Origin of the sequence: Azospirillum fermentarium (assembly GCF_025961205.1) — a bacterium.
GTDB classification, from domain to species: domain Bacteria; phylum Pseudomonadota; class Alphaproteobacteria; order Azospirillales; family Azospirillaceae; genus Azospirillum; species Azospirillum fermentarium.
Window position 1 is genome coordinate 861,262 of the sequence record NZ_JAOQNH010000001.1, and the last position, 112,953, is coordinate 974,214.

General features: G+C 68.7%; 102 protein-coding genes, 1 tRNA gene and 2 pseudogenes (1 of these 105 only partly in view). 61 read left to right on the forward strand and 44 right to left on the reverse strand.

Annotated elements, in window-relative coordinates; genetic code table 11:
* Position 1: 1 nt before the first annotated feature.
* On the reverse strand, positions 2–1,714 hold the full coding sequence (locus M2352_RS04085) for a methyl-accepting chemotaxis protein (RefSeq protein ID WP_264663225.1): 1,713 nt from the start codon (positions 1,712–1,714) through the stop codon (positions 2–4).
* Between the two features lie 245 nt (positions 1,715–1,959).
* Between M2352_RS04085 and M2352_RS04090 the strand changes: the two genes are divergently transcribed.
* Together M2352_RS04090 and M2352_RS04095 are read left to right on the forward strand one after the other, a co-directional pair.
* Positions 1,960–2,244 (forward strand): YciI family protein, encoded by a 285-nt coding sequence (locus M2352_RS04090; protein WP_264663226.1) that lies wholly within the window; start codon positions 1,960–1,962, stop codon positions 2,242–2,244.
* Positions 2,245–2,267: 23 nt separating this feature from the next.
* Positions 2,268–2,687 carry an EVE domain-containing protein gene (locus M2352_RS04095; protein WP_264663227.1) on the forward strand — a complete coding sequence of 140 codons (420 nt, stop codon included), beginning with the start codon at positions 2,268–2,270 and terminating at the stop codon, positions 2,685–2,687.
* Between the two features lie 3 nt (positions 2,688–2,690).
* Here M2352_RS04095 and M2352_RS04100 read toward each other — a convergent pair whose 3' ends face one another.
* Entirely contained in the window at positions 2,691–2,969 is a 279-nt protein-coding gene (locus M2352_RS04100; protein ID WP_264663228.1) for a hypothetical protein, read from the reverse strand.
* Between the two features lie 334 nt (positions 2,970–3,303).
* Here M2352_RS04100 and acs point away from each other — a divergent pair, with 334 nt between their 5' ends.
* The 4 genes from acs to M2352_RS04120 all read left to right on the forward strand — a co-directional run bounded on the left by acs (position 3,304) and on the right by M2352_RS04120 (position 7,987).
* Positions 3,304–5,247 (forward strand): acetate--CoA ligase, encoded by a 1,944-nt coding sequence (acs, locus tag M2352_RS04105; RefSeq protein ID WP_264663229.1) that lies wholly within the window; start codon positions 3,304–3,306, stop codon positions 5,245–5,247.
* Between the two features lie 228 nt (positions 5,248–5,475).
* Entirely contained in the window at positions 5,476–6,642 is a 1,167-nt protein-coding gene (locus M2352_RS04110; protein WP_264663230.1) for a hypothetical protein, read from the forward strand.
* A 15-nt stretch (positions 6,643–6,657) separates the two neighbouring features.
* Positions 6,658–7,176: a L,D-transpeptidase family protein gene (locus tag M2352_RS04115; protein WP_264663231.1), complete on the forward strand. Its 519-nt coding sequence runs from the start codon at positions 6,658–6,660 to the stop codon at positions 7,174–7,176.
* A gap of 178 nt (positions 7,177–7,354) precedes the next feature.
* Complete coding sequence (locus M2352_RS04120; RefSeq protein ID WP_264663232.1) at positions 7,355–7,987, forward strand: PadR family transcriptional regulator; 633 nt, start codon at positions 7,355–7,357, stop codon at positions 7,985–7,987.
* A gap of 132 nt (positions 7,988–8,119) precedes the next feature.
* Here the strand turns inward: M2352_RS04120 and M2352_RS04125 are convergent, their stop codons facing one another.
* Positions 8,120–8,821: a YggS family pyridoxal phosphate-dependent enzyme gene (locus tag M2352_RS04125; protein ID WP_264663233.1), complete on the reverse strand. Its 702-nt coding sequence runs from the start codon at positions 8,819–8,821 to the stop codon at positions 8,120–8,122.
* 122 nt (positions 8,822–8,943) lie between these two features.
* Between M2352_RS04125 and M2352_RS04130 the strand changes: the two genes are divergently transcribed.
* Positions 8,944–9,426 (forward strand): hypothetical protein, encoded by a 483-nt coding sequence (locus M2352_RS04130; RefSeq protein WP_264663234.1) that lies wholly within the window; start codon positions 8,944–8,946, stop codon positions 9,424–9,426.
* Between the two features lie 89 nt (positions 9,427–9,515).
* On the opposite strand, the gene M2352_RS04135 is transcribed toward M2352_RS04130, so the two are convergent.
* Positions 9,516–10,685 carry a porin gene (locus M2352_RS04135; RefSeq protein WP_264663235.1) on the reverse strand — a complete coding sequence of 390 codons (1,170 nt, stop codon included), beginning with the start codon at positions 10,683–10,685 and terminating at the stop codon, positions 9,516–9,518.
* A gap of 277 nt (positions 10,686–10,962) precedes the next feature.
* Positions 10,963–12,186, reverse strand: coding sequence for a porin (locus M2352_RS04140; protein ID WP_264663236.1), 1,224 nt, complete (start codon positions 12,184–12,186; stop codon positions 10,963–10,965).
* 366 nt (positions 12,187–12,552) lie between these two features.
* Here M2352_RS04140 and M2352_RS04145 point away from each other — a divergent pair, with 366 nt between their 5' ends.
* From M2352_RS04145 to holA, 4 genes are read left to right on the forward strand one after another with little or no spacing between them, the layout of a single operon-like run.
* The gene (locus M2352_RS04145; protein ID WP_264663237.1) at positions 12,553–13,098 is read left to right on the forward strand and encodes a DUF3576 domain-containing protein; all 546 of its coding nucleotides are present in this window, start codon (positions 12,553–12,555) and stop codon (positions 13,096–13,098) included.
* A gap of 54 nt (positions 13,099–13,152) precedes the next feature.
* Positions 13,153–15,723: a leucine--tRNA ligase gene (gene leuS / locus M2352_RS04150; RefSeq protein WP_264663238.1), complete on the forward strand. Its 2,571-nt coding sequence runs from the start codon at positions 13,153–13,155 to the stop codon at positions 15,721–15,723.
* Positions 15,710–16,258 carry an LPS assembly lipoprotein LptE gene (gene lptE / locus M2352_RS04155; protein WP_264663239.1) on the forward strand — a complete coding sequence of 183 codons (549 nt, stop codon included), beginning with the start codon at positions 15,710–15,712 and terminating at the stop codon, positions 16,256–16,258. The genes leuS and lptE overlap by 14 nt, the downstream gene beginning before the upstream one ends.
* Positions 16,259–16,281: 23 nt before the next feature.
* On the forward strand, positions 16,282–17,310 hold the full coding sequence (gene holA, locus M2352_RS04160; protein ID WP_264663240.1) for a DNA polymerase III subunit delta: 1,029 nt from the start codon (positions 16,282–16,284) through the stop codon (positions 17,308–17,310).
* An 11-nt stretch (positions 17,311–17,321) separates the two neighbouring features.
* Here the strand turns inward: holA and M2352_RS04165 are convergent, their stop codons facing one another.
* Positions 17,322–18,374: an amino acid ABC transporter substrate-binding protein gene (locus tag M2352_RS04165; RefSeq protein WP_264663241.1), complete on the reverse strand. Its 1,053-nt coding sequence runs from the start codon at positions 18,372–18,374 to the stop codon at positions 17,322–17,324.
* Between the two features lie 260 nt (positions 18,375–18,634).
* On the opposite strand from M2352_RS04165, the gene M2352_RS04170 reads away from it, so the two are divergent.
* The 4 genes from M2352_RS04170 (at position 18,635) to M2352_RS04185 (ending at position 23,192) form a co-directional block, all read left to right on the forward strand.
* A complete protein-coding gene (locus tag M2352_RS04170; RefSeq protein WP_264663242.1) occupies positions 18,635–20,509 on the forward strand; it encodes a diguanylate cyclase in 1,875 nt (624 codons plus the stop codon).
* Between the two features lie 112 nt (positions 20,510–20,621).
* Complete coding sequence (locus M2352_RS04175; protein WP_264663243.1) at positions 20,622–21,608, forward strand: ABC transporter substrate-binding protein; 987 nt, start codon at positions 20,622–20,624, stop codon at positions 21,606–21,608.
* 10 nt (positions 21,609–21,618) lie between these two features.
* On the forward strand, positions 21,619–22,407 hold the full coding sequence (locus tag M2352_RS04180; protein ID WP_264663244.1) for an ABC transporter permease: 789 nt from the start codon (positions 21,619–21,621) through the stop codon (positions 22,405–22,407).
* Positions 22,404–23,192, forward strand: coding sequence for an ABC transporter ATP-binding protein (locus M2352_RS04185; RefSeq protein ID WP_264663245.1), 789 nt, complete (start codon positions 22,404–22,406; stop codon positions 23,190–23,192). Before M2352_RS04180 ends, M2352_RS04185 begins: the two co-directional genes overlap by 4 nt.
* A 66-nt stretch (positions 23,193–23,258) precedes the next feature.
* Here M2352_RS04185 and M2352_RS04190 read toward each other — a convergent pair whose 3' ends face one another.
* From M2352_RS04190 to M2352_RS04210, 5 genes are all read right to left on the reverse strand, one after another.
* Entirely contained in the window at positions 23,259–24,053 is a 795-nt protein-coding gene (locus M2352_RS04190; protein ID WP_264663246.1) for an ABC transporter permease, read from the reverse strand.
* Between the two features lie 10 nt (positions 24,054–24,063).
* Positions 24,064–24,948, reverse strand: a complete 885-nt coding sequence (locus M2352_RS04195; RefSeq protein ID WP_264663247.1) for an ABC transporter permease — start codon at positions 24,946–24,948, stop codon at positions 24,064–24,066.
* Entirely contained in the window at positions 24,945–25,670 is a 726-nt protein-coding gene (locus M2352_RS04200; RefSeq protein WP_264663248.1) for a hypothetical protein, read from the reverse strand. Before M2352_RS04200 ends, M2352_RS04195 begins: the two co-directional genes overlap by 4 nt.
* Positions 25,671–25,831: 161 nt before the next feature.
* A complete protein-coding gene (locus M2352_RS04205; protein ID WP_264663249.1) occupies positions 25,832–26,905 on the reverse strand; it encodes an ABC transporter ATP-binding protein in 1,074 nt (357 codons plus the stop codon).
* 27 nt (positions 26,906–26,932) lie between these two features.
* The gene (locus tag M2352_RS04210) at positions 26,933–28,096 is read right to left on the reverse strand and encodes an extracellular solute-binding protein (protein WP_264663250.1); all 1,164 of its coding nucleotides are present in this window, start codon (positions 28,094–28,096) and stop codon (positions 26,933–26,935) included.
* A gap of 172 nt (positions 28,097–28,268) precedes the next feature.
* Here M2352_RS04210 and M2352_RS04215 point away from each other — a divergent pair, with 172 nt between their 5' ends.
* Complete coding sequence (locus M2352_RS04215; RefSeq protein WP_264663251.1) at positions 28,269–29,789, forward strand: alkaline phosphatase family protein; 1,521 nt, start codon at positions 28,269–28,271, stop codon at positions 29,787–29,789.
* Between the two features lie 55 nt (positions 29,790–29,844).
* Here M2352_RS04215 and M2352_RS04220 read toward each other — a convergent pair whose 3' ends face one another.
* Complete coding sequence (locus M2352_RS04220) at positions 29,845–31,533, reverse strand: extracellular solute-binding protein (RefSeq protein WP_264663252.1); 1,689 nt, start codon at positions 31,531–31,533, stop codon at positions 29,845–29,847.
* Between the two features lie 253 nt (positions 31,534–31,786).
* Between M2352_RS04220 and ppa the strand changes: the two genes are divergently transcribed.
* The 5 genes from ppa to M2352_RS04245 all read left to right on the forward strand — a co-directional run bounded on the left by ppa (position 31,787) and on the right by M2352_RS04245 (position 37,641).
* Positions 31,787–32,344 (forward strand): inorganic diphosphatase, encoded by a 558-nt coding sequence (ppa, locus tag M2352_RS04225; protein ID WP_264663253.1) that lies wholly within the window; start codon positions 31,787–31,789, stop codon positions 32,342–32,344.
* Positions 32,331–32,879, forward strand: coding sequence for a macro domain-containing protein (locus M2352_RS04230; protein ID WP_264663254.1), 549 nt, complete (start codon positions 32,331–32,333; stop codon positions 32,877–32,879). The genes ppa and M2352_RS04230 overlap by 14 nt, the downstream gene beginning before the upstream one ends.
* Positions 32,880–33,084: 205 nt before the next feature.
* Positions 33,085–35,772 carry a bifunctional acetate--CoA ligase family protein/GNAT family N-acetyltransferase gene (locus M2352_RS04235; RefSeq protein ID WP_264663255.1) on the forward strand — a complete coding sequence of 896 codons (2,688 nt, stop codon included), beginning with the start codon at positions 33,085–33,087 and terminating at the stop codon, positions 35,770–35,772.
* 5 nt (positions 35,773–35,777) lie between these two features.
* Entirely contained in the window at positions 35,778–37,070 is a 1,293-nt protein-coding gene (locus tag M2352_RS04240; RefSeq protein ID WP_264663256.1) for an MFS transporter, read from the forward strand.
* A gap of 91 nt (positions 37,071–37,161) precedes the next feature.
* The gene (locus M2352_RS04245) at positions 37,162–37,641 is read left to right on the forward strand and encodes a hypothetical protein (protein WP_264663257.1); all 480 of its coding nucleotides are present in this window, start codon (positions 37,162–37,164) and stop codon (positions 37,639–37,641) included.
* Here the strand turns inward: M2352_RS04245 and M2352_RS04250 are convergent, their stop codons facing one another.
* Together M2352_RS04250 and M2352_RS04255 are read right to left on the reverse strand one after the other, a co-directional pair.
* Positions 37,642–38,193, reverse strand: a complete 552-nt coding sequence (locus tag M2352_RS04250) for a hypothetical protein (protein ID WP_264663258.1) — start codon at positions 38,191–38,193, stop codon at positions 37,642–37,644.
* The gene (locus tag M2352_RS04255) at positions 38,193–39,440 is read right to left on the reverse strand and encodes a pentapeptide repeat-containing protein (protein ID WP_264663259.1); all 1,248 of its coding nucleotides are present in this window, start codon (positions 39,438–39,440) and stop codon (positions 38,193–38,195) included. The genes M2352_RS04250 and M2352_RS04255 overlap by 1 nt, the downstream gene beginning before the upstream one ends.
* A gap of 169 nt (positions 39,441–39,609) precedes the next feature.
* Here M2352_RS04255 and M2352_RS04260 point away from each other — a divergent pair, with 169 nt between their 5' ends.
* Positions 39,610–39,972 (forward strand): hypothetical protein, encoded by a 363-nt coding sequence (locus M2352_RS04260; protein ID WP_264663260.1) that lies wholly within the window; start codon positions 39,610–39,612, stop codon positions 39,970–39,972.
* Between the two features lie 5 nt (positions 39,973–39,977).
* Here M2352_RS04260 and M2352_RS04265 read toward each other — a convergent pair whose 3' ends face one another.
* Positions 39,978–40,886: a solute carrier family 35 transporter gene (locus M2352_RS04265; RefSeq protein ID WP_264663261.1), complete on the reverse strand. Its 909-nt coding sequence runs from the start codon at positions 40,884–40,886 to the stop codon at positions 39,978–39,980.
* A gap of 202 nt (positions 40,887–41,088) precedes the next feature.
* On the opposite strand from M2352_RS04265, the gene M2352_RS04270 reads away from it, so the two are divergent.
* The 5 genes from M2352_RS04270 (at position 41,089) to M2352_RS04290 (ending at position 44,679) form a co-directional block, all read left to right on the forward strand.
* Entirely contained in the window at positions 41,089–41,589 is a 501-nt protein-coding gene (locus M2352_RS04270; protein ID WP_264663262.1) for a hypothetical protein, read from the forward strand.
* A 3-nt stretch (positions 41,590–41,592) separates the two neighbouring features.
* The gene (locus M2352_RS04275; protein ID WP_264663263.1) at positions 41,593–41,853 is read left to right on the forward strand and encodes a hypothetical protein; all 261 of its coding nucleotides are present in this window, start codon (positions 41,593–41,595) and stop codon (positions 41,851–41,853) included.
* Positions 41,854–41,882: 29 nt separating this feature from the next.
* Positions 41,883–42,425, forward strand: a complete 543-nt coding sequence (locus M2352_RS04280; RefSeq protein ID WP_264663264.1) for a DUF4398 domain-containing protein — start codon at positions 41,883–41,885, stop codon at positions 42,423–42,425.
* Entirely contained in the window at positions 42,422–43,237 is an 816-nt protein-coding gene (locus M2352_RS04285; RefSeq protein WP_264663265.1) for an OmpA family protein, read from the forward strand. Before M2352_RS04280 ends, M2352_RS04285 begins: the two co-directional genes overlap by 4 nt.
* Positions 43,238–43,407: 170 nt before the next feature.
* Entirely contained in the window at positions 43,408–44,679 is a 1,272-nt protein-coding gene (locus tag M2352_RS04290; RefSeq protein WP_264663266.1) for a methyl-accepting chemotaxis protein, read from the forward strand.
* A 55-nt stretch (positions 44,680–44,734) separates the two neighbouring features.
* Here the strand turns inward: M2352_RS04290 and M2352_RS04295 are convergent, their stop codons facing one another.
* Positions 44,735–45,427 (reverse strand): GntR family transcriptional regulator, encoded by a 693-nt coding sequence (locus tag M2352_RS04295; RefSeq protein ID WP_264663267.1) that lies wholly within the window; start codon positions 45,425–45,427, stop codon positions 44,735–44,737.
* A gap of 167 nt (positions 45,428–45,594) precedes the next feature.
* On the opposite strand from M2352_RS04295, the gene M2352_RS04300 reads away from it, so the two are divergent.
* Complete coding sequence (locus M2352_RS04300) at positions 45,595–46,776, forward strand: benzoate/H(+) symporter BenE family transporter (RefSeq protein WP_264663268.1); 1,182 nt, start codon at positions 45,595–45,597, stop codon at positions 46,774–46,776.
* A gap of 6 nt (positions 46,777–46,782) precedes the next feature.
* Here M2352_RS04300 and M2352_RS04305 read toward each other — a convergent pair whose 3' ends face one another.
* On the reverse strand, positions 46,783–47,397 hold the full coding sequence (locus M2352_RS04305; RefSeq protein ID WP_264663269.1) for an OmpA family protein: 615 nt from the start codon (positions 47,395–47,397) through the stop codon (positions 46,783–46,785).
* A gap of 194 nt (positions 47,398–47,591) precedes the next feature.
* On the opposite strand from M2352_RS04305, the gene M2352_RS04310 reads away from it, so the two are divergent.
* Entirely contained in the window at positions 47,592–48,197 is a 606-nt protein-coding gene (locus M2352_RS04310) for a CBS domain-containing protein (protein WP_264663270.1), read from the forward strand.
* 135 nt (positions 48,198–48,332) lie between these two features.
* Here the strand turns inward: M2352_RS04310 and M2352_RS04315 are convergent, their stop codons facing one another.
* The 4 genes from M2352_RS04315 to htpX form a co-directional block, all read right to left on the reverse strand.
* A complete protein-coding gene (locus M2352_RS04315; protein WP_264663271.1) occupies positions 48,333–48,539 on the reverse strand; it encodes a con-10 family general stress protein in 207 nt (68 codons plus the stop codon).
* 228 nt (positions 48,540–48,767) lie between these two features.
* Positions 48,768–49,811: an ACR3 family arsenite efflux transporter gene (arsB, locus tag M2352_RS04320; protein ID WP_264663272.1), complete on the reverse strand. Its 1,044-nt coding sequence runs from the start codon at positions 49,809–49,811 to the stop codon at positions 48,768–48,770.
* Positions 49,808–50,662, reverse strand: a complete 855-nt coding sequence (locus tag M2352_RS26665; RefSeq protein ID WP_264663273.1) for an arsenate reductase/protein-tyrosine-phosphatase family protein — start codon at positions 50,660–50,662, stop codon at positions 49,808–49,810. The genes arsB and M2352_RS26665 overlap by 4 nt, the downstream gene beginning before the upstream one ends.
* Before the next feature lie 151 nt (positions 50,663–50,813).
* Entirely contained in the window at positions 50,814–51,854 is a 1,041-nt protein-coding gene (gene htpX, locus M2352_RS04330) for a zinc metalloprotease HtpX (RefSeq protein ID WP_264663274.1), read from the reverse strand.
* A gap of 575 nt (positions 51,855–52,429) precedes the next feature.
* Between htpX and M2352_RS04335 the strand changes: the two genes are divergently transcribed.
* Both M2352_RS04335 and M2352_RS04340 read left to right on the forward strand, forming a co-directional pair.
* Positions 52,430–54,439 carry a protoglobin domain-containing protein gene (locus M2352_RS04335; protein ID WP_264663275.1) on the forward strand — a complete coding sequence of 670 codons (2,010 nt, stop codon included), beginning with the start codon at positions 52,430–52,432 and terminating at the stop codon, positions 54,437–54,439.
* 247 nt (positions 54,440–54,686) lie between these two features.
* Complete coding sequence (locus M2352_RS04340) at positions 54,687–54,953, forward strand: DUF2798 domain-containing protein (RefSeq protein ID WP_264663276.1); 267 nt, start codon at positions 54,687–54,689, stop codon at positions 54,951–54,953.
* Here M2352_RS04340 and M2352_RS04345 read toward each other — a convergent pair.
* Positions 54,950–55,420, reverse strand: a complete 471-nt coding sequence (locus tag M2352_RS04345) for a low molecular weight protein-tyrosine-phosphatase (protein ID WP_264663277.1) — start codon at positions 55,418–55,420, stop codon at positions 54,950–54,952. The two genes, M2352_RS04340 and M2352_RS04345, sit on opposite strands and share 4 nt — an antisense overlap.
* Before the next feature lie 66 nt (positions 55,421–55,486).
* Here M2352_RS04345 and cobB point away from each other — a divergent pair, with 66 nt between their 5' ends.
* Positions 55,487–56,206 carry a Sir2 family NAD+-dependent deacetylase gene (gene cobB / locus M2352_RS04350; protein ID WP_264663278.1) on the forward strand — a complete coding sequence of 240 codons (720 nt, stop codon included), beginning with the start codon at positions 55,487–55,489 and terminating at the stop codon, positions 56,204–56,206.
* 11 nt (positions 56,207–56,217) lie between these two features.
* Positions 56,218–56,853 carry an endonuclease III gene (gene nth, locus M2352_RS04355; RefSeq protein ID WP_264663279.1) on the forward strand — a complete coding sequence of 212 codons (636 nt, stop codon included), beginning with the start codon at positions 56,218–56,220 and terminating at the stop codon, positions 56,851–56,853.
* A 29-nt stretch (positions 56,854–56,882) separates the two neighbouring features.
* Here the strand turns inward: nth and M2352_RS04360 are convergent, their stop codons facing one another.
* From M2352_RS04360 to M2352_RS04370, 3 genes are all read right to left on the reverse strand, one after another.
* Positions 56,883–57,449, reverse strand: coding sequence for a hypothetical protein (locus M2352_RS04360; protein ID WP_264663280.1), 567 nt, complete (start codon positions 57,447–57,449; stop codon positions 56,883–56,885).
* Between the two features lie 110 nt (positions 57,450–57,559).
* Positions 57,560–59,140 (reverse strand): murein biosynthesis integral membrane protein MurJ, encoded by a 1,581-nt coding sequence (murJ, locus tag M2352_RS04365; protein WP_264663281.1) that lies wholly within the window; start codon positions 59,138–59,140, stop codon positions 57,560–57,562.
* Positions 59,141–59,254: 114 nt separating this feature from the next.
* The gene (locus M2352_RS04370; RefSeq protein WP_264663282.1) at positions 59,255–60,250 is read right to left on the reverse strand and encodes an adenosine kinase; all 996 of its coding nucleotides are present in this window, start codon (positions 60,248–60,250) and stop codon (positions 59,255–59,257) included.
* A 166-nt stretch (positions 60,251–60,416) separates the two neighbouring features.
* On the opposite strand from M2352_RS04370, the gene M2352_RS04375 reads away from it, so the two are divergent.
* Positions 60,417–62,168 (forward strand): sensor histidine kinase, encoded by a 1,752-nt coding sequence (locus M2352_RS04375; protein ID WP_264663283.1) that lies wholly within the window; start codon positions 60,417–60,419, stop codon positions 62,166–62,168.
* Positions 62,169–62,174: 6 nt separating this feature from the next.
* Here M2352_RS04375 and M2352_RS04380 read toward each other — a convergent pair whose 3' ends face one another.
* Both M2352_RS04380 and M2352_RS04385 read right to left on the reverse strand, forming a co-directional pair.
* Positions 62,175–62,930 (reverse strand): SAM-dependent methyltransferase, encoded by a 756-nt coding sequence (locus M2352_RS04380; protein ID WP_264663284.1) that lies wholly within the window; start codon positions 62,928–62,930, stop codon positions 62,175–62,177.
* 10 nt (positions 62,931–62,940) lie between these two features.
* Positions 62,941–63,303, reverse strand: coding sequence for a metallopeptidase family protein (locus M2352_RS04385; protein WP_264665302.1), 363 nt, complete (start codon positions 63,301–63,303; stop codon positions 62,941–62,943).
* 159 nt (positions 63,304–63,462) lie between these two features.
* Here M2352_RS04385 and M2352_RS04390 point away from each other — a divergent pair, with 159 nt between their 5' ends.
* Positions 63,463–63,765 (forward strand): 4a-hydroxytetrahydrobiopterin dehydratase, encoded by a 303-nt coding sequence (locus M2352_RS04390; protein WP_264663285.1) that lies wholly within the window; start codon positions 63,463–63,465, stop codon positions 63,763–63,765.
* A 32-nt stretch (positions 63,766–63,797) separates the two neighbouring features.
* Here M2352_RS04390 and M2352_RS04395 read toward each other — a convergent pair whose 3' ends face one another.
* Positions 63,798–64,043, reverse strand: a complete 246-nt coding sequence (locus M2352_RS04395) for a hypothetical protein (protein ID WP_264663286.1) — start codon at positions 64,041–64,043, stop codon at positions 63,798–63,800.
* Positions 64,044–64,193: 150 nt separating this feature from the next.
* Complete coding sequence (locus M2352_RS04400) at positions 64,194–64,988, reverse strand: S1 family peptidase (protein WP_264663287.1); 795 nt, start codon at positions 64,986–64,988, stop codon at positions 64,194–64,196.
* 481 nt (positions 64,989–65,469) lie between these two features.
* On the opposite strand from M2352_RS04400, the gene M2352_RS04405 reads away from it, so the two are divergent.
* Complete coding sequence (locus M2352_RS04405) at positions 65,470–65,880, forward strand: hypothetical protein (protein WP_264663288.1); 411 nt, start codon at positions 65,470–65,472, stop codon at positions 65,878–65,880.
* 82 nt (positions 65,881–65,962) lie between these two features.
* Here the strand turns inward: M2352_RS04405 and gyrB are convergent, their stop codons facing one another.
* The 5 genes from gyrB to M2352_RS04430 form a co-directional block, all read right to left on the reverse strand.
* On the reverse strand, positions 65,963–68,350 hold the full coding sequence (gene gyrB / locus M2352_RS04410) for a DNA topoisomerase (ATP-hydrolyzing) subunit B (RefSeq protein WP_264663289.1): 2,388 nt from the start codon (positions 68,348–68,350) through the stop codon (positions 65,963–65,965).
* A 179-nt stretch (positions 68,351–68,529) separates the two neighbouring features.
* Positions 68,530–69,663, reverse strand: a complete 1,134-nt coding sequence (recF, locus tag M2352_RS04415) for a DNA replication/repair protein RecF (protein WP_264663290.1) — start codon at positions 69,661–69,663, stop codon at positions 68,530–68,532.
* Positions 69,664–69,746: 83 nt separating this feature from the next.
* Entirely contained in the window at positions 69,747–70,871 is a 1,125-nt protein-coding gene (gene dnaN / locus M2352_RS04420) for a DNA polymerase III subunit beta (protein WP_264663291.1), read from the reverse strand.
* 136 nt (positions 70,872–71,007) lie between these two features.
* Complete coding sequence (locus M2352_RS04425; RefSeq protein ID WP_264663292.1) at positions 71,008–72,660, reverse strand: hypothetical protein; 1,653 nt, start codon at positions 72,658–72,660, stop codon at positions 71,008–71,010.
* Positions 72,661–72,895: 235 nt separating this feature from the next.
* Positions 72,896–73,777, reverse strand: coding sequence for an SDR family oxidoreductase (locus tag M2352_RS04430; RefSeq protein WP_264663293.1), 882 nt, complete (start codon positions 73,775–73,777; stop codon positions 72,896–72,898).
* A gap of 66 nt (positions 73,778–73,843) precedes the next feature.
* Here M2352_RS04430 and M2352_RS04435 point away from each other — a divergent pair, with 66 nt between their 5' ends.
* On the forward strand, positions 73,844–74,635 hold the full coding sequence (locus M2352_RS04435) for a tetratricopeptide repeat protein (protein ID WP_264663294.1): 792 nt from the start codon (positions 73,844–73,846) through the stop codon (positions 74,633–74,635).
* Positions 74,636–74,709: 74 nt separating this feature from the next.
* Here M2352_RS04435 and M2352_RS04440 read toward each other — a convergent pair whose 3' ends face one another.
* From M2352_RS04440 to M2352_RS04450, 3 genes are all read right to left on the reverse strand, one after another.
* Positions 74,710–75,378 (reverse strand): glutathione S-transferase family protein, encoded by a 669-nt coding sequence (locus M2352_RS04440; protein WP_264663295.1) that lies wholly within the window; start codon positions 75,376–75,378, stop codon positions 74,710–74,712.
* A 44-nt stretch (positions 75,379–75,422) separates the two neighbouring features.
* Positions 75,423–75,941, reverse strand: coding sequence for a GNAT family N-acetyltransferase (locus M2352_RS04445; RefSeq protein WP_264663296.1), 519 nt, complete (start codon positions 75,939–75,941; stop codon positions 75,423–75,425).
* A gap of 93 nt (positions 75,942–76,034) precedes the next feature.
* Complete coding sequence (locus M2352_RS04450) at positions 76,035–76,835, reverse strand: undecaprenyl-diphosphate phosphatase (protein ID WP_264663297.1); 801 nt, start codon at positions 76,833–76,835, stop codon at positions 76,035–76,037.
* 351 nt (positions 76,836–77,186) lie between these two features.
* Here M2352_RS04450 and M2352_RS04455 point away from each other — a divergent pair, with 351 nt between their 5' ends.
* From M2352_RS04455 to M2352_RS26560, 4 genes and pseudogenes are all read left to right on the forward strand, one after another.
* The gene (locus M2352_RS04455) at positions 77,187–78,635 is read left to right on the forward strand and encodes an NAD(P)-dependent oxidoreductase (protein ID WP_264663298.1); all 1,449 of its coding nucleotides are present in this window, start codon (positions 77,187–77,189) and stop codon (positions 78,633–78,635) included.
* Between the two features lie 113 nt (positions 78,636–78,748).
* Entirely contained in the window at positions 78,749–83,299 is a 4,551-nt protein-coding gene (gene gltB / locus M2352_RS04460; protein ID WP_264663299.1) for a glutamate synthase large subunit, read from the forward strand.
* 311 nt (positions 83,300–83,610) lie between these two features.
* The gene (locus tag M2352_RS04465) at positions 83,611–83,859 is read left to right on the forward strand and encodes a hypothetical protein (RefSeq protein WP_264663300.1); all 249 of its coding nucleotides are present in this window, start codon (positions 83,611–83,613) and stop codon (positions 83,857–83,859) included.
* A gap of 11 nt (positions 83,860–83,870) precedes the next feature.
* Positions 83,871–84,249: pseudogene (locus M2352_RS26560) on the forward strand (GltB/FmdC/FwdC-like GXGXG domain-containing protein); the annotation flags it as partial.
* 105 nt (positions 84,250–84,354) lie between these two features.
* Here the strand turns inward: M2352_RS26560 and M2352_RS04475 are convergent.
* Positions 84,355–86,076, reverse strand: a complete 1,722-nt coding sequence (locus M2352_RS04475; protein WP_264663302.1) for an ATP-binding protein — start codon at positions 86,074–86,076, stop codon at positions 84,355–84,357.
* A gap of 146 nt (positions 86,077–86,222) precedes the next feature.
* Complete coding sequence (locus M2352_RS04480) at positions 86,223–87,200, reverse strand: complex I NDUFA9 subunit family protein (protein ID WP_264663303.1); 978 nt, start codon at positions 87,198–87,200, stop codon at positions 86,223–86,225.
* A 269-nt stretch (positions 87,201–87,469) separates the two neighbouring features.
* On the opposite strand from M2352_RS04480, the gene M2352_RS04485 reads away from it, so the two are divergent.
* The 10 genes from M2352_RS04485 (at position 87,470) to M2352_RS04530 (ending at position 96,189) form a co-directional block, all read left to right on the forward strand.
* A tRNA-Leu gene (locus M2352_RS04485) sits at positions 87,470–87,556 on the forward strand.
* Between the two features lie 165 nt (positions 87,557–87,721).
* Positions 87,722–88,348 carry a ribonuclease D gene (locus tag M2352_RS04490; protein WP_264663304.1) on the forward strand — a complete coding sequence of 209 codons (627 nt, stop codon included), beginning with the start codon at positions 87,722–87,724 and terminating at the stop codon, positions 88,346–88,348.
* 277 nt (positions 88,349–88,625) lie between these two features.
* Complete coding sequence (locus M2352_RS04495; protein WP_264665303.1) at positions 88,626–89,552, forward strand: KpsF/GutQ family sugar-phosphate isomerase; 927 nt, start codon at positions 88,626–88,628, stop codon at positions 89,550–89,552.
* A 51-nt stretch (positions 89,553–89,603) separates the two neighbouring features.
* Positions 89,604–90,761 (forward strand): LPS export ABC transporter periplasmic protein LptC, encoded by a 1,158-nt coding sequence (gene lptC, locus M2352_RS04500; protein ID WP_264663305.1) that lies wholly within the window; start codon positions 89,604–89,606, stop codon positions 90,759–90,761.
* 3 nt (positions 90,762–90,764) lie between these two features.
* A complete protein-coding gene (locus M2352_RS04505; protein ID WP_264663306.1) occupies positions 90,765–91,721 on the forward strand; it encodes an LptA/OstA family protein in 957 nt (318 codons plus the stop codon).
* Positions 91,718–92,494 carry an LPS export ABC transporter ATP-binding protein gene (gene lptB / locus M2352_RS04510; protein WP_264663307.1) on the forward strand — a complete coding sequence of 259 codons (777 nt, stop codon included), beginning with the start codon at positions 91,718–91,720 and terminating at the stop codon, positions 92,492–92,494. Before M2352_RS04505 ends, lptB begins: the two co-directional genes overlap by 4 nt.
* Before the next feature lie 41 nt (positions 92,495–92,535).
* Positions 92,536–94,086 (forward strand): RNA polymerase factor sigma-54, encoded by a 1,551-nt coding sequence (gene rpoN / locus M2352_RS04515; RefSeq protein WP_264663308.1) that lies wholly within the window; start codon positions 92,536–92,538, stop codon positions 94,084–94,086.
* A 125-nt stretch (positions 94,087–94,211) separates the two neighbouring features.
* Positions 94,212–94,805 (forward strand): ribosome hibernation-promoting factor, HPF/YfiA family, encoded by a 594-nt coding sequence (gene hpf / locus M2352_RS04520; protein ID WP_264663309.1) that lies wholly within the window; start codon positions 94,212–94,214, stop codon positions 94,803–94,805.
* Between the two features lie 50 nt (positions 94,806–94,855).
* Entirely contained in the window at positions 94,856–95,314 is a 459-nt protein-coding gene (ptsN, locus tag M2352_RS04525; protein ID WP_264663310.1) for a PTS IIA-like nitrogen regulatory protein PtsN, read from the forward strand.
* Positions 95,315–95,619: 305 nt separating this feature from the next.
* Positions 95,620–96,189 (forward strand): Uma2 family endonuclease, encoded by a 570-nt coding sequence (locus M2352_RS04530; RefSeq protein ID WP_264663311.1) that lies wholly within the window; start codon positions 95,620–95,622, stop codon positions 96,187–96,189.
* On the opposite strand, the gene ubiG is transcribed toward M2352_RS04530, so the two are convergent.
* On the reverse strand, positions 96,156–96,905 hold the full coding sequence (gene ubiG, locus M2352_RS04535) for a bifunctional 2-polyprenyl-6-hydroxyphenol methylase/3-demethylubiquinol 3-O-methyltransferase UbiG (RefSeq protein WP_264663312.1): 750 nt from the start codon (positions 96,903–96,905) through the stop codon (positions 96,156–96,158). The two genes, M2352_RS04530 and ubiG, sit on opposite strands and share 34 nt — an antisense overlap.
* A 159-nt stretch (positions 96,906–97,064) precedes the next feature.
* Between ubiG and M2352_RS04540 the strand changes: the two genes are divergently transcribed.
* The 9 genes and pseudogenes from M2352_RS04540 (at position 97,065) to M2352_RS04575 (ending at position 107,190) form a co-directional block, all read left to right on the forward strand.
* Positions 97,065–98,300 (forward strand): aspartate kinase, encoded by a 1,236-nt coding sequence (locus tag M2352_RS04540; protein ID WP_264663313.1) that lies wholly within the window; start codon positions 97,065–97,067, stop codon positions 98,298–98,300.
* 16 nt (positions 98,301–98,316) lie between these two features.
* Positions 98,317–99,354 (forward strand): NAD(P)H-dependent flavin oxidoreductase, encoded by a 1,038-nt coding sequence (locus M2352_RS04545; protein WP_264663314.1) that lies wholly within the window; start codon positions 98,317–98,319, stop codon positions 99,352–99,354.
* 190 nt (positions 99,355–99,544) lie between these two features.
* On the forward strand, positions 99,545–101,827 hold the full coding sequence (ptsP, locus tag M2352_RS04550) for a phosphoenolpyruvate--protein phosphotransferase (protein ID WP_264663315.1): 2,283 nt from the start codon (positions 99,545–99,547) through the stop codon (positions 101,825–101,827).
* Positions 101,828–102,023: 196 nt separating this feature from the next.
* Positions 102,024–102,266 (forward strand): annotated as a pseudogene (locus tag M2352_RS26565) (helix-turn-helix domain-containing protein); the annotation flags it as partial.
* Positions 102,267–102,323: 57 nt separating this feature from the next.
* Positions 102,324–103,187: a DUF4115 domain-containing protein gene (locus M2352_RS04555; RefSeq protein WP_406567265.1), complete on the forward strand. Its 864-nt coding sequence runs from the start codon at positions 102,324–102,326 to the stop codon at positions 103,185–103,187.
* A 34-nt stretch (positions 103,188–103,221) separates the two neighbouring features.
* Entirely contained in the window at positions 103,222–104,346 is a 1,125-nt protein-coding gene (gene ispG, locus M2352_RS04560; RefSeq protein WP_264663317.1) for a flavodoxin-dependent (E)-4-hydroxy-3-methylbut-2-enyl-diphosphate synthase, read from the forward strand.
* Positions 104,343–105,644, forward strand: coding sequence for a glutamyl-tRNA reductase (gene hemA / locus M2352_RS04565; protein WP_264663318.1), 1,302 nt, complete (start codon positions 104,343–104,345; stop codon positions 105,642–105,644). The genes ispG and hemA overlap by 4 nt, the downstream gene beginning before the upstream one ends.
* Positions 105,641–106,714, forward strand: a complete 1,074-nt coding sequence (gene prfA, locus M2352_RS04570; protein WP_264663319.1) for a peptide chain release factor 1 — start codon at positions 105,641–105,643, stop codon at positions 106,712–106,714. Before hemA ends, prfA begins: the two co-directional genes overlap by 4 nt.
* 266 nt (positions 106,715–106,980) lie before the next feature.
* A complete protein-coding gene (locus M2352_RS04575) occupies positions 106,981–107,190 on the forward strand; it encodes a cold-shock protein (protein ID WP_264663320.1) in 210 nt (69 codons plus the stop codon).
* A gap of 51 nt (positions 107,191–107,241) precedes the next feature.
* Here the strand turns inward: M2352_RS04575 and M2352_RS04580 are convergent, their stop codons facing one another.
* On the reverse strand, positions 107,242–110,568 hold the full coding sequence (locus M2352_RS04580) for a PAS-domain containing protein (protein WP_264663321.1): 3,327 nt from the start codon (positions 110,566–110,568) through the stop codon (positions 107,242–107,244).
* Positions 110,569–110,788: 220 nt separating this feature from the next.
* Here M2352_RS04580 and M2352_RS04585 point away from each other — a divergent pair, with 220 nt between their 5' ends.
* Positions 110,789–111,526 carry an SAM hydrolase/SAM-dependent halogenase family protein gene (locus M2352_RS04585; RefSeq protein ID WP_264663322.1) on the forward strand — a complete coding sequence of 246 codons (738 nt, stop codon included), beginning with the start codon at positions 110,789–110,791 and terminating at the stop codon, positions 111,524–111,526.
* Here M2352_RS04585 and M2352_RS04590 read toward each other — a convergent pair whose 3' ends face one another.
* From M2352_RS04590 to M2352_RS04600, 3 genes are all read right to left on the reverse strand, one after another.
* Complete coding sequence (locus M2352_RS04590; RefSeq protein ID WP_264663323.1) at positions 111,527–111,931, reverse strand: response regulator; 405 nt, start codon at positions 111,929–111,931, stop codon at positions 111,527–111,529.
* A gap of 12 nt (positions 111,932–111,943) precedes the next feature.
* Complete coding sequence (locus M2352_RS04595; RefSeq protein WP_264663324.1) at positions 111,944–112,537, reverse strand: HAD family hydrolase; 594 nt, start codon at positions 112,535–112,537, stop codon at positions 111,944–111,946.
* 194 nt (positions 112,538–112,731) lie between these two features.
* Positions 112,732–112,953: the 3' portion of a hypothetical protein gene (locus M2352_RS04600; RefSeq protein ID WP_264663325.1), read on the reverse strand. It continues 30 nt past the right edge of the window; the window shows 222 of its 252 coding nt (coding positions 31–252); its start codon lies beyond the right edge, outside the window; the stop codon is at positions 112,732–112,734.

A 112,953-nucleotide genomic window follows, 5' to 3' on the forward strand; every position in this document is an offset into this window, starting at 1 on the left:
TTCATTCCACCATGTCCGACGACAGCCGTTCCAGCAGGGTCAGCACCTCGTGGGACGCGGCGTTGAGCTTCTGGAGTTCGGCCAGGGCGTCCGCGTCCCGCCCGTCGGCCTTCAGGCGCAGGGCGTTCTTGCCGTGGTCGTGCACGCGGGCGTGGGGTTCGGCAAGCTGGCGGTAGGCGGGGTGGGCGCGGATCCGCTCGTCGGTCAGATTGTCGTACCATTTGCCCAGGCGGCAGGTGTGCTGGTTCGCCACCTCGTCGGGGCCGAGCCGCACACGCTCCATCAGCGCGTCCACGATGCGCTTCTTGAACACCACGTGGTCCACCTTGGCGACCTCGCACAGGGCGCGGGGGGTCTTGAGGGCGGCGAACTGTTCCACCCGTTCGGCCAGCGCGGCGTTGGACCGGTCCACCGACTGGATGACGGTGCCGATGCGGGTGTCGTTGTGGGCGGCCTTGTCGGCGATGGTGTTGATGCCGTGGGAGATCTGGCCCGAGGCGCTGGACTGCTGGTTCAGGATCTCGGCGATTTCGTGCATGCGGTCGGTGACGCTGCCCACCTGGGCCGCCACCTGTTCCATCTCGTTGCCGGTGGCGGCGATCACGTCCTGGCCGTGGGCGACGGCCTGGCCGTTTTCGCGCATGGCGGTGACGATGGCGGCCATTTCGGCGCGCAGCGTGTCGATGCGCCCGCGGATGTCCTCGGTGGCCCGCGCGGTCTGGTTGGCCAGCGCCTTCACCTCGCCGGCCACCACGGCGAAGCCCTTGCCGGCCTCCCCGGCGCGGGCCGCCTCGATGGTGGCGTTGAGCGCCAGCAGGTTGGTCTGCTTGGAAATGGCGTCGATGGACACCAGGATCTCGCCGATGCGGTCGGAGGCGGCGGCCAGATTGTCGATCTTGTCCACCGTCGCCTCCACCGCCCCGGCGATGGTGCGCATGGTGCTGACGGCATCGGCGGCGGCGCGGCGCCCGCGCTCCACCGCCTCGCCCGCCGCGCGGGCGTCGTCGGACGCGCTCTGGCTGTTGCGGGCGATCACGTCCACCGAGGCCACCAGCTCCGACGCCGCGGCGGCCACCGCCTGCCCCTCGTCCTTGACGATGCGGGAATCGCGGCTGAGTTCGGCCAGCGTCACCATCGCCTCGTTGGAATGGACGGCGAACTGCACGAAGCTGTGCAGGTTCTCGTTCATGTCGCGGCTGAGCTGGCCCATGCGGTTGCTCTGGTCGTGGGCGGTCTCATAGGCCGAGAGGGTCAGCTCCATGTCCGCCATCACCAGCCGGGTCAGCGCCGCCGCCGCCCCGCCGCGCTTGCCCCCGAACAGCCCGCCGCCCGCGGCTTCGGCCGTTTCGATCAGCCGGGCCAGCATGAACATATAGGCCACGATGTAGGCGTGGGGCGGCAGCCCGATGCGGGCGTGGGTTTCCCCCACCCGGCGGGCGTGCCCCTCGTAATCGGCGGACACCTGCCCGTTCAGCAGGTTTTCCCAGTGGCGGCGCTGGCCCGCCTTGAGCTGCGGCAGCCGTGCTTCGTCGCCGATGTGGTTCCACAGGGCGGGCGTGCGGCGGATGAAGCCGTAGAAATCATCCACCAGCCGGTCCAGGCTGGCGGTCAGCAGCGGGGCCACGCGGGCCAGGGCCGCCCGGTCCGCATCCCCCATCAAGGCATGGCCGACGGTGGCCCGGCCCGCCGTGGCGTGTGTCGCCGCTCCTTGCATCCTCCACCCCCTCCGTGCGGTTTCAACCGCCTTTTGATGATATGCGAATCAATGCTTTGTTCCGGGACACGGCATGTTTATTGCCGTGTTCGCGCATGATGACTATTCATGTGTGTAATCTGTAAAAAACGTTAAACGTTCGAAGGGATCATCTGTGCTAAACCGTCGCACGGACGGGAAAGGGGTGCTTTATCCGCGGCACCGCTTGCGTTACCGTCCGGCCACCGCTGACGGAGGGTTCGACGATGCTGTACATGTTCTATTGCGTGGATAAGGACGGGGCCGCCGAGGTGCGCACCGGCAACCGGGCCGCCCATCTGGCCTATCTGGAATCCCTGGGCGACCGGCTGTTCCTGGCCGGGCCGCTGCTGTCGGACGACGGCGCCGCCATGGTCGGCAGCCTGCTGGTGGTCGATTGCGCCGACCGTGCCGCGGCGGACGATTTCGCCGCCAACGATCCCTATGCCAAGGCCGGGCTGTTCCAGTCGGTGACCATCCGTCCGTGGCGCCGGGTGTTCCCCAAGGGCTGAACCGAGAATAGGGGAATGGCGCCATGGCCCGCTGGCTGGTGAAATCGGAACCGTTCAAGTATTCCTGGGACCGGATGGTGGCCGATGGCGTCACCCATTGGGACGGGGTGCGCAACCATCAGGCATCCAACAACCTGAAAGCCATGCGCATCGGCGACCGGGCGTTCTTCTACCATTCCAACGAAGGTCTGGCGGTGGTGGGCGTTGTCGAGGTGGCGCGCGAATACTACCCCGACCCCAGCGACCCCGCCGGGCGCTTCGGCATAGTGGACGTGCGCGCCCTGGCCCCCGTGCCGGTGCCGGTCACGCTGAAGCAGATGAAGGCCGACCCGGCGCTGGAGGGCATGGCGCTGGTGCGCCAGTCCCGCCTGTCGGTCTGTCCGGTGACGGACGAGGAATGGGCGCTGGTCTGCCGGATGGGCGGAATCGACCCGGCGGTCTGACGCCTATTCCGGCCGCAGAGAGGGGCGGTCCGCCAGCATGGCGGCATGAAAGCCGTGGGCCGCCTCCCCCATGGTGCGGGCCAGCATCGTCATGTTCCGGGCCGCCGCGGCATAGCCGGAGGCCGGAGCCTCCCCCAGAGCCATCAGGGCCGCGTCCAGCAGGGCGGCGGTGTCCCGATCCGCCGCCCGCCCGATGCGGACGGCGGCGTGCGCGCACAGCCCGTCCGGTCCCGCGGCACCGCCATCGGAAGAGGGGGGACCGGGGGGAGGGGTGCCGGGCATGGGACCATTTCCATCAGAGTTTGCCAAATCAACCCCGAATGGTAATACCGCTTTTTTAAACTTCGGTTAAACCGATGCCCCTTTTGGCCGAGGCCGGTGGGGGTAAAAACTGCGTCATTATGACGCATGCGCGCGCCCCTTGTCTCTGTTGCACTGCGGCAATGCGCAAAAATCACTTGCTTACAAAGCGTTCCTTTGTCCGTACGGCACCGTCTGCTGCTTGTCACCCACCGGGCTTCTGTGGATAATGCCCGCCAAACGGGTCGGCACCATAACCGGTCCACAACGGCCCCACGGGGCAAGATCAGAACATAAGCGGGGGAATCGCAAACCAATGTCGGACAACACCTTTTTCCCGGTGAAACCTGAGGTTGCTGAAACGGCCCTGGTGAATGAGGCCGCCTACGCCCGCCTGTACGAACAGTCGGTGAAAGATCCCGACGCCTTCTGGGGCGAGCAGGGCAAGCGCATCGACTGGATCAAGCCCTACACCAAGGTCAAGGACGTCGATTACAACAACGACGTCCATATCCGCTGGTTCTACGACGGCACGCTGAACGTGTCGGCGAACTGCATCGACCGCCATCTGGAAAAGCGCGGCGACCAGACCGCCATCCTGTTCGAAGGCGACGATCCCGGCGTTTCCAAGGCGATCACCTACAAGGAACTGCACGAGAAGGTCTGCCGTCTGGCCAATGTTCTGAAGAAGAACGGCGTCAAGAAGGGCGATCGGGTCACCATCTACCTGCCGATGATCCCGGAAGCGGCCTATGCCATGCTGGCCTGCACCCGCATCGGCGCGATCCATTCGATCGTGTTCGGCGGCTTCTCGCCGGACAGCCTGAAGGACCGCATCGTCGATTGCGACAGCCACTTCGTCATCACCGCCGACGAAGGTCTGCGCGGCGGCCGCCGGGTGCCGCTGAAGGCCAACGCCGACAAGGCCGTGGACAATTCCGAGGGCATCGTCAAGCACGTGCTGGTGGTCAAGCACACCGGCGGCAACGTGGCGTGGACCGAGGGCCGTGACCTCTGGTACCACGAGGAAATCGAGTCGGTCTCCGCCGACTGCCCGCCGGAAGAGATGAGCGCGGAAGACCCGCTGTTCATCCTCTACACCTCCGGTTCGACCGGCAAGCCCAAGGGCGTGCTGCACACCACCGGCGGCTATCTGGTCTATGCCTCGATCACCCACCAGTACGTCTTCGACTACAAGGACGGCGACGTCTACTGGTGCACCGCCGACGTGGGCTGGGTCACCGGCCACAGCTACATCGTCTATGGCCCGCTGGCCAACGGCGCCACCACGCTGATGTTCGAAGGCGTGCCCACCTATCCGTCGGTGTCGCGTTTCTGGGACGTGATCGACAAGCACAAGGTCAACATCTTCTACACCGCCCCCACCGCCATCCGCTCGCTGATGCGCGAAGGCGAGGCGCCGGTGAAGAAGACCTCGCGCGCCAGCCTGCGCGTTCTGGGGTCGGTGGGCGAGCCGATCAACCCCGAAGCCTGGCTGTGGTACTACAACGTGGTCGGCGAAGGCCGTTGCCCGATCGTCGATACGTGGTGGCAGACGGAAACCGGCGGCATCCTGATCACCCCGCTGGTCGGCGCCATCGGCCTGAAGCCCGGTTCGGCCACCAAGCCGTTCTTCGGCGTGCAGCCGGTCGTGGTGGACAACGACGGCAACATCCTGGACGGCGAGACCGAGGGCAACCTGTGCATCGCCGACAGCTGGCCGGGCCAGATGCGCACCGTGTTCGGCGACCACGAGCGCTTCGTCCAGACCTACTTCTCCACCTTCCCCGGCAAGTACTTCACCGGTGACGGCTGCCGCCGCGACGCCGACGGGTACTACTGGATCACCGGCCGCGTGGACGACGTGATCAACGTGTCGGGCCACCGCATGGGCACGGCGGAAGTGGAAAGCGCGCTGGTGGCGCATCCCAAGGTCGCCGAAGCCGCGGTGGTGGGCTATCCGCACGACCTGAAGGGTCAGGGCATCTACGCCTACGTCACGCTCAACGCCGGCGAGGAGCCGACCGAGGAGCTGCGCAAGGAGCTGGTGGCCTGGGTCCGCAAGGAAATCGGCCCCATTGCCTCGCCCGACCTGATCCAGTGGGCGCCGGGCCTGCCCAAGACCCGTTCGGGCAAGATCATGCGCCGCATCCTGCGCAAGATCGCCGCCAACGAACACGACAGCCTGGGCGATACCTCGACGCTGGCCGATCCGACCGTGGTGAACGATCTGATCGACAACCGCATGAACCAGGCCTGATCCTGATCGGTCAGACCGTTTCGGGAAGGGGGGCCGTTCGGCCCCCCTTTTCCGTTTGGGCGCCGTTTCCGGTCCGGTCCCCATCCCGGCAGGAATCGCCACCCGGTAAAAGATTCCGGCGGAAAGCCGGTCCGGGGGCCGGAATCCCGGCAAAATAGCCCCTGAAAATTGGCACGCTGCTTGCTTCTTTCTGTGGCAGACCCTGGCCTGCCTGAAAGGACCGACGCCATGGCCATCGCCCCCGCCGCCACATCCTCGTTCGATGTCGCCCGTGCTTCGTCGGCTGCGGCGGCGCCGGTGTTCGGCATGTCCACGGAAGATCCGGGGGTTCTGCCCTATCACCAGGAAGGCCAGATGACGTTCGGGGATTTCCTCGACATCATCAACCCGCTCCAGCACATCCCCTTGGTCAGCACCCTGTACCGCGAGGTCACCGGCGACACCATCAGCCAGCAATCGCGGGTGATGGGCGGGTTTCTGTACGGCGGCCCGCTGGGCGGCATGGGGGCGGTGGTCAACGTGATGGTGGAGGACGCCACCGGCAAGGACATCGGCGACCAGCTCCTGTCGGCCATGTCGGGCGACTCCGGCGCGCCGGCGGCGCAGCGCCTGTCTTCCCAGCCCATTCCCCTGACCCCCCAGGGCGAGGCGGCCCAGAAGCTGGCGGCGCAGCAAGCGGCGCAACAGACCGCGGCGGTGCCCGTACAGGGGCAGGCCGCCGCCCCGCCGCCGGCCTCGGCCCCGGCAGCAGCCCCCGCCGCCGGCCCGGTGAGCGCCAGGACGGCCATCCCGGTGCAGGCGGCCCAGGCACCGCCCGCCCCCCATGGCGCCGGTCTGGCGACCTCGGCGCTGATGGCCCGCAACAACGCCGCCCCGCTCAGCGCGGAACGGAGTCAGGAGCTGCAGGAGCAGCTTTTGAACGGTCAATACCATCCCTCGCGCATGCCCACCCGTGACGCGGTTCCGGCCAGCACGGTTCAGGCCAAGCACGCGGCCTCCCTGGCGGCGCGGCAATGGGCGTCCCAGGGCGGATCGGTGCCCCCCTCCATCGCCGTGGCGGCGGCGGGCGGTGACAAGGGGACGGCGGCGGGCACGGCCAGGGCCGTGCCGCCCGCGCACAGGATCCCTTCCCCATCCGCCGCCGCCTCCGCCGCCACCGCGGCATCGGCCAACGCGGCTCTGGCCGCTGCCGCCGCCGCGGCCCAGCCGGCGGCGAGCACCGCCCCGGCCGGCGCGCCGCCGGCCCCGGCGGCCGGTGCGGCGCAGCAGCAGCCCGCCGCCCCGGCACCGGTCGCGCCGGAGATGCTGTCCGACGTGATGATGCGCAATCTGGCCAAGTACGAAGCCGCCAAGAAGGCGCTCAACCCCACGACTCCGGTCATCCGCACCAACTGATAGCGGGAACACCCCATGGACATCGCGGTACAGCCCGACGGCCCGTCGCAGGGGCGGGTGATCTGGCCCGGCGGCTCGGCCCGCTGCGCCCTGGGCCGTGGCGGCGTGCGCGTGGACAAGCGGGAAGGGGATGGGGCAACCCCGGTGGGGTGCTTTCCCCTGCGCCGCGTCCTGTGGCGCGCCGACCGGCTGCCGCCGCCGGTGAGCGGCCTGCCGGTGTCGCCCATCCGGCCCGATGACGGCTGGTGCGACGATCCCGCCGATCCCGCCTACAACACCCCGGTGACGCAGCCCTATGCCGCCAGCCACGAGTCGCTGTGGCGGGACGATGGGGTGTACGACGTGATTGTGGTGATGGGGCACAACGACGACCCGCCGGTTCCAGGGCTGGGCAGCGCCGTGTTCGTCCATCTGGCCCGCCCCGATTGGGAGCCGACCGCCGGGTGTGTCGCCCTGGCCCTGCCGGACCTGCTGGCGCTGCTGGCGGCCAGCGGACCCGGGAGCCGTCTGAGCGTTCTGGAACCGCAGGGCTGATCTCCCTCTCGTTTCCTCACCACCGGGTGCCAAGGGGCGGAGCCGCAGGGCTGCCGCCCTTTTTTCATGGCCGGTCTTGACGCCGATATAGTTTCGATATATCTAAGACTCGTTATATCGAAACAGTATCGAGTGTGTTTCGCCAAAAGGGCGGAGCCACCGGCAATGGAGAACGGGCATGAAGATGTTTTGGGGCCGCAAGGGGTTCGGATTCGGGCATGGCCATGATGGCGGGGACGAGGTGTGCGCCCATCATGGCCGCCGGTTCGCCCGCGGCGATTTCTGGGGCGGCGGGCGCGGGCATGGTGGCCCCGGTGGCGGCCATCATGGGGGCCGCGGCGGCGGTCTGGGGCGCCTGTTCGCCCATGGCGACCTGCATTTCGTGGTGCTGCACCTGATCGCGGAAAAGCCCCGCCACGGCTATGAACTCATCAAGGCGATTTCCGACATGGTGTCGGGGGCCTACACGCCCAGCCCCGGCGCGGTCTATCCCACCCTGACCATGCTGGAAGAGCAGGGGTATGTGACCGTCGATGCCTCGGCGGGCAACAAGAAGCTCTACACCATCACCGAGGACGGTACGGCCTATCTCGCCACCAACCGCGGGGCGGTGGATGCGCTGCTGCAGCGGATGCAGCAGGCCGGGGCCGAGCATGGCGGGCACCACGCCGCGCCACAGATCGTGCGGGCGGTGGAAAACCTGAAGATGGCGCTGCGGTTGAAGACGGGATCGGGCGCCCTGACCGACGAGCAGGCCCGCATCATCGCCGAGGCGCTGGACGATGCCGCCCGCACCATCGAGCGCTGCTGACGGGAGTGGGGCTGCCGCCCCGAACCCCGCCCGGGAAGCACGGCTTCCCGGACCCATCAGCTTTTTATTGGTAAAAAAACGGGGGGTATGAGGGCTGTGCCCCATGCAGGTGCGGGCGGCAGCCCGCTTCTCTTACTCCACCGCAGGCCGCGCCCCGAAAATGGCCGTCCCCACCCGCACATGGGTAGCGCCGAATCGGATGGCGCTGGGGAAATCGCCGCTCATGCCCATGCTGACCTCGTCCAGCCCGTTGCGCTTGGCCATCTGGGCCAGCAGGGCGAAATGCATGGCCGGTTCCTCGTCCACCGGCGGGATGCACATCAGCCCGGTGACGGGCAGCTTCCAGGTGTCGCGGCAGGCGGCGACGAAGGCATCGACCTCCGCCGGCAGGATGCCAGCCTTCTGCACCTCTTCACCTGTGTTGACTTCAATCAGGCAGCGGGGGCGGCGGCCGGTGCGGGCCATTTCCTCGGCCAGCGCCTCGGCCAGCTTGGGCCGGTCCACGGTTTCGATCACGTCGAACAGGGCCACCGCCTCGCGCACCTTGTTGGTCTGGAGCGGGCCGATCAGGTGAAGCTCGATGTCCGGATGGGCCTCTTTCAGCGCCGGCCACTTGGCCTTGGCCTCCTGCACCCGGTTTTCGCCGAACACCCGCTGGCCGGCGGCGATGGCTTCCGCCGCGGCGTCGGCGCCGTGGGTCTTGGACACCGCCACCAGGGTCACCGCACCGGGGGCGCGGCCGCAATCGGCCAGCGTCTCGCCGATCTGGCGGCGAACCTCGGCCAGCCGCCCGGCCAGGGTGGGGGCCAGGGGAGAGGAGTCGGGGGTGGTCATGGCGGCGGTCTCCACGCGTTGGGGTTCTATACACGTCCCTCGTGGGCGTGGTAACGGACCCTCCGGCGAAACGCAAGAACGCACGCCCGATCCTTATTCCATTCCAGCAAGGAGGAATCCCGATGCGGATTCGTCTGGCCGCCCCCCTCGTCGCACTGGCCGTGGCCGCCGGTATCCTGACCGCCGGCGGCACCCCGGCCCTGGCCGCCGACCCGCCGAAAACCGCCCCCGGTTCGCCGCTGGCCAAGGTGGCTTTCCCGGTCCAGCCGTTTTCGCTGGCGGACGACGGCACCTATGCCGGTTTCATGGCCGATGTTGCGAAAAGCATCAAGCGCACCTGCGGGCGGGTGGAAGCGTACGGCTGGGAGTTCCCCGGCGCCACCACCGCAGCCGAACAATTGCAGGTCACGGCTGTCGTCCAATCCACCATGGGGAATTTCGAGAAGGTTGGCTACCGCCTGGAAGAAGCGGCGGACGCCACCCTGCCGGACCGGGAAATGGTCGCCTATACTGCGGTGAAGGACCGGACCACGCTGCTGCTGGTATGGACGCCGCTGACCGACTCGGCAATGCTGCTGCTGTGCGACGCCTCGCCGGCGAAGTGACGGACCCCAAAACGAAACGGCGGCGGAGAGGACTCCGCCGCCGTTCGTATGGATGCACCGGGTGACCGGTGCCCGCAGTCTTTCCTGGATCAGAAAGCGACGCGGGTGTCGAAGATCACGACGCTGCCCTTGTCGTCGTTGGCGGACACGTTGTGATTCAGGTCAAAGTAGTTGTATTCCAGGCCGACGGTCAGGCCGGGAGCCACGGTGTAGTTGGCGCCGACGCTGTACAGGTTCAGCTTGTTCTTGCCGGTGGCGTCGAAGTCGCCGGCGTCCTGGGCATAGGTGTAGGACGCCCCGACCACGATCGGGCCGGTGGTGTACTGGAGGCCAGCGATGATGGTTTCCTGATCGGTGGAGTTGGAACGACCGACCTTCACGTAACCGCTGTCGTAGGAGTTGGAGTAGCTGCCGCCCACCTTGAAGCCGGCGTAGCCGAGCTGCAGGCCAGCCTGCCAGGACGACAGGTCTTCGTAGCGGGTGGTGGTGAGGCCAACCACGTCGTTCTTGGCCTGACCGCCGCTGTAGAAGGCGCTGCCTTCGATGGTCACGCCGCTGAATTCGCCGGTATAGACCGCGCCGATTTCATACACATCGTTGTAGCCTTCCGCACGGCTTTCCGAACCGACGGAGGTGTTCTTCGCACGGCTCACGGCGGTGTTGGCGCTGCCGTAGTTGCTGTTGGCGGGGCCGGTCACCGGGGCGTAGCTGGCGATGAGCTGCAGGCCCGAGAAGCTGGGGGTCAGGTAGGTGATGCGGGTGTTGGCATCCGACGAGCCCAGGGTGCGGAGCTGGCCCTGGGTCGACAGCGGGATGTTGCCGCCGGTCGTCGGGCCGAGGTAGCTCATCCACCAGCCGTCGGCGGCACCGAAGGTGCCCCAATCGACCACCGGGCCGATGAAGGCATAGTTGTCGGACGCACCGGCGTCGGTACCGGCCTGAACGCGGCCGAACTGGCCTTCGGCGAAGATGTAGGCGCGGTCGGCATCGATGGTGCCGTTGCCGTTGCTGGCGCGCAGACGGACGCGGGCGCCGTATTCCAGACCGTTGTCGGCCTTGGCGGTCGGGGTGATGTTCAGGCGGAAGCGGTTCATGGCTTCGGTCGAACGCAGGCCCTGATCCTTATCCTGATCGACGTAGCCGAACTGGAAGAAGGCGTCACCACCGATCAGAACGTTGAACTTGGTCTGGGCGCTGGCGCTGCCGGCGGCGGTGCAGAGCGCGGCGGCGGCGCAGCCGATGACGAGATAACGCTTCATGGAAATCAGTCCTTGTTCTTGAAGCCCGCGCTCGGGCCGTCGTTGTCCGTACCGCCATCAGTTAATCCCTCCCCTTATTGGCGGGCAAGCGGGAATAACCGGATCTTTTGCCGTTTTGCGACACCGTTGCTGCAAAGACACACGAAGAATGTCGGCATGGCGCATTGTGCGTAATACGGAAAGAGATGAGGCGGACAAGAGCCAAGGGACTGAAAAAGCATAAAAAAAGACGGCGGCCGAAGCCGCCGTCTCTCTCTCAAATCGATCGGATGATCGATTAGAAGGTCAGGACCGAGCGCAGCAGGATCACCGAACCCTTGTCGTCGTAGTTGGTGGTCGCGGTGGTCAGGTCGCTGTTGGCGTCGAAGTAGGTGTATTCCGCACCCACCGCCAGGCCGGGGGCGACGGTGTACGACGCACCCAGACCCCAGGTTTCCAGCTCACGCTTGCCACGGACGCTCAGGCTGCCCGGGTCCTTGCCGTTGGTGTAGGCGGCGCCGACCATGATCGGGCCGGTGGCGTACTGCAGACCGACGTTCCACACTTCGTTCTTGTCGCGGAACAGGTTGGCAGTCTTGGCCTGGCCCGATTCGCCGTGGCTCAGGTAGCCACCGCCGAGCGTGAAGCCGGCGTAGGAGACCTTGGCGCCCAGCTGGAAGGCGTTCAGATCCTTGTAGGCGACGCCCGAGGTGGTCTCGGCCTTGCCCCAGAAGTAGCCGCCGCCGACGGCAACGCCAACACCACCGAAGGTGTTCTTGTAGTTGGCGCCGATTTCGACGATGTCCTGGAAGGCCTGCGACCAGTTGCCATAGGCAATGCCGGTGGCCGAGTTGGCCGCGCCGATCACGGCCGAGGTGCCGGCCTTGGTGCGGTTGACGTCGGTCAGGTTGCTGTCGTTACGCGGGGTGTACGACAGACCGGCCTGGAAGCCCGAGAACACCGGCGAGTAGTAGACGATCTTGGTCGCGTTGGCGTTCGCGGTGATCGAGTGGGCGGTCAGGGTGTTGGTGCCCTGGATCGCGCCGCCGACGTCCGCACGGCCAACGGCCGCGGTGGTGGTCTGGGCGGTGTTCGAGGTGCCGGTGATGTAGCTCATGAAGGCATCATAGACGCCCAGGAACTCGTAATCGATCGGACGCGACACGTAGCTGTCGTCGTTGAAGGAGTTGGTGACGCCCAGGCGGACCTGACCGAAACCACCCTGCACGAAGACGTAGCCGCGGTCGGCGTCGAGCGTGCCGGCACCGGACTGGGCGCGGATACGGGCGCGGGCGCCGTATTCCAGGCCGTTGTCAGCCTTGGCGGTCGGCTGAACGTTCAGACGGAAACGGTTGCGGAATTCGGTCGAACGCAGGCCGGCATCGCGGTCCTGATCGACGTAACCACCTTCGAAGTAGGCGTCGCCGCTCAGCTTCACTTCGAACTTGGCCTGGGCGTTGGCGGCCCCGGCGCCCATGGCGAGAGCGGCAGCGGCGCAGCCGGCCAGCAGATAACGGTTCATGATGTTGCCTCCATCCTGGCAGCAAATTTTTGAAAGCCGGGTTTAACGTCCAGGCTGAGTATGTCGTACGCACGCCCGGCCTTCCCAGCAAGCCGAAAAGCCTTTTCCGTGCTGCTTTGAAGGAACAGTGTGTCTGACAAAACACACATTTCTGCCCGCTCTCTGGGCAGCGCCGGGCCAAAAAAACGGCGGATGCACCGCAGCATACAGGCGCTCCAAAGGCGTTGCCAAGATGGAAGGGGCAGGGCTGCTTCCCTTCCCCCCGCCCCATCGGCTGTTGCGCGGGTGGGCGGTTTATGGTCTTGTCTCGGCTGACATCCGCCGCAGGACCGCTGCGGCTCCTTTCAGCCCTCGTGTGTCCGAAAGATGCTGCTGATCTCACGCCGTTCACGCCATGCCCTGTTCACCTCTGCCGCTCTGGCGGCGGCCCTCCTCGTGGCCGGCTGCGGTGACAGCAAGCCCCCGTCCCATGCCGAGCAGATGCAGAAGGAGATGTATCCCTTCGGCAGCATTCTGGGCGGCGAGGGCGGCATCAGCCTGTTCGGCAAGAACAAGAAGAGCGGCGAGGGCGAGGGTGCCGGCATCGGCGTCAACAGCTTCCTGTGGCGCGCCTCGCTCGACACGCTGGCCTTCATGCCCATCGTCCAGGCCGACCCGTTCGGCGGCGTGATCCTGACCGACTGGTACACGCCCCCCGACAGCCCGTCGGAACGGTTCAAGGTCAACCTCTACATCCTGGACCGCCAGCTCCGCGCCGACGGCGTGCGGGTGTCGGTGTTCCGCCAGCAGAAGACCGGGGCCGACTGGCGTGACGCGCCGGTGGCCGGCAACACCGCCGCCACGCTGGAGGACTCGATCCTGACCCGCGCCCGCCAGCTTCGCCTGGCCCAGCAGGCCCGCGGCAACGAATAAGCCGCCACCGACAGTTCATCGTGCCCATTCACTACGGACAAAGAAGCAGCCGCCATGTCGCGCTATAATGTCAAGGAAACCGAAGCGAAATGGCAGGCGGTGTGGGATCAGCGCGGGTGTTTCACCGCCCGCGAGGATGCCGCGCGCCCCAAGTATTACGTGCTGGAGATGTTCCCCTATCCGTCGGGGCGCATCCACATGGGGCACGTGCGCAACTACACCATCGGTGACGTGATCGCCCGCTACAAGCGGGCGAAGGGCTTCAACGTCCTGCATCCCATGGGCTGGGACGCCTTCGGCCTGCCGGCGGAGAACGCCGCGCTGGAGAAGAAGACGCATCCCGCCGTCTGGACCCACGCCAACATCGCCGCCATGCGCGAGCAGTTGAAGAGCATGGGGCTGTCGGTGGACTGGAGCCGGGAGGTCGCCACCTGCGACCCGCCCTATTACCGTCACGAACAGAAGATGTTCCTGGATTTCCTCAAGGCGGGCCTGGCCTACCGCAAGGAATCCTGGGTGAACTGGGATCCGGTGGACAACACCGTCCTGGCCAACGAGCAGGTGATCGACGGCCGCGGCTGGCGCACCGGCGCGCTGGTGGAAAAGCGCAAGCTGTCGCAGTGGTTCCTGCGCATCACCGAATTCGCCGACGACCTGCTGAAAGGCATCGAGTCGCTGGACCGCTGGCCCGAGCGCGTGCGGCTGATGCAGGAGAACTGGATCGGCAAGTCCACCGGCGTGCGCTTCCGATTCGCCATCAAGGACCGGGCCGACACGCTGGAGGTGTTCACCACCCGCCCCGACACGCTGTTCGGCGCCTCCTTCGCCGCCATTTCGGCCAACCACCCGCTGGCCGCCGAACTGGCCGCATCCCGTCCCGAACTGGCCGCGTTCATCGCCGAGTGCAACCGTCTGGGCACCAGCGAAGAGGCGATCGAGACGGCGGAGAAGAAGGGCTTCGACACCGGTCTGACGGTCGTCCACCCCTTCGATCCCACGTGGGAACTGCCGGTCTACGTCGCCAATTTCGTGCTGATGGAATACGGCACGGGCGCCATCTTCGGCTGCCCGGCCCATGACCAGCGCGACCTGGATTTCGCCCGCAAGTACGGGCTGCCGGTCACCCCGGTGGTGGTCCCCGACGACGCCGACCCGGCCACCTTCGCCGTGGGGGCCGAGGCGTACACCGGCCCCGGCTCCCTGCGCAATTCCCGCTTCCTCGACGGGCTGCCGGTGGACGCGGCGAAGGACGAGGCGGGCCGGCGGCTGGAAGCCACCGGCCAGGGCGAACGCACCACCCAGTACCGCCTGCGCGACTGGGGCGTGTCGCGCCAGCGCTATTGGGGCTGCCCGATCCCGGTCATCCATTGCGAGTCGTGCGGCACGGTGCCGGTGCCGGAAGACCAGCTTCCCGTCACGCTGCCGGAGGATGTGACCTTCGACAAGCCGGGCAACCCGCTGGACCATCACCCGACGTGGAAGCACACCACCTGCCCCTGCTGCGGCAAGCCGGCGGTGCGCGAGACCGATACCTTCGACACCTTCATCGAGTCGTCGTGGTATTTCGCCCGCTTCTGTGCGCCGCACAGCGCCGACGCCGCCTTCACCAAGGAGGCGGTCGGCTATTGGCTGCCGGTGGACCAGTACATCGGCGGCATCGAACACGCGGTGCTGCACCTGCTGTACTCCCGCTTCTGGACCCGTGCGCTGCAGCGCTGCGGCTATCTGGACCTGCAGGAGCCGTTCGCCGGCCTGTTCACCCAGGGCATGGTGAACCACGAGACCTATAAGGACGCCCAGAGCGGTGCGTGGCTGTCGCCCGCCGACATCGTGAAGAACGATCACGGCGACTACATCCGCACCGACAACGGCGGGGCCGTCACCGTCGGCCGCGTGGAAAAGATGTCGAAGTCGAAGAAGAACGTGGTCGATCCGGCCACGATCATCGACGGCTACGGCGCCGACGCCGCCCGCTTCTTCATGCTGTCCGACAGCCCGCCCGAACGCGACCTGGAATGGACCGAGGCCGGCATCGACGGTGCGTGGCGCTTCATCAACCGCCTGTGGCGCATGGTGACCGAACCGGCGGTGGCCTTCCCCGCCCCCGGCACGCCGCTGCCCGCCACCCTGTCGGATGAGGCGGTGGCGGTGCGCAAGCAGATTCACAAGACCCTGGCCGGGCTTGGCGAGGATCTGGAGAAGTTCCGCTTCAACAAGGCGGTCGCCCGCGTGCGCGAACTGGCCAACGCCGTTGCCGAGCTGAACGGCGCCGGTGCGGGCGAGGATTGGGTGCTGCGCGAGGGCTGCGAGGCCCTGGTCCGCGTGACCGCCCCCATGATGCCTCATCTGGCCGAGGAGCTGTGGCAGGCGCTTGGCCACACCACCCTGCTGGCCGAACAGCCGTGGCCCGACGCCGACCCGGCGCTCGCCACCGACGATTCGGTGACCATGCCGGTGCAGGTGAACGGCAAGCTGCGGGCCACCCTGTCGCTGCCGCGCGACGTGGCGAAGGATGTGGCCGAGGCCGCCGCCCTGGCCGACGCCAACGTGCAGCGCGCGCTGGACGGCAAGCCGGTGCGCAAGATCGTCGTCGTTCCGAACCGGGTGATCAATGTCGTGGCGTAACCATCGGGGATGGCGGGTGCTGGTGGCGGGGGCCGGTCTTCTGGCGCTCGCCCCGGCGCTGGCCGGGTGTGGCTTCCAGCCGCTGTACGGCGCCGGTGCCGGGGCCGGACGGGCCGAGGCCAACGCCGCCCTGATGCAGGTTGGCATCGCCAACATCCCCGAACGCCGGGGCCAGCAGTTGCGCAATCTGCTGATCGACCGTTTCTACGAGACCAGCCGGCCGGACAACAGCCGCTACCGGCTGGACGCCAGCTTCCAGGCCGGGGAACAGAAACTGGCCCTGCGCAAGGATGCGTCGGCGGAACGGGCGCAGTTGGTGATGAACGCCCAGTACCGTCTGGTGGACACCGCCAGCGGCAAGGTGGTCTTTTCCTCCTCCAGCCGCTCGTTCGTCAGCTACAACGTGCCCAACGACCAGTTCGCGGCCATGTCGCTGGTGGACAGCGCCTATCAGCGCGGGCTGGAGCAGATCGCCGACGACATCACGCTGCGGGTGGCGATGTTCCTGTCCAAACCCGCCGCCCCGGCTCCCTGATCCGGCAGGCTCGAAAGCCGGCCATGAAGCTTCAGCCCCGTTCCGTCGAGTCGTTTCTGCGCAAACCCGACCCCAAGGTCCGGGCCGTGCTGTTCTACGGCCCCGACGACGGGCTGGTGCGCGACCGTGCCGGCACGCTGGGGCGGACGGTGGTGCCGGACCTGTCCGACCCGTTCCGGGTGGCCGACCTGCCCACCCGCACGCTGGCCGACGACCCCGCCCGGCTGATGGACGAGGTGGCGGCCATGGCGCTGACCGGCGGGCGCCGGCTGGTGCGCGTGCGCGATGCCGAGGACAACAGCGCCGCCGCCTTCACCTCCCTCCTGTCCGATCCCCCGCCCGGCGACACGCTGGTGGTGGCCGAGGCCGGGGAACTGGGACCGCGGTCCAAGCTGCGCGTGCTGTTCGAAGGGGCGGAGAACGCCGCCGCCATCCCCTGCTATGTGGAGGACGAAGCCGCCCTGGGCGGCGTCATCGAGGGGCTGCTGCGGGCCGAGGGGCTGTCGGTGGACGGGGATGCGCTGGCCTTTCTGGCCGGCAATCTGGTGGGTGACCGCATGGTGGCCCGCGGGGAGGTGGCCAAGCTGGCGCTCTACATGGGGCCGAAGGGCGGCACCGTCCGGCTGGAGGATGTGCAGGCCAGCATCGGCGACTCCTCCACCCTGGACGCGGACGAGGCGGTGTGGGCGGCGGCGGACGGCAACCTGCCGGCGCTCGACCGCGCCTTGGGCCGGCTGTTCGCCGAAGGCACGTCGCCGGTGACCATCCTGCGCGCCACCCAGCGCCATTTCCACCGGCTGCACCTGCTGGTGGCCCAGGTGGCGGCGGGAAAGCCCGCCGACGCCGCCGTCGCGTCGCTGAAGCCGCCGGTGATGTTCAAGCTGAAGAACCGCCTGACCGCCCAGGCCCGCCGCTGGCAGCCGGCCACCGTGCGTCAGGCGCTGGACCGGCTGACCGATGCGGAGGCCGAGTGCAAGCGCACCAACGCCCCCGACGTCACCTTGTGCGCCCGCGTGCTGTTCCAGGTCGGATCGCTGGCCGGGCGGCGGTAGGTTCCCCCGTCCTATTTCAGCGGCGGCACGTAATGCAGCCCGCCATCGGTCCACAGGGCGTTCAGCCCCCGTTCCAGCCCCAGCGGCGATCCGTTGCCCAGGTTGCGCTGGAACACCTCGGCGTAGTTGCCGATCAGGGAGATGACCCGCAGGCCCCATTGGGAATCCAGCCCCAGCGGCTTGCCGAAGGCCGGATCACCGCCGGCCAGCCGGCGGATTTCCGGGTCGGGAGAGGCCGACAGCCCCGCCACGTTGGCCGACGTCACCCCCTTGGCTTCCGCCGCCAGCATGGCCAGGACGGTCCAGCGCACCACCGAGAACCACAGGGGATCACCCTGCGCCACCGCCGGCCCCAGGGGTTCGTGGGAAATGGTGTCGGGCAGGATGCGCCATTGGCGCCGCTCCGCCGGCATGGTCGCGGCGCGGGCGGCCAGTTCGCTGCGGTCACCGGTCACCAGGGTGCATTGCCGCTGGGCGAAGGCAATGAACTTTTCTTCCGAACTGGTGGCCGGGACCATTTCCACCAGGGCGTGACCGGCCCGGACGGCGGCGGCGAGGTTGGCCTCCGACGTGGTGCCGCGCTGGACGCAGACGCGGGTGCCGGGGGGAACGTCCTTCCACGGCTTCACCGGGGTCTTGTCGCTCCCCTTGTCCACCCAGGTCATGAAGCCCTGGCCATCGTAATAGAGCACCACCGGAAAGACCGCCCCCATCCCGGTGTCGCGGGTGTAGGTCCACGTGGTCATGCCGAAGGCGATGTCGATGTCCCCGACGTTCAGGGCGTTGAACTTGTTGGCCGTGTTGACCCGGCGAATCGACACGGCGTCGGGGGTGCCGAGCACGGCGGCGGCCACGGCGCGGCACACGTCCACCTCGAACCCGCGGGCGTTGCCGTCGGTGTCCACGCCGCTGAAGCCGGGGGTCAGGTCCACGCCGCAACGCACCTCCCCCTGTTGCTCCACACGGTCCAGCACGGCACCGGCCTGGGCCGGTCCGGTGCCGTTGAAGGCCATGGCCAGCACCGCCGCCAGCATCGTGCGGGCAAAGGGGCCACGCGTCGTCATCCCCGCTCCTTTGGCTTGCACCGTTGGTATAGGCGTATTTTCACGGTTTTATTATCTCGGCTGTCAATGGTAGCATACTGCAGTACGCATAAAAGGAAAACGATGCGGCGCCCTATTCAATGACAAAAAACATTGCAACCGAGCATTTAGGAGAGACGGAGGGGCGAGCGGTCCGGTTGACGGTCCGGCGGCGTTTTTTATTGAGCCAAGTTACCCTCGTTTTTCTTTTGTTGCTGTTCGGTGGATGCGTCCTTTGGACCTTGACCATTATCGAAGAAGAATCTCTTAAGAACGAGAAATTTTATTTTCCCAATCTTCTCGCGTCTCAGCGCATTGCCGAGGATGCGGCGGCCATTGCCAGCTATGCCAGCCATATCGCCCACCGGATCTCGGTGTCGGAGCAGGTTGGACTTCTGAACCGCATCGATTCCCGTTCCGAATCCATCGAACGGCAACTGGCGCTGCTGGAGCGGGCCCACGGCGACAGCGCGGCGGTGGCCGGGCTGCGTGCCGCGGTGGCCGACCTGACCGGCAGCGCCGCCCGCATCCGCACGCTGTCGCGCGACCGCGATGCCGCCGCCCTGACCATCGAGCACACGCTGTCCGCCGTCCGCCAGGGCGTGGGCGCCGCCGCCGGATCGGGGGCGGGCGGGGCGGAGAACGCCACCGATCCCCGCCGCGCGGCCCTGCTGGTGCTGATTGCGACGGCGCCGTCGCGTCTGGTGCTGAACCAGTTGGCGCTGGAACTGACGGCTCTGGCGCCGTCGCCCGATCCGGCGGGGGATGCCGACCTGCTGAACGCCCGGCAGGCGCTGCTGGACCTGGACCGACGGATCGAGAATCTCGGGCGGATGCAGTGGGAACTGACCGCCCGCATGATGACCATGGCCTCGTCCCTGGCGGCGGAGGCGCGGCAGTGGCAGGAGAACCAGAACCGCCTGATTGCCGGTCTGACGGCGCGGCTGGCGGTGCTGCTGGTGGCGGCGTTCCTCAGCGGGCTGGCGGCGACGGTTCTGCTGTCGCGCTGGCTGGGCCGCAGCGTCGTCGCCCCCCTGGGCCGGCTGGCCGACGCCACCCGCCGGATTGCCGGCGGCGAGCTGGACGTGGCCATTCCCCACCCCCCGGCCCGGTCGGAGGTGGCGGATCTGGCCGACGCGCTCGCGGTGTTCCGCGACGCCACCCGGCAGGTGCACGACCAGCGCGACGCGCTGGCGTGGCGCACGGTGGCGCTGGACGCGGCGGGGGATGCCTTCGTGATCTTCGATTCGGTGGGGCGGATCGACTATGTGAACCCGGCCTTCACCCGCCTGACCGGCTATGGGGCGCAGGATGTCCTGGGCACCTCCATCGGCGGGGTGCTCAGCACGTCGGACGCCGACGAGGCGCTGACCGCCATGCGCGAAACCGTGCGGGCCGGCGGCGTGTGGTCCGGCGACCTGACCAGCCGCCACCGCGACGGCACCCTCTATACCCAGGCGGCCACCGTCGCCCCGGTGTGCGGTGCCGACGGCCTGCCCGTGCGGTTCGTGGCGGTGATGCGCGACGTCACCGCCGCCAAGCTGCGGCAGCAGGAACTGCAATGGCTGGCGGCCACCGATGCCCTGACCGGCCTGCCCAACCGCCGCCACATGGTGGAAACCGTGGAACGGGAGCTGGAGCGCACCCGCCGCCACCGCCTGCCGCTGTCGCTGCTGGTCCTGGACATCGACCATTTCAAGGTGGTGAACGACACCTATGGCCATGCCGCCGGCGACGCGGTGCTGCGGGCGCTGGCCGACACCTGCCGCGGGCTGCTGCGGGGCATGGACATGCCGGCCCGCATGGGCGGGGAGGAGTTCGTGATCCTGCTGCCCCAGACCCCCATCCCCGGCGCGGTGGAGGTGGCCGAACGGCTGCGCCGCGCCGTGGCGGCCATGGAGGTGCCGCTGGACGGCGGTGGTGCCGTCACCATCACCGTCAGCATCGGCATCGCCGGCATCGACGGGGCCACCGAGGACGGCGGTGCGGTGGACGAGGACGGGGCGGCGGTCAGCGGGTTCGACCGGCTGATGGCGCTGGCCGATCAGGCGCTGTACCGCGCCAAGGGCGAGGGGCGCAACCGCGTGCGCCTGTGCGGTCCCCGCGGTGCAGCATAAACCCGCGCATACGGCTGCATCCCATCTTCCCCGTTTTCGCAAAACCCGCCACACTGCCCCCTGACGCTCCGGTCAACGGAGCCGCCATGTCCCATGAGACAGAGAGGGGTTCATGATGGAGAGCATGTTTCGCGCGCGGCTGTGCCGCCGGGCGGCGATGGGCGCCCTGGCCCTGGCGGCCACGGTGGCGGGTCTTCTGCCATCCGGCGCGCGGGCGCAGGATCTGCCCAGGGTCACCATCGCCATGAGCGGCTGGACCGGTTTCGCGCCCCTGACGCTGGCCAAGGAGGCCGGCATCTTCAAGAAGAACGGCGTCGCGGTCGAAATCAAGAAGATGCCCTCGGCCAACCGCCACCAGGCCATGGCGGCGGGCGAGGTGCAGGCCATCGCCACCACGGTCGATACCCACATGATGTACGCCTCGTCCGGTGTGGCGGTGCAACAGGTGCTGGTGCTCGACAGCTCCCACGGCGGCGACGGCATCGCCGTGCGCGGGGACATCAAGGACGTGGCTGGGCTGAAGGGCCGGGCCGTGGCGGTGGAAAGCGGCGGCGTGTCCCAGTTCTGGCTGGCGTACGTGCTGAAGAAGAACGGCCTGTCCATCGCCGACGTGAACCAGACCAACCTGTCGCCCAAGGACGCCGCCGCGGCCTTCGTCGCCGGGCAGTTCGACGTGGCCGTGACGTACGAGCCGTACCTGTCCAACGTGCGCAACGCCAACGGCACCATTCTGGTCACCTCGGATCAGACGCCGGGCGTGATCATCGACACGCTGGCCTTCCAGCCCGACTACATCCAGAAGAACCCCAAGGTGGTGCAGGCCATCGTCGATGGCTGGTTCGAGGCCCTGGACATGATCAAGGCCGATCCGAAAAAGGCGTTCGAGATCATGGGCAACGACGTCAAGCAGACGCCCGAGCAGTTCGCCGACTCGGCCCGCTTCGTCAAATGGTACGACAAGCCCGGCAACCAGACCTATCTGGCCGACACCATGCCCACCTTCCTGACAGAGGTGCGCGACGTGATGCTGGAAGCCAAGCTGCTCCGCCGCGGGCCGGACACGCTGGACGCCATGGCCACCCCGGCGTTCGTGAAGTGATGGGTTGGTGATGCACGGTTTCTTCGCACCGCTGAAGCCGGTGCCGCCGGGGCTGCGCGCAGCCCTGGCGGTGGCCTGTTTCGTGCTGTTCTTCGTGGGCTGGGGGATCGCCACCTACGGCGGCTTCGTCAAGCCGCTGTTCCTGGCATCGCCCGGCACCACGCTGGCCTCGGGCTATGAACTGTTCGCCAAGTTCGGCTTCACCGCCGACATCGGCGTGACGGTGGCGCGGGTGTTCGCCGGCTTCGCGCTGGCCGTGCTGGTGGCGGTGCCGCTGGGCATCCTGATGGGGGCGTTCAAGCCGGTGGAGGCGTTCTTCGCCGGCTTCACCTCCTTCGCGCGCTACCTGCCGGCCTCGGCCTTCATCCCGCTGCTGATCCTGTGGGCCGGGGTGGGCGAGCTGCAGAAGGTTCTGGTGATCTTCATCGGCTCGGTGTTCCAGCTCGTCATCATGATCGCGGTGATCGTGGGGGCCGTGCGCACCGATCTGGTGGAGGCGGCCTACACGCTGGGCGCGTCGCGCCGGGGCGTGGTGCTGCGGGTGCTGCTGCCTGCAGCCGCCCCGCAGGTGTTCGAGGCGCTGCGGCTGGTGCTGGGCTGGGCCTGGACCTATGTGATCGTCGCCGAACTGGTGGGCGCGTCCCAGGGCATCGGCCACATGATCATCGAGGCGCAGCGGTTCCTCGACACCGGCCAGATGATTTTCGGCATCTTCATCATCGGCCTGATCGGGCTGATCACCGACGTGGCGTTCCAGGCGATGAACGCCCGCCTGTTTCCGTGGGTGCGCGGACGATGAGCAAACTGGTGATCCGCGGGGTGCGCAAGGAATTCCCCGCCCGCCGGGGCGGCGGGGCCACCCGCGCCCTGGAACCCACCGACCTGACGGTGCAGGACAACGACTTCATCACCATCCTCGGGCCGTCGGGCTGCGGCAAGTCCACCCTGCTGCGGGTGGTGGCCGGGCTGGAGACGCCGACGGCGGGGGAGGTGCTGCTGAACGGCCGCCCTGTCACCCGCCCCGGTCCCGACCGCGGCATGGTGTTCCAGTCCTACACCCTGTTCCCCTGGCTGAACGTGCGCGACAACGTGTGCTTCGGCCTGCGCGAACGCGGCGTGCCGCGGGCCGAACAGGTGGCGACCGCCGACCGTTTCCTGGCCCAGGTGGGCTTGAAGGGGTTCGAGAACCACCACCCGGCCCAGCTTTCCGGGGGTATGCAGCAGCGCACGGCGCTGGCCCGCGCGCTGGCCAACGACCCCGACATCCTGCTGCTGGACGAACCCTTCGGCGCGCTGGACCACCAGACGCGGGAGGTGATGCAGGAACTGCTGCTGGGCATCTGGGAGCAGCACCGCAAGACCGTGCTGTTCGTCACCCACGACATCGACGAGGCCATCTTCATGGCCAGCCGCGTGGTGGTGATGTCGGCCCGTCCGGGCCGGATCAAGTGCGACATCCCCATCGACCTGCCGCACCCGCGGTCCTACAAGGTCAAGACCACGGCGGCCTTTGCCGATTACAAGGAACGGCTGACCGAAGAAATCCGCGTGGAGACGCTGAAAACCTTGCAGATGGAAGCGTAACCCCATCAATGGGATGCAAGGGCTGGACGCCCTTGCCGGGGGTGTCGGGGGCGGCGCCCCCGACGCTTACGCCTTGGCTTCCCGCCGTCTCATGATCTCGTACACCACCGCCCCGACGATGGTCAGTGCGATCAGAATCAGCGACAGCGCGTTGACGGCGGGCGTCAGCCCGGTGCGCACCTTGGATGCGATGTAGATGGTCAGCGTGGTTTCCAGCCCGCGCACGAAGATGGTGGTGTTGTAGTTCTCGAAGCTCTGCAGGAACGCCAGCAGCGCCGACGACAGCACCGACGGCATCAGATAGGGCAGGGTGATGCGGCGGAACACCTGCCCGTGGGTGGCGCCCAGGTCCAGCGCCGCTTCCTCCAGGCTGGGATCGAAGCGCTGGAGCCGGGCCAGGAACAGCAGCATGGCGTACGCCGCGATGAAGCTGGCCTGCGCCACCACGGTCAGGAAGATGCCGCCGCTGACGTCGAACCACTGCCGCCAGAACACCAGCGTGGAGATGCCGACGATCACCCCCGGCGTCAGCAGCGGCGACACCATCACGGCATAGAGAAAGGTGCGCGCCCGGCTGTGCAGCCGGTCCAGCAGCAGCGCCCCGGCCAACCCCAGCGGCACGGCCACGGCGATCACCCCGGCGGCGACGATCACGCTGGTGCCCAGCGCCTGCCACAGCCGCTGGTCGGCGAACAGAGCGGGGAACCATTGCAGGGTGAAGCCGGTCCAGGGGGTGACGGTGGGGAAGCGGCTGGTGTTGAACGCCGCCGCCCCCATGATGCCCAGCGGCACGAACAGATAGCCGAAGAACAGCACCAGATAGGTGCGTGTCAGCAGGCGGCGGAACCCCGCGGCGGTCATCGGCGGCCCCCTATTTGGCGATGTCGGTCAGGCCGACGCGGAACAGCTTCATCATCAGCAGGATGAAGCCGACGCACAGCACCAGCAGGATGAAGGCATAGGCCGCCCCCTGGTTCCAGTTCCCGCCCTCGAAGAACCAGTTGTAGATGACCTCGGTGAACCACCGGCTCTGCGGCCCGCCCAGCAGGGCTGGCACGGCGTAACTGCCGGCGGCCAGCATGAAGGTCATGATGCACCCCACCGCGATGCCCGGCTTGGCGTGGGGGATGGCGATGCGGCGGTGGATGCGCACCCACCCCGCGCCCAGGTCGCGCGCCGCCTCGATCTGGTGGCGGTCCAGGGATTCCAGGGCGTTGTAGATGGGGAACACCATGAACAGGATATAGACGTACACCATGCCGACGATGACGCCCGCGTCCCCGCCCGACAGCCGCTGCGGCTCGGCAAAGATGCCGAGAGTGACCAGAAGGATGTTCAGCGGCCCGGCATAGGCCAGGATGATGTACCACGCGAAGGTGCGCAGCAGTTCGTTGATCCAGAACGGCACCACCAGCATCAGCACCAGCATGGGCAGCCGCCGCCGGGGCGCCACCTGTGCCATGTAAAACGCGATGGGGTAGCAGACGGCAAAGGTGACGGCGGTCACCAGCGCGCTGGCCCAGATGGTCTTGACGAAGATGGCCCGGTGGACCTCGTTGGTCCACAAGGTGGCGTAGTTCTTCAGCGTATAGACGTCCTCCGGCCCGCCCAGCTTGGCCGGGGGCAGCATGGGGCGGAAGGAGAAATCCACCATCAGCACCTGCGGCAACACCACCAGCCCGACGATCCACACCGCCACCGCCAGCAGGATGACCGTGGTCAGAACGGGGCCGTACCGGCGCAGCACCTCGGTCATGGGGCGGTCTCCGACCGTTGTTGCAGCAGGGCGGTCACGGTCTGGGTGCGGTCCAGCCAAGCGGCGGCAACGGGGCTGCGCCACGCGATGAGGGTGCGGATCGTCTCGTAGTCCGCCGCCAGATTCCGGGGAAAGATCGGCTCGTGGTGGGCGATACGGTTGCGGAGCCGCCGGCCTTCTTCCGCCATGGCATGAAGACGGCGTCTGGCATCCTGCACCGTTAGCCGCGTCGGAGTATGCGGAAACTGGGGGCGTAAATGATGCTCCCAGATACGGCCATCATGGCGGGTGTTCAGCATTTCCACCCAAAAAACGAAAGCGAGTTCGGCAATCACCTGCCCTGTATTGTTTGGATACCGGGCTGTGATTGCCTCGAGATCTTTACGCTGGCTGTAGCGGTGCTGAGGGTTGGGAAGACTGATGAGAAGCTGCCGGGAAAGAGGCCACGATGGGCCATAGGTGCTGGCCAGAGCATCAGCAATTGCGTTGCGGAGAACGACCTCCAGCATATTGAGGGGGAAGAGCATGGCCGCGGCAACTTGCCCGTTCCAACGGTACAGGGCCAAAGCGCGTGCCGTGTGGGAGGCTCCATGTTCCGAGCGAGACTCTGTTGCTGTCAGGTAGCGGGCGAACCGAGGGGTACCAAACAGGGCCGGTAAGGTTTGGATTTCATCCTGGGTGAAATGTTCCGGCATGGAGTCTTGACGGGAAAAGGTGGGCATAATAGGTTTTATGCGTGAGCCTTGGGACAAGCTGGGGGCTGGGCGCAAACCCATCCCCTCCCCCCGAGGACAAAGACCAAGATGGCGGCCCCCACAAAGGGCCGCTATCTTTTTGTGCGCAAAAGTCTCCGGCATATTCCCGTATTGCGTGCTTGCCCCCATCATTCCCCCCCCCACGGCAGGACCACGGCGTCTTCGGCGCGGAAGGTCAGGGCGGCGTCGGTGTCGGGGGCCAGCGGCGGATCGGATTGCCCGCGGTGGGGGATCTGCACCGCCAGAGTGCCGGCGGGACCGGTCAGGAAGGCGTTGACGAAGGCCCCTTCGAAATCGCGGTGGCTGACGCGGGCGGTCAGGCGGTTGGGGCCGTCGCCGTCCACCGTCAGCCGTTCGGGCCGCACGAACAGCGCCGCCCGGTCGCCGGTGCGCAGATCCTGCGGGTTGCGCCCCACCAGCCGCCCGGCGGGCGTGTCCAGCGCCGCCAGCCCGTTCGCCAGCGCCGTCACCGGGCCGATAAAGCGGTTGGCCTCGCCGACGAAGCCGGCGACGAAGGCGGTGGCGGGGTGGTCGTACAGCGTCTGGCCGTCCGCCACCTGCTCCAGCACGCCGCCCCGCATCACGCCGATGCGGTCGGACATGGTGAGCGCTTCGCCCTGGTCGTGGGTGATGTAGATGAAGGTGACGCCAGTGCGCCGCTGGATGGCGCGCAACTCGGCGCGCATGTGCTGGCGCAGCTTCAGATCCAGCGCCGACAGCGGTTCGTCCAGCAGCAGCACCGACGGTTCCACCGCCAGGGCGCGGGCGATGGCGATGCGCTGGCGCTGGCCGCCGGACAGGTCGGTGACCTTCTTGTCCCCCGTGTCCGGCAGGGCCACGAGGTCGAGCAGCTCATTCACCCGTGCTTTGCGGCGGCTGGCGGGCACCCCGCGCACCTCCAGCCCGAAGCCGATGTTCTCCGCCACCGTCATCAGCGGGAACAGCGCCAGGTTCTGGAAGATCAGCGCGGTGGGGCGCTTGTTGGGGCCGATGCCGCGCATGTCCTGCCCGCCGATGCGGACAGCACCCTCGGTCGGCTCCATGAAGCCGGAGATCATCCGCAACAGCGTGGTCTTGCCGCACCCGGACGGGCCGAGGAAACTGAAGAACTCCCCCGCCCCGATGCTCAGGCTCACGTCATGCACGGCGGTCAGGTTGCCGAACCGCATGGTCACGCGGTCCAACTGCACGTCCCGGCTCATCAAGCGCCCCTGCTGGTCCCCCGGAGATCAGGCGGCGAGGAACCGGTCCTGATACTCGTTGCGCAACGAGACGTACCACGGTTCCTGCACCGGCCACCACCACAGCTTCGACAGGGCGTCACCGGGATAAGCCTCGGCGAAGAACGCCTTGGCCTCGTCCGACAGCAGGGTCTCGGCCCCCTTGGCGGTGGAGCTGATGCCGGAATGGGCGGTGTAGAGGGCGCCCGCCTCCGGCGTGTAGAACCAGTTGATCCAGGCATAGGCCGCTTCGGCGTTGGGCGCCTTCTTCGGGATGGCGAAGCCCTCCATCCACGCCAGCGCCCCTTCCTTGGGTGCGATGAAGCGGACGGGCAGCTTTTCCTTGCGCAGGGCCGCGGCGGTGCTGTCCCAGGTCTGGCCGATCACGCAGCCGTTGGTGCGGAAGGCGCCCTGCGCCTCGTTCTCGTTGCTCCAGAACTGGCCGACCGCCTTCTTGTTGGCGACGGCGGTTTTCAGGATGGCGTCGAAGTTGGCGCGCGCCTTGGCCTCCGACGTGAACTGCTCGCGCAGGGGGTGGGGCAGCTTGCCGTCCGCTTCCAGCCACAGACCGATGCCGATCAGGGACGAATGGCCGCGCACCGTGACCTTGCCGGCGTATTCCGGCTTCCACAGGTCGCCGTAGCTGGCGGTGCCATAGACCAGCGGCGCCTTGGTGCTGTCATAGGCCAAAGCCTCGGTGCCCCAGTCGGCGGGGGCGAAGAAGCGCTTGCCCCCCACCACGCCGCCCATGGTGGCCGAGCCGATCACCGCCGAGTCGATGCACCCGGTCCAGGTGACCTTGCTTTCGTCCAGCGGCTGGACCAGATCGAATTCCACATAGTTCGGCACCCGGTCCACCGTGGGGTGGATGATGTCGAACCCGGCCCCGCCGGTGGCCTTCAACTGGTTCAGCAGCTCGTCGTTGGTGGCGTATTCGGTCAGCACCGCCTTGACGCCGGTCTTCTTCTGGAAATCCTCCAGCATGGCCGGGCTGATGTAGCCGGACCACGAGAAGATGTTGACCGTGCCGCCCGCCGCGCGCCCTTCGCGCAGGATGAACGGCCCGGCGGCGGCAAGGCCCGCCGCCGCGGCCCCGGCCCGCAGCACCGTGCGGCGGGTGAACGCCTTGGCCGCGCGCTGGGTGGCGGCGCTGGAACGCTTGGTGTCGGTCATGGTTGTCCCTTCTCTTCCCTGCTGGCCTGTTCCGGCTGGCCGGCGGTTGTTGTTCCGGTGCCCAACTATGGCTGAGCCATCGGGGATCAGGCAATTTGCATGGCGGGCGATCAGCCAAACTTCATATTAGTGTCAAGCAATAGGCCGGAAGCAAAAGGGGCGAACAGGCATCATGACGCAACCGGAACGGCGCAACGTGCTGTTTATCACCGCCGACCAGTGGCGGGGCGATGCGCTGGGCTGCACCGGCCATCCCGCCGTGCGCACGCCGCGGTTCGACGCCTTCGCCGCGGAGTCGGTGCGCTTCGCCCGCCACTATTCCAACGCCAGCCCCTGCGGTCCGTCGCGGGCCAGCATCCTGACCGGGCTGGTGCTGCACAACCACCGCTCCGTGCGCAACGGCGTGCCGCTCGACCGCCGTCACACCACCGTGGCGGTGGAGGCGCGCAAGGCCGGGGTGGCGCCGGCCCTGTTCGGCTACACCGACACCGCCCCCGACCCGCGCGGCCTCCCGCCGCTGGACCCGGCCCTGTTCTCGTACGAGGGCATCGCGCCTGGATTCGATCCCGTCTGCCCGATGATCGACAGCGCCGATCCCTGGGGCGACGACCTGCGCCGCCGCGGCTTCCTGCCCGCGGGCGCGCCGGTGTCCGGCCTCTATGCCCCGCCCGACGGCGACCCGCACGGCCCCGCCCGCTTTCCGGCGGACCTCAGCGAAACCGCCTTCCTCACCGACCGTGCCCTGTCGTGGATGGCGGGGCAGGGCAACCGCCCGTGGTTCGCGCACGTCAGCTACCTGCGCCCCCATCCCCCCTGGATCGGGCCGGAGCCGTGGCACGGCCTGATCTCCCCCAGCACCACCCCGCCGCCCATCCGCGCCGCCACCCCGGCGGACGAAGGCGCGGTACACCCCTGGCTGGCGTGGCGCCTCTCCACCTTCCCCGGTAAGCACTGGGTCCATGGCCGCAAGCTCGACCCCAAGACCATGGGCGACGACGACCTGCGCTGGCTGCGCGCCGTCTATTACGGGCTGATCGCCGAGGTGGACCACCACATCGGGCGCCTGCTCGACGGGGTGCGGGCGCTGGGCCAGTGGGACGAGACGCTCATCATCGTCACCTCCGACCATGGCGAGTTGATCGGCGACCACTGGATGTTCGGCAAGGAGGGCTGGTTCGACCCCTGCTTCCACGTGCCGCTCGCCATCCGCTGGCCGGGCGGGGCCGAGGCCCGCACCGTGGACCGCTTCACCGAGCACATCGACCTGATGCCCACCATCCTCGACTGGCTGCGCGTGCCCATCCCGCGCCAGTGCGACGGCGTGTCCCTGCGCCCCTGGCTGGAAGGCCACGTGCCCCCGGTCTGGCGCCGCCACGCCCACTTCGCCTACGACTTCCGCGACGTCGCCACCGCCACCCCCGAGCACGCCCTGCACCAGCAGCCCGACCAGTGCACCATGACCGTCCTGCGCGGGGAGACGACGAAATACGTGCATTTCACCGCTCTGCCGCCGCTGTTCTTCGATCTGGCCGACGATCCGGGGGAGTTGCGTGACCGTTCCCGCGACCCGGCGTATCAGGGGCAGGTGTTGGAGCACGCCCAGGCGCTGTTGAGTTGGCGGCTGGAGCATGATGAGAGGACGTTGACCAACATGTGGTTGGGGCGGCAGGGGGTGGTGGTTAGGGAGGAGTGACTTGTCGGGGCGCCGCCCCGACACCCCGGCAAGGGCCAACGGCCCTTGCATCCCGTCAATTGAGCCACCACGCATCGATCACCGGGCCGTACAGCGGCGTTACGTCCGGGCGGTGGATGTGGGACCAGCGGGCCATATGGTCCGCCGTGTCGTGGAACAGGGGGAGCATGTAATGCCCCCACAGCAGAACGCGGTCCAGGGCGTGGACCCGCGCCACCAGTTCCTCGCGGCCGGTGGCGCGGGCCAGGGACGCCGCCAGGGTATCCACCGCCGGGTCGCGGATGCCCGGCAGGTTGCGGCTGCCCGGCGTGTCCGCCGCCGCCGAACCGACATAGTAAAGCTGCTCGTTCCCCGGCGACAGGCTGGAGATCCAGCCGCGCACGGTCGTATCGAAATCGTAATTGTCCAGGCGCGTCTGGTACTGCGCGCTGTCCACCGTCCGCACCGTGGCGGTGATGCCCAGCCGCGCCAAGCCCCGCGCGATCTCCTGCGCCTCCCGCTCGTCGCCCGCCGATCCCAGCAAAATCTCGAACACGAACGGCTGGCCGGCACCGTCGGTCAGGCGCCCGTTCCTCATCACCCACCCCGCCGCCGCCAACTGCGCGAAGGCGTCCCGCAGCGCCGCCCGGTCCCCGCCGCCGGGGGGCATGTAGGGGTGCGTGAACACCTCCGGCGGCACCAGCGGGCGCAGCGGCTCCAGCGCGGCCAGTTCAAGCCCGGTGGGCAGGCCGGCGGCGGCGAGTTCGGAGTTGGGGTAATAGCTGGCGGTGCGTGTCAGGGCGCCGTGGAAGAAGCTGCGGTTCATCCACGCGAAATCCACCGCCAGCCCCAGCGCCGCCCGCACCCGCCGGTCGGCGAACGGTGGGCGGCGGGTGTTGAGGATCAGGCCCCGCGCCATCTCGGGCCGGCGGTGGGGCAGATCCTCGCGCACGATGCGCCCGGCGGCCAGCGCCGGCCCGGCGTACCCCGCGGCCCAGCGTCCGGGATCGCTTTCCCGCCGCACGTCCGCCTCCCCCGCCAGGAATGCCTGCAACGAGATCGTTTCGTCCCGGTAATAATCGAAGGCCACCCGGTCGGCGTTGAACAGCCCTCGCCGCGTGGACCGGTCACGGCCCCAATAGCCGGGGTCGCGGGCGTACACGATCCGCCGCCCCGGCTCCACCGCCGCGATGCGGTAGGGGCCGCTGCCCATGGGCGGGTCCAGCGTGGTGCGGCTGAAGTCGCGGCCCTGCCACCACGCTTTCTGGTGGATCGGCATCAGCCCCATCAGCAGCGGCAGTTCGCGGTCATAGCTGCCGTCCGCCTGGGGGGCGAAGGTGAAGCGCACCGTCGCTCCATCGATTCGTTCCGTCCCGGCAACCATGGCGTAATACTGCCGCCGGTTGGGTGTTCCATGCTCCCGCTGGACGGCAAGGGAGAACAGCACGTCGTCCGCCGTCACCGGCGTGCCGTCGTGCCAGCGGGCGTCGGGGTCCAGGAGGAAGGTGATGGACGAACGGTCGTCCGGCACCAAAATCCGCCGCGCCAGCAGGGGATAGAGCGAAAACGGCTCGTCCCATGACCGCGCCAGCAGGGTTTCGAACACATACGACAGCCCCGCCGCCGGCACCCCCTTCACCACATGGGGATTGAGCGTGTCGAACGTGCCCGTCACCGTCAGCCGCAGCGTCCCGCCCTTGGGGGCTGCGGGATTCACATAGGAAAAGGCGGAAAAATCCGCCGGGTACAAGGGCGTGCCGTGCATGGCGATGGCATGGACCGGCGTTTGTGCCCATGACGCTGGAGCAAACAGGCCGGGAAGCGCAATCAAAAGGGCGAAACAGGTCAGACCACTGACGGTCTGCGCGTGAATTCTGCGTGAAATGCGGGAATGGCCGTTGCAAGCACCTTGGTTTCGGTGCGTGTTTTTGCCTAAACTCCGCCCCGACCAGCGCCGGCCCGTCCCGGCGCCAGACCAACAGTGTATCAGGCGTAACGCCAGACAAAGGACTGCTCTCATGGATCTGAGCAAGGTTCCGGTGGGGAAGAATCCGCCGTGGGACGTGAATGTCGTCATCGAAATCCCGGTGGGCGGCGACCCCGTGAAGTACGAGGTCGATAAGGAATCGGGTGCGGTGTTCGTTGACCGTTTCCTGCACACCGCCATGTACTATCCCTGCAACTACGGCTTCATCCCGCACACCCTGTCGGGCGACGGCGACCCCGTGGACGTCTGCGTCGTGGGCCGTCACCCGGTGGTCCCCGGCTCGGTCCTGCGCGCCCGTCCCATCGGCGTGCTGCTGATGGAAGACGAAGCCGGCGCCGACGAAAAGCTGCTGGCCGTGCCGGTCAGCAAGCTGCATCCGTTCTACGAGAACGTTAACAACTACACCGACCTGCCGTCCATCGTGACCGAGCAGATCGCCCACTTCTTCGAGCACTACAAGGATCTCGAAAAGGGCAAGTGGGTGAAGATCATCGGCTGGGGCAACGCCGAAGAAGCCTCCCAGAAGATCGTGGAAGGCATCGAACGCGCCCAGGCCGAAAACCAGGGCAAGCCGGGTGTCATCGTCTGATAAGGACGAACGCCGCCTCTCCGCCGCAGCCCGCGTGACCGTCGTCAACGGCGACATCACGCGGGCCGCGGTGGGGGCCGTGGTCAACGCCGCCAACAGCGCGCTCAAACGCGGCGGCGGCGTGGACGGGGCCATCCACCGTGCGGCGGGGCCGGGGCTGCAGGACGAGCTGGACCGCATCGGCGGCTGCCCTGCCGGCGACTGCCGGCTGTCCCGCGGCCACGACCTGCCGGCCCCGTGGATCATCCACGCCGTCGGCCCCGTGTGGCACGGCGGCGGCCGGAACGAAGCGGCCCTGCTGGAACGCTGCTACCGCACCGCTTTCACTCTGGCGCGGGTCCACGGCATCGCATCGCTGGCCTTTCCCGCCATCAGCACCGGCATCTATGGCTTTCCCAAGGCCGCCGCCGCCGATATCGCCGTGGCGGTGGTGCTGGATGAACTGGCCCGTGATGACGCGGTGGAGCGGGTGGAGCTGTACGCTTTCGATCCCGAGACCGCGGTCCTTTACCACGATCGGCTGCGGCTGGTCTGACCACCAAGACCGGCGGCACACAATTACGCATCCGAAACAGAACAGACGCCGCGCCGTGGTAAGGGTGCAGCGCAGCATGAGCGTCGTTTCGTCGCGTTTACGCCGGGCCTGTGCCGGTTCACCCCTACCCGATCCTCATATCGCCTTTCGCTTTTTCGATCGGCCCCTATCTCCCAGTGACTAGGGTCAAGCACGGAAGCCGGACATGACCGTTCGTAACCTCAACCAGATGTTCAAGCCCACGTCGATCGCGTTGATCGGCGCCAGCCGCAAGCCGCAATCCATCGGTGCTGTGGTGGCCCGCAACCTGTTCAACGCGGGCTTCAGCGGTCCCATCCTGCCCGTCAACGCCCAGGACCGCGCGGTCGAAGGGGTGCTGACCTACAAGACGGTGGCCGACCTGCCCATCACCCCCGATCTGGCGGTGATCTGCACGCCGGCCGACACCGTGCCGGCCACCATCGACCAGCTCGGTGCGCGGGGCACGCGGGCGGCCATCATCATCTCGTCGGGCTTTTCCAAGGATCTGCTCCAGCGCACGCTGGACGCGGCCAAGCCCCACGTGCTGCGCGTGCTGGGCCCCAACAGCCTGGGCGCCATGGTGCCGGGCCGCGGGCTGAACGCCAGCTTCGGCCACGTCACCCCGAAAAAGGGCGACATCGCGCTGGTGGCGCAGTCGTCCATGGTGGTGACCTCCATCGTCGATTGGGCCACCGCGCGGGGGATCGGCTTCTCCCACCTGATCTCCATGGGCGACAAGGGCGACGTGGATTTCGGCGACCTGCTGGATTATCTGGCCGCCGACCCCACGGCCCGGGCCATCCTGCTCTACATCGAAAACATCACCGACGCGCGCAAGTTCATGTCGGCGGCCCGCTCCGCCGCCCGCCAGAAGCCGGTGATCGTCATCAAGGCCGGGCGCAGCGAGGAAGCGACCGAGGCCGCGGTGTCCCACACCGGCGCGCTCGCCGTGGAGGATGCGGTCTATGACGCCGCCTTCCGCCGCGCCGGCATCTTGCGCGTGAACACGCTGGAAGAATTGTTCGACGCGGTGGGCACGCTGGCGACCGGGGTGCCCATCAGCGGCGACCGGCTGGTGATCCTGACCAACGGCGGCGGCATGGGGGTGATGGCCACCGACGCGCTGGTGCAGTCGGGCGGCACCCTGGCCGCCCTGTCGCCGGACACCATCCAGTCCATCGACACCGCGCTGGGAACGACGGCCAAGCGCGGCAACCCCTTGCGCATCGGCGGCGACGCCCCGCCCAAGCGCTACGCCGACGCGCTGAACGCCCTGCTGCACGACAAGAGCAACGACGCCATCCTGGTGCTGAACTGCCCCTCGGCGGTCAACGACAGCACGGCGGCGGCGCAGGCCGTGGTGGATACGCTGGCGGCCAACAAGGCGCTGCGCCACCCGGTGCTGACGAGCTGGCTGGGCGACGAATCGGCGGTGGAGGCCCGGCGCCTGTTCGCCGCCAACCGCATTCCCACCTATGACACCCCCAGCCACGCGGTGCGGGCGTTCATGCATCTGGTGGAATACCGGCGCAACCAGGAACTGCTGATGGAAACCCCGCCGTCGGTGCCCGACAGCTTCGAGCCCGACCGCATCGTGGTGCAGAAGACCATCGCGCGCGCCATCGCTGAAAAGCGCGACTGGCTGACCGAGTACGAGGCCAAGCGCGTGCTGGCCGCCTATGGCATCCCGGTGGTGGAGACCCGCCGCGCCGAAACCCCGGAGGAAGCGGCCCGCGCCGCCGACTCCATCGGCGGTTCGGTGGCGCTGAAGATCCTGTCCCCCGACATCGCCCACAAATCCGACGTGGGCGGCGTGGTGCTGCACCTGACCAGCGGCGACGAGGTGCTGGACGAGGCCCGCGCCATGCTGGACCGCGTGCGCGAGGCGGTGCCGGATGCACGGATCGAGGGCTTTACGGTGCAGGAAATGGCCGTGCGTCCCGACGCCTATGAACTGATTGTCGGCATGACCGAAAACCCGCTGTTCGGCCCGGTGATCCTGTTCGGCGAGGGCGGCATCGGCGTGGAGGTGGTGGAGGATTACGCGCTGGCCCTGCCGCCCCTCAACATGCGGCTGGCGTCGGAGCTGATGACCCGCACCCGCATCTGGAAGCGGCTCAAGGGCTACCGCTCCCGTCAGGCGGTGGACCTGCCGGCGGTGGCGCTGACGCTGAACCAGATTTCCCAGCTCATCGTCGATTTCCCCGAGATCGTGGAACTGGACATCAACCCGCTGCTGGCCGACCAGGACGGGGTGATGGCGCTGGACGCCAGCATCCGCGTGGCGGTGCCCGAACGGCCCGGCGCCCGCCGTCTGGCCATCCGCCCCTACCCCAAGGCGCTGGAAGACCCGATCCGCATCAAGGACGGTCGTCAGTTCCTGGTGCGCCCGATCCTGCCCGAGGACGAGCCGCTGGTGCACGGCATGTTCGCCCGCATGACGCCGGAGGACATCCGCCTGCGCTTCTTCGCGCCCATGAAGCGGCTGTCGCATCAGGCCGCCGCCCGTCTGACCCAGATCGACTATGACCGCGAAATGGGGCTGATCGCCGTCGGGCCGGACGACGTCACCAACGAAACGGTGATGTACGGCGTGGTCCGCATCGCCGCCGACCCCGACAACCAGCGCGCCGAATACGCCGTGATGGTGCGGTCCGACATGAAGGGGCAGGGGCTGGGCTACATCCTGATGAACAAGATCCTGGACTATGCCCGGTCCCGCGGTATCAAGGAGGTGTATGGCGAGGTGTTGCGCGAGAACACCAACATGCTCGCCATGTGCCGGTCGCTGGGCTTCGTGCGGAAAGAGAATCTGGACGAGCCGGGCGTGGTGGAAGTGCGCATCGACCTGGAAAAAGCCAAGGGGGCCTGATCCTCATGACCCAGCCACAGCCGGCATCGCGCAGCGCCATTGCCGCCTGGTGCCTGTATGACTGGGCCAATTCCGCCTACAACACGGTCATCACCACCTTCGTGTTCGCGGTCTACTTCACCCGTGGCGTGGCCGGCGATCCCGTCGCCGGCACCGCGGCGTGGAGCACCGCCATGGCGCTGGCCGGCATCGCCATCGCCGTGCTCAGCCCGGTGCTGGGGGCGGTGGCCGACCGGGCGGGGCGGCGCAAGCCGTGGCTGGCCGCCACCACGGCCCTCACCGTCCTGACCACCGCCGGCCTGTGGTGGGTGCGGCCCGACCCGGCCTATGTGCCGCTGGCCCTGTGGCTGGTGGCGGCGGGCACGGTGGCGTTCGAACTGGCCAACGTCTTCTACAACGCCATGCTGCCCGCCGTGGCTCCGCCGTCGCATCTGGGGCGGGTGTCGGGGTGGGGCTGGGGTGTCGGGTATTTCGGCGGGCTGGCCTGTCTGGTGGTGGCGCTGTTCGGCTTCGTCCGCGCCGATTCGCCCGTGGCCCAGTGGCTGGGCACCGGCGGGCAGGAGCACGTGCGGGCCACAGCCCTGCTGGTGGCCGCGTGGTTCGCCCTGTTCGCCGTGCCGCTGTTCCGCTGGGTGCCCGAGCCGTCCGCCGCCCCGGTGCCGGTGGGCCGCGCGGTGCGCGAGGGGCTGGCCGAGGTGGCGGCGACGCTGCGCCATGTGCGCAGCTTGCGCGACGCCGCGCGCTTTCTGGTGGCGAGCGCCTTCTACCGCGACGGCATCAACACGCTGACGGCGTTCGGCGGCATCTACGCCGCCGGCACCTTCGGCATGCAGTTCGAAGAGATCGTGATGTTCGCCATCGCGTTGAACGTGGTGGCGGGGCTGGGGTCGGTGGCGTTCGCCTGGATCGACGACCGCATCGGCGCCAAGCCCACCATCCTGGTGTCGGTGGGCGGGCTGGCGGTCACCGGCACCGTGCTGCTGCTGATCGAGGACAAGGCGTGGTTCTGGTGGGCGGCCATGGGGCTGGGCCTGTGCTTCGGCCCGGCCCAGGCGGCGGGGCGGTCGCTGATGGCCCGCCTGTCGCCGCCGGGGCAGGTCGCGGAGATGTTCGGGCTTTACAGCCTGACCGGCAAGGCGGCGGGGTTCATCGGCCCGGCGGCGCTGGGCTGGGCCACCGCGTCGTTCGGCAGCCAGCGGGCCGGCATGGCGTCGATCCTGGTGTTTTTCGCCGTGGGTTTCGCGCTGATGCTGACGGTCCGCGACCCTCATCGTCAAAATGCAACAGTTCATCGGTAAAGAAAGGGTGTCTTTTTCACTGGAAAATGCGGATGTTGCGATGCACAATACGGATGACCGGCCGGAAGGCTTCAGCGCAGGAACTCCGCCCATGCTCCACATCAAGGACATCGAGGCGTTCGCCCGGATCAACGAGGCCTTGGCCCATTCCAGTGAGGGCGGCTCTCTCTTTGGCGGCACGGACGCCCATCAGCGCCGTCTGACGAACCCGGCCCTGGCCTTTGCCCGCTTGAGCAGCGGCATGATGGCTCCGGCCCTCCGTGCCCGCGCGGCGGAGCCGGTTGCGGTTCCGGTGATGGTCTCCCAGCCCCCGGCCCCCGCCGACACCGCGTCGGACGAGGATGAAGCGGAGGCTGAGCGTGTGGCGGCCTCGACCCCCTCGGTCGATTCGATCCCCATGGCGTCGGCGGACGTGCTGCCGTTCCTGCCCCGCCGCCGCGGCGGGCACGACGACACCGCTCATGCCGAGACGGGCCACGCCGACACCCTGGCCCGCACGGGGTACGATTTCGACCTGATGCCGCCCCGGCCCATGACGGCGTTCTTCAACCGCTTCTTCTTCAAGCGGTAATCAGCGCACCGACCGCCGTGCCGCGCGCCAGCGGCGGCTGAGCCAGCCGCCGCGCAGGGTGCGGATGCGCTGCATCACCCGCCGCACCGTGGCCACCGCCCACACCCACGCCGGGCGGCGGTTCAGCCAATCGTGCACCAGGGTGTGCAGCGCCAGCGCCTTGGCGTGCGTCCAGGCGAACCAGCGGATGGTCAGCAGCTTGTCCTGGCCGATGGCGTAGAGATGGGCCGCGGTGGCGGTGCCGGTGACCTTGGCCGCCACCAGCACGCCCAGACCCGCCAGCGGGTGCCCCGATCCCATCAGCCACACCGCCGCCAGCTTCACCGGGATCAGCCCCGCCGCCGGGATCAGGAACAGCGCCAGCGTGCCCCACGGTCCCAGCCCGGCGATCCACGGGTCCACCCAGCACAGGGGCGGGCGGCGGGCCAGCCAGCCGGCGGCGCGGCGCAGCGTGTCCCACGCCATTTCCTCGAACAGCACCAGAACCGCCGCCGCCAGCATCAGCGGCGGGGTCAGGAGGTGGCGGACCCAGGGACGGTTCTTTCGGTCCATCAGTCGCGCTTGGCGTGCAGCAGGGTGGTGCGCTGGGCGTCGGCGCGCTCGATCTCCGCATCGCGCAGGTCGGCGCCGGCCAGATTGCAGTAATCGAGGACGGCCCCGGCCATGCGGGCGCGGCGCAGGTCGGCGCCGCGCATGTCCGCCTCGGCCAGGATGGCGGCGGTCAGGTCGGCGGGCCATTCCCGCCCCGACAATTGCCCGTCCACCCCGCGCAGCGGCAGCGGCGCCAGCTTCACGTTGCGCAGCCGGGCACCGGTGAGGTCGCAGGCGCGCAGGTTGGCGCCGGTCATGTCGGATTCCTCCAGGTTGGCGCCCGACAGGTTGGCGCCCGACAGGTCCACCATCTGCAGCCGGCATTCGCGGAAATTGGCGTTCTTGAGCGAACAGCCCGACAGCACCGCGCCGCTGAGGTCGGTGGCCTCCAGGTCGATGCCGGCCATGTTCGACCCGCGGGCATCGAACCGCCGGCCCTTGGTGCCCAGCGAATTGATCCAGGTGACGTGATCGTCCAACTGGGCGCGCATTTCCTCCGACAACTGGTCGCGGTTGCGGTGGAACACCGCCCCTTCCATCAGCGCCCCTTCCCACGACGCCTTGCTCATGTCCACGTTGCGCAGCTCGCCGTCGCGGATGTCGGCGTTGTGGAAGATGGTCTTGGCGACCAGACAATTATTCAGCAGCGCGCCCTTCATGCGGGCGGCGGTGAAGTTGGCCTCCGACAGGTCGGCGCCGTCCAGATTGGTGGAAAACAGCTTGCTGTTGCGGAAATCGGCCCCGCGCAGGTTGGCGTGGCTCAGGTCGGCCCCGGTCAGGTCGGCATCGCGGAAATCGGCGGCGGTCAGTTCGGCGTGGTTCAGCCGGGTGGGGGCTTCCGCCTGCCGTTTCTGCTTGGTCCAATAGACGAGCTGGCCGGGGCGCAGGTCGGCGCGCACGAACACCGCCCCGCGCAGGCAGGCGCGCATGAAATTGGCCCCGCGCACGTCGGCCCCCACCAGGGACGCCTCGGTCAGGTCGGCGGCGGCGAGGTTGGCGCCGAACAGGTCGGCCCGGTCGAACACGGTGGAGCGCAGCTTGGCGCGCGCCAGATTGACGCCGGTCATCATGGACTCCGACAGCACCAGCCCCGACAGGTCATAGCCCGCCAGATCCGCCGACTTGACCACCAGAAGCCGGCCGTTGGGCCGCCCTTCCAGGTAAAGCCGGTGCCGGGCGATGGCCTGTCCCAATTCCTGAGGGTCCAAAACGCGTGTGTCCTCTGCCGGTCGCCAGTGCTTTTGGAATAATATGATGCTTAACGAGAGTCTCATTTCTCAAATGCGTGCTTTCGTCAAGCCGCATCGGCGGTATCGCACCCTCCTTCACGCCGATCTGCCATGATAATATGGGGTGTTCGTACAAGAGGGGGAGGGAATGATGGGGCGTATGGCGGTTGGGGGAGCGGCCCTGGCCGGACGGATGGTGCTGGCCGTTCTGGCCTGCCTGACGCTGGCCGGCTGTTCGGATGAGCCGTCGGAGGGGGAGATGCGCACGGTGGTGGAGAACGCCACCCGCCGCAAGCTGGAGGCCAGCCGCGTGCCCTTCGCCCAGTTCGACGTGTTCCGCAAGCAGGGGTGCGTCAACACCAAGACCCAGCCGGGCCAGTACGATTGCTATTACGCCGCCACCTTCACCCCCCAGGCCGGCACGCCGCCCTTGACCGTGAACGGCAAGGGCCGCTTCACCCGCAAGAATTCATCCCTGCTGTTCGAGGATCTGGGCGCGCAGCCCCGGTAAGGGGGCTACCGGTTGACCACCAGCGCCACCCCCGCGACGGCCAGGATGGCGCCGGCCCAGGCCCCGGCGCTGGCGGGCCTGCCGGTCACCGCCCACAGGAGCGGCAGCATCAGGACCGGGCTGGTGGCCGACAGGGTGGCGACCACCCCCGCCGATCCGTGGGCCAGCCCCACCATCAGCAGCGTCATCCCCAGCCCCAGGCCAAGGGCGCCGTTCAGCAGCACCAGCCCCAGAATGCGCGGCTGCCGCAGCGCCGGTGACAGGGCTGCCCGCTGCCCCGGCAGCAGGGTGGCCCCCAGCAGCACCAGCGCCGCCGCCCCCACCCGCACCGCGGCGGCGGCCAGCGGGTCGGCGCCCGCGGCCATGACGGGCCGCGCGATCACCGAACCGGCGGCCTGGCACAGGGCGGCGGTCAGGGCCGCGGCGATGCCCGCGGCCAGCGACCCGTTGACCCATTCCCACGCATGCAGGCCGGGGGAGTCGCTCTGGGCGGGGGCCAGACGGCATGTCACCGCCACCATCACCCCGGCGGTGGTCAGCGCGATGCCGGCCAGCGCGCCGATCCCCAGCGCCTCTCCCAGGAACATCCAGCCCAGCAGCGCCGTCATCGGCGCGTTGGTGGCGTAGAGCACGGCGTTGCGCCGCGGCCCGATGCGGGCCAGCCCCCAGAACAGCGCCGTGTCCCCCAGCACCACTCCCACCAGCCCCGACAGGGCCAGAAGGGCCACCTGCCCGCCGTCCAGCCCGCCCCAGCGGCCCAGCGCGGTGGCGGCGGCGGCCAGCATCACCGCGACCACGGTCATGCGCAGCCGGTTGAAGGCCAACGGCCCCAGGGCCCGCACCGGCGCCACGGCGATCAGCCCGCCGGCAGCCCAACAGAACGCCGCGCCCAGAGCGGCCAGGGAAGCGATCATAAGGGGTGCGCCACGGTCATGGAGAAGAGGGGGAAGGGGAACGGCGAAGAGGGGGCAACCCTAACGCACCGCTTGGCCGGGCGCCAGACGGGGGCGGGGGCGGGAACCCGCGGGGGCATGCGGCGGTTTGTTCACTCATCGGTTTGTTCACTCATCGGCCGCCGCATCCCTTGTCCCCCTCGAAAAATGGGAGTTTTCCGCCATGGCCTCTCCCTTCCTGCCGTTGCTGGGTGTCTGTGCCGCCGCCGTGGTGCTGGCCGCCGGCCCGGCCACGGCCCAGACCTGCCGGGATCAGGTGGACCGGCTGGCCGCCGCCCTGGATCTGGAGCCGGTCCCCCCCACCGCCGGCAGCACCGGCCCCGGCGCTCCCACGGGCGACGGGGCGGCGGGCGGGGCGGTGACCACGGACCGGCTGGCCCGTTCGGGCGGCGTGGTGGCCCCCCCGGTGACCGGGGACGGCGGCGTCATCACCCCGCCGCCCGAGGCCGGCGCCGCCATGCCCACCGCTCCGGCGGTGCGCCCGGCCCCCGGCGAGACCATCGGCAACGACGCGGCCCGGCAGGCGCAGGTGTCGGCCCTGGTCATGGCCGCCCGCGCCGCCGCCGACGAAGGGGACGAGGCCCGCTGCCTGTCCACCCTGCGCCAGCTTCGCACGCTGATGCCCCGCACCACCCCCAACACCGGCCCCGGCACGGGAGGTTGACCCATGTCCTGCTACACGTCCGACTATCTGCCCGAGTACCGGGCCGCAACCCGGCTGTCCACCGCCGCACCGGCCACGTGGGCCGGGCCGTATCCGCCGATGCCGCCGACCCCGGCCCCCGACGCGCCGCCGGTGCCGCTGCCGATGCCGGGCGACCCGTCCCGCCCGCCGATCAGCGAGCCGCTGCGCCCCATCCCGGTTCCGCCGCCGGACAATCCCCCGGCCCCGGAACTGCGGCACCGCGCGCCGATGGGCCATTCGTAACCCTTTGCTGGAAGATGTCAGGAGGTGCCATGAAACCCGACCGTGCCTTTTTGCTGGCGGTGGCCGCCGCCTCTCTCGGGCTTGCCGCCTGCGCCGGGACGCCGCCGCCCATCGGGCAGCTTGGGGCGGCGGAACAGGCCATATCCGGTGCTGAACTGGCCGGCGCCCTCCAGCACGCCCCGGTGGAGCTTCAGCGTGCCCGCAGCAAGCTGGCCGCCGCCGACGATGCCGTGCGCAACGACGAGAACGACACCGCCCGCCGGCTCGCGGACGAGGCGCGCGCCGACGCCGAGCTGGCCGCCGCCCGCGCCCAGTCGGCCACGGCGGCGGAGGCCGCGGGTGCCGTCCAGCGCGACATGCAGGCGCTGAACAACGCCGGGGCGACAGCCGGTTATGGCGCCTCGGGCGGGGCGCCGGTGGGCAGCGGCTCCAGCCTGCCGGACAGCCCCACCCCCACCGGCACGCTGGGCACGCTCCGGGTTTCACCCCCGCCGTCGGCGGTGCCGCCGGTCTACCAGCGCCAGAGCACCACCCAGTGGAGCACCAGCACGGTGCGGGAGCGGACGCCATGACGGGCCGGCTTTCCCATTCCCTGCCCCATTCCCTGCGCCGCCCGCTGGCCGTGGCGGCGCTGCTGGCCGGCACCGCGGCGCTGGGCGGCTGCGCTTCCGGCCCCGGCTACAACAGTGCCTTGGAGCAGGCGCGCACCGACTATGCCGCCGCCCTCAACGATCCCCAGGTGGCGAAGAACGCGCCGCAGCCGCTGGCCAAGGCCGGCGACGCCCTGCGCCAGGCCGAGCGCGCCGCCACCGACGGGCTGGACGAGGCCGAGGTGAGCAGCCGCGCCTATGTCGCCAGCCGCCAGGTGGCCCTGGCCCGCGAGGCCGCCGCCGCCGAGGGAGCGCGCGACACGGTGGAGCGGGCGGAACAGGCCCGCGGCTCGGCCATGCTCCAGGCCCGCAACGCCGAGCTGGAGCGCCAGATCCGCGAGCTTCAGGCCGAACAGACCGAACGCGGGCTGGTGATGACGCTGGGCGACGTGCTGTTCGCCACCGGGCGCGCCGACCTGACGCCCGGCGCGTGGGAACGGGTTGACCGTCTGGCGCAGTTCCTTCAGCGCTATCCCGGCCGCACGGTGCGGGTGGAGGGGTACGCCGACAGCACCGGATCGTCGGGCTTCAACCTGGATCTGTCGGAACGGCGGGCGGAGGCGGTGCGCAGCGCGCTGCTGTCCCGCGGCGTCGGCCCGTCGCGGGTGACGGCCCAAGGCTTCGGCGAGGCGCGGCCCGTGGCGTCCAACGCCACCGACAGCGGGCGCCAGGCCAACCGCCGGGTGGAGATCGTGATTTCCGACCCCGGCACCGTGGCCCAGACGGTGCCCTGACCCCGGCGCGTTTTCCCCGCGTCTCGTTCGAAAGTCGGATGGATACGGCAGCGTCCGTTTACCGTTTCTTTTCCGTTTTTCGCAAAAAAGGATGGACGGGCGGACCCATCGTGTCCGCGCCGTCTTTTTTTGCTGCCGTTTTCGTATTTGGGGTGCGGGGGATTACAGGTATGTCGGACGCAAGCGGGAACCACATCATCGGGCGCGGCTTTTTCCAGGCGCAGGCCATGCTGCTCCTGGTGATCGGGCTGCCGATGTTCCTGGTGGTGGTGATCTTCAACCCGCTGTGGCGCTCCACGTTGGATTCCCTGGGCGTGCCGGAGGGGCCGGCGGCGGCGCTGGGCATGATCTGCCTGATCGTGGCGGTGATGGCGGCGCAGTATTACGTGCTGGAGAGCCGGCGGACCTCGGTCACGTCCCTGTTCAACTTCCTGCCGCCGGAACGGCTCAGCCTGGGCGGGCGCACCATGACGCGGGCCGAGGCGGAGGAGCTGTTCCGCCAGATCGACGATGACGTCCGCGCGTGGCGCGGCCTGTTGCAGGGCCGCGGCGTGCGGGAGCCGCTGGACGGCCTGCCGGCCCTGTTCGCCGCCCGGCTGCGGGTGGTGGAAACGGCGGGGCGGCCCCCGGCGGCGGTGTCCGATGCCCTGTCCCGCCTGCCCGACGACTGCCGTCAGGCGGGGGAGGCCCTGCGCGCCGTCACCGACGCCGCCCAATCCGCGGCCAGCGGCATCGCCGACCGGCTGGACGGGCTGGACCGGCTGTGCGGGCAGCTTGCCGCGGCCCTGGGCGATGCCGGGGCGGGCGGCGGCGTGGCCGGGCTGAGCGATGCCGATGCCGAGTCGCTGCTGCGCAACCTGCGCGCCCACCTGTCCCAACGGCACGAGGACAGTGCGGCCGACCGTGCCCGGTTCGACCAGATCGTGACCGAGGCCCGTCAGTTGGACGAGGCCATTGCCGGCGTCACCCGCATCATGGCCGCGACCAACATGCTGGCGCTGAACGCCGCCATCGAAGCCACGCGGGCCGGCGAATACGGCCACGGCTTCCGCGTGGTGGCGAACGAGGTGCGCGATCTGGCCCGCCAGTGCAACGCGGCGGTGGAGGGCATCCGTGCCGGTCTGGCCCGCATGCAGCAGGTGATCGGCACCCAGATGACCGACCATTCCGCCGCGCGGGAAGAAGCGGAAACCCAGCTTTTGTCCAGCATCAGCGACCGTCTGGCCGCGGTTGCCGCCGACCTTGCCCAGAGCGGCGACGACAGCCGCCGCCGCCTGGACGATGTGGCCCGTCTGGCCGCCGGGGTCAGCGGTGCGGCGGAAGATCTGGCCGCGGCCACCGGCTTTCACGAGGACATCGCCCGCCGGGTGAGTGCCGCGGCGGCCGCCCTGGACCGTATCACCGACACCGGCCGCGCGGCGCGGGACGCGCTGCGGGGGTAAGGGAGAAAAGCCCTCTTCCGGCGGGGAGAGGGGGCATTGGGCGGAATCGGGGCATTTATCCCGCTGACGTGTCCCGGCTGCTGAGGAACGCCGTCAGCAGCCCCTCGGCCTGTCCGATGTGGCCGGCCACCTGGGCGCAGGCCGCGTCCGCATCCCCGGCTTGGCAGGCGGCCAGCAGCGCCCGGTGTTCGGCTTGCGAGCGGGTGTGGTACTCCAGCGCGGCGAACTGGAAGCGCAGGTAGCGGTCCGCCGCCGCCAGATGCTGTTCGGTCAGGGCCAGCAGCCGGGGCCGCCCGGCCCGTGCGTACAGCGTCATGTGAAAGCGGCGGTTCAGTTCCCCCATGCGGCCCGGATCGGTTTCGGTGTCCATGTCGGCGATCAGGTCGCCGGCCAGGGCGAAATCCTCCGCCGTCAGGTGCGGCAGCGACAGGGCCAGGGCCGCCGGTTCCAGCGCGTGGCGGATGGCGCTGATGTCGGCGGCATCCTCCGCCGTGATGCTGACCACCACCGCGCCCCGGTGGGGATGGAATTCCACCAGCGCCTTGGCTTCCAACTGCCGCAGGGCTTCGCGGACCGGCATGCGGCTGACGCCCATGACGGCGGCCAGTTCGTCCTGGCGCAACGGCGTGCCCCCCGCCAGGGCACCCGACAGGATGCCGTGGCGCAGCGCCGCTTCGACGAATTCCGTCGCCGTGCGGAACCGGGGCCGGTGATCGGCCACGAGCTGGGTCAGATCGGGCAGCGCCATACAAAGAACCCCATCCTTGGGATGCAAGGGCCGCCGCCCTTGCCGGGGAGTGCCGAGGGGCGGAGCCCCTTGACGGTTCAGTCTTGCGTTTTGCCGTGCTTCATGGATATTGGATCCAATCTCCCACGACAACCGCCCCGGCGGGCGGCAGGACCGGAGCATAGCCCATGACGACCTTTTCCGCAGCGTCCCAGCCCCACGGCCTGTCGCCGCAGGCGGTGGGCACCGGCCTGCTGGCGGCCCTGGTGGGCTACGCCAGTTCGGTTGCCGTGGTGATCCAGGGCCTGACCGCCGTGGGGGCGACCACGGGGCAGGTGGCCTCCGCCCTGCTGGGGCTGGGGCTGGCGAAGGGGGCGACGGCCATCTTTCTCAGCCTGAAACTGCGCATGCCCATCAGCGTGGCATGGACCACGCCGGGCATGGCGCTGCTGGCGACGGCCACGGCGGTGCAGGGGGGCTTTCCCGCCGCGGTGGGGGCGTTCGTGGTGGTGGGGGCGCTCATCATGCTGGCGGGGCTGTGGACGCCGCTGGGCCGGCTGGTGGCGGCGATCCCGAAGCCGCTGGCCAGCGGCATGCTGGCCGGGATCATCCTCAAGCTGTGTCTGGCGCCATTCTTCGCCGTCGGGCAGGCGCCGGGGCTGGCGCTGGCGATTCTCGCCACCTGGGTGATCGTCGGGCGGTTCGCCCGGCTGTGGGCGGTGCCGGCGGCGGTGGCCGTGGCGCTGGCCGGCATGATCGGACAGACGCCGCTGACCGGCCTGGGCTGGGCGCAGGCGGTGCCGGTGTTCGAGCCGGTGATGCCGGTCTTCACGGTGGAGGCGCTGGTGGGCATCGCCGTGCCGCTGTTCATCGTCACCATGGCGTCGCAGAACATCCCCGGTCTGGCGGTGCTGAACACCTATGGCTACCACCCGCCCACCCGGCCCCTGTTCCTGGTCACCGGGGCGGCGTCGGCGCTGACGGCGCTGGTGGGGTCGCCGGCGGTCAATCTGGCGGCGATCACCGCGGCCCTGTGCGCCGGCCCCGACGCCGGCCCCGACACCCGGCGGCGGTGGCAGGCGGCGGTGCTGTGCGGCATCGGCTATATCCTGCTGGCCGGGCTGGCGGCGGTGGCGGCGGCGGTGGTCACCCGCCAGCCCCCCATCCTGATCGAGGCGGTGGCGGGGCTGGCCCTGATCGGCGCCTTCGGCGGCGCGCTCCTGGGGGCGGTGTCGTCGGAGAGCGAGCGCACCCCGGCGCTGGTGACACTGCTGGTCACCGCGTCGGGCGTGGGGTTCGCCGGCATCGGCTCGGCCTTTTGGGGGCTGGTGCTGGGCGGGCTGCTGCACCTGCTGCACCGCAAGACGTGAGAGCCGTCAGGGCAGGGTGGCGACGATCTCCACCCGCCGGTTCTGCGGATCGCCGGGGCGGGCGGGGTCCAGGGGGGCGGTCTGGCCCTTGCCCTCCGCCGACAGGCGGGCGGCGGGGATGGCGTGGGCGGTGACGAAGTAATCCCGCACCGCTTCGGCCCGCTTGCGCGACAGCACCAGATTGCCGGCGGCGGTGCCGGTGGAATCCGTGTGGCCGACGATGTGGAACGTCCGCCCCGCCGCGGCGTCCGACGCCATGATGCGGGCCACGCGGTCCAGGATCTCCCGTGATTCGGGGCGGATGCGCGCCGAGCCCAGGTCGAACTGAATCTGGAACGACACCCGCCGCTCTTCCCGCGGCGGGGGTGGGGCGGTGACGGCCACCGGGGGCGGCGCTGCCGGCGCCGGGGCCATGGCGGGCGGCGGGGCGGCGGGGGTTTTCGGCGCCTCCGGCGGGGGCAGTGGTGCCGGTGGCGGGCAACCGGGCGGGGCGGTGCCCAGCAGCGCGCGGGCGATGTCGCATTCCCCGGCGTTGCCCCCCAGCATCACCGCGCTGTTGCCCCACGCGGCCCCCGGCAGCAGGGCCAGCATCAGGACGGCAAGCGGCCAGGGCAACGGCATCCGGTTCAGAAGCCCTCTCCCCCCCGGGGAGAGGGTTGGGTGAGGGCCGGATGCGCAGTCCTGGGGCCGGGGCGGAGCGGGACGGGGGCGGATCATGGGAAGAGGATACCGCCATTTTGCCCCCGCGTGGCACCGGAAACACCGGAACCGTTCCGCGCGCCCCCGGTTTGAAGGGGTTTCAAACGGAGGGCACGATGGACAGGACCGGCACGGATACCCCCGCCGACAAGGGTGCCGCCCACGCGCACCGCTTGAAGGCGGCCATCGACCGCGGCGAAACGGGGGACAAGGTGGCGTTCCCGGACCCGGCGGCGGCCCCGCTGGGCACCGATGACGAGGCCGCCGGCACCGGCCCCCTCGCGCACCCGAAAGGATACAGCACCATGAACATCCGTGACATCATGACCACCCAGGTGGAACTGGTCGGTCCCGACACCTCGCTGGCGCAGGCGGCGCAGAAGATGCGCGATGCCGACATCGGCGCCCTGCCGGTGGGGGAAAACGACCGTCTGGTGGGGGTGGTGACCGACCGCGACATCACCATCCGCGCGGTGGCCGAGGGGCGCGACCCCAACACCACCCCGGTGCGCGACGCGCTGTCGGGCCACGCCATCTATGTGTTCGACGACCAGAGCACCGAAGAGGCCGCCCGCGTGATGGCCGAGCGGCAAGTCCGCCGCCTGCCGGTGCTGAACCGCGACAAGCGGCTGGTGGGCATCGTGGCGCTGGCCGATCTGGCCCGCGAAAGCGGTGACGATTCCCTGACCGCCCACGCGGCCAAGGGCGTCAGCCGGCCCTGATCCCTTCCCGCCCGTGATCCGCCGTGGCGGCCCCGTCCGCCACGGCCTTTTCCCTATGCCCGACAAAAAAGGCCGCCCCCCAAGGGAGGCGGCCCACGTCACGGGACGTTACAGGATGGAGATGCCACCCCGGGGTCAGCGGTCGTCGCTGCCGCGGCCACCATGGCTGTGCTGGCCGCCCTTGCGGCCCGCTTCGGCGGCGCGTTCCGGGTCGTTCTTGAAATTCCCGCCGGACTGCTGCCCGCCCTTGTGGCCGGCTTCGGCGGCGCGCTGGGGATCGTTCTTGAAGTTGCCCCCGGAATGCTGGCCGCCCGCCGACCGGCCCTGATCCTGGTTCGCCATGTTCGTCTCCCTCATGCGTTGGACGATGCTTCCTAAACAGGGAGATGTGCTCATGGTTTCGCAGGGTTTCGTAGCCTGATGGGTGGAGCGGCGGGACTGGCTGTGTGGTATAGCCCCAATAAAAGAGGATGCTTCACCTGATTTTATCTTTTGCCACTTTTTCCCCTTTCCCCGTGGGGCCGATGCTTCTTTCGATGGGGGCGCGGCGGGGAAAGGGGGGAAAGGGGTTCATGACGTGCAGGCGTGCGCTGCGCCTTTCTCATACCATCCGCGGGTGCGGCGGACCAGACGCACCACCGACAGCATCACCGGCACCTCCACCAGCACCCCCACCACGGTGGCGAGAGCGGCGCCGGAGTTCAGCCCGAACAGGCTGATGGCCGCCGCCACCGCCAGCTCGAAGAAGTTGGAGGCGCCGATCAGCGCTGCCGGGGCCGCCACGCACCACGCCACCCCCAGCCACCGCGACAGCCCATAGGCGATGGCGGCGTTCAGATAGACCTGGATGACGATGGGCACCGCCAGCAGCAGGATGACCAGCGGTTCGGCCAGGATGCGTTCGCCCTGGAACCCGAACAGCATCACCAGCGTGCCCAGCAATGCCGCCAGCGACGCCGGCTGCAGCCGGCCCAGAACCCGGCCCAGCGCCCCGTCGCCGCCCGCCGCCAGCAGCCGGCGGCGCCACATCTGCGCCACCGCCACCGGCACCACGATGTACAGCACCACCGACAGCACCAGCGTGCTCCACGGCACGGCGATGGACGCCACCCCCAGCAGCAGCCCCACCAGCGGGGCGAAGGCCACCACCATGATGGCGTCGTTCAGCGCCACCTGGCTCAGCGTGTAATGGGGCTCGCCCCCGCACAGGTTGGACCACACGAACACCATGGCCGTGCACGGTGCCGCCGCCAGCAGGATCAGCCCGGCGATGTACGAGGATATCTGGTCCGCCGGCAGCAGGGCCGCGAACAGGAGCCCGATGAACAGCGTGCCCAGCAGCGCCATGGAAAAGGGCTTCACCGCCCAGTTGACGAACAGCGTCACGCCGATGCCGCGCCAATGCGCCCCCACCCGGTGCAGGGCGCCGAAGTCGATCTTCAGCAGCATGGGCACGATCATCAGCCAGATCAGCACCGCGACCGGCAGATTGACCCGCGCCACCTCCGCCGCGGCGATGGCGGCGAAGGCGCCGGGAAACAGCCCGCCCAGCAGCACCCCGGCCCCGATGCACAGCAGCACCCACAGGCTGAGCCAGCGTTCGAACCGGCTCATGGCGCGTCCTCCGGGCGGGCGGTGCCGATGGCGGTCAGGCGGTTTTGCAGCGACAGCCGGTCCAGCGCCTCCACCCGCAGGCTGGTGAACAGCTTGATGCGGTGTTCCAGCTCCAGATAGACGCGGCGGAACAGCTTTAGCCCCTGTTCCTCCGGCCCGTCGAAGGCGGCGGGGTCTTCCACCCCCCAGTGCGCGGTCATCGGCTGGCCCGGCCACACCGGGCACACCTCCCCCGCGGCGTTGTCGCAGACGGTGAAGACGAAATCCAGCGGCGGGGCATCGGGGCCGGCGAACTCGTCCCACGATTTCGACCGGAATCCGGCGGTGTCGTAGTGGAGCCGTTCCAGCAGGGTCAGCGCCAGCGGGTTGACCCGCCCCGTGGGGTGGCTGCCGGCGCTGAGCGCGCGGAACCGCCCGGCCCCCCAGCGGTTCAGCGCCGCCTCGGCCATGATGCTGCGGGCGGAATTGCCGGTGCACAGGAACAGCACCGTGTAAAGGCGTGGTTCGGTCATGACGGGTCCGTCCGGTGATGGGGTGGGCGGGGGGCAGCACACGGACACCGGGCGCCCGTCGCCGCAGCAGTTTTCGGTGAGAAAGCCCAAGAGGCCGTTCATGCGCGTGAAACCGGCGGTGTAGACGATGCTCCGCCCCTCCCGCCGCGGCGTGGCCAGCCCGGCCTGGACCAGATGCGACAGGTGGAACGACAGGGTGTTGGCCGGCACATCCAGGGCGGCGGCCAGCGCGCCCGCCGCCATCCCGTCCGGTCCCGCCTGCACCAGCCGGCGGAACGCCGCCAGCCGGGTTTCCTGCGCCAGCGCCCCCAGCGCCTTGACCGCCTCGTCCAAGGTCATGAAGCCTCCCCGTTGCCCGACCGTTTGCGTTGCCGCGGCAGGGTAGCGGGGCGGCGGAATCAACTCAACAACATTTCCAGAAATATGGAAATGATGGGGCAAAAAAGATGCCGGGAGGATTCCCCGGCATCCTGTCCGTCCAGCGTCTCCGTCAGCCCCAGGGGCCGGACCGTTTGCCGCCGCCGGGCGGGGGGGCGCCCCAGGGGGAGGGGCCGGCGGCGGGGCGGCCGGGTTCCGGCGGACGCTGGCCGGCGGGATAGCCACCCCCGAAGCCACCGCCGTTGGTGGCGAAGCCGTTGCCGCCGCCGGGACCGCGGCCATAGCCGCCCATGCCGGCCATCTGCTGCAGCCGCGCCACCCGGTTTTCCATGTTGGGGTGGGTGGAGAACAGGTTGTCCATGCCCTGGCCGTGCAGCGGGTTGGCGATGAACAGATGGGCGGTGGCCGGGTGGGATTCGGCCCGCGGGTCGGGGATGCGGGCCACGCCCTCGTGGATGCGCTGAAGCGCGCTGGCCAGCCACAGCGGGCGCCCGCAGATCTCGGCGCCGATGCGGTCGGCCTCGTACTCGCGGGTGCGGCTGATGGCCATCTGCACCAGCGAGGCCGCCAGCGGCGCCAGGATCATCATCAGGATCGAGCCGACGAAGCCCAGCGGGTTGCCGCCCCCGTTGCCCTCTTCGTTCGACGAGTTGGACCCGCCGAAGAACATGCCGAAGTTCGCCAGCATGGAGATGGCGCCGGCGATGGTGGCGGTGATGGTCATGATCAGCGTGTCGCGGTTCTTCACATGGGCCAGTTCGTGGGCCATGACGCCCGCCACCTCTTCCGCGCTCAAACGGTCCAGCAGGCCGGTGGTGGCGGCCACCGCGGCGTTTTCCGGGTTGCGCCCGGTGGCGAACGCGTTGGGCTGGTCGGAATGGATGATGTAGACCCGGGGCATCGGCAGCCCGGCCCGCTGGGCCAGCCGCTGCACGATGTCGTGGAATTCGGGGGCGGTGCGGGCGTCCACCTCCTGCGCGCCGTACATGGACAGGACCATGCTGCCCGAATTCCAATAGGCGAAGACGTTCATCCCCACCGCGATCACGAATGCGATGAGCATCCCCGCCTTGCCGCCGATCAAGAAGCCGACGCCGGCGAACAGCGCCGTCAGGCCGGCAAGAAGAATGGTGGTCTTGAGGTAGCTGGTCATGGCGGGCCTTCCCGGTCCGTGTGTCGCATCATCGGATGGTTCTGCCGGGTCATATGGGCTTATCGCGCCTGTCACTTCAAGAGGATGGCCGGCATCTTCCCCGCCACCCGTCCTCATGGATCAAGAAAAACAGCGGGCGATTGCGAATTGTCATTCGCCCCCCCGGCGTGCCCGGCCATCCTGCCGGTCCGGCGCAGACCGTCAGCGGTGCGCCCCGCCCCGCAAGGCTCCTTTGCGTGGCCGTTTCCAGTCAAGGCTCTGAAAAGTGCCCGGAAATCCCCGCTTATTCCATTGATTTTTCATCTGCCAAAGATGTTATGCCGTCATGCCCTGTTGTGGTGTTAATGTTTTTAAACCATCTGGCGTTTTGAATTCTTAAAAATTAGACTTTTCTTATGAGAATGGATTGTAAATTTCATGGATGATTTTATATTTGTTTTGCCTTGATTCGTATCTATTGCGCTGATACAAGCGAAATAACCTCACTTTGTATGTGGTGTAACGGCGGGCGGGCGGCGTGTGATGGCACGCAGCGCGGGGGCGCGTGCCGTTGCCGATTGATGGAGACGGTGGCGATGATGATCCAACGCGACACGCACGGCCTGTCCGCCTTGACGGCGCTGCCCTTCTTTGGCCTGACGGATGCGGTGTGCCGGCGGCTGCGCGACATCGCCCCCCACGCCCGCGCGGTCCTGCCGGCGGTTCTCGACCGTTTTTACGGTCATCTGATGCAGCAGCCCCATCTGGCCCGCCTGTTCGCCGACCCTGCCCAGATGAACCGCGCCAAGGCCGGGCAGGCCCGCCATTGGGAGCGGATCCTTGAGGGCCGTTTCGACGAGGGATATCTCGAGTCGGCCCGCCGGGTGGGGGCGGCCCATTACCGGGCCGGGCTGGCGATGCCCTATTACATCGGCGGCTATTCCTTTCTGATGGGCGAGTTGGCGGGGATGACCGCGCGTCTCTATGGCCGCGGCTTCGCCCGCAAGGCGGCAGCCGACGCCATGGCCGAGGCGCAGCAGGCGGTGATCGCCGCCGCCATGTACGACCTCAGCGTCTGTCTGGCCACATACCCCGAGGCCATCGACGCCGAGCGCCGCTCCATGGTGACCACCATGGCCGACCACATCGACGGCGAGATCGGCAGCACCATGGAGGATATGGGGCGGCTGACCGGCGGGGTGCGCGACGCCGCCGAGCGGCTGAACGACACCGCGAGCCGCACCAAGGCCAGTGCGGCCACCGCCACCGACGCATCCAACCTGGCCCTGTCCAGCGCCCAGACGGTGGCGTCGGCGGCGGACGAGCTTCACTCCTCCATCAGCGAGATCGCCCGGCAGGTGGGGCAGTCGGTGGACGTGGCCCGCCGCGCCGTGACCCGGGCGGTGGACGCGCGGTCGGTCATGGAAACCCTGACCGTCACGTCGCAGGAGATCGGGCGGGTGGTGGACATGATCGGGTCCATCGCCAAGCAGACCAACCTGCTGGCGCTCAACGCCACCATCGAGGCGGCCCGCGCGGGCGAGGCCGGCAAGGGCTTCGCCGTGGTGGCGGGCGAGGTGAAGACCCTGGCCCGCCAGACCGCCGACGCGACCGAGGAGATCGTGGCCCAGGTCAACCGCATCCGCGACGCCGCCGGACGGGCCGCCGGGTCGATGGACGCGGTGGGGGCGATCATCCACGACATGGAAACCTTCGGCTCCACCATCGCGGCGGCCATCGAGGAGCAATCGGCGGCCACCCAGGAAATCAGCCGCTGCGTGAACGAGACCGCCGACGGCGCCCGCCGGGTGGCCGAGGTGATGACCGAACTGGCCGAGGAGGCGGAGGAATCCAGCGAACTGGCCGACGAGGTGATGAAGGACACCGGGCGGATGGACGACACGGTGGCAGCATTGGGCCGCGCCCTGAAACGGTCGGTGCGCGGGGCGTCGCAGGATGCCGACCGCCGCCGCGACCGCCGGGCCGGGTGCCTGTTGCCGGTCACGGTGTCGGTGGACGGCCGCACGGTGGAGGGGTCGGTGTCGGATGTGTCGGCGGGCGGAGCGTGCGTGACGCTCACGGGGCTGAAACCGGGGGTGGGGACCGCTCTCACCCTGTCGGCGCCGGCCCTGGGCCAGCCGCGGCGGGGGCAGGTGGTGGCGGTGTCGGGGGCCTTGTGCCACATCGCTTTCGACGACGCGAGCCGCCTGTCCCCCGGCCTGATGGAGCGCCTGATCACCGACGGCGGCATGGCGGTGGTGGAACGGGCCAAGACCGATCATCTGGAGTTCATCAAGCGGGTGATGGAGGCTGTGGAGGGCCGGTCCCGGACCAAGGCCGCCGACCTTGCCAACCACCACACCTGCCGTCTGGGCAAATGGTACGACGGGGTGAACGATCCCCACGTCCGCTCCTGTCCGGCGTACGGCGCGCTGGTGGACCCGCACCGCCGCGTCCATGATTTCGGCAAGCAGGCATTGTTGCGCACCGCCGCCGGCGACACCCCCGGCGCCCGCAGCGCCGCCGAGAGCATGAGTGCGGCCAGCCGCGAGGTTCTGTCCCTGCTGGACCAGTTGAAGGGCGAAATCGCCAGCGGCCGCCGCTAACGGGGGGCAGGGGCCGTCCGGCCCCTGCCGGGGAGCGCCGAGGAGACGATCCCCTCGGCCTTGGACCACACATGGCTCTTGTCCCAGGGGCCTGTACCCCTTATCCTTTTCCTGCTGCTGCCCCTGGCGGCTGCCGTAAGCGTTACCGTCATTCAACGCGCCAACCTGTACCGGCCCATAGCCGGTGCGGCCCCCGGTTCGGGGGCGTGGCGCTTGCTATGGCCGGTGTCTTACGGAGTGGACGCGCATGAACGCGCCGAAAACCAACATCTCCCGCCGTTTTCCCCAATTGCCTGCCCGTTTCGCCGGGGTGGTGATGCCGTTTCTGCTGTCGGTTCTGATGACGGCGGTGGTGTCGCTCATCAGCACGCTGCGCGCCGCCGGCTTCGGCGACGGCACCCCGGCTTTGTGGCTGAACGCCTGGGCCATGTCGTGGGTGGTGGCCTTTCCCACCCTGCTCCTGGCCCTGCCCATGGTCCGCCGCCTGACGGCGGTGCTGGTGGCGGTGCGTTAAAAGCCCTGGCGGATACGGCCGAGGAGGCCGCGGGATGCGGCCTCCACCATCTCCAGCACCTCCACGAAGCCCAGGGCGCCGCCGTAATAGGGATCGGGCACCTCGCGCACCGGCCAGTCGGGGGCGTAGTCCAGGAACAGGCGGACGTCGGCGGTGGAATCCCGGGGGGCCATGCGCCGCAGGGCGTCCAGGTGGCCATGGTCCATGGCCAGGATGTGATCGAAATCCCGGAAATCCCCCACGGTAACCCGCCGGGCGCGCAGGTCGGACAGGTCGTAGCCGCGCTGGCGGGCCAGTTCCAGGCTGCGGCGGTCGGGCGGGTCGCCCACGTGATAGCCGCTGGTGCCGGCGGAATCGGTGTGGATGCGGTCCTCCAGCCCCGCCTCGCGGACGAAGGCGCGGAAGACGCCGTGGGCGGTGGGGGAACGGCAGATGTTGCCGGTGCAGACAAACAAGACCTTGACCATGCTTCCCCCGTCGGGTTTCGTGAGACGTGACCGCCCGCGGCGGCGGTGCCTGCACGGATACATACCATGCGTCTTCTGTCCACTTCCCCCATCGTTGTTCTGACCGGCGCCGGGATTTCGCGCGAATCGGGGCTGCACACCTTCCGCGATGCCGACGGCATCTGGGCGCAGGTGCGGCTGGAGGATGTGGCGACGCCCGAGGGTTATGCCCGCGACCCCGCCCGCGTCCAGGCGTTCTACAACGCCCGCCGCCATGGGCTGAACGACCCCGGCGTGGTGCCCAACGCCGCCCATTTCGCGCTGGCCAACCTGGAACGGCTGTGGCCGGCGGACGTGCTGGTGGTCACCCAGAACATCGACGACCTGCACGAGCGTGCCGGGCAGCAGCGGCTGATCCATATGCACGGGGAATTGCTGAAGGCGTTCTGCACCCAGTGCCGCGTGGTGGAGCGCTGCACCAGCGACCTGTCGGTGACCGACGCCTGCCCCAACTGCGGGGCGGTGGGCACCCTGCGCCCCGACGTGGTGTGGTTCGGCGAGATGCCCTATCAGATGGAACGCATTTACGAGGCGCTGGCGGCGTGCGACCTGTTCGTGTCCATCGGCACGTCGGGCAACGTCTATCCCGCCGCCGGTTTCGTGGCCGAGGCGCGGGCCAACGGCGCCCACACGGTGGAACTGAACCTGGAGCCGTCGGAGGGGGCGACCCTCTTCGCCGAATCGGTGCTGGGGCCGGCGACCGAGGTGGTGCCGGGCTTCGTCAACGAATTGCTGGCCCTGCTGTGACGGGTGCGCCCATGACCCCCGCCGCCATCGAGGAAGCCTTCCGCCGGTTCCAGGCCGCCAGCCCCGAGCCGAAAAGCGAACTGGCCTACGTCAATCCCTACACGCTGCTGGTGGCGGTGGTGCTGTCGGCCCAGGCCACCGACGTGGGCGTCAACCGCGCCACCGGCCCGCTGTTCGCGCGCGTCACCACCCCCGCCCAGATGCTGGAATTGGGGGAGGAGGGGCTGCGCGCCTACATCAAGACCATCGGCCTGTTCAACACCAAGGCCAAGAACGTCATCAAGCTGTCGGAAATCCTGCTGTGCGAGTACGGCGGCGACGTTCCCCGCGACCGCGAGGCGCTGGAGCAGTTGCCCGGCGTGGGGCGCAAGACCGCCAACGTGGTGCTGAACGTGGCGTGGGGCGAGGAGACGATGGCGGTGGACACCCACATCTTCCGCGTCGGCAACCGCACCGGCATGGCCCCCGGCAAGACGCCGGAGGCGGTGGAGCGGGGCTTGCTGGCGGTGGTCCCCGGCCCCTACCGCCGCCACGCCCACCACTGGCTGATCCTGCACGGGCGCTATGTGTGCAAGGCGCGCAAGCCCGACTGTGCGGCCTGCATCATCCGCGACCTGTGCGGGTTCACGGAGAAGACGGCGGGGTAGGCGGGCGCCGTTTGCCGTCCCCGCGGCGTTCAGTCCTGGATCCCAAGCTTGGCTTTGCAGTCGGGGTAGTTGCTGAATTCATAGCGGGCGATCAGAAATCCGATGTTGCCATCGCTGGCGTAGGTCATCAGCGTTACCCGATCGACGTTCCCGGCCATCTTCAGGCCCTTGCTCCGCGACCATATGGCGCCGAAGAGACGCTGATCCTTTGCTATGCTCGCCATCCAGTCTTCCGGCTTGGTCAGGGTGCTTCCCGCATCCAGCCGGTCGTAAAGCTGGCCGGTCCCGTAAATCCGGTCGTTTTCATTCTTGATTGCGTTGAATGTCGTTTTCACCTTATCCCCTGCGGGATTCGTGACGATGATCGGGGTCGTCACGTGAATTTTACAGATTCCCGTGTCCTTGTGATAGGTCACGCTATAGTCCTCAAAGACCTTTCCCGCTTTCGGCGGCGGGTTGATCTCGTACATGCCGTTTTTCTTTGCTTCTTTGACTGTAAATTTTTCGATGGAGCTGCCCATCGAGATCCCGAAAGGGCTGGATCCTTCTTCCTGTGCGTTGGCGGCAACGGGCATCAAGGCGATCGCCAGCAGCATGATAAGCGTTGATCTCATCGGGGGCTCCTGATGGGTGGGATTCTTCACGCAGGATGACTTTGTAACGAAAGATCGGGGGGCCGGCCAGGAACGCCGGTGCAGACCAAGCGTCAGTCCGGCTTTTCCTCGCTTGCATCCCCACGGCGCTTTCGCCGCGCCAGCGCCTTCAGGTCGGCCAGATCCGTGCCGCCCAGCCCGTGGGCCAGCGTCAGGAACACCCCGCAGCCCCCCGCCACCAGCACCCCCAGGGCCGCCACCCGCACCAGCGTGACGCCGGAGTCCAGCCACGGGGCCAGCAGGGCCACCCCCGCCGCCAAACCCGCCCCCATGCCCAGCGCCGCCGCGGCGATGCGGGGGGCGCGATGCCGGAAACGGGTGTCCAGGCCCAACTGGCCGCGGCGGTGCAGCGTCACCCCCAGCAGCACCAGATTGAGCCACGCCGCCACCCCCGTCGCCAGCGCGATGCCGGCCTGGGCCAGCCACGGCAGCAGGGCCAGGGCCAGGGCGATGTTGGCCGCGGTGACCGCCAGGGCGATGCGCACCGGGGTGCCGGTGTCCTGACGGGCGAAAAAGGCGGCACTCAGCACCTTCGCCACCACGAAGGCCGGGATGCCCACGGCATAGGCCGCCAGGGTCCAGGCGGTGGCCGTCACGTCCGCCGGGCCGAAGGCGCCGCGCTGGAACAGCACCGCCACGATGGCGTGCCCCGCCACCCCCAGCGCCACCGCCGCCGGCAGCCCCAGCAGCAGCCCGAATTCCATGGCCCGGCTGGTGTCGTGGCGCAGCGCCGCCGCGTCTCCTGCCGCGGCATGGCGGGACAGCAGCGGCAGGAGCGCCGTGCCGATGGCGATGCCGATGATGCCCAGCGGCATCTGGTTCAGCCGGTCGGCGTAATAGAGGTACGACACCGCCCCCGACGGCAGCAGCGATGCGATCACCATGTTGAGGAACAGGTTGATCTGCATCACCCCCGCCCCCAGGGCCGCCGGCCCGGCCAGCCGGAACAGCCGGCGCATGTCGGGTGTCAGCCGCGGCCACGCCACCCGCAGCCGCACCCCCGCCGCCCGGCAGGCCGCCACCATCCACACCACCTGAACCACCCCCGACAGGCTGACCGCCGCCGCCAGGGCCGGGCCGGGATCGACACCCAGCCGGGGGGCCGCCAGCAACGCGGCGATGAGCGTCAGGTTGAAGGCCACGGGGGCGGCGGCGAACGGTGCGAACCGCCCCAGCGCGTTCAGCACCCCGCCCAGCAGCGCCACCAGCGCCACCAGCAGCAGATAGGGGAAGGTCAGCCGCGCCAGATCCACGGTCAGGGCGAATTTCGCCGGCTCGTCGGTGAAGCCCGGGGCCAGCAGCGGGATGATCCACGGCATGGCGGCGATGGCCAGCCCGGTCAGGGGGATCAGCACCGCCAGCAGCACTCCCGCCGCCCGCCCGGCAAAGCGCTGGGCCGCTTCCCGCCCGTCGCGCTCCAGGGTTTCGGTGAACAGCGGCACGAAGGCGACGGAAAAGGCACCCTCGGCAAACAGCCGCCGGAACATGTTGGGCAGCTTCAGCGCCACGAAAAAGGCGTCCGCCGCCGGCCCCGCCCCCAGCACGGCGGCGGTCAGGATGTCGCGGACGAAACCGGCAAGCCGGCTGAGAAGGGTCAGGCCGCCGACGGTGGCGACGGAACGGGCGAAGCTCATTGTGTGTGCGGGGCTGCCGCCCCGGCCCCGCTTGGAGGTTGGCACCTCCAAACCTCCCCCCTTTTTAGCGATAAAAAGAGAGGGGGTTTGGATGGTAGCTCAATCGGCCGGTCGTTACAGCACGCCCTTGCTGCGGATCAGATCGGCCAGCGGCACCTCGGGGCGGGCACCCACGTGGCTGATGATCTCGGCGGCGGCGATGGCGCCCAGACGCCCGCACACCGCCGGGGCCAGCCCGCGGGTGGCGCCGAACAGGAAGCCGGCGGCGTAGAGGTCGCCGGCCCCGGTGGTGTCCACCACCTTGGCCACCGGCTCGGCGGGCACCTCGACCACCTCGCCCTTCCACACGATGACGGCGCCCTTTTCGCTGCGGGTCAAGGCGGCGGTCTTGCCCAGCGCCTTCACCGCGGCCAGCGCGGCGGCGAAATCGTCGGTGCCGTACAGCGCGCCGATCTCATGCTCGTTGGCGAACAGGATATCGACGTGGTTGTCCACCAGATCGCGGAATTCCGCGTGGTGGCGGTGGACGCAGAAGGAATCCGACAGCGACAGCGACACCGCCCGGCCCGCCCCGTGGGCGATGGCGGCGGCCTTGCGGAACGCCTCCTTGGCCCGCGGCGGATCCCACAGATAGCCTTCCATGTAGGTGACCTGGGAGGCGGCGATCAGATCCTCGTCGATGTCCTCCGGCCCCAGCTCGACGCAGGCGCCGAGATAGGTGTTCATGGAGCGCTGGGCGTCCGGCGTGACCAGGATCAGGCAGCGGGCGGTGGGCGCCCCCCCGGTCAGGGGCGCGGTGTCGAACCGCACCCCGGCGGCGCGGATGTCGTGGCGGAACACGGCGCCGAGCTGGTCGTCGGCCACCTTGCCGATGTAGGCACCCGTGCCGCCCAGGGCGGCGAAGCCGGCCATGGTGTTGCCGGCGGACCCGCCCGACACCTCGATGCCCGGCCCCATGCGGCCATAGAGTTCCTCGGCCCGCGCGGTGTCGATCAGGGTCATCGCCCCCTTTTCGATGGCGTTGTCGGCCAGAAAGGCGTCGTCGGCATGGGCGATGACGTCAACGATGGCGTTGCCGATGCCGGTGACATCGAAGGTGGCCGGGGCCATGAAGAAACTCCTGTAACGGGGCGGATCGAAATCGGGGGGAGTATAACCGTCCCCGCCCGCCCCGCAAGGCGCGGGTGGCCGCTCCCCCACCCCAAAATCCGGGTGCGGGGGGGAGGCGGACGGTTTATCATGCCCCCCGTCCCGCCCTTGCCGTTTCATGTGAGTGATGGCCGTCCATACCCAGACACCGGCGGGTCCGCCTCCTGTTCCGGCCGCTGCCCATGCAGCCGGCGCCGCCCGGCGCCCGCGGTTGGAGGCGGCGTTCGGCTGGCTGGGGGTCACCGGGCTGGCGGTGCTGCTGCTGGCCGCCCTGGTGGTGGTGCAGCAGACCCGCGCGCGGGTGTGGGCCGAGGCGGAAACCCAGGTCGCCACCGACGCCCGCGTGCTGGCCCAGCACACCGCCCGCATCTTCGACGCCGCCGACCTGCTGGTGGCCCAGGTGGGGGAGGAAGCGCGGCTGAAAAGCTGGGACGCCATCCAGGCCGACCGTGCCCTGTGGGACCGGCTGCGCCGGCTGAACCAGCCGCTGCCCTTCATCGACGCCATCTGGCTGAACGATGACCAGGGGCTGTTGCGTCTGACCACCTTCGCCTTTCCCGCCCCCTATTCCAACGCCGCCGACCGCGAAGCCTTCCTGGTGCCGAAATCCGGCGAGCGGGAGCCGGTCGTCAGCAGCCGCATCATCGGGCGGGTCACCAAGGAACCCACCTTCCTGCTGTCCCGCCGGCTGGAGGATGAGGCGGGCGGGTTCCGCGGCATCGCCTCCATCACCATCGAGCCGCGCTATTTCGCCTCCTTCGTGGAGGAGATGCAGCGGTCGTTCAATCCCGGCCTCGTGCTGTTCCGCGAAACACCCAAGGACGTGCTGCTGCGCTATCCCGCCGGGGGCGGCGACCCGGCCCCGCTCACCCCCATCCAGCAGGGGATGGTTGAGCGGCAGCCGGGCACCGGGCTGGTGCGCGGCGACCGTTATCTGTTCGCCTATCGTCAGGTGGAACGCTGGCCGCTGTCGGTGGGGGTTCAGGTGGACATCGCCGCGGTGGACGCGGCGTGGCGGTCGGCGCTGGCGTCCTATATCCCCCTGGGGGCGGTGGCGGGGGCCGCGTTGCTGGCGCTGTCGGCCTTCGGCTTCCGTCAGGCGCGGCTGGCCCGCCGCATCCGCCAGGAGCTGGAGGAAAGCGTGCGGGAGCGCACCCGCGACCTGGAAACCGTCCTGGCCGACCTGAAGGAATCCCTGGCCGAGCGCGACGCCCTGGTGGCGCAGAAGGATCTGCTGATGCGGGAGGTGAACCACCGCGTCAAGAACAGCCTGCATCTGGTGTCCAGCCTGCTGACGCTCCAGGCCGGCAGCGCCGGCAACCCGGCGGTGCGCACCCATCTGGACGCCGCGGGCCGGCGGGTGCGGGCGGTCAGCGACATCCATTCCCTGCTCTACCGCGACGGCAACGTCACGGCCATTCCGCTGCACGATTACATCGCCGCCCTGTGCCGGGAGGTGGAGGAGTCCATCCGCAACGAAGGCGGCGGCTGGGTCTTCGATCTCGACCTGGATGCGGTGGAGGTGCCGGCGGACCGCGCGGTCACCTTGGGGCTGATGATCAACGAACTGGTGATCAACGCCGTCAAGCACGCCTATCCTTCCGCCAGCCACCCGGCGGACATGCCCAAGCTGATCCGCGTCGCCCTGAAACGGCAGGACGGCGGCGGGTTGACCCTGACCGTGGCCGACCGCGGCGTGGGCTTGCCCGAGGGGGTGGATTGGACCCGCAGCCGCAGCCTGGGCATGAAGGTGGTCCACGCCCTGGCCCGCCAGGTGGGGGCGGGCCAGCCGGGCGGCGGGGCGCTGTCGGTGGAACGCACCGCACCGGGCACCGCCTTCACCCTGACCGTCGCCCCGCTGCCGGCGGAGGCCGCGTAACCCGTATCAGCCCTGGCGCCGCAGCAGGTAGAAGACGTACCCGTAACTGGCGCCGCAGCGGCGGTAGAGGTCGATTTCCGCCTGGGTGGCGTTCAGCAGCGCGTCCCATTCCGGGTCCAGCCGGTGGCGGTCCCGCATCTCGGCCACCCGGCGCTCCAGCGGCGTCAGGTAGTCTGTCCACCACGCCGCCGGGGGCAGGGTGATGGTGTCGAGCACGGCATAGCCCGCCTGTTCCGCCGCGCGGCGGTTGGCGTCGGTGCCGCGCATGGCGGGGTAGCGTTCGGCCCAGAACGCCGCGGCCTCCGCCGGCGGGTGGGCGGCCAGCCACGTCAGCTCGCTCACCCCCACCAGCCCGCCGGGGCGCAGCAACGGGCGCCAGCGCCGCAGCCCGTCGTCGAAGCCGATGATGAAGATCGACCCCTCGGCCCACAGCAGATCGAAGCGCCCCTCGCCATAGACGTCCAACTCGGTCATGGACCGGCGCTCGGCCTGCATCCGGCGGCCGAGGCCGGCCTCGGCGATCTTGCGCTGGGTTTCGGCCACCGACGGCGGGTGGGTGTCGATGGCGGTAACCCGTCCGCCGGTGACCCGGCCCAGGATCATGGTCTGCCGTCCGGGGCCGCAGCCGATGTCCAGCACCGCCGGATCGTCGGGCAGCCCGTGGGCGCGCAACCGGCGCAGCGCCTCCTGCGTCGCCGCGTCGGAGCCGACGCCGTGGCGGGGCAGCCCGTCGAACAGGGCGTGCAGGCGGGTCATGTCCATGGTGCGTCCCTCATTCCTCGTCGCCGTATCCGCCCTCGATCCGTTCCATATCCTCGTCGGAGAAGCCGAAATGGTGGCCGATCTCGTGGACCAGCACGTGACGGACGATGTGGAACAGATCCTCCCCCGTCTCGCACCAGTAATCCAGGATGGGGCGGCGGTAGAGGAAGATGGCATCCATGGTCATGCGCACGTCGCTGACGCTCTGGCGCATCAGATCCACCCCGCGGTAGAGGCCCAGCAGGTCGAAGGGGCTTTCCAGCTCCATCTCCTCCTCGGTTTCCTCGTCGGGGAAATCCTCCACGCGGACCAGCACGTTGCTGACGTGGGCGCGCAGTTCGGGGGGGATGGTGCCCATGGCCTCGTCGGCCATCGCCTCCAGATCGGCGATGGAGGGGGGCAGGGAGAAAGGATGGGGTTTTGCGGTCGCAGCCATGGGGCAGAAGGTAGCGAGCCTTTCCCCTTGTGCCAAGCGCAACGGGGGCGGATTCTATCCGTTGAAGAAAAAGCAGAACCGAAGGGAGACACGATCATGGGTGAAAAGCTGGTGGGCGCCCGGCGCCAGACGGCCCTGAAGGAACTCCACGGATGGTCGGAGGTGCTGGACCGCGATGCGATCCGCAAGACCTACCACTTCGCCGACTTCGCCGCCGCGTGGGGGTTCATGAATCAGGTGGCGCTGCTGGCGGCCCGCGCCGACCATTATCCCGAATGGTTCAACGACGAGGGCCGGGTGGAAATCATCCTGTCCTGCCGCAAGGCCGAGGGCGTGACCCAGACCGACGTGGATCTGGCCCACCGCATCGACCAGATGGCGCCCCGGCACGACCGGTGAGGGGAGAGGTCCGGCAGGCGTCCTCCAGATTGTCACGGAAACACCACGAAAGAGAGCTTGCTCCATATCGGCTCTTGGTAGAGACTCAAGGACTCTGAAAACAGGGTCTGACAGTGATGCGGATACGGAAACTGCCGGAACGCCGGGGTCCTGCGTGGGAGCCGATCCTGGACCAGCGGCGTGATACGGTGATGCAAATGCCGGGTGTGGTTGGAATCGGCATTGGTGGCCGGCAAGGGCAGGAACATGTCGTCGTCACCGTGCAGCGGGGCCGCCATGCTCCTATGGGGGAGATACGCCAAATTCTGGCCGGGCTGACCGTGGAAATCGAAGAGTCGGATCCGTACCGTTTGTATTGACCTCTCTTCGGAGGAATGGCGAATACCGGGCAGAGCACGATCTGCCCGGTATGTCATGTGGGGGTAGGGTTACATCAGGTCGGCATCGAGAGTGTAGAGGATGTCGTTGAATTCGGCGCAGACGCTTTCCGCGCCGTTTCCCCCCAGAAGAAGCCCGACAGGACGTCGCCCGCTGTCTTCGAAAACCACGCTGCCGGAATCCCCGCCTTCGGAAAACACGCGGCCATCGCCGCTTCGGACGGTAAACAGCCCCTTGAGAGTGGCCCCGTCGGTGAAGGAAATGTCCTGCTTCACCTTGTGAACATGGCCGACGCGGTAATTGCCTTTGGCGGCACCGACCTTGGCAACCCGCAGACCGACAACGGCCCAGCCATCGTCCCAGATCACCGTGCCATCTTTGCCTGCGCTTTTGCTCAAGCCGTTTCCTGCCAAACAGCGCAAGGGCTTGGGGCCTTTGCGCCGGGGAATATCGTTGCGTGCGCGGGCCGATTGTTCAGGGGTCAGGCCGATAAGACAGGCGTCTTGATCGGATGCCATCTGTTCGATGGTTCCCAAAAGCTGTGCCTGTTTTAAGAGGAAACTGCGGGCATGGGACGGGCTGACGACTTCGGCACCCACCTTCACCATATCGGCCCCTAGCGTCACCACATGGGCGGCGGTCAGAGCGAAGATCTGGTCATCACGTCGCAAAAAGCATCCCAGCGTTCCGAAATTCGCCCGGTTATCGGCATGGCTGAGGCATGCGCCGATACGGGCCTGAAGCACAGGGGGATGGCATTCTCGAATTACCACCGGCACTCCGTCGATGCCGGTGGGGAACGTGGCGCGTGCCCATGCCAGAACGCCGGGATCATTGCTTTCCACCAGAATGGGGTAGTATCCGGTAAAGCGTGTCCGTCTGCCGGGTACTGGGGTGGGTACCCCAATGGATACGCTAGCGTAATGTTCACACCCGCATGCAGGCTGGGTCTGGGGGCCGTCACAAGTCAACCGGGCTTGCACCGTGCTGCACGCCGCCAACAAATGCCGGCGGCGGGCCAATCCCAGCGTATCGTTTTTCCAGCGTGCCAGACTGCCGCGTGTCCATGGGCGGCCAAGGGGCGGTTTTTCCAACCTTTCCGCTTTTAAAGTTCCTGTGTCCTCCGCCATCCTGGTGCTGTCCGAGGAACTGCGATGGCTGGCCGCAGGGATGTCGCCGGTCTGTCTGGAGTGATCCGATCCCATTCTTCTTGTTTCCCTTTTAGATCAATAATTGTTTCATATAATCGTCACGATTGCTCTGTTAAAGTTTGCAAGCGTGAAAAGGGCATAATGGCACAGATATGAACAAAAATGGGAGTTTTTGATGGATATGGCATTAGGGGGGCAGCTCTTACCAACGGGCGGGCAAGGGCTGGACATGTTCGTGAAAGTAGGCCTTGCTGCCCTGGGGGCTGTGGCGCATGAAAGTCTGCGTCTTTACAACAGTGCCGACCCTGTTGGTGAAATTCGCGAATCGCGTTTTTGGGTGGTTTTAATTCTGGCGGTGATTATCGCGGTGGCCATCGCGATCGCCAGCGATGTTGCCCAACGTTGGGAGGCGTTCCTATTGGGGGCCGGTGGTCCAGCACTGCTGGGACGTGCCGTTGGGCAAAAGGATAAGGCTGCTTCGGCCACCGATCACAGCCCCCCAGGTGAGGGGGCAAAACTGTTTGATCAGCATGTCGGGGTACCGAAGCCGTACCTGACCCAGCTTAGGAAATGGCTGGCGCAATAAGTGCACGGCGGAATACCGACGGGGCCGTGGAAATCTTCCGCGGCCCCCGCCGGCGTCTTTTGAAGATAAGGAACGGTTATTCTTACACGTCCAGATTCGCCACCTTCAGCGCGTTTTCCTGGATGAAGTCGCGGCGGGGTTCCACGATGTCGCCCATCAGGGTGGAGAACACCTCCTCCGCCTGGTCGGCGTGGGTGACGCGGACCTGGAGCAGCGAGCGCTTGGCCGGGTCCAGCGTGGTTTCCCACAATTGGTCGGGGTTCATTTCGCCCAGGCCCTTGTACCGCTGGATGGTCACGCCGCGGCGGCCCAGTTCCATCACCGTGTCGAACAGCGTCGTCGGCCCGGTCAGACGCCGGGTTTCCTTCTGCTTCTCAAAGGCGCGGGCCGGGTTCTCGAACGACCGCTTCAGGTCGGCGGCCAGCGCGTCCAGCTTGCGCGCTTCCCCGCTCTTCAGCAGGTCGGCGTCGAAGCTGTGGCGGTGGGTCACGCCGCGGCGGGTGCGGGTGAGCTGATAGCCGCCGTCGGCCAGCGCCGCACCGTTCCACCCACCCTCGGCATCCAGGGCGTTCAGGCGGGCGGCCACGGCTTCCGCCGCTGCCTGGGCCTGTTCCGGGTTCGAAACGAGGTTGACGGACAGGGCGCCCATCACCGCTGCCTGCTCCACCGCCGTCAGGTTGCCGGCCTTGCGGGCCAGCGCCTCGATGTTGGGGCGGGTGGCGCGCGACTTCTCCACCAGATCGACCAGAACGTCGCCCTGCAGCAGCGTGCCGTCGGCGGTCTGCACCGCCAGATCGCCCAGCGCCGCCTCGATCAGGTATTCCTCCAGCGCCCGGTCGTCCTTCAGATACCGTTCCTTGGCGTTGCCGCGCTTGATGCGGTACAGCGGCGGCTGGGCGATGTAGAGATAGCCCTTGTCGATCAGATCGGGCATCTGCCGGAAGAAGAAGGTCAGCAGCAGCGTGCGGATGTGGCTGCCGTCCACGTCCGCGTCGGTCATGATGATGATCTTGTGGTAACGGGCCTTGGCGGAATCGAACTCCTCCCGCCCGATGCCGGTGCCGAGCGCGGCGATCAGCGTGCCGATTTCCGCCGACGACAGCATCTTGTCGAACCGGGCGCGCTCCACGTTCAGGATCTTGCCGCGCAGCGGCAGGATGGCCTGGAACTGGCGCGACCGGCCCTGCTTGGCCGAGCCGCCCGCCGAATCGCCCTCCACGATGAACAGTTCCGACAGCGCCGGGTCGCGCTCCTGGCAATCGGCCAGCTTGCCGGGCAGGGAGGCGATGTCCAGGGCACCCTTGCGGCGGGTCAGTTCGCGTGCCTTGCGGGCGGCCTCGCGGGCGGCGGCGGCTTCCACCACCTTCTGCACCACGCGGCGGGCGTCGGCGGGGTGTTCCTCGAAATACTGGGCCAGGAATTCGCCGACCACCGATTCCACCACCGGGCGGACCTCGGACGACACCAGCTTATCCTTGGTCTGGCTGGAGAATTTCGGGTCCGGAACCTTCACCGACAGCACGCAGGTCAGCCCTTCGCGCGCGTCGTCGCCCGACAGGTTGACCTTTTCCTTCTTGGCGATGCCGGATTCGGTGGCATAGCTGTTGATGGCCCGCGTCAGCGCCCCGCGGAACCCGGCCAGATGGGTGCCGCCGTCCTTCTGCGGGATGTTGTTGGTGAAGCACAGCGTGGTTTCATGGTAGCTGTCGTTCCACTGCAGCGCGCATTCCACCGTGACCGTGCCGCCGTGTTCGGTCTGGCGTTCGGCCTTCATGGTGATGGCGGGCTTGTGCAGCGGCACCTTGGAGCGGTCCAGCCACGTGACGAAGGCTTCCAGTCCGCCTTCGTAATGAAGCTCGACGACCTTGGGTTCCACGCCGCGGGCGTCGGTCAGGATCAGCCGGACGCCGGAATTGAGGAAGGCCAGCTCGCGCAGCCGGTGTTCCAGCGTGGCGAAATCGAATTCGGTGTTGGAGAAGGTTTCCTTGGACGGCAGGAAGGTCACTTCGGTGCCGGACAGGCGCTTGCCGCCGCCCAGGTCCGGCGCCTCGCCCGTGTCGGCCAGCCGGGCGTCGGCGACGCCGTGGCGGAAGCGCATGGTCCATTCCCGCCCGCCGCGCCAGATGCGCAGGTCCAGCGTTTCCGACAGCGCGTTGACCACCGACACGCCCACACCGTGCAGGCCGCCCGACACCTTGTAGGAGTTCTGGTTGAACTTGCCGCCGGCGTGAAGCTGAGTCATGACCACCTCCGCCGCCGACACCCCTTCTTCGGAATGGATGTCGGTGGGGATGCCGCGGCCGTTGTCGCGGACGGTCACCGACCCGTCGGCGTTCAGCGTCACGTCCACCCGGTCGCAATAGCCGGCCAGCGCCTCGTCGATGGCGTTGTCCACGACCTCGTACACCATGTGGTGCAGGCCGGACCCGTCGTCGGTATCGCCGATGTACATGCCGGGCCGCTTGCGCACGGCGTCAAGCCCGCGCAGAACCGTGATCGATTCGGCGCCGTAATCCTCGCGGGGGAGGGGGGGGGGTCAAAGCTTCCTGTGCCATGGCCGGAGTATAGCAGAAGAGGTTGAAAAAAGCGGTCTTTCCATGCCGGTCCGCCGATTTTCACCGGCAGTGCCCGTGATTGGCGCGGGGCCGGCTATCCGTCGGGCACGGCGGCCCCGTTTTCGATGCGCAAACGCTGCGCAGCACCGCCCAGCGGGGCGAACATGGCCGCGTCGGTGCCGGTCATCCACGCCTGCGCCCCCAGCGCCAGAATCTCGGCGAACAGCGCATCGCGCCGTTCCTCGTCCAGATGCGCGGCCACCTCGTCCAGCAACACCAGAGGTGCCGTGCCGGTTTCGGCGGTCAACAGGCGGGCGTTGGCCAGCACGATGGCCAGCAGCAGCGCCTTCTGCTCCCCCGTCGAACACAGGGCGGCGGGCATGTCCTTGGCCTGATGGCGGGCGTCCAGATCGCTCTTGTGCGGCCCGGCAGCGGCCCCGCCGCTGACGGCATCCACCCGGCGGGATTCCCGCAAGGATTGGCGGAACGCGTCCTCCGCCGCCAGGGCGGGGCCGGCGGCCAGCCAGCCCTCCACCGTTCCGGTCACGGAAAGATCGACGCCGGGAAAGGGACCGATGCCGCGGCCGCACGCCGCGCGCAGGCGCCGCACCACCTCCAGCCGGGCGGCGGCCACCGCCACGCCCGATGTCGCCATCTGGTCCTCCAGGCTCGACAGCCAGCCGTCGTCGAACCGCCCGTCCCGCAGCAGGCGGGCGCGTTCGCGCAGGCTGTGCTCGTACCGGGACAGGCGCCCGGCGTGGGCGGGGTCGAAGCTGAACACCAGCCGGTCGAGGAAACGCCGCCGCCCCGCCGCCCCGTCCTGAAACAGCCGGTCCATCACCGGGGTCAGCCAGACCATGGTGACGTGATCGGCCAGCGCCGTCTGGCTCTTGGCCGGGTGGCCGTCGATGTGGACGGCGCGGCGGTCGCGGTCGTTGTCCAGGCACTCGCGGCCGGTGCCGATGTCCACCGCGCCCAGCGGGCTTTGCAGCACCGCCGCCACCGCCCAGCCGGGGGTGCCGCCGATCTGTTCCACCTCCGCCAGCTTGGCCCCGCGCAGGCCACGGCCCGGCGACAGGAAGCTGACGGCTTCCAGCAGGTTGGTCTTGCCCGCACCGTTCCCGCCCGTCAGCACCACCGGGCGCCGGTCGAGATCCAGGCGCGCGTGGGTGTAGCTGCGGAAGCGGGTCAGCGTCAGGCGGGAGAGGGAAAGGGATGGAAAGGTCAACGATTACGCGGGAACGCCGTCCCCGCACCCCTGCCAAGGGCCGGCGGCCCTTGGAACCCGGTGAATTGATCAGACGCGCCCTATCAGACGCGCATGGGCATCAGGACGTAGAGCGCCGCCTCGGTCGCCATGTCGCGGACGATGGTCGGCGATGCGGCGTCGGCCAAGGCGAAGCTCAGCCGGTCGCCCGTGATCTGCTGGGTGATGTCCAGCAGGTAACGGGAGTTGAAGCCGATCTCCAGCGCGGTGTCGTCATAGGAGGCTTCCAGCTCTTCCGTGGCGCTGCCGGCCTCGGGCGAGGTGGCGGACAGCGTCAGGCTGCCGCGGCTCACCGCCAGCTTCACCGCCCGGCTCTTTTCCGTGGAGATGGTGGCCACGCGGTCCACCGCGGCGGCGAACGCCTTGGTGTCCACCTCCAGGATCTTGTCGTTGCCGCTGGGGATCACGCGCTCGTAATCGGGGAAGGTGCCGTCGATCAGCTTCGACGTGACAACGATCGAATCGATGTTGAAACGGATCTTGGTCTCCGACAGGCCGACCACGATGCTGTCGGCGGCCTCGTCGATCAGCTTGCGCACCTCCGCCACGGTCTTGCGGGGGATGATGACGCCGGGGATGCCCTGTGCCCCCTCGGGCAGCGGCACTTCCACCCGCGCCAGCCGGTGGCCGTCGGTGGCGACCGCCCGCAGGGACGGGGGGGCGCTGCCGTGGGCCTTGGCCGCATGCAGGAAGATGCCGTTCAGGTAATAGCGGGTTTCCTCGGTGGAAATGGCGAAGCGGGTGCGGTCGATCAGGGCGCGCAGGTCGTTGGCCGGCAGCGCGAAGCTGTTGCCCATCTCGCCGCCCGACAGCTGCGGGAAATCCGCCGCCGGCAGGCAGGCCAGCTTGAACTGCGACCGTCCGGCCTTCAGCGTCAGCACATGGCCGTCGGTGCTGACGTCCATCTCCACCTGGCTGCCATCGGGCAGCTTGCGCACGATGTCGTAGAGCGTGTGGGCGGGAGCGGTGGTGGAGCCGGGACGGTTGACCGCGGCGGGGACCGACTCGACGATCTCCAGCTCCTGGTCGGTGGCCGACAGGGACAGCTCGCCCCCCTTGGCCTGCAACAGCACGTTGGACAGGATCGGAATGGTGTTGCGCCGTTCCACCACGCTCTGCACATGGCTCAACGACCGGAGCAGGGCGGCGCGTTCGATGATGATGTTCATGCTGGTCTTCGATCCTGCCATAATCGTCCCGCGCGTGTGACACCCTGGGGGATTCGCTGAACGGGGTTGAGCGATACCGTTCCGCCAAGCGGCGGGGCGCGAGCATAGCACAGCCCCGTTGGGCGCAGCCACTTTCTTACAGGGGGGACAGGGCACCCTCCGCCGCCGCGGCGGGCGGGCCGCGGCGCTCCTCGTGCAGGCGCAAGGTGGCCACGTGGTCGGCACTTTTCCAGTTGCGCGAGCGGTTCAGCTCCACCCGCAGCGACTGGGCGAAGCCGTCGATCACCACCCATTCCTCCGCCCCGATGGGGTCGCGGCCATCGAGATAGGCGTGAACCACCCGGTGCAGCCCCGGGCTGGCCGGGGTGATCCACGGCGTGATGTCTTCGCCGATGGCCGCGACCAGCCGGCGGATGCGCAGCAGGTGGGCCATCCGCGCGTCCACCCGTTCGCCGTCGCTCACCTGCATGGCCTGGAGAAAGGCGACCCGCCCCTGTTCCAGGGCGAACAGGCGCAGGGATTTGATCTCGGGGCTGGCATAGCCGACGCTGCCCAGGTTCCGTCCCCAATGCCACACCAGCCCCAGAAGCCACAGCACGTCGTCGTGGTCGGGGGCGCAGGCGTGGCGGGCGTTCAGCGCCGCCTGCAGCCGCACCGCCAGCGCCGGCAGGATCATCTGGGTCAGCCGGCGGGTGACGTCGGACAGGGCGGTGCGGATGGCCGGGCCGCTGGTGCGGTTGGCCAGGATGCCGGTGCCCGACACCGCCGCCAGCGTGCGTTCGAACCGCTCCACCGCCGTGGTCAGCAGGTCGCGCGCCGGGCGGTTCACCGACAGCACGCCGCCGTCCAGCATGTCGATGTCCCCGAACAGGCCGTCCACCACCTCGTGGATGGTGGTGCAACTGGCGCTGAAATGGGCCATCAGCGTGCGGCGCAGCGGGTGCTGGTCATCGACGCCGGCCCCGCCGTGCTCGCGGATATAGCGCTGGAACACGTCGGTGCGCCCGCGGACGTTCAGGGCATAGAGCGGGGCGGTCCAGGCCAGGGCCTGCGACTGGATGCGGAAGGCCGGGCCCAGGTCGCGCACCCGCCGGGAATAGCCGGCCATCAGGGCCGACAGCCCCTCCTCCTCCGTGGCGGGGTTGGCGGCGGCGGCGGTGATCTGATCCATGTCGCGGCGCAGCCGGTCGGCCAGCGGCAGCAGGCCGGCGTTGTTTTCCAGCACCGCGCGGACGAACCCCAGCATCTCGGCATCGATGGGGGCCTTGCGGTTCAGGTAATGGGTGCGCAGGCGGGCGTCGTGCTCCGCCTCGTCGTTGGCCAGCATCAGGAAACGGCTGGACAGGCGGAAATCCCGGTCCAGCGTCACCAGGAAATCCGCCGCCGCCCGCCGCATGGAATCGCGCAGGGCCATGGCCTCCGGCCCGGTCAGCACCTCGTCCAGGATGCGGTCGCGGGCCAGATCGTCCAGCCGGCACTGCACCTCCGCCGCCAGGCCGGGAAAGGCCATCTGCGACAGCGCCGCCCACAGCCCGCCCATGTCCACCCGCTGGATCAGCCCCGGAACCCCGGCGGGCGCCCGGTACAGCACCGGGTCATCCACCAGGAACGGTTCGAACAGGCCGGTGAACAGACGCCGCGCCTTCATGGGCCGCAGGCGGTTGAAATGCTCCACCAGCGCGTCGCGCAGATGCCGCGCCCGCTCGCCGTTGGCGCCGGCGGCACCGTCGATGGCGTCCAGAACCGGACGGATGGCGTGGAGCGGGATGGCCGAGACCACCTCGTCCATTTTCCGGCGAAACAGAACGGGATCTAATGATGATGTCTGAAAGCAATCCGCGTTCGGCGGGGGCGGTTCGGGTGGGGAGATGAGGGCCATGCCTTCCTGAACCTCTCAGGTTTCATGACGGATCCCGACGATGATCCCACCCGATTATTATAAACTGCTTACCGTTTGTCGAATGTCTTTGTGCCGCACTTGGTTAAAGACGGTGGATTTTATTTCTTTGTTTTGTATTAGATAACTAACTATTTTTCTCTGCTTTCCATTGGGCCTCCAGCCCGGCGCGGTAGTCGGGGTAGCGCAGGTTCACGCCCAGCCGGGTCTTGATGCGGTCGTTCTTCACGCGCCGGCTCTCGCTCCAGAAACCGGCGGACATGGGCGACAGCTCGGCCTGGTCGAAGGGGATGAGCGGCGGCGGCTCCACCCCCAGAAGGGAGCAGGCGTACTCGATCACCTCGGGCGAGGGGGTCGGGGCGTCGTCGGCCACATTATAGATGGACCCCGGACTGGGCCGGGCCATGGAGGCCAGCAGGGTGCCCACGATGTCCTCCACATGCACGCGCGCGAAGACCTGTCCCGGCTTGTCGATGCGCCGGGCGGTGCCGGCGCGCACATGGTCCAGCGCGCTGCGCCCCGGCCCATAGATGGCCGGCAGGCGGAAGACGTGCAGCGGCAGCCCCCGCTGGCGGTAGAGGGCCTGCCAGCCCCGTTCCGCCTCCACCCGCTGGCGCTGGCGGTCGTTGCCGGGCTTCAGCCACGCGGCCTCGCTCACCCACTCGCCGTTGGTGTTGCCGTAGACGCCGGTGGTGGACAGGTAGCCGGCCCAATCGACGGAGATCAGGTCGGCGATGTCCCGCCCGTGGCAGCCCAGCACCGGGTCGCCGCGGCTGTCGGGCGGCACGCTGAACAGCAGGTGCGTGACGCCGGCCAGGGCGGCGGCGGCATCGGCCAGGGGCGTGTCGCGGCTGAAGACGAAGGCTTCGATCCCCTGGGCCTCCAGGGCGGCGCGCTTCTCCGCGCTGCGGCAGGTGCCGGCGACGCGCCAGCCCTGGGCCAGCCGGTCGCGGGCCAGAACGCCGGCGGTGTAGCCAAGGCCGAAAATGAACAGGCGGGGGGTGGTCATGGGCGTCCCTTGCGGTGGGGGCAGGCTCTTGCATCGGCCGGGCCATTGGTGAAGTGTAGAAGGGCCATGACGCGAAGCAACTCCCTCATGCAGAACGCCCGCCCCAAAGCCGCCTTTCTGCCCGCCGTCCTTCTGGTGACCGCCCTTGCCGTGCCGGTGGCGGCACCGGCCCTGGCCGACGGGCCGCCGCACGGGGAACTGCAGAACTGCATCGCGCTGGCGGAAACCGCCCCCGACGCCGCCCTGGAGCGGGCGCGCGGGTGGGAGGGGCGCGACGGCGGCGACCGCGCCCGGCTGTGCCAGGCCATGGCCCTGTTCCACAAGGGCGATTTCGCCGAGGCCGGCGGGCGGCTGGAAACCCTGGCCCCGCTGCTGGGACAGGGGGACGCCAAGGCCACGGCCTCGCTTCTGGGGCAGGCCGGGTGGGCGTGGCTGCGGGCCGGTGACGCGGCGCGGGCGGAGGCGCTCTACACACAAGCGCTGGACGGCACCCCCGGCGATGTGGATCTGCTGATCGACCGGGCCTTCGCGCGGGCGGAGGCGGAACGGTTCTGGGACGCGCTGGCCGACCTGGACGCGGCGATCGCGCGGGACGCCGGGCGGGCCGATGCCTATCTGTACCGGGCGGCGGCGCACAAGGCTCTGTCCAACCTTCCCATGGCCATGGACGACGTGAACCACGCGCTGGAGCTGCGCCCCGGCGACGGGGAGGCGCTGGTGCTGCGCGGCGCCATCAAGGCGGCGGCGGGCAAGGCGGACGAGGCCAAGGCCGATTGGGAGCTTGTCGCGTCCCGCGAGCCCGACTCGGCGGCGGCCCGCACCGCGCGGACCAATCTGCTGCGGCTGACGGCGCAGTAACGCCCGAAACTCCCTCTCCCCGGCTCCCTCCCGGGGCGGGGAGAGGGGGGTATGCGAAGCCGCAGGCCCCCAATTCAGAAATCCAGGTCCGCGTAATGGCGCGGCGGGGGGCAGCCCGGCAGGGTGTCGGTCAGGAGCTGGCGGAAGCTGGGGCGCGACTTGATGCGCACGTACCAGTCCTTGGCCTCCGGGTGGCGGTCCCAGGGGATGTCGCCGGTGTAATCCACGCACGACAGCGCCGATGCCGCGGCCAGATCGGCCAGGGTGAAGGCCGGGCCGGCCAGCCACGGGCGGCGGTCCGACAGGAAGCCGATGTATTCCAGGTGATGGTTGATGTTGTTCAGGCCGGCGCGGATGGCGGGGGCATAGGGCTGGCCCTGTCCCGACACGCGCTTGACCAGCTTTTCCCCCACCAGCGTGTCCACCACCTCGCGCCCGAACTTGCCCAGGAACCAGCTCGTCAGCCGCCGCACCTCGGCGCGGAAGTCGATGTCCAGCGGCAGCAGGGCCGGGTCGGGGTACGCCTCTTCCAGATATTCGATCAGCGCGAAGCCGTCGGCGATGACGGCCCCGTCCTCCTCCACCAGCACCGGCACCTCGCCCGCCGGGTTGAGGGCAAGGAAGTCGTCCCGCCAGTCCCAGGGCCTTTCGACCACGGGTTCGAACGGAATGCCCTTTTCCGCCATCATCACGCGGGCCAGCCGCGCGGCGGGGGACAGGGTATGATGGAAAAGGGTTCGCATGGTCTGGGGACTTTAACCAAGGGCGCCGGACTTCTCAATCCGCCTCAGCGGTGCCGCGGGGGTGCCGCGCATCCGGCGGGGGCGCGGTTTTCCGCCGCACAATCGCTTTGGTAGAGGATATGGGCGCTTTGGTAGAGGATATGGGTGGGAGGGCCGGTGCGCGGGCTGTCCACCGGGGTCCATCCCCGCCGCTCGTAGAACGCCCGCGCCGCTTTGTTCCGCACCGCACACGCCAGCCGGATCGGCCCCGGCAGCACGGTCTGGGCATGGCGGAGCAGGATGGTGCCGATCCCCCGGCTCTGCCACGCCGGGTCGATGAACAGGGCATGGATGAAACGGTCGTACGGGTCGATGGATACGAAGCCGGTCACGGCCCCCTCCGCCTCCGCCACCAGCACCAGGGTGCCCTCGACGCTGGCGGCGTAATCGTCCAGGCCGAATCGGTCGGCCGGCTGCCAGGGAAAGGCGGCGCGCCGTCCGTCCAGAAAGATCCCGGCGCACCGGGGGGTGTCGCCGTCGCCGGCGGTGCGGGTGATGATGCCGCGTGCGGGAAATGGGGCCATGCGGAAAGCCGTTCATCGTTGCTGGGACAAGCCTATCAACGAAGACGGACGCACGGCTATTCCCAATCCGTCCCATTGCCCCGCCGCCCTCCCTTAAAGATAGAGCAGCCCCAGCATCGACAGCCCCAGAACGATGCGGTACCAGCCGAAGGGCGCGAAGCCGTAGCGGCCCACGAAATCCACCAGCGACCGCACCACCAGCAGACCCGACAGGAACGCCATGACGAAGCCGACGGCGATGATCAGCCCGCCGTCGAAGCTCAGGCTGCCCCAGTTCTTGCCCAGGTCGTAGACCGTGGCCCCCAGCATGGTGGGGATCGCCAGGAAGAAGGAGAATTCCGCCGCCGTCTTGCGGTCCACCCCCATCAGCAGCGACCCCAGGATGGTGGCCCCCGACCGCGACACGCCGGGGATCATGGCGATGCTCTGGAACAGCCCGATCCTCAGCGCCAGCCACGGCGTGAAGCTTTCGATCTCGTGATGGCGGGCGGGGGGCACCAGCCGTTCGATCAGCAGGATGGCGATGCCGCCCACCACCAGCGCCACCGACACCACGGTGGGGTTGAACAGCACCTCCTTGATGATCTTGTGCAGCAGCACCCCCAGCACCGCGGCGGGCAGGAAGGCCAGCACGATGGCGGTGGCGAACCGCCACGCCCGCGGGTCGCGGGCGATCATGCCGGTCACCACGTGCCACAGGCGGGCGAAATACACCACGCAGATGGCCAGGATGGCGCCCAACTGGATCACCACCTCGAACACCTTCCCCGGCGGTCCCTCGAACCCCAGAAGATCGACCAGCAGGATCAGGTGGCCGGTGGAGGAGATGGGAAGGAACTCGGTCACCCCCTCGACGATGCCGAGGAGGGCGGCTTGAACGACCTGTTCGAACATGGGCCGGAAACCATCAGGTAGGTGGCGGGGCAGGTGGGCTGGCCGGGTGCGTTGCCGCACCGCGGCGAAGCGTCAGCCGGGCTTATATCAGCGCCCCGATGGTTTGGCGATTCAGGATGGTTGGGTACCCCGAAGAAGGCAATGGGTCCGAAACGGGACTAATTTTCTTTCCGATTTTGCGGCGACTTCGGGATGCGTGAGGAGCGCAGGGCTGCCTTGTCATAAATTGGTCAACATATGTTACCTATCGGCTTTTTTTTGCTCGCGGGGCCCTCTCTGATGGGGTATACGACAATTGGTCCGTGGAGTGGCGGACATCTTTGACTGTCGATGTTTCCAGGAGTTAAGGCGATGGCGAAGCAGAAGATGCTGGGCTTTGTGAAGACCGCGCAGTGTTTGCCGGACAAACGCAAGGCCGACGACCGCCGCCAGGATTTCCGGGAAATCTACGCCCGTTTCTCCGACGAGCGCGCCAACGAGCAGGCCAACCGCTGCTCCCAGTGCGGCGTTCCCTTCTGTCAGGTCCACTGCCCGGTGGGGAACAACATCCCCGACTGGCTGAAGCTGACCGCCGAAGGCCGTCTGGAAGAAGCGTACGAGGTGTCCCAGTCCACCAACAACTTCCCCGAGATCTGCGGCCGCATCTGCCCGCAGGACCGCCTGTGCGAAGGCAACTGCGTGATCGAGCAATCCACCCACGGGGCCGTGACCATCGGCTCGGTGGAGCGCTACATCACCGACACCGCCTGGGAAAAGGGCTGGGTGAAGCCGCGGGCGCCGGAACGGGAACTGGGCCTGTCGGTGGGCATCATCGGCGCCGGCCCCGCCGGGCTGGCCGCCGCCGAACAGCTCCGCGCCAAGGGGTACGAGGTGCATGTCTACGACCGCTACGACCGCGCGGGCGGCCTGCTGGTCTACGGCATCCCCGGCTTCAAGCTGGAGAAGGACGTGGTGGAGCGGCGGGCGACGCTGCTGGCCGACGCCGGCGTGGTGTTCCATCTGAATTTCGACGTGGGCCGCGACGCCACGCTGGAGACCCTGCGCGACCGTCACGCCGCGGTGCTGATCGCCACCGGCGTCTACAAGGCGCGCGACCTGGGCGTGAAGGGCGACGGGCTGGGCAACATCGTGCCGGCGCTGTCGTACCTGACCGTGTCCAACCGCAAGGATCTGGGCGACGCGGTGCCGGAATACGACGACGGCTCGCTGAACGCCGCGGGTAAGGACGTGGTGGTCATCGGCGGCGGCGACACCGCCATGGACTGCGTGCGCACCGCCATCCGTCAGGGTGCCAAATCGGTCAAGTGTCTGTACCGCCGCGACCGCAAGAACATGCCCGGTTCGCAGCGCGAAGTGGCGCACGCCGAAGAGGAAGGCGTGGAGTTCCTGTGGCAGGCCGCCCCGGAAGCCTTCGAGGGCACGGGCGTGGTGAGTGCCGTGAAGGCCGTGCGCATCCACCTGGGCGTCGCCGACGCCACCGGGCGCCAGACGCCGCAGGTGATCGACGGCTCGGAATTCACCATCCCCGCCGATCTGGTGGTCAAGGCGCTGGGCTTCGACCCGGAAAACCTGCCGGTCCTGTTCGGCTCGCCGGACCTGAAGGTGTCGCGCTGGGGGACGGTTCTGGCCAACCCGCACACCAAGATGAGCAGCCTGGACGGCGTGTTCGCCGCCGGCGACATCGTGCGCGGCGCCAGCCTTGTCGTGTGGGCCATCCGCGACGGCCGCGATGCCGCCGAGCAGATCCACGCCTACATCAAGGCCAAGGCCGCCGCGCCGGTTCTCGCCGCCGCCGAATAAAGCCTCCGACGGCTGTTATTCTTCCTTCGATGGGTTCCAAGGGCCTTGCGGCCCTTGGTGGGGTCAAGGGGCAACGCCCCTTGCTGTCTTCTAAGACGCGAAAGGGTCAATCGATGACCACCGAGATGAACCAGGGTGAACAGTTCGCCGCCGATTTCGTGCGCAACGCCGCCGACCTGACCACCGCCCACGCCTACAACCCGGCGGACGAGCACGACGCCTGCGGCGTCGGCTTCATCGCGGCCATCGACGGCAAACCCCGCCGCTCGGTGGTGGAAAAGGGCATCGAGGCGCTGAAGGCGGTGTGGCACCGGGGGGCGGTGGACGCCGACGGCAAGACCGGCGATGGTGCGGGCATCCACGTGCAGGTGCCGCAGAAGTTCTTCAAGGATCACGTCCGCGTCATCGGCCACACCCCGCCGGACAACAACCTGGCCGTCGGCCAGGTGTTCCTGCCGCGCATCTCGCTGGACGCGCAGGAAGACTGCCGCTGCATCGTCGAGGCGGAGATCCTCAACGCCGGCTACTATATCTACGGCTGGCGGCAGGTGCCGCTGAACGTGGACATCATCGGCGAGAAGGCCAACGCCACCCGCCCCGAAATCGAACAGATCATCATCGGCAACTCCAAGGGCGTGTCCGAGGAGCAGTTCGAGCTTGACCTGTACGTGATCCGCCGCCGCATCGAAAAGGCGGTGGCCGCCGACAACATCGCGGGCTTCTACATCTGTTCGCTGTCGGCGCGCTCGATCATCTACAAGGGCATGTTCCTGGCCGAACAGCTCACCAGCTTCTACCCCGACCTGCTGGACGAGCGGTTCGAATCGAACTTCGCCATCTACCACCAGCGCTATTCGACCAACACCTTCCCCACGTGGCCGCTGGCCCAGCCGTTCCGCACGCTGGCCCACAACGGCGAGATCAACACGCTGAAGGGCAACGTCAACTGGATGAAGGCGCACGAGACGCGCATGGAGCATCCGGCCTACGGCGCCCACATGGCGGATCTGAAGCCGATCATCGGCACCGGCCTGTCGGACTCGGGCGCGCTGGATGCGGTGTTCGAGGTGCTGATGCGCGCCGGCCGTTCGGCGCCGATGGTCAAGATGATGCTGGTGCCGGAAGCGCTGACCGCCTCCCAGACCCTGCCGGAAGAGCACAAGTCGCTGATCGCCTACTGCAACTCGGTGATGGAGCCGTGGGACGGGCCGGCGGCGCTGGCCATGTACGACGGCCGCTGGGTCGTGGGCGGCATGGACCGCAACGGCCTGCGCCCGATGCGCTACACCATCACCACCGACGGCCTGATCATCGGCGGCTCGGAAACCGGCATGGTGAAGGTTGACGAGACGCAGGTGGTGGAAAAGGGCCGCCTGGGTCCGGGCAAGATGATCGTCGTCGATCTGGCCAAGGGCGTTCTGTACAAGGACAAGGAGATCAAGGACGTCCTGGCCGCCCAGAAGCCGTGGGGCAAGTGGGTCCAGGCCACCACCCATCTGGACGAGCTGGTCCAGTCGGCCTCGCGCAAGGGCGAACCCGCCGACATGGACCGCGCCGAACTGCGCCGCCGGCAGCAGTCGTTCGGCCTGTCCATGGAAGACATGGAACTGATCCTGCACCCGATGGTGGAGGACGCCAAGGAAGCCGTCGGCTCCATGGGCGACGACAGCCCCATCGCCGTGCTGTCGGAGAAGTACCGCGGCCTGCACCACTTCTTCCGCCAGAACTTCAGCCAGGTGACCAACCCGCCCATCGACAGCTTGCGCGAACGCCGGGTGATGAGCCTGAAGACGCGGCTGGGCAACCTGGGCAACATCCTGGAGGAGGAAGAGAGCCAGTGCCGTCTGCTCCAGCTTGAATCGCCGGTGCTCAGCACCGCCGAATTCAACGCCATGCGCGCCTATATGGGCGACACGGCGGCGGAGATCGACGCCACCTTCCCCGTGGACGGCGGCCCCGACGCCCTGAAGGACGCGCTGAAGCGCATCCGCCAGGAAGCCGAGGACGCGGTGCGCGGCGGCGCCACCCACCTGATCCTGACGGACGAGGCCATGAGCGCGACCCGCGCGGCCATCCCGATGATCCTGGCGACCGGTGCGGTTCACACCCATCTGGTGCGGTCCAACCTGCGCACCTTCACCTCGCTGAACGTGCGGTCGGGCGAGTGCCTGGACACCCATTACTTCGCGGTGCTGATCGGCGTCGGCGCCACCACGGTCAACGCCTATCTGGCCCAGGAAGCCATCGCCGACCGCCAGCGCCGCGGCCTGTTCGGCGGGCTGTCGCTGGAAGAGGGCATGGCCCGCTTCAAGAAGGCCATCGACGAGGGCCTGCTGAAGATCATGTCCAAGATGGGCATCTCGATCATCAGCAGCTACCGCGGCGGCTGCAACTTCGAAGCGGTCGGCCTGTCGCGCGCGCTGATCGCCGAGCATTTCCCGGCCATGGTCAGCCGCATCTCCGGCATCGGCCTGAACGGCATCCAGAAGAAGGTGCTGGAACAGCACGCGCTCGCCTATGGTGAAGACGCGGCCCCGCTGCCGGTCGGCGGCTTCTACCGCTTCCGCCGTTCGGGCGACCGTCACAGCTGGGAGGGCGGCATCATGCACACCCTCCAGCAGGCGGTGAGCGAGGACAGCTACTCCACCTTCAAGAAGTATTCCGAAGCGGTGCAGAAGCGCCCGCCGATGCAGCCGCGCGACCTGCTGGAATTCCGCACCATCCGTCCGGCGGTGGCCATCGACGACGTGGAGAGCATCACCGCCATCCGCAAGCGCTTCGTCACCCCCGGCATGTCGCTGGGTGCCCTGTCGCCGGAAGCCCACGGCACGCTGAACGTCGCCATGAACCGCATCGGCGCCAAGTCCGACTCGGGCGAGGGCGGTGAGGATCCGGCGCGCTTCAAGCCCGACCGCAACGGCGACAACTGGAACTCGGCGATCAAGCAGGTGGCGTCCGGCCGGTTCGGCGTGACGGCGGAATACCTGAACCAGTGCCGCGAGCTGGAAATCAAGGTGGCCCAGGGCGCCAAGCCCGGCGAGGGCGGCCAGCTTCCGGGCTTCAAGGTGACGGAGATGATCGCGCGGCTGCGTCACTCGACGCCCGGCGTGACGCTCATCAGCCCGCCGCCGCACCACGACATCTATTCGATCGAGGATCTGGCCCAGCTCATCTATGACCTGAAGCAGATCAACCCCGACGCCAAGGTGTGCGTGAAGCTGGTGGCGCGGTCCGGCATCGGCACCATCGCCGCCGGCGTGGCGAAGGCCAATGCGGACGTCATCCTGATCTCCGGCAACTCCGGCGGCACCGGGGCCAGCCCGCAGACCTCGATCAAGTTCGCCGGCCTGCCGTGGGAAATGGGCCTGTCGGAAGTGCATCAGGTGCTGACGCTCAACCGTCTGCGCCACCGCGTGCGGCTGCGCACCGACGGCGGGCTGAAGACCGGGCGCGACATCGTGATCGCCGCCATGCTGGGTGCTGAAGAGTTCGGCATCGGCACCGCCAGCCTGATCGCCATGGGTTGCATCATGGTGCGCCAGTGCCATTCCAACACCTGCCCCGTGGGCGTGTGCGTGCAGGATCCGGCGCTGCGCGAGAAGTTCACCGGCACGCCGGAGAAGGTGGTCAACCTCTTCTCCTTCCTGGCCGAGGAAGTGCGCGAAATCCTGTCGAACCTGGGCTTCCGCACCCTGAACGAGGTGATCGGCCGCACCGACCTGCTGCATCAGGTCAGCCGTGGCGGTGCGCACCTGGACGATCTGGACCTGAACCCGCTGCTGGCCCAGGTCGATCCCGGTGAGAACGCCCGCTACTGCACCCTGCAGGGCCGCAACGAGGTGCCCGACACCCTGGACGCCCGCATCGTCGCCGACGCCCGCCCCCTGTTCGAAGAGGGCGAGAAGATGCAGCTCACCTACAACGTGCGCAACACCCAGCGCGCCATCGGCACGCGGCTGTCGTCCATGGTGACGCGCAAGTTCGGCATGTTCGGCCTGCAGCCCGGCCACATCACCGTGCGCCTGCGCGGCACGGCGGGGCAGTCGCTGGGCGCCTTCGCGGTCCAGGGCATCAAGCTGGAAGTGTTCGGCGACGCCAACGACTATGTGGGCAAGGGCCTGTCGGGCGGCACCATCGTCGTGCGTCCCACCACCTCCAGCCCGCTGAAGACCAACGAGAACACCATCATCGGCAACACGGTGCTGTACGGCGCCACGGCGGGCAAGCTGTTCGCCGCGGGCCAGGCCGGCGAACGCTTCGCCGTCCGCAACTCCGGTGCCTCGGTGGTGGTGGAAGGCTGCGGGTCCAACGGCTGCGAATACATGACCGGCGGCACGGCGGTCATCCTGGGGCCGGTGGGCGACAACTTCGGCGCCGGCATGACGGGCGGCATGGCCTTCATCTACGATGAGGACGGCAGCTTCGAACGCCACGTGAACCCGGAAAGCATCGTCTATCAGCGCATCGAGGTCGGCCATTACGAGTCGATGGTGAAGGCGCTGATCCAGGAGCACGTGGACGAAACCCAGAGCCGCTTCGCCGAGCAGATCCTCAACGACTGGAGCCGCGTGAAGGGCAAGTTCTGGCAGATCGTGCCCCGCGAAATGCTGAACCGTCTGGAGGTGCCCGTCACCGCCGACGTCAAGGCGATCCCGGCCGAGTAACGCACTGCCGGTGTGGACATGAAAACGGCGCCCTGGGCAACCGGGGCGCCGTTTTCATTTAGCTTTGACTTTATAGCTTAGAGTCCTTTAGTCGCTTATCGAGGTATTTGAAGGATTCTAAGCTTTTGGTTTTCCGTAAAATTCATAATTCAAACGATTTTTCTTGAACATATCGCGGCCTGGAATGAGAAACTAGGCTTCATGCACTCGTATATTGATATGATTTTTCTTGATATGTATAAAAGCGCATCATACCCTAGATTAAGAGCTGTTTTTCGCAATGCATTCTATGGCTTTGTCAGGAGAATAAAATGTCTAATCAGGGCATAGAAAAAAATCTCGACGGGCATATCGTGGGCTTGGCTTCTGTAGGTATATCTGCCAAAGCGGCTGATTTGGCTGTTGAGGCTGCTCGTAATGCTGGAGAAGTATTAAAGGAGTCTTATCAAGAGCTTTCACCTGAAACAAAAGCTTTTAGTCTTGGAACCTTGCTTGGTTCTGTGATTGGTGTGGTTGCAGGAATTGGGATCGGGATCGGAGTAATGGCTTCTAAAGATTAGTATTATTCGATGGGAATTTTGTAATTTATGGCGCTTGGGATGAGAAGGTCTTCTTGGGTATTTTAAGGATAGATATCCATGATTTTATCACTGGCAAGGTGTTCGCCGCGGGGCAGGCCGGCGAGCACTTCGCGATACGCAACTCCGAAGCCCTGGTGGTAGTGTATGGCTGTGACTCCAACGGCTACGAGTACATGACGGGCGGCATGGCCTTCATCTACGATGATTATCCAGGAGCACGTGGACGAAACCCAGAGCCGCTTCGCCGAGCAGATCCTCAACGACTGGAGCCGCGTGAAGGGCAAGTTCTGGCAGATCGTGCCCCGCGAAATGCTGAACCGTCTGGAGGTGCCCGTCACCGCCGACGTCAAGGCGATCCCGGCCGAGTAACGCACTGCCGGTGTGGACATGAAAACGGCGCCCTGGGCAACCGGGGCGCCGTTTTTGTTGTGTGCAGCCACGCAGCCCCTCGCTCCCCCGGGGAGAGGGGAATTGTTAAGCCGACGGTGTTGCGCCCGCGGTGAACAGGGCGTGCAGGTGGTCCAGTACCGCCCCCACCTCCGGGTCGATGGCCGACGGATCGGCCAGGGGGACCAGATGGTGGAAATCGCCGGGAGCCAGCAGCGGCGCCCCGCCCGTCCGCTCGCTCAGGCGGCGGAAGAACAGCTCGGCGAAACGGTTCAGGTCGCGCTGCTGCGTCTTGGCCGCCCAGATCAGCGAGGCCGCCCTGGCCGGCGACTCCTTCCACGTCTGGAAATCGGGGAGGGAGGAATCGAAGACGAATTCCAGCACCAGCGCGTCCAGCACCGCCTGCACGTCGGCGGCGCGGGGGCTGAACAGGTCGGCGTCCCTCAGCGTGTAGCGGGCCAGAAGGTCGGGGGTGACCACATGGTTCGCCACCCCGTGCCGCTGCCAATGCACCAGCGTCAGTCCGCCGTGGGTGACGGTGCCGCCCCCAGCACCACCCCCCAGAATGGCCAGCCCGCGCAGGCCGGGCATGAAACCGGTCAGCCCGTCGAAATGGTCCTGGGGCACGATGCCGCCATCGTCGGCCAGAAAGGCGTTGATCCGCTCCGCCCACACCCGCGCCGCCGGGTGGCCGGTGCGCCCGGCCAGCGCCCGCAGCATGGGCAGGGTGGCGGGATCGTCCACATAGAGCGCATGGCCCGGCGCGCGGGTCTTGATGTAATGCTCGGTGCCGAACGGCTTCAGGCTGGCGCGGATGTCGTCCTTCTTGGTCAGGTCGTCGGCCTTGCCGTCGATCAGAAAGGTCAGGTTGGTGTCCAGCGCGTCGTTCAGCACGATCTCGGACCCGGCGGTCAGGATCACCTGCGTCCCGTGTTCCGCCGCGATGTCCCGCAGCAGCGGGTACAGCCGCGCCTGCTGCCGCGGTTCCAGATGGGTGTCGGGCGCATCCAGCAGCGCCACCCCGCCGCGGTGGGCGAACAGCCCGGCCAGGATCAGCAGGATCTGCTGCACCCCGCGCCCTGCCGACGGCAGGTCCAGCGGTTCCCGGATGCCGGCGTGGCGGTAGGTGAGATCGATGGACCCGTGGGCCGTCTCCTCGGGTGTGCCGAGGGCGGCCCCGGTCATTCCCTCCACCAGGGTGGCGATCCGGGCCCAGCCGTCCGGGGACGTGCGGTGGACCGTGCGGCACAGGTTGCGCAGCACCTGCCCGGTGTGCCCCTGGCCCAGCAGGGCGGCGATGCGGGCGGGCGGCAGCACGGGTTCTTCCATGTCCAGCCCCGCCACCGGCGGCAGCAGGGTGACGGACAGGGCCGCCGCCCGCGCGATGGTGCCCATGTCCGCCGGATCGTCGGGGCGGGCATAGAGCAGATCGTCACCCTGGCTGCGGAACCGCATGGTGACCGGAACCGCCGTGCCGTCCACGTCGATGCCGGCGGTGATGGTCATGGGGATGTCGGTGTTGCCGGTGCGCACGCTGGCCCGGTGCCAGAGCAGCCGCACCCGGCGCACCGGCACCGCCGCGATGGCCAGCCGGTTGAGCGGCACCGCCCCGCGGTCGCGGGGGGCGGCGCTGCGCCGGGCCTCATGCCACGTCCGCACCGCCTGCGACCACAGGGCCAGAGCCTGGAGCGCGCTGGTCTTGCCGCTGCCGGCGGGCCCGGCCAGCACGGACGGGTGGTTCAGTTCGATCCGCTGCCGGCTGCCGAAGGTCTTGAAATTCTCGATCTCAAGGTAATGCAGAAACGGCATGGAACCGGATTCCCTTTTCCTGTCAGGACGCGCCACCGACCTATACAGCGAAACACGGGGCCGGCGCAGTGTGAATCCGCCCATGAAAAACCCCGGCCTGACGGGCAGGCCGGGGTTTCCGGTGAGCGCCGGGACGGGCAGAGGCGTTACGCCACCCCGTGGCCGCTTTCGCGGGCGGCGGCATAGCGGCCGCCGACGATGAAGCGGGACAGGTACGTCGGCACCGTCACTTCCACCGTGGTGGGGGTGATGCCCAGATCGGCCAGGCCGGGGGCCGAGGCCGAGACCACGTTGTCGGTCTTCAGCATCTCCACCTGATCCTTGGTCAGCGGCGGGGTGATCAGCGGGATCTTCTCGCACAGGCCGCCCAGGATTTCCGCGGCCTTCCACGGCAGCGGCAGCAGCAGGCGCTTGCGGTGCACCTCCTTCAGGGTCAGCGCCAGCAGCTCCTTGAAGGTATAGACGGTGGGGCCACCCAGCTCATAGGTGCGCCCCTGCGCCTTGGGATCGTGCAGGGCGGCCACCACCGCCTCGGCCACGTCGCCCACATAGACCGGCTGGAAGCGGGTCTTGCCGCCGCCGATCAGCGGCAGGGCCGGGGCGATCTGGGCCATGGCGCCGAAGCGGTTGAAGAACTGGTCCTCCGGCCCGAAGACGATGGACGGGCGCAGGATGGTCGCTTCGGGGAAGGCGGCCAGCACGGCCTTTTCCCCCGCGGCCTTGGTCCGGCCGTATTCGGCGGCGGACTTGGCGTCGGCGCCGATGGCCGAGACGTGGACGAAGCGCCGGGCGCCCGCGGCCTTGGCCAGGCGCGCGATGCGGCCGGCGGCCTGCACGTGCGCGGCCTCCACCGTCCAGGGGCCGTCGTTGTGGAGGGCGCCGATCAGATTGATGACCACATCGGCCCCGTCCACCGCGCGGGCGACGGAGTCGTCGCTGCGCACGTCAACCGCCAGCGGCACGATCTGACCGACCGCACCGGCGGTTTTCAGGAATTGCGCCTTGTTGGGGTTGCGGGTGGCGATGCGGACGATGGCGCCCGACCGCGCCAGGCGTCGGATCAGATGGCGGCCGATGAACCCCGACCCGCCGAACACCGTGACAATCTGATAGCGAAAGGACATCGACCTTCTCCCGTGCCGTTCGGAACCCGCCCGGCCCAGGGGGCGGCTGTCCGCCACCGGCCGGCAAAGCGTGCTTATACCCAATGCCCGCGCCAAGGACCAGCCCGCCCATGCGGACACTCTGTTATTTCCCCGCCGGATACGGATACGGGTATGGCGGATGGGGTTTTTCCCGCCGTGACGATTTTTTGACGGGGGCATTTTTTTCGTGTTGACACCCCGGTCCGATCCCTCTAAAAGTCCGCCCACCAGAGAGCACCACCTACTAAGCCCAGGTGGCGGAATTGGTAGACGCGCAGGTTTCAGGTACCTGTGGCAGAAATGTCGTGGAAGTTCGAGTCTTCTCCTGGGCACCAAATCTCGGCAAGGCCGCGCACTCCCCTCCAAAGAGGGTGAATGTCGCGGCTTTTGCCGTTTCTGGACTTTGTTTCGACTTGCGGGTTGCTTGACCCTCGGGTCTTTTCCCATGCCGGGGCCTGGCCGTCGGGGCCGGGGGCCGGCGGACACGCGCGGGAGGGGCTATGCCCATTGAGCTTCACGACGGCGACCTGCCGGACGGGCTGGACCTGAAGTCCACCGCCCGCGACAACGCCATCGCCATCGACAGCGAGACCATGGGCCTGAACCCGGTCCGCGACCGTCTGTGCCTGATCCAGCTGTCCAACGGCGACGGCACCTGCCATCTGGTGCAGTTCCGCCGCGGCGTCTATGACGCGCCGAACCTGAAGGCGCTGCTGACCGACCCGGACCTGACCAAGCTGTTCCATTTCGCCCGGTTCGACGTGGCGATCATGAAGGCGTATCTGGGCATCGACTGCACTCCCATCTATTGCACCAAGGTGGCGTCGAAGCTGGTGCGCACCTTCACCGACCGCCACGGGCTGAAGGATCTGTGCCGCGACCTGCTGGGGGTGGAGCTGTCCAAGCAACAGCAGTCCTCCGACTGGGGGGCCGAGGAGCTGACGCCGGAGCAGATGAAGTACGCCGCATCGGACGTGCTGCATCTCCATGACCTCAAGGCCAGGCTCGACGTGATGCTGGCCCGCGAACAGCGCACCCATCTGGCCGAAGCCTGCTTCCGCTTCATGCCCGCACGGGCCGAGCTGGACCTGATGGGCTGGGAAGACCCCGACATCCTGGCGCATTGATTGCTCCCCCCTCTCCCTTCCTATCATGGCGGGGAGAGGGCTTTTGTTCTCCGGGCCGGATATCATTGCCCCATGGCGCAGGGGGCGGCATACTGCCGCCGGTTTCGGCCGGTGGGGGGAGCCGGGCCGGAGCCGTGCCCGAATACGCGAACGGAAGTCGTCAAACGTGAGCAGCATCCTCGACCAACACGCCGGCAACGGCACCGCGGTTCCCCACGCCGTGGCGGCGGACGCGCCGCCCAGCCCCGCCTGTGCCGCCGCCGCCCGCGTTCTGCGGATGGAAGCGGACGCGCTGGTGGCCCTGGCCGATGGGCTGAACGGCGCCTTCGACCACGCGGTGGCCCTGCTGGATGCGGTGAAAGGCCGCGTGGTGGTCACCGGCATGGGCAAGAGCGGTCATGTGGCGCGCAAGATCGCCGCGACGCTGGCGTCCACCGGTTCCCCCGCCTTCTTCGTCCATCCGGGCGAGGCCAGCCACGGCGACCTGGGCATGGTCACCACCGCCGATGCGGTGATCGCCCTGTCCAATTCCGGCGAAACGGCGGAACTGTCGGACATCGTGGCCTATACCCGCCGCTACGGCATTCCCCTGGTGGGGATCACCCGCCGCCAGGGGTCGGCGCTGGCCGAACAGTCCGACGTGGCGCTGCTGCTGCCGGCGGCACCGGAAGCCTGCCCGCTCAGCCTGGCCCCCACCACCTCCACCACCATGATGCTGGCGCTGGGCGATGCGCTGGCGGTGGCGCTGATGGAGCGGCGCGGCTTTTCCGCGGCGGATTTCCACCAGCTTCATCCCGGCGGGTCGCTGGGCAAGGCGCTGCTGAAGGTGTCGGACGTGATGCACAAGGGCGACGGCATCCCGCTGTGCCGCACCGACGCCCCCTTGAGCGACGTGGTGCTGGAGATGACGGCCAAGCGGCTGGGCTGCGTCGGGGTGGTGGACGCAAACGGCGACCTGACGGGAATCATCACCGACGGGGATTTGCGCCGGCACATGAATCCCCATCTGCTGTCCCAGAAGGCGGGCGACCTCATGTCGCAGCGCCCAAAGACCATCCGATCCCGCGCGCTGGTGGCCGAGGCCTTGCGCGTGATGAACGAAAAGGCCATCACCAGCCTGTTCGTCATCGATCCCGAAACCAGCCCCGGCCGTCCGCTGGGCATCGTGCACATCCACGATTGCCTGCGGGCCGGGGCGGCCTGACCGGCGGCGTTTGCCGGCGGCCTCAGGGACAGCAGAGCAAGGGACCAAGCTATGGACGGGCTGAAAGTGAACGGGCCGCAGGCGCCGGAAACCAAGGCGGCAGAGACCGCCCCGCCGGATTCGCTCCCGTCCGGGGGCGCGGCGGAACCGTCCAACGCCGCCCCGTCTCCGTCCGGCCCCCCGGCCGCCGGTCCGGCGGCTCCGTTCCGCCGCCCGCCCCAGCGCCCCGCCGGGCGCGGCTACAGCCGGTTCGTGTCCATGGCCAAGATCGGGCTGGTGGGGTCGGCGCTGGCGCTGGTGGCCCTGCTGGCCGCGTGGCCGACGCTGAAGGAAATTCCCCAGCCGCGCATCGGTGTGGAGCGGGGGCAGCCGGAAATCAGCCGCCCGCGCTTCATCAGTTCCGACGACGCCAACCAGCCCTATTCCGTCACCGCCACCCGGGCGCAGGAAACCGCCGGCCAGACCAACATCGTGGCGCTGGAGCAGCCCGAAGCGGAAATGACCGAGAACACGGGCGCCTGGGTCACCCTGCGCGGCGACCGTGGCTGGTACGACCGTCAGACCGGCATCCTGAAGATGAACGGCCATGTGCGCATCCTGCGCGACGACGGCAGCGAACTGCGGACCGAGGAAGCCTTCATCCTGGTGCGCGACGGCACCGCCTGGGGCGACGTCTACACCGAAGGGCAGGGGCCGCAGGGTGAGGTGAAGGCCCAGGGCTTCCGCATGAAGGACCGGGGGAAGACCATGACCTTCCTCAACGGCTCCAACGCCAACGTGACGCCCATGGCCCCCGCCGGTCCCGGATCCGCCGCGCCGCCGGCCCCCGCCGAACCGCCTGCGGCCCCGGCGGCTCCCGCCCCCGCCCCGGAGGTTTCGGCTCCGGCCCCGGCTCCGGCTCCGGTGGAGCCGCCCCCGCCGCCTGTGGCCGCTGCGGCTCCGCCGGCTCCGCCCGCTCCGCCGGCTCCGCCCGCCGTCGAATCGCCGGCGGCGGCCCCGGCCGAACCGCCGGCCCCGGTTCCGGCTGTGGCGGCTGCGGCTGCGGGTGCTGCTGCGGCGGCCGTCGCGGCTCCCCCACCGCCCCCGCCCAAGCCGGTGGCGGTGCGCGCGGCCCCGCCCGTCCCGCCCAAGGCCGCGGCCCCGGCGGCGGTGAAGAAGCCCCAAACGGCACCGGCCAAGCCGGCGGCCAAGCCGAAGAGAAAGCCCTAGACCATGCACCGCTCCTGCCTGTCCGCCGCCGGGCGCGCCGCCCTGGTCTTGCTCCTGGCGCAGTTGTCCGGCCCGGCCCTGGCCCAGACCCCGGCCCAGACCAAGGCTCCGGCCAAGGCCCCGGCTGCTGCGGCGCCGTCCGCACCTGCGGGCGGCGGCGGGCTGGGCGGGTCGATGCCGCTGGACATCAACGCCGACAACGCCATCGAATGGCACCAGGACCGGCATGCCTATGTGGCCCGCGGCAACGCCTCGGCCCGCAAGGAGAACACCACGGTCTACGGCGACGTGCTCACCGCCTATTACCGCGTGGTGCCGGGCAAGGGGAACGAGGTGTTCCAGCTCGTCGCCACCGGCAACGTGCGCATCATCAGCCCCAACCAGCATGTGTTCGGCGACCGTGCGGTCTATGAGACCGACCGCAAGCTGCTGGTGGTGACCGGCGGTGCGCTGCGGCTGATCACGCCCACCGACGTGGTGACCGCCCGCGACGCGCTGGAATATTACGAGGAACAGCAGCTTGCCGTGGCCCGCGGCGACGCGGTGGCGGTGCGCGGCACCGACCGCATCGCCGCCGACGTGCTGATCGCCCTGTTCGAAAAGGGGCCGGACGGCGGGCAGAAGATGAAGCGGCTGGACGGGTCGGGCAACGTGGTGGTGACCTCGCTGCCCAAGGACGCGCCCGAGGGCTCCCGCCCCGCCGCCGACCGGCCCGGCGGCGGGCGGCAGCCCGACGTGGGGCGCGGTGACAAGATGGTCTATTCCGCCGCCGACAACACGGCGGTGCTGCTGGGCAACGTGTCCATCACCCGCGGCGACAACCAGATCACCGGCGATGCGGCGGAAATGGACATGACCACGCACATCAACCGCGTTATCGCCGGCCCCGGCGGCGGGCGGGTGTCCGGCCTGCTGATCCCCGAAGACTCCAAGGACAAGAAGCCGGAGGGGGCGCGATGAGCACGCTTCAGGCACAGCGCCCCGGCCAGCCGGCCCCGGCGGAGGCGCCGGCCACCGGGCTGGTGGCCAGCAATCTGGGCAAATCCTTCAAGAAGCGCCCGGTGGTGCGCGACGTGTCGGTCAGCGTCCAGCGCGGCGAGGCGGTGGGGCTGCTGGGGCCGAACGGCGCCGGCAAGACCACCTGCTTCTACATGATCACCGGCCTGATCGCCGCCGACGTCGGTTCCATCCATCTGGACGGGCAGGACATCACCGCCTTGCCCATGTACCGCCGGGCTCGGCTGGGCATCGGCTATCTGCCGCAGGAAGCCTCGATCTTCCGCGGCATGACGGTGGAGAACAACATCCGCTCGGTGCTGGAGGTGGTGGAGCCCGACCGCGACGCCCGCGAAACCATGCTGGACGAGCTTCTCGCCGAATTCTCGGTCACCCACCTGCGCAAGGCCCCGGCGCTGGCGCTGTCGGGCGGCGAGCGGCGGCGCGTGGAGATCGCCCGCGCGCTGGCGTCCCAGCCGCACTTCATCCTGCTCGACGAACCGCTGGCCGGCATCGACCCCATCGCGGTGGGCGACATCCGCGAACTGGTCAGCCACCTGCGCCACCGCGGTATCGGCGTGCTGATCACCGATCATAATGTGCGTGAAACGCTCGATCTCGTCGATCGGGCATACATTTTGCACGATGGTGTGGTACTAATGGAAGGCGAGCCGGCGGAGATCGTTGCGCACGAGGATGTGCGCAGGGTCTACCTCGGTGAGCGGTTCAGCCTCTAGGCTGGATCGGACCCCACCGTCGTCCCCATTCCAACGGTCCCATGGCGCTTACCCAAAGGCTCGACCTCCGCCAGGCCCAGACCCTGGTGATGACCCCGCAGCTGCAGCAGGCGATCAAGCTGCTGCAGCTGTCCAATATGGAACTCTCCGATTTCGTGGACCGCGAGATCGAGCAGAACCCCCTGTTGGAACGGGACGATGGGGAGCGGGCCCCGCCGGGCGATTCCGGCGACCGCAGCGAGCCGGGCGCCGATTTCGAACCGCCGGTGGAGCCGGGCGCCATTCCCGCCGCCGACGCCCGTCCGCGCGACACGGTGGAGCTGACCTCCGCCGGCACGCTGGGGGAGGCGTCGGACGCCCCCCTCGATACCGATTTCGAGAACGTCTACGCCGACGACCGTTTTTCCGACGGCAGCGACGGCGGCAACGAGGTCTATGGCTCGTGGTCGGAACGGGGCGGCGGCTTCGACGGCGACGACGCCAACCTGGAAGCCACCCTGTCGGGCAGCGTGTCGCTGCGCGACCATCTGACCGAACAGATGAACATCGACCTGCCCGATCCGGGGGACCGGCTGGTCGGGCTGGCGCTGATCGATTCGCTGGACGAGGCCGGGTATCTGACCACCGATCCGCTGGCGCTGGCCGAACAGTTGGGCTGCGAGCCGGCACGGATGGAACGGGTGCTGGCGGTGGTGCAGCGCTTCGACCCCTCGGGCATCTTCGCGCGCTCGCTGAAGGAATGTCTGGCGATCCAGTTGCGGGAAAAGAACCGCCTGGACCCCGCCATGGCCGCGTTGCTGGACAATCTGGAGCTTCTGGCCGCCCGCAACCTGCCCGGCCTGATGAAGGTCTGCGGCGTGGACGCCGAAGACATCGCGGATATGGTCGCGGAAATCCGCAAGCTGAATCCGAAGCCGGCGCTGGCCTTCGACCACACGCCGGCCCAGCTCGTGACGCCCGACATCCTGATGCGCGCCAACCCCGGCGGCGGCTGGATCATCGACCTGAACCCCGACACCCTGCCGCGGGTGCTGGTCAACCAGCGCTATTTCTCCCGCGTGTCGGGGGAGGTGAAGAACAAGGCGGAAAAGGATTACCTGGCCGAGCGCTTCCATTCCGCCAACTGGCTGGTCAAGTCGCTGCACCAGCGCGCCACCACCATTCTGAAGGTGGCGACCGAAATCGTGCGGCAGCAGGACGCCTTCTTCATTCACGGTGTCTCGCACCTGAAACCGCTGATCCTGCGCGACATCGCCGAGGTCATCGGCATGCACGAAAGCACCGTCAGCCGCGTGACCACCAACAAGTTCATGTCCACCCCCCGCGGGGTGTTCGAGCTGAAATACTTCTTCACCTCCGCCATCCAGGGCTCGGACGGGCAGGCGGCCCATTCGGCGGAGGCCGTGCGCTACCGCATCAAGCAGATGATCGACGCCGAAGCGCCGGCCGAGGTGCTGTCGGACGATAAAATTGTGGAGATCCTCCAAAAGGAGGGGATCGACATTGCGCGCCGGACGGTGGCGAAGTATCGTGAAGCCATGCACATTCCGTCCTCGGTCCAGAGGCGGCGTGCCAAGATGTCCCGGATGTAAGGCAAAGCCGGGTTTTTGCGGTTTCGTTGACACATCCGGGAGGGCGCCACTATGTTCCCGGTCCGCACACGGTGGCGCACCATCAACATCCCCCTCATTGCGGATCTCACGCGGAAACATCCAAGATGCAACTGACCGTCAAAGGCAAGCAGCTTGACGTGGGCGATGCCCTGCGCACCCACGTTGCCGACAGCCTGAACGCCGCCGTCGGCAAATATTTCACCAAGCCGTTGGAAGCGAACGTCGTTCTGTCGCGCGAAGCGCATCTGTTCAAGGCCGACATCCAGGTCCATGTCGGCCGCGGCATCATGGTGCAGAGTGCTGCTGAATCCGACCAGCCGTATCCCGCCTTCGACACCGCGTGCGAAAAGATCGCCAAGCGCCTGCGCCGCTATAAGAGCCGCCTGCGCAACCACCATGGTGCGGAAAACGGCGCCGAGGCGCTGCCCGCCCGCTATCAGATCCTGGAAGCCGAGGCCGACACCCACCATGTGGATGGTGAGGAAGTCGCCGAGGCCGTCCACCCGGTCGTCATCGCCGAAATGCAGACCCAGATCGAAACCCTGACGGTCAGCGAAGCGGTGATGCGCATGGAACTGGGCGAATTGCCGGCGCTGCTGTTCCGCAACCGCGCCCATGGGGGCGTCAACCTCGTCTACCGCCGCCGCGACGGAAACGTCGGCTGGGTGGATCCCGGTGCGGAACAGGCCGGCGCCTGAGAGTTCAGGCCCCGGATGTCTGGCTTCGGCCTTTAACGGTGCACACCGTCATGCTCGATCTCATCACCCCGCACGCCATCATCGCCACCCTTCGGGCCGGTTCGAAGAAACAAGCCCTTCAGGAAATGGCCAGACGGGCGGCGGACCTGACCGGCCAGCACGAACGGGCCGTCTTCGACGTCCTGCTCGAACGGGAACGGCTGGGAACCACCGGCGTGGGGCATGGCATCGCCATCCCCCACGGCAAGCTGCCCGGCCTGGAGCGCGTCCACGGCGTGTTCGCCCGGCTGGAACGGCCGATCGACTTCGATGCGATCGACGAACAGCCCGTCGATCTCATCTTCATGCTGCTGGCCCCGGAACAGGCGGGCGCCGACCACCTGAAGGCTTTGGCCCGCGTGTCCCGCCTGTTGCGGGACGCGGCGGTCTGCGAAAAGCTGCGCGGGTCGGAAAGCGCCGATGCCATCTATGCGCTGCTGACCCAGCAGGAAGCCAGCAACGCGGCCTGAGACCTCTCCTCGCCCTCTCCCCTCCGGGGGAGAGGAGCAAGGCAATCGGATGAAGGACTTCAGAGATATATTAGGTTTTTCGTCATTCCCGCGAAGGCGGGAATCCAGTGCGCGCGTCTGCGCGCCATATGAGCCAGCGTGACTCATGTCGCCGCTATCGCGGCTCTTGCTGGATTCCCGCCTTCGCGGGAATGACGATAATCCTAGGTCTGGAAAAAAGACCTTTCACCCGATTGCCCGGGGGAGAGGAGCGTTGTTCCGCCTTTGCCATCGCTGCGGCCCGGCTGATGTGGTAACGTGTCCACATGTCGGAAGCTTTTGCGTATTCCCGCATCCCGGTTGCGGATTACCTCCGCGCCGAACGCACCGCCGATGTCCGCCACGAATATGTGGATGGCGAAGTCTTTGCCATGGTCGGGGCATCCCGGCGGCACAACCATATCGGGGGAAATCTTTACATCGCCCTGCGCGCGGCAGCCGATCCGCGCGGCTGCGCGGTTTACAGCAACGACGTCAAGGTCCGCGTCGAGGCGGCCAACGCCTTCTATTACCCCGATCTGGTGGTGACCTGTGCGGCGGGCGACGATGACCCGTATGTGGTCCACGCCCCGTCCATCATCGTCGAGATCCTGTCCGACTCGACCGAGGCCATCGACCGGCGGGAGAAGCGGCTGAATTATCAGCGCCTCCCCAGCCTGACCGATCTGTTGCTGGTGGCCCAGGACGAGCGGCGCATCGACCATTACCGCCGCGGTCCCGGCGGCTGGGACCATGTGGTCTACACCGGCGGCGCCGTTGTCCCGCTGGAAGGTCTCGGCGCCGCCCTGAGGCTGGAGGCGGTTTACGCCGGGTCCGGCACCGCCCAGCCCATGTAGTTCACGTCCAGATCCTTGGGGTTGAGGCGGAATTCGTCGGCGAACGGGGCATAGGTCAGCCCGGTCAGCCCCTTCACCGCCAGCCCGTGGGTGCGCAGGTGGGCGGCGAATTCCGACGGGCGCAGGAAGCGGCGCCAGTCGTGGGTGCCGCGCGGCAGCCAGCGCAGGATGTATTCCGCCCCGACGATGCCGAGCGCGAAGGATTTCGCCGTGCGGTTCAGGGTGGCGAAGAACAGCAGCCCGCCGGGCTTGACCAGGGCGGCGCAGGATTTGACGAACAGGTCCACGTCGGCCACGTGCTCGATCACCTCCATGGCCAGCACCACGTCGAACTGCGCCCCTTCGGCCACCAGCGCTTCCGACGTGGTGGCGCGGTACTGGGCGGATGCGCCGGTTTCGGCGGCGTGGGCGGCGGCGGTCTTGACGTTGCGTTCGGCGGCGTCCACCCCCAGCACGGCGGCCCCCATGCGCGACAGGGGTTCCGACAGCAACCCGCCACCGCAGCCGATGTCCACCAGCGACAGCCCGGACAGCGGCTGCGGCGCCAGCGCGTCGCGCCCGAAATGGGCGCACACGGTGTCGCGGATGTAGCCCAGGCGAATCGGGTTCAGCTTGTGCAGCGGCCGGAATTTGCCCGACGTGTCCCACCATTCAGCGGCGATGGCGGAAAAACGGGCGATTTCGGCGGCATCGATGGTCCCGGCGGGGGCATTCATGGGAATTTTCCTGTAGGCTTTGAGTCGGATTGACGCGCCGGGCGCCTTGCTTCATCCCGGCTTCACGGAGTATGGATACGCCGCCCCGCGCCGGCAACGGTGGAGCGGGGGGTCTGGCCATGCCGGCCTGTGGCCGCCGGCGGAAAGTGGTGTGAGGGAATGGCGCGGATCGTCATGAAGTTCGGCGGCACGTCGGTGGGCGACGTCGAGCGGATCAAGAACGTTGCTCGCAAGGTCGAGCAGGAAGTCAAGGCCGGCCATCAGGTGGCCGTCGTGGTGTCCGCCATGTCCGGCGTCACCAACCAGTTGGTCAAGCACTGCAACGACATCGACAAGCTGCACGACGCCCGCGAATACGACGCGGTGGTGGCGTCGGGCGAACAGGTCACCACCGGCCTGTTGGCGATCGCCTTGCAGTCCATCGGCATCCCCGCCCGCTCGTGGCAGGGCTGGCAGGTGCCGATCCGCACCGACGATACCCATTCCAAGGCGCGCATCGTGTCCATCGACACGACCGAGCTGGAAAAGCGCATGTCCACCGGCGAAGTCGCCGTGGTTGCCGGCTTCCAGGGCGTGACCGACGAGAACCGTCTCAGCACGCTGGGCCGTGGCGGGTCGGACACGTCGGCGGTGGCGCTGGCGGCGGCGGTGAAGGCCGAGCGCTGCGACATCTACACCGACGTGGACGGCGTCTACACCACCGATCCCCGCATCGTGAACAAGGCGCGCAAGCTGACCAAGGTCACGTACGAGGAAATGCTGGAGATGGCGTCGCTGGGCGCCAAGGTGCTCCAGACCCGTTCGGTGGAAATGGCGATGAATCACCGGGTGCGCGTGCAGGTGCTGTCCAGCTTCGAAGCGGCGGCCGGCAGCGACATCCCCGGAACCCTGGTTGTTGACGAGGACGAGATCGTGGAAAAGGAAGTGGTGAGCGGCATTGCCTACAGCCGCGACGAGGCGAAGATCACGCTGATCGGCGTTGAGGACCGTCCGGGTGTGGCCGCGGCCATCTTCGGCCCCCTGACCGACGCCGCGATCAACGTGGACATGATCGTCCAGAACATCTCGGAAGACGGCAAGTCCACCGACATGACCTTCACGGTGGGCAAGGCCGACGTGGCCCGCGCCGTCAAGGTGCTGGAAGAGGCCAAGGGCGCGCTGAACTTCCAGCGTCTGCTGTCCGATTCCAACGTGGTCAAGGTGTCGGTCATCGGTGTCGGCATGCGCAGCCACGCCGGGGTCGCCCAGCGCATGTTCAAGGCGCTGGCCGACAAGGGCATCAACATCCAGGTGATCTCCACCTCGGAAATCAAGATCAGCGTGCTGATCGCCGAGGAGTACACCGAACTGGCGCTGCGCTCGCTGCACACCGCCTACGGCCTGGACGCGGCCTGATCGGGGGAGCCGGTTCATGACCGACGCAAAGGGACGGGACCGGCTCGACCACCTGTGGCGCCGGGGCCGGGAATTTCTCGGCTCCGCCACCGCCATCATGGGCGGCGGCATGACCTGGGTGTCGGAACGGCATCTGGTGTCGGCGATTTCCAACGCCGGCGGTTTCGGCGTGCTGGCCTGCGGCTCCATGGGGCCGCAGGCGCTGGCCGCCGAGATCGTGGCCACCCGCACGCTGACCGACCGGCCCTTCGGCGTCAACCTCATCAACGTCCATCCCGAACTTGAGGCGTTGACCGGCGTGTGCCGCGATCTGGCGGTGTCCCACGTGGTCATCGCCGGGGGCATGCCGTCGGGGGCGACCATCCAGCGGCTGAAGGACGGCGGGGCGAAGGTTCTGGCCTTTCCCCCCACCGCGGTCATCGCCCGCCGCCTGGTGCGCCAGGGGGTGGACGCGCTCATCATCGAAGGCAGCGAGGCCGGCGGCCACATCGGCCCGGTCAGCACCACGGTGCTGGCGCAGGAGATCCTGCCCGACGTGCGCGAGGTGCCGGTGTTCGTGGCCGGAGGCATCGGCCGGGGGGAGGCGATCGCGTCCTTCCTGGAGTTGGGGGCGGCGGGGGTGCAGCTCGGCACCCGTTTCGTCTGCGCCACCGAAAGCATCGCGCACCCCAACATGAAGCAGGCGTTCATCAAGGCTTCCGCCCGCGACGCGCAGGCGTCGGTGCAGGTGGACGCCCGCCTGCCGGTCCAGCCGGTGCGCGCACTGGCCAACGACGGCACCCGCCGTTTCCTGGAGCTTCAGCGCACGCTGGCCGCCCGCGTGGACGCCGGCACCATCACGCGCGAGGCCGCCCAGCTTGAGATCGAGCATTACTGGGCCGGCGCGCTCCGCCGCGCGGTGATGGACGGCGACGTGGACAGCGGCTCGCTGATGGCCGGCCAGTCGGTGGGCATGGTCACCCGCGAACAGCCCGCCGCCGAGATCATCGCCGAACTTGTGACTCAGGCCGCCGCCAGCCTCGGCCGGCGGTTTGCTTCGGAATCAGCCGGGTAACGCTTTTTTGCTGCGTAGGTGGCGGTGAAACCATGTCACCACCGGCAGCCATCCTATATCTTGGCCCGACGCCGGTTGCGGTTCCGCCGCCGGGATGGTTCCCCTCGCGCGATGGTGTGCCCGCCGATGACATATTCCGTCAGGCAAACGTCCCTTGCAATTCCGGGTCGCGTGTGGAAGGAAGCCGGGCATGGTTGATACGAGCGATACCATGACCTTCGACGGAGCGGCGGCGCGGCGGCTGCTGGCGCGGCTGCGCGACATCATGGCCGGGTCCGGCACCGGACAGGACCGGCTGGACAAGATCGTTACCCTGATCGGCGCCGAGATGCGCGCCGACGTGTGCTCGTGCTACGTCATGCGCGCGGGCGAGGTGCTGGAGCTGTTCGCCACCGAGGGGCTGAACAAGACCGCCGTCCACAACACCCGCCTGCGGGTGGGCGAGGGCATCGTCGGCGACATCGCGGCCCAGGCGCGGCCGTCGGCCTTCGACAACGCCCCGGCCCATCCCAGCTTCGCCTACCGCCCGGAAACCGGCGAAGACCCGTTCCAGTCGCTGGCCGGCGTGCCGATCCTGCGCGGCGGCAAGGTGCGCGGCGTGCTGGTCATCCAGCACAAGGACCGCCGCGCCTACGCCGAAGAGGAGCTGGAAACCCTCCAGACCATCGCCATGGTGGTGGCCGAGCTGGTGGCCCAGGCCGAGCTGGTCAGCCCGCAGGAGGTGTTCTCCACCGGCGACGTGGCGCTGATGCCGGCGCGGCTGGCCGGTATCGCGCTCAACCCCGGCCTGGCCAAGGGGGCGGCGGTCATCCACCGCCCGCAACTGACCATCCGCCAGGTGGTGGCCGAGGACACCGACCGCGAGCAGGAGCGGCTGAACGAGGCGCTGGCCGCCATGCATTCGGCCATCGACGCCCTGCTGGCCACGCTGACCCGTGCGGGGCTGGGCGAATCGCGGGACATCCTGGAAACCTACCGCATGTTCGCCGAGGACCGCGGGTGGCTGTCGCGCATCCGCGAGGCGATCCGCATGGGCCTGACGGCGGAAGCGGCGGTGCAGCAGGTGCAGAACGACACCCGCGCCCGCATGAGCCATCTGACCGATCCCTACATCCGGGAACGGCTGATGGATCTGGAGGATCTGACCAACCGGCTTCAGCTTCATCTGGCCGGGCGCAAGCCGGAGGCGGAGACCGCCGCCCTCCCCGACGAGCTGGTGCTGGTGGCCCGGTCCATGGGGCCGGCGGAATTGCTGGATTACGACCAGCGGCGGCTGAAGGCGCTGATCCTGGAGGAAGGCTCGCCGTCCAGCCACGTGGCCATCGTCGCCCGCGCGCTCGACATCCCGGTGGTGCAGGTGGCCGACGCCATGAACCGGATCGAGCCGCTGGACCCGCTGATCGTGGACGGCGACCACGCCACCGTCTTCGTCCGCCCGGCCGAAGACATCCAGATGGCGTTTGCCCAGAGCATGGAGATGCGCGAGCAGCGCGAACAGATGTTCGCCACCGTGCGCAACAAGCCCTCGGTCACCCGCGACGGGGCGCCGGTCTCCATCCAGTTGAACTGCGGCCTGCTGATCGACCTGGGGCATCTGAAGGCCAGCGGGGCCGAGGGGATCGGGCTGTACCGCACCGAAATCCCCTTCATGGTGCGCTCGTCATACCCCGACGTGCAGGCGCAGACCGAGCTTTACGCCCGCATCATGGACGAGGCGGGCGACAAGCCCGTGGTCTTCCGCACCCTGGACGTGGGCGGCGACAAGGTGCTGCCCTACATCGCCGGCGGCGACGAGGAGAACCCGGCGCTGGGCTGGCGGGCGTTGCGCATCGGGCTGGACCATCCGTCGCTGCTGCGCCAGCAGTTGCGCGCCTTGCTGCGCGCCGCTTCGGGCCGCCCGCTGTCGGTGATGTTCCCCATGGTGGCCGAGGTGGCGGAGCTGATCCAGGCGCAGAACCTGCTGGACATGGAGCTGAAGCGCCTGCCCGCCGACGGGTACGAGCCGCCGTCGCGCCTGCGCCGCGGGGCGATGATCGAGGTGCCGTCGCTGCTGTTCCAGCTTCCCTCCCTGCTGCCGCGGGTGGATTTCGTGTCGGTGGGGTCCAACGATCTGGCCCAGTACGTCTTCGCCAGCGACCGCGGCAACCCGCGCACCGCCACCCGCTACGACCCGCTGTCGCCGGCCATGCTGTCGCTGCTCAAGCGGCTGGTGGAGGAGTGCCGGGTCTACAACGTGCCGCTGTCCCTGTGCGGCGAGATGGCGGGGCGCCCGCTGGACGCCATGGCGCTGATCGGCATCGGTTTCCGCACCCTGTCCATGTCGCCGCCGTCGGTGGGGCCGGTGAAGACCATGCTGCGCTCGCTGGATGCCGGTGCCTTGCGCCAGTACATCAACAGCCTGCTGGCCGGTGCCGACCACAGTCTGCGGCCCAAGCTGCGCGCCTTCGCCATGGACCACGGGGTGCTGCTGTAGGCTGGCAGCGAAGTCCGGTTGACAGGCCCTCTCCCCGGCCGGCGGCGAGAGAGGGATTGCCCGGCGTTGCTAAGTGGGTTCGCCGACGGGGCAGGGGCGCCCGGCTTGCGCCGCCGGGGCGTTCGGGCGCATAACGGGGGGCCCCGCCGGCGGCGGACGCATCCGGGTACACGACACCTCTGGGCAAGACACGGCCATGGCTCACGACGCTATCCATAACGGCATCCATGGGGACGATTCCCGTTCCGCAGCGCTGCCCATCCATGCGGTGCTGCGCGACGCGCGCCAGCGGCTGGGCGTGGATCTGCGCGACGTGGCCGACACGCTGCGCATCCGCTTCGTCTTCCTTCAGGCCATCGAGGACGGGCGCTATGGCGACCTGCCCGGCACCGCCTATGCCGGCGGCTTCGTGCGGTCCTATGCCGAGTATCTGGGGCTGGACGCCGACGGTATCCTGCGCCGCTTCAAGGAAGAGGCTGCGGCCAAGCCGCCGCGCATGGAAATCTACCTGCCCACCCCGGTGACCGAGGGACGCGTGCCCGGCGGCGCGCTGCTGCTGGGCGCCCTGGTGGTGGCCGGGGTGATCTATGGCGTGTGGTATTATCTGTCGGCCACCGACCGTTCCATCGCCGATCTGGTGCCGGCCCTGCCCGAACGGCTGGTGGCCCTGCTGGACAGCCGGGCGCCCACCGACCCCGCCACCGGCCTGCCCCGCACGGGCGAGGCGCCGGCAGCCCACCCGACAGCCACGCCCGCACCGGCTGCGGCTCCGGCGGCATCGGGGGGGGCGGCATCGGGGGGGGCGGCATCGGGGGGAGCGGCGCCTGCGGCTCCCGCGCCCGCTCCGGCGGCCCCCGCGGCGGGCGCCAAGCCGGCCCCGGCGGTGTCGGCGTCCATGTCCCCGGTTCCGGCGGTGCCCAAGCCCGCCGCCGCCACGCCCCCCGCCCCCGGCGGCGAGGAGGAGGAGGGCGATGGTGCGGCCCAGGAGCCCACGCCCCTGTCGGGCAACGGCGCCGCCGCCCCGGTGCCCACCGTGGCCGCGGCGGCGGAACCCCCGGCGGACCTCGGCCCGCCCAAGCGCACCTACGGCAGCCAGAACGCCAGCGCCCACATCCAGATCCGCGCCACCCAGGACAGCTGGCTGCAGATCCGCGACGGCAACACCGAGATCTTCACCCGCGTGCTCAAGCCCGGCGACGTCTACCGCGTGCCCGACAACAAGCCGGGGCTGAAGATGCGCACCGGCAACGCCGGGGGGCTGATTCCCATCATCGGCGGCGTTCCCGGCGCACCGCTGGGCAGTGCGGGGCAGGTGATGCGCGACGTGCCGGTGGAATCCCTGGGCGCCAAGCCCCACTGATCTGAATCGGTCCGAAAAACACAGGCAGACTGTCATGAGCGTGCGAGCCTACCGCCAGATCCAGCGCCGCAAGTCCCGCCAGATCCGCGTCGGGTCGGTGCTGGTGGGGGGCGATGCGCCGATTTCGGTGCAGTCCATGACCAACACCCCCACCACCGATGTGGCCGCGACGGTGGAGCAGATCCGGTCCATGGAACGGGTGGGGGTGGACATCGCGCGGGTGTCGTGCCCCGACCGCGAATCGGCCCTGGCGCTGAAGGACATCGTGCGTCAGGTCAACGTGCCCATCGTCGCCGACATCCATTTCCACTACAAGCGCGCCATCGAGGCGGCGCAGAGCGGGGCCGCGTGCCTGCGCATCAACCCCGGCAACATCGGTTCTCCCGACCGGGTGCGGGAGGTGGTGCAGGCGGCCAAGGACTACGGCTGTTCCATGCGCATCGGCGTCAACGCCGGCTCGCTGGAATCCGACCTCCTGGAGAAATACGGGGAGCCGTGCCCCGAGGCCATGGTGGAAAGCGCGCTGAACCACGCGCGCATCCTGGAAGACCATGATTTCCGCGAATTCAAGATCTCGGTGAAGGCGTCCGACGTGTTCCTGGCCGTCGCCGCGTACCAGGGTCTGGCGGAGGCGTGCGACTATCCGCTGCACATCGGCATCACCGAGGCGGGGGGGCTGCGCGCCGGCACCGTCAAATCGTCGGTGGGGCTGGGCATGCTGCTGTGGTCGGGCATCGGCGACACCCTGCGCGTCTCCTTGTCGGCGGAGCCGGCGGAAGAGGTGCTGGTGGGCTATGACCTGCTGAAGACGCTGGGCCTGCGGCGGCGCGGGGTGACGGTGATCTCCTGCCCGTCGTGCGCGCGGCAGAACTTCGACGTCATCAAGACGGTGGACGCGCTGGAAAAGCGGCTGGCCCACATCACCACCCCGCTCACGCTGTCGGTGATCGGCTGCGTGGTCAACGGCCCTGGTGAGGCGCGGGAAACCGACATCGGCCTGACCGGCGGCGGCAACAACACCCATCAGGTCTATCTGTCGGGCCTGACCGACCACCGGCTGAAGGACGCCGACATCGTCGAGCATCTGGCAGGCCTGGTGGAAAAGAAGGTGGCCGAGATCGAAGCGGAAAAGGCGGCGTCCGCACCCTCCGCCCCGTGACCGCCGCCTATTTCGTCGTCGGTGCCAACCACCGCACCTGTTCCGGTGCCGTGCGCGACGGGCTGACGGCGGAGGAACCGGAACTGCCGGCCCTGCTGGCCCGGCTGCGCGCGGCGGGGCTGGAACAGGCGGTGTGGCTGTCCACCTGCGACCGGGTGGAGGTGCTGGGCGTCCACCCCCGCCCCGCCGACGCCGCCCGGCTGGTGACGGAAATCCTGGCCGAACGGGCCGGCGTTCCGGTGGATGGGCTGGCCGGGCAAGTGTTCATCCAGACCGGCGACGGGGCGGTGCGCCACGTCTTCGCCGTCGCCAGCTCGCTCGACAGCCAGATCATCGGCGAGCCCCATGTGCTGGGGCAGGTGAAGGATGCTCACCGCCTGTCCGCCGCCGCCGGCCTGACCGGCCCCGAGCTTGAGGCGCTGTTGCAGGCCGCCTATGCCGCCGCCAAGCGGGTGCGCAGCGAAACCCCCATCGCCGAGGGCGCCACGTCGGTGGTGGCCGCGGCGGTGCAGGTGGCCCGCGACGTCCACGGCGGGCTGGACCGGCGGGCCGCCCTGCTGCTGGGGCTGGGGGACATGGGCGGGCTGGTGCTGGACGGCCTGCGGGAGGCGGGGCTGACGCGGGTATCGCTGGCCGCCCCCAACGACCGCCGGGGGGAGACGGCGGCGCGGCGGCGCGACGCCCATTTCGTGCCGTGGGCCGATGTGGGGGCCGCGCTGGACGCCGCCGACATCGTGGTCACCGCCGCGGGCCTGGGCCGTTACACCCTGACGCCGGAGCCGGTGAAGGTCGCGCTGAAGCGGCGGCGCTACCGCCCGGTGTTCGTCATCGACGCCGCCATTCCCGCCGACGTGGACCCCGGCGTGGCGGCGCTGGACGACGTGTTCGTCTATGACCTGGCCGATCTGGAGCGGGTGGCGCTGCAGGGCCGGGTGGGGCGCCAGGGCGCGCTGCAGGCCGCGTGGCGCATCGTGGACGAGCAGATCGCCGCCTTCACCCGCGGGCGGGCGGAACGGGCGGCGGTGCCGGCGGTGGCCGCCCTGCGCGCGCATTTCGAAGCCGAACGCCGCCGGGTGCTGGCCGAACACGGGGGGCTGGACGCCGGCGCGGCCACGCGCCTGCTCATCAACCGCCTGCTGCACACCCCGTCGGAGGCGCTGAAGGCCATGGCGGCGGGCGGGACGGCGGAAGGCGGGGCGGAAGAGGCGGGGCGGCTGTTGACCGCCCTGTTCGGTTTGGACCATACAGACCGGCAGCGCGGCCGGGACGATGCGGCGGAAGGGGACGGATCGACGTGAGCCTTGAGGACAAATACCGCCGGGTGCTGGCCCGTCATGACGAACTGCGCGACGCGCTGGCGGCGGGCACCGCCGATTCGTCCAGCTTCGCCCGGCTGTCCAAGGAATACGCCGACCTGACCCCGGTGGCCGAGGCCATCGCCGCGCTGAACCGGGCGCGGGACGAGCGGGCGGGCCTGGATGCCCTGCTGGCCGACCCGGACGCCGACGCCGAGATGCGCGCCCTGACCGAGGACGAGATCCGCGATCTGGACAAGCGGCTGCCGGTGCTGGAGCGGGCGGTGCAGGTGGCGCTGCTGCCCAAGGACGAGGCGGACGAGAAGAACGCCATCCTGGAGGTGCGCGCCGGCACCGGCGGCGACGAGGCCGCCCTGTTCGCCGCCAACCTGTTCGAGATGTACCGCCGTTACGCCGCCCTGCACGGCTGGCGATTCGAGGTGATGGAGGTCAGCGAGACCGGCATCGGCGGCTACAAGGAGGCCATCGCCAACATCACGGGCCGCGGCGTTTTCGCACGCCTGAAGTACGAATCGGGGGTTCATCGCGTCCAGCGTGTGCCGGCGACCGAGGCGCAGGGGCGCATCCACACCTCCGCCGCCACCGTCGCCGTGCTGCCCGAAGCCGAAGAGGTGGACGTGCAGATCGACGACAAGGATCTGCGCATCGACGTCTTCCGCTCCTCCGGGCCCGGCGGCCAGTCGGTCAACACCACCGACAGCGCCGTGCGCATCACCCACCTGCCAACCGGTCTGGTGGTCAGCCAGCAGGACGAGAAGAGCCAGCACAAGAACAAGGCCAAGGCCATGAAAGTGCTGCGGTCGCGCCTCTACGACCTGCAACGCTCGGCCCTTGACGCCGAACGGGCCGCCGACCGCAAGAACCAGGTGGGATCGGGCGACCGGTCGGAACGCATCCGCACCTACAACTTCCCCCAGGGCCGTGTGACCGATCACCGCATCAACCTGACGCTGTACAAGATCGACAAGGTGATGCTGGGCGAGGCGCTGGACGAGATCATCGACGCGCTCACCGCCGAGGACGAGGCCGCCCGTCTGGCCGAGCTTCGCTGAGTCGAATCGTCCGTCAGACATGCCGTCCGTCTAACCCGCAGTCGTGGGCTTAGGCGGTTTTGCCGGGGCGTGCCCTTGTGCATATCACCGGAAGCCGGATTGCCGGGGGGGGAAGGCAGAGTTTAGCCTTTCTCCTGTGGCGGCCGCTCCGTCGGTCTGCCGCGCTTCAGCACGCGTGCCGGTGTTCGACGACTGACGCATACGCAGATGACGCAGACGCAAGCCCCAGGCCCGCGCACGACCAAAAGACCAGGGAGAACGCGGCCATGGCGACCGGCACCGTCAAATGGTTCAATACCACCAAAGGCTATGGATTCATCGCACCCGAAGGCGGGGTGAAGGATGTGTTCGTGCACATCACCGCCGTGCAGAAATCCGGCCTGCGCGGCCTGAGCGAGGGGCAGAAGGTCACCTTCGAGGTGGCCCGCGGCTCCAACGGCAAGGATGCCGCCGTCAACATCGCCATCGTTCAGTAACGGGCGGGCGTGCGCGCCCCCTCCGCCCGTGGGCGGAGGGGGCATTCTTTTTTATGTCAGAAGCCCCGTGGCGCGGTAGGCGTCGGCGGCGGATTCGACCAGATCGGGGATGCGGGCGCGCAGGCGCTCCACCTCGTCCGCCGGGCCGTTGCGGCAGGCGTCTTCCAGCGCGCGGGCCTTGGCCGACAGCACCGTGGCGCCGAACGTGGCGGCGGTGCTCTTCAGCGTGTGGGCATCCCGTGCCAGCAGCTTGGGATCGTCCGTTTCGGCGATGCGGCGGGCGCGGATGCGGGTCTCCTCCATGAACTGGTGCAGCACTTCGGCCAGCAGCGCCGCGTCCAGATCGTCGGTCAGTTGTTTCAGGACATGGGTATCCAGCCGTTCCGCCGAGTCGTCCTCCGCACCGCCGGGGGCGTCCGGCCCCGCGGGCGGGGTGGCGTCCGGTTCCGTCCCGGAGACGGCGGGGTGGGCCGGCAGCCAGCGGGCCACGGTTTCCAGCAGCAGCGCGCGGTCCACCGGCTTGGGCACGTAATCGTTCATGCCGGATGCAAGGCAGCGGTCGCGGTCGCCCGGCATGGCGTCGGCGGTCATGGCGATGATGGGAATGACCCCGATGGGGGCCGGCATGGTGCGCAGCGTGCGCGCCGCCGTCAGACCGTCCATCTCCGGCATCGCCAGATCCATCAGGATCAGGTCGTAGGGAAGCGTGCGCGCGGCCTCCACCGCTTCCAGCCCGTTGGCGGCCACGTCCACCTGATAGCCGGCGGCCTTGAGGAAGGACGCGGCCACGAGCTGGTTGGTCGGGCTGTCCTCGGCCAGCAGCAGCCGGCGGCCCGCCACCGCGGCGGCCTGGAGCCGGGCGGGGCGGGGCGGGGGCAGGGCGCTGTCCCCCGGCTTGCCCTCCAGCACGTCCAGCAGGCGGCGCTGGCGCACCGGCTTGATCACCAGCGCGTCGGTGCCGGCGGGCAGCCCGTCGCAATGCTGCCCCACCATGGTCAGCCGGATGATCCGCCGCACCCCCGCCCCGCGCAGCGCGCCGATCAGGTTGGGCAGGGCCCGCTCGTCGCCGTCCACCAGGGCCATGTCGATGGGGGCGGTTCCGGCCAGCCGCAGGGCGGCGGCGGTGTCGCCGGTGGCGTCCACGTGCGCCCCCCACGACCGCAGTTGGGCGGCCATGGTGTCGCGCCCGATGGGGCTGGGGTCCAGCAGCAGGATGCGGCGGCCGGACAGGCGGGCCGTCAGGCCGCCGCCCTGGCCCGCCGCGTCGCCCGGCTGGCGGTGCAGCGGCACCGTGAACCAGAACACCGACCCGCGGCCCAGCGTGCTTTCCACCCCGATGCGCCCGCCCATGAGCTGCACCAGCCGCTTGCAGATGGCCAGCCCCAGCCCGGTGCCGCCGTGGCGGCGCGAGGGCTGGGGATCGACCTGGGTGAATTCGGTGAACAGCGACGGCAGCGCGTCGGGGGCGATGCCGATGCCGGTGTCGGTGATGCGGAAATGCAGATGGACCGGCCCGCCCCCGTCAACGCTGGGGCCGCCGTGGGGGGCGGCCAGCTCCACCGTCACCGACACACCGCCCGATTCGGTGAACTTGACCGCGTTGCCCGCCAGATTGAGCAGGATCTGGCGCAGCCGCCCGGCGTCGCCGCGCAGGCTGACGGGAACCTGCGCCGGCACGCAGGCGGCCAGGGTGATGCCCTTGGCCGTGGCGCGGGCCGACAGCAGTTCCACCACGCTTTCCACCAACTCCACCAGATGGAAGCGGTGCTCCTCCAGCGCCAGCCGGCCCGCCTCCATCTTCGACAGGTCCAGGATGTCGTTGAGGATGGCCAGCAGCGCCTCTCCCGATTCCCGCGCCGTGGTGGCGTAGATGCGCTGCTGCTCGTCCAGTTCCCCGTCCAGCAACAGGCCCAGCGTGCCCAGAACGCCGTTCATGGGGGTGCGGATCTCGTGGCTGATGGTGCGCAGGAATTCCGACTTGGCCTTGCTGGCCAGCTCGGCCTGTTCCTTGGCGGCGCGCATCTGTTCCTGGGTGCGGCGCGTCTCGGTGATGTCGCGGGCCGAGACGATGCCCACCATCCGCCCGCGGTAGGCGACGTAGCGGGTCCGCCCCTCCACCAGCAGCCGGGTGCCGTCGGCGCGGCGGCAGGTCAGCTCGAACGGGGTTTCGCTGTGGTCGCGCAGGCGCTGGCTGGCCTTGGCGATGTCCTCCGGCGCGATCAGCGACAGCACGGGCCGACCCACGAGCTGCCCGGCGGCCAGCCCCAGCAGGGTGCAGGCGGCGGCGTTGGCGTCCATCACGATCCCGGCCTCGTGCATCACGATGGCGTCGGTGGCGGCGTCGGAAAGCTGGCGGAACCGTTCCTCGCTTTCGCGCAGATCCGTTTCCACCCGGCGGAAGGCGCTGATGTCGGTGTAGCTGACCAGCATGGTCCGCCCGCCGGCCACGGGCACCACCGTGCGTTCCAGCACCGTGCCGTCGGGCCGCCGGTGTTCGGTGCGTCCGCCGGCCGCCTTCGGCCCCAGCGTGACCAGCCGCTTGTTGACCAGCGCCTCGGGCGACCCCGGCCCGAATTCGCCGCGCTCGGCCAGAAGCCGGAGCATCTCCTTCTTGGTGCGGCCGGGCCGCAGCCAGCCGGGGGGCAGGTCCAGCATCTCGGAAAAGCGGCGGTTCCAGGTCAGGAGCTGCCCGTTGGCCGCCCACACCGCCACCCCCTGGGTCATGGCGGCGAACACGGTTTCCAGAAGCTCGGTCTTTTCCGCCAGCTCGGCCTCGCGCCGCTTGTGCTCGGTGATGTCGGTGCGGATGCCGACATAGCCGCCGTCGCTGGTGCGCCATTCGCTGACCCGCAGCCAGCGCCCGCCGTCCAGCTCCTGTTCGAAGGAGGCGCCGGGGTTGCGGTGGTGGGCCATGCGCTCGGCGATCCACGGCTCGATGTCGCCGGGGGGGCAGGCGGCGTATTGACCGTGGGCGGCCCCGTTGCGGATCAGCTCCTCGAACGTCATCCCCTCGCGGATGTCGGTCAGGGGGTAGAGGTTGCGGTAATGGCGGTTGCAGTGGACCAGCCGGTCGGCGGGGTCGAACAGGGCGAACCCCTCGCTCACCACCTCCACCGCTTCCACCATGCGGCGGTTGGCGGATTCCAGCCGGGCGTCGGCGGCCTGCACCGCTTCGCGCGCGTGCACCAGCCGCTGCTTTTCCTGGCGGAACAGCACCGCCGCCAGCAGGAAGGCCGATACGATCCCGGCCAGGGCGAACACCGCTTCGTCCATGCCGTCCTTGTAGGCTTCGGTGACGGTGTGGATGAAGCTGATCATCGCCAGCCCGCCGGCCAGCGCCATCAAGAGAATCCGCTGCAGGGAAAAGCGTCCAGCCATCGAACACATGCTCCGGGTCGTGCGCCCTTCAGAATGAATCACAGACCGTTAAGGTATATGTAATTCGGTCAAGGCAAGATGCCGCAAACACTCTGCGTGAACAAGACGCACCCGAATCGGTTTTCTTGTCGTTTCTTTCGCCTTTCCGGCAGATGCTTGCGCAGGCGGCGGGGAAATGGCATGCGTCACACGTCGCCGGCCGCATGACGATGGACCGCCCATGATTGTTCTGTTTACCGATTTCGGCCTGACCGGCCCCTATACCGGCCAGGTCAAGGCCGTGCTGGCGCGGGAGGCGCCGGGGGTGCCGGTGATCGACCTGTTCGCCGACGCCCCCGCCTTCGACCCGCAACTGTCCTCGTACCTGCTGGCAGCCTATGCACGGGAATTTCCCATCGGCACGGTGTTCTTGTGCGTGGTCGATCCCGGCGTCGGCACCGAACGGCGCCCGCTGCTGGTGACGGCGGACGGGCGCGTCTTCACCGGCCCCGACAACGGGCTGTTCGACGGGGTATGCCGCCACGCGGTGGACGTGTCGGCGGTGGAGATCGGGTGGCGGCCCACCCGGCTGTCGGCCAGCTTTCACGGACGCGACCTGTTCGCCCCCGTGGCCGCGCGGGCGGCGTTCGGGCGGATGCCGGCGGGCACGCCGCTGCCCGTTTCCGAGATCGTCCGTCCCGATTGGCCGGAGGATCTGCCGCGCATCGTCTACATCGACGGGTACGGCAACCTGATGACCGGGCTGCGGGCGTCGGCGGTGCCGCCCGATGCGTGGCTGTCGGTGGGCGGGTGGACGGTGCGCCGTGCCCGCACCTTCGCCGACGTGCCGCCGGGCGAGGCCCTGTGGTACGAGAACGCCAACGGTCTGGCCGAAATCGCCGTCAATCAGGGCCGCGCCGACCGGGCGCTGTCGGTGGCGCTGGGCGATGACGTGATCGTCGGGCCGGGCGGGGGATGATCAGGCGGCCAGGGGGGTGGATGCCAGCCAGCGGCGCAGCCGCGCGGCCAGACGCACCGGGTCCGCCGTCAGCGGCAGGATGGGAAAGGGATCGCCGTCCGCCGGGGCCGCGTCCGCACCGTCGGCGCCGGGGGTGGTCAGCAGGATGCGGGTGTGCGGCGACAGCGCCACCGCCAGGGCCGCCGCCTGCTCCCCGTCATGCCGCCCGCCGCGGCTGAACAGCGCCAGCGCGGTTTCGGCTTCCGACACCAGCGCCAGGGCGGCCATGGGATCGGCGGCGGCGGCCACGGTAAAGCCGCACCGCCGCAGCGCCACCGCCAGGGCGGCGCGCAGCGCCGGGTCGGCCTCGGCCACCACGGCGCGGCGCGGGGGCGGGGTGCCGGGGGGAATGTCGATGCTGAACATAGGGGCCCCCCGTCAGCGGATGCGGATCACCGCCGGCTCGTCCAGCAGGGCCAGCATGGGGCGGTCGCTGGGGTGGTTGCCGTACCCCCAGGTGCGGGGAAAGGGGCCGTGCTGGGCCAGCCACGCCTGCACCCGGTCCGCCTTGTGCCCGCGCACGCAGTTGCCCGATACGATGCGGCCGGTCAGGTGGCCGTCCGCCACCTCCATCTCGGTCGCCATCAGGTGATCGACGGGCAGGTGGCGCAGCAGCGCCGGCATGTAGACGTTCAGCGCCCCGGTCGCCACCACCACCGTGCGTCCGGCGTCGCGGTGGGCGTGCAGCGCCTCCACCATCGGGCCGTGCCAGCGCAGACGCTGCGCCAGCCGTTCCGCCGCCGCTTCCGCCACCGCCAGCGGCACCCCGCGCAAGGTGCGCTTCAGCACGATGGCCTTGACCGTGCCGCGGAAATCGGCGCCCAGGGGCCGCCCGCGCAGATGGCGGTGGGTGGCCGAGCGCAGGGCGTCGGCAAAGGCCAGACGGGTGCGGTGGCGCCCGATCACCTCGGCGATGAACAGCGGCAGGCTGTCCCCGCGGATCAGCGTGCCGTCGAAATCGAAGAAAGCCACACCCTGGCTCGTTAGCGGGCCTGCCAGCCCGTGGCCCGTCATGCCGTGGCCCATCATCCGCCGAAACCCTTCGTCACAGCCGGCGTTCGCCGCCGGCCGCCCGGTCATCCGGGACTGTATCCGCCGGGACTATGGAACCGGGAGGAACCCCGCGTCAACCGCAGCACCGCCGTCCATGGCCGGTCAGGGCCCGGTCAATGGTAGGAGCGCGGCGGGCCGGCGGGGAATTCGGATTCGTCCGGCCCCTGATCCAGGCCGGCGATGGCCTCGTCGATGTCGCGGGCGGTCTGATCCAGGTCGGCCTTGATGGCCGCGACCGTCTGGGCCAGATCGGCGGTATCACGGACGATCCGGTCGAGCCGGGCGTCCATGGCGTCCAGACGCTCGTTCATCTGGCGGCTCAGCCGCTCCAGCGC

Bases quoted from the DNA above. Each gene is read 5' to 3' on its own strand.
- M2352_RS04085 (WP_264663225.1), bottom strand. From the start codon at position 1,714: ATGCAAGGAGCGGCGACACACGCCACGGCGGGCCGGGCCACCGTCGGC.
- M2352_RS04090 (WP_264663226.1), top strand. From the start codon at position 1,960: ATGCTGTACATGTTCTATTGCGTGGATAAGGACGGGGCCGCCGAGGTG.
- M2352_RS04095 (WP_264663227.1), top strand. From the start codon at position 2,268: ATGGCCCGCTGGCTGGTGAAATCGGAACCGTTCAAGTATTCCTGGGAC.
- M2352_RS04100 (WP_264663228.1), bottom strand. From the start codon at position 2,969: ATGCCCGGCACCCCTCCCCCCGGTCCCCCCTCTTCCGATGGCGGTGCC.
- acs (WP_264663229.1), top strand. From the start codon at position 3,304: ATGTCGGACAACACCTTTTTCCCGGTGAAACCTGAGGTTGCTGAAACG.
- M2352_RS04110 (WP_264663230.1), top strand. From the start codon at position 5,476: ATGGCCATCGCCCCCGCCGCCACATCCTCGTTCGATGTCGCCCGTGCT.
- M2352_RS04115 (WP_264663231.1), top strand. From the start codon at position 6,658: ATGGACATCGCGGTACAGCCCGACGGCCCGTCGCAGGGGCGGGTGATC.
- M2352_RS04120 (WP_264663232.1), top strand. From the start codon at position 7,355: ATGAAGATGTTTTGGGGCCGCAAGGGGTTCGGATTCGGGCATGGCCAT.
- M2352_RS04125 (WP_264663233.1), bottom strand. From the start codon at position 8,821: ATGACCACCCCCGACTCCTCTCCCCTGGCCCCCACCCTGGCCGGGCGG.
- M2352_RS04130 (WP_264663234.1), top strand. From the start codon at position 8,944: ATGCGGATTCGTCTGGCCGCCCCCCTCGTCGCACTGGCCGTGGCCGCC.
- M2352_RS04135 (WP_264663235.1), bottom strand. From the start codon at position 10,685: ATGAAGCGTTATCTCGTCATCGGCTGCGCCGCCGCCGCGCTCTGCACC.
- M2352_RS04140 (WP_264663236.1), bottom strand. From the start codon at position 12,186: ATGAACCGTTATCTGCTGGCCGGCTGCGCCGCTGCCGCTCTCGCCATG.
- M2352_RS04145 (WP_264663237.1), top strand. From the start codon at position 12,553: ATGCTGCTGATCTCACGCCGTTCACGCCATGCCCTGTTCACCTCTGCC.
- leuS (WP_264663238.1), top strand. From the start codon at position 13,153: ATGTCGCGCTATAATGTCAAGGAAACCGAAGCGAAATGGCAGGCGGTG.
- lptE (WP_264663239.1), top strand. From the start codon at position 15,710: ATGTCGTGGCGTAACCATCGGGGATGGCGGGTGCTGGTGGCGGGGGCC.
- holA (WP_264663240.1), top strand. From the start codon at position 16,282: ATGAAGCTTCAGCCCCGTTCCGTCGAGTCGTTTCTGCGCAAACCCGAC.
- M2352_RS04165 (WP_264663241.1), bottom strand. From the start codon at position 18,374: ATGACGACGCGTGGCCCCTTTGCCCGCACGATGCTGGCGGCGGTGCTG.
- M2352_RS04175 (WP_264663243.1), top strand. From the start codon at position 20,622: ATGATGGAGAGCATGTTTCGCGCGCGGCTGTGCCGCCGGGCGGCGATG.
- M2352_RS04180 (WP_264663244.1), top strand. From the start codon at position 21,619: ATGCACGGTTTCTTCGCACCGCTGAAGCCGGTGCCGCCGGGGCTGCGC.
- M2352_RS04185 (WP_264663245.1), top strand. From the start codon at position 22,404: ATGAGCAAACTGGTGATCCGCGGGGTGCGCAAGGAATTCCCCGCCCGC.
- M2352_RS04190 (WP_264663246.1), bottom strand. From the start codon at position 24,053: ATGACCGCCGCGGGGTTCCGCCGCCTGCTGACACGCACCTATCTGGTG.
- M2352_RS04195 (WP_264663247.1), bottom strand. From the start codon at position 24,948: ATGACCGAGGTGCTGCGCCGGTACGGCCCCGTTCTGACCACGGTCATC.
- M2352_RS04200 (WP_264663248.1), bottom strand. From the start codon at position 25,670: ATGCCCACCTTTTCCCGTCAAGACTCCATGCCGGAACATTTCACCCAG.
- M2352_RS04205 (WP_264663249.1), bottom strand. From the start codon at position 26,905: ATGAGCCGGGACGTGCAGTTGGACCGCGTGACCATGCGGTTCGGCAAC.
- M2352_RS04210 (WP_264663250.1), bottom strand. From the start codon at position 28,096: ATGACCGACACCAAGCGTTCCAGCGCCGCCACCCAGCGCGCGGCCAAG.
- M2352_RS04215 (WP_264663251.1), top strand. From the start codon at position 28,269: ATGACGCAACCGGAACGGCGCAACGTGCTGTTTATCACCGCCGACCAG.
- M2352_RS04220 (WP_264663252.1), bottom strand. From the start codon at position 31,533: ATGCACGGCACGCCCTTGTACCCGGCGGATTTTTCCGCCTTTTCCTAT.
- ppa (WP_264663253.1), top strand. From the start codon at position 31,787: ATGGATCTGAGCAAGGTTCCGGTGGGGAAGAATCCGCCGTGGGACGTG.
- M2352_RS04235 (WP_264663255.1), top strand. From the start codon at position 33,085: ATGACCGTTCGTAACCTCAACCAGATGTTCAAGCCCACGTCGATCGCG.
- M2352_RS04240 (WP_264663256.1), top strand. From the start codon at position 35,778: ATGACCCAGCCACAGCCGGCATCGCGCAGCGCCATTGCCGCCTGGTGC.
- M2352_RS04245 (WP_264663257.1), top strand. From the start codon at position 37,162: ATGCTCCACATCAAGGACATCGAGGCGTTCGCCCGGATCAACGAGGCC.
- M2352_RS04250 (WP_264663258.1), bottom strand. From the start codon at position 38,193: ATGGACCGAAAGAACCGTCCCTGGGTCCGCCACCTCCTGACCCCGCCG.
- M2352_RS04260 (WP_264663260.1), top strand. From the start codon at position 39,610: ATGATGGGGCGTATGGCGGTTGGGGGAGCGGCCCTGGCCGGACGGATG.
- M2352_RS04265 (WP_264663261.1), bottom strand. From the start codon at position 40,886: ATGATCGCTTCCCTGGCCGCTCTGGGCGCGGCGTTCTGTTGGGCTGCC.
- M2352_RS04270 (WP_264663262.1), top strand. From the start codon at position 41,089: ATGGCCTCTCCCTTCCTGCCGTTGCTGGGTGTCTGTGCCGCCGCCGTG.
- M2352_RS04275 (WP_264663263.1), top strand. From the start codon at position 41,593: ATGTCCTGCTACACGTCCGACTATCTGCCCGAGTACCGGGCCGCAACC.
- M2352_RS04280 (WP_264663264.1), top strand. From the start codon at position 41,883: ATGAAACCCGACCGTGCCTTTTTGCTGGCGGTGGCCGCCGCCTCTCTC.
- M2352_RS04285 (WP_264663265.1), top strand. From the start codon at position 42,422: ATGACGGGCCGGCTTTCCCATTCCCTGCCCCATTCCCTGCGCCGCCCG.
- M2352_RS04290 (WP_264663266.1), top strand. From the start codon at position 43,408: ATGTCGGACGCAAGCGGGAACCACATCATCGGGCGCGGCTTTTTCCAG.
- M2352_RS04295 (WP_264663267.1), bottom strand. From the start codon at position 45,427: ATGGCGCTGCCCGATCTGACCCAGCTCGTGGCCGATCACCGGCCCCGG.
- M2352_RS04300 (WP_264663268.1), top strand. From the start codon at position 45,595: ATGACGACCTTTTCCGCAGCGTCCCAGCCCCACGGCCTGTCGCCGCAG.
- M2352_RS04305 (WP_264663269.1), bottom strand. From the start codon at position 47,397: ATGCCGTTGCCCTGGCCGCTTGCCGTCCTGATGCTGGCCCTGCTGCCG.
- M2352_RS04310 (WP_264663270.1), top strand. From the start codon at position 47,592: ATGGACAGGACCGGCACGGATACCCCCGCCGACAAGGGTGCCGCCCAC.
- M2352_RS04315 (WP_264663271.1), bottom strand. From the start codon at position 48,539: ATGGCGAACCAGGATCAGGGCCGGTCGGCGGGCGGCCAGCATTCCGGG.
- arsB (WP_264663272.1), bottom strand. From the start codon at position 49,811: ATGAGCCGGTTCGAACGCTGGCTCAGCCTGTGGGTGCTGCTGTGCATC.
- M2352_RS26665 (WP_264663273.1), bottom strand. From the start codon at position 50,662: ATGACCTTGGACGAGGCGGTCAAGGCGCTGGGGGCGCTGGCGCAGGAA.
- htpX (WP_264663274.1), bottom strand. From the start codon at position 51,854: ATGACCAGCTACCTCAAGACCACCATTCTTCTTGCCGGCCTGACGGCG.
- M2352_RS04335 (WP_264663275.1), top strand. From the start codon at position 52,430: ATGATGATCCAACGCGACACGCACGGCCTGTCCGCCTTGACGGCGCTG.
- M2352_RS04340 (WP_264663276.1), top strand. From the start codon at position 54,687: ATGAACGCGCCGAAAACCAACATCTCCCGCCGTTTTCCCCAATTGCCT.
- M2352_RS04345 (WP_264663277.1), bottom strand. From the start codon at position 55,420: ATGGTCAAGGTCTTGTTTGTCTGCACCGGCAACATCTGCCGTTCCCCC.
- cobB (WP_264663278.1), top strand. From the start codon at position 55,487: ATGCGTCTTCTGTCCACTTCCCCCATCGTTGTTCTGACCGGCGCCGGG.
- nth (WP_264663279.1), top strand. From the start codon at position 56,218: ATGACCCCCGCCGCCATCGAGGAAGCCTTCCGCCGGTTCCAGGCCGCC.
- M2352_RS04360 (WP_264663280.1), bottom strand. From the start codon at position 57,449: ATGCTGCTGGCGATCGCCTTGATGCCCGTTGCCGCCAACGCACAGGAA.
- murJ (WP_264663281.1), bottom strand. From the start codon at position 59,140: ATGAGCTTCGCCCGTTCCGTCGCCACCGTCGGCGGCCTGACCCTTCTC.
- M2352_RS04370 (WP_264663282.1), bottom strand. From the start codon at position 60,250: ATGGCCCCGGCCACCTTCGATGTCACCGGCATCGGCAACGCCATCGTT.
- M2352_RS04375 (WP_264663283.1), top strand. From the start codon at position 60,417: ATGGCCGTCCATACCCAGACACCGGCGGGTCCGCCTCCTGTTCCGGCC.
- M2352_RS04380 (WP_264663284.1), bottom strand. From the start codon at position 62,930: ATGGACATGACCCGCCTGCACGCCCTGTTCGACGGGCTGCCCCGCCAC.
- M2352_RS04385 (WP_264665302.1), bottom strand. From the start codon at position 63,303: ATGGCCGACGAGGCCATGGGCACCATCCCCCCCGAACTGCGCGCCCAC.
- M2352_RS04390 (WP_264663285.1), top strand. From the start codon at position 63,463: ATGGGTGAAAAGCTGGTGGGCGCCCGGCGCCAGACGGCCCTGAAGGAA.
- M2352_RS04395 (WP_264663286.1), bottom strand. From the start codon at position 64,043: ATGGCGGCCCCGCTGCACGGTGACGACGACATGTTCCTGCCCTTGCCG.
- M2352_RS04405 (WP_264663288.1), top strand. From the start codon at position 65,470: ATGGATATGGCATTAGGGGGGCAGCTCTTACCAACGGGCGGGCAAGGG.
- dnaN (WP_264663291.1), bottom strand. From the start codon at position 70,871: ATGAACATCATCATCGAACGCGCCGCCCTGCTCCGGTCGTTGAGCCAT.
- M2352_RS04425 (WP_264663292.1), bottom strand. From the start codon at position 72,660: ATGGACGAGGTGGTCTCGGCCATCCCGCTCCACGCCATCCGTCCGGTT.
- M2352_RS04430 (WP_264663293.1), bottom strand. From the start codon at position 73,777: ATGACCACCCCCCGCCTGTTCATTTTCGGCCTTGGCTACACCGCCGGC.
- M2352_RS04435 (WP_264663294.1), top strand. From the start codon at position 73,844: ATGACGCGAAGCAACTCCCTCATGCAGAACGCCCGCCCCAAAGCCGCC.
- M2352_RS04440 (WP_264663295.1), bottom strand. From the start codon at position 75,378: ATGCGAACCCTTTTCCATCATACCCTGTCCCCCGCCGCGCGGCTGGCC.
- M2352_RS04445 (WP_264663296.1), bottom strand. From the start codon at position 75,941: ATGGCCCCATTTCCCGCACGCGGCATCATCACCCGCACCGCCGGCGAC.
- M2352_RS04450 (WP_264663297.1), bottom strand. From the start codon at position 76,835: ATGTTCGAACAGGTCGTTCAAGCCGCCCTCCTCGGCATCGTCGAGGGG.
- M2352_RS04455 (WP_264663298.1), top strand. From the start codon at position 77,187: ATGGCGAAGCAGAAGATGCTGGGCTTTGTGAAGACCGCGCAGTGTTTG.
- gltB (WP_264663299.1), top strand. From the start codon at position 78,749: ATGACCACCGAGATGAACCAGGGTGAACAGTTCGCCGCCGATTTCGTG.
- M2352_RS04465 (WP_264663300.1), top strand. From the start codon at position 83,611: ATGTCTAATCAGGGCATAGAAAAAAATCTCGACGGGCATATCGTGGGC.
- M2352_RS04475 (WP_264663302.1), bottom strand. From the start codon at position 86,076: ATGCCGTTTCTGCATTACCTTGAGATCGAGAATTTCAAGACCTTCGGC.
- M2352_RS04480 (WP_264663303.1), bottom strand. From the start codon at position 87,200: ATGTCCTTTCGCTATCAGATTGTCACGGTGTTCGGCGGGTCGGGGTTC.
- M2352_RS04490 (WP_264663304.1), top strand. From the start codon at position 87,722: ATGCCCATTGAGCTTCACGACGGCGACCTGCCGGACGGGCTGGACCTG.
- M2352_RS04495 (WP_264665303.1), top strand. From the start codon at position 88,626: ATGGAAGCGGACGCGCTGGTGGCCCTGGCCGATGGGCTGAACGGCGCC.
- lptC (WP_264663305.1), top strand. From the start codon at position 89,604: ATGGACGGGCTGAAAGTGAACGGGCCGCAGGCGCCGGAAACCAAGGCG.
- M2352_RS04505 (WP_264663306.1), top strand. From the start codon at position 90,765: ATGCACCGCTCCTGCCTGTCCGCCGCCGGGCGCGCCGCCCTGGTCTTG.
- lptB (WP_264663307.1), top strand. From the start codon at position 91,718: ATGAGCACGCTTCAGGCACAGCGCCCCGGCCAGCCGGCCCCGGCGGAG.
- rpoN (WP_264663308.1), top strand. From the start codon at position 92,536: ATGGCGCTTACCCAAAGGCTCGACCTCCGCCAGGCCCAGACCCTGGTG.
- hpf (WP_264663309.1), top strand. From the start codon at position 94,212: ATGCAACTGACCGTCAAAGGCAAGCAGCTTGACGTGGGCGATGCCCTG.
- ptsN (WP_264663310.1), top strand. From the start codon at position 94,856: ATGCTCGATCTCATCACCCCGCACGCCATCATCGCCACCCTTCGGGCC.
- M2352_RS04530 (WP_264663311.1), top strand. From the start codon at position 95,620: ATGTCGGAAGCTTTTGCGTATTCCCGCATCCCGGTTGCGGATTACCTC.
- ubiG (WP_264663312.1), bottom strand. From the start codon at position 96,905: ATGAATGCCCCCGCCGGGACCATCGATGCCGCCGAAATCGCCCGTTTT.
- M2352_RS04540 (WP_264663313.1), top strand. From the start codon at position 97,065: ATGGCGCGGATCGTCATGAAGTTCGGCGGCACGTCGGTGGGCGACGTC.
- M2352_RS04545 (WP_264663314.1), top strand. From the start codon at position 98,317: ATGACCGACGCAAAGGGACGGGACCGGCTCGACCACCTGTGGCGCCGG.
- ptsP (WP_264663315.1), top strand. From the start codon at position 99,545: ATGGTTGATACGAGCGATACCATGACCTTCGACGGAGCGGCGGCGCGG.
- M2352_RS04555 (WP_406567265.1), top strand. From the start codon at position 102,324: ATGGAAATCTACCTGCCCACCCCGGTGACCGAGGGACGCGTGCCCGGC.
- ispG (WP_264663317.1), top strand. From the start codon at position 103,222: ATGAGCGTGCGAGCCTACCGCCAGATCCAGCGCCGCAAGTCCCGCCAG.
- M2352_RS04575 (WP_264663320.1), top strand. From the start codon at position 106,981: ATGGCGACCGGCACCGTCAAATGGTTCAATACCACCAAAGGCTATGGA.
- M2352_RS04580 (WP_264663321.1), bottom strand. From the start codon at position 110,568: ATGGCTGGACGCTTTTCCCTGCAGCGGATTCTCTTGATGGCGCTGGCC.
- M2352_RS04585 (WP_264663322.1), top strand. From the start codon at position 110,789: ATGATTGTTCTGTTTACCGATTTCGGCCTGACCGGCCCCTATACCGGC.
- M2352_RS04590 (WP_264663323.1), bottom strand. From the start codon at position 111,931: ATGTTCAGCATCGACATTCCCCCCGGCACCCCGCCCCCGCGCCGCGCC.